Below are 88,469 nucleotides of genomic sequence, written 5' to 3'. Positions count from 1 at the left end.
CTTTTTGATTATTTTTTAGTATGGAAATTTTATTTTAATTTAAAATTGAAGATTTTCTTTTTTTAAATTACTTTACAACAATTCTTCAATCTTTTCTTCGATTTTCTCAGGTTTTGTAGAAGGTGCAAATCTATCAGTCACCTTACCATTTCTATCCACTAGAAACTTAGTAAAGTTCCATTTGATAGCACCGCCCAAGATTCCTTTTTGTTGAGATTTTAAATAAGTAAATAGAGGAGATTCATTCTCTCCATTTACATCCACTTTTTCAAATTGTGGAAAAGTCGTTCCAAAATTTAAACTGCAAAAACTTTTAATCTCATCTGAATTTCCAGGAGCCTGACCGCCGAATTGATTACATGGGAAATCTAAAATAACAAACCCTCTATCCTTATACTTTTCGTACAGTGCTTCCAAACCTTCGTACTGTGGCGTAAATCCGCATTTAGTAGCAGTATTTACTATGAGCAGTACTTTTCCTTCAAAATCTTTTAAGGAAATATCTCTTCCTTCATTATCTTTAACAATATAATCGTAAATCATAAATTCCTCCACTGAAAAGATACCCAATTAATCAAAAAAAGTATGTAATTTTAGATAAAAATTTAAAAAATCATAAGAAATATAAAAAAAACGAAGAAAATTAAAAAAATTTGAAAATTATCGCATAATCTTGCTAAAAAGACTAGTATTTGGAACGGATGTGTTGTAGAATATAGTTAATGGGAGAGGAATGGAGTGAATTCACACCTAATGGAGGAATATGTATGTTAATTGGGGAATACAATCTAACTCTTGATGATAGAGGCAGAATAATAATTCCATCAAAACTTAGAAATGACCTTGAAGACTCTTTTGTAATGACAAAAGGTCTCGATGGCTGTATTTTTGTGTACCCAAAAACAGAATGGGAAGAAATCTCAAAAAAGGTTAGATCCCTTCCTCTAAGCAGCAAGGAAGCCCGTGCTTTCCAAAGATCTTTCTACTCCAAGGCTGTCCTAACAAATTTAGATAAACAAGGCAGGGTTTTGATTCCTCAAAGCTTAAGAGATCACTCAGGGCTTGTAAAAGACGGAATAATCGTGGGACTTGATGTGAGGGCAGAAATCTGGTCTCTAGAAAAATGGCAAGAAATGGATGAGGATTTAGAATCTAGCTACGAAGACAATGTGATGACATTAGGCGGTGAGATGCTATGACAAACTTTGAGCATATCCCTGTACTTTTCAATGAAACTATAGAAGGTTTAAATATTCGAGAAAATCACATATATATGGACTGTACAATTGGCGGTGCAGGCCATAGCAGTGAAATTTTAAAAAGGCTAAATGGTACTGGTCTTTTAGTTGGGATAGACCAAGATGAGTTTGCACTTTATACATCTGAGAAGAGACTTAGAGAAATTGGAGATAATTTTAAACTATTCAACAATAACTTTGAGCTTTTCAGAGAAAATCTAGATTCACTTGGAATTTCTAAGGTGGATGGAATTCTCCTCGATTTGGGAGTGAGTTCCCATCAATTTGATGAAGCATCTCGAGGATTTTCTTATAATTATGACGCACCACTTGATATGAGAATGAATAAATCCACCCGAATCACTGCAAAAGATATTGTGAATACATATTCTAAAGAAGCACTTATGAAGATATTCTACGAATATGGAGAAGAAAAATGGTCTAAGAGAGTTGCAGAATTTATAGTTAAGGCAAGAAACTCAAAATCCATTGACACCACATTTGAACTAGTAGAAATTATAAAAGCTGCCATTCCAAAAGGAGCTAGAAGTGGGGGACCACACCCAGCTAAGAGAATCTTCCAAGCCCTTAGAATAGAAACAAACGATGAGCTTGGAGTGCTTAGAAGGAGTCTGGGAGATATGATTGAGTCTTTAAACCCAGGAGGCAGAATCTGTATAATATCATTCCATTCACTGGAAGATAGAATCGTAAAGGACACATTTAAGTACTACTACTTGGACTGTATATGTCCACCGGAAGTGCCAGTATGTACTTGTAATAAAAAAAGAGAGATAGAAATAATAACGAGAAAGCCGATCACAGCATCTAAAGAAGAACTTGCTATTAACAATCGTGCTCACTCTGCAAAACTGAGAATTGCTGAGAAGCTAGAGGTATAAAATGAAGAAGAAAATAAAAAATCAATAAAAAGAAAAATAAATATCCCTCTTGTGCTAACAGCATCTATTGTTATAATATTAATTGGAACTGTTTCAGTTTTGAGATCTCAAATAACTAAACTCGACAATGAAATCATCGCTCAAAGTTCTGAGATAAAAGATTTGGAAGAAACCAAGATGTCATTAGAAGGAGAACTTCAAGGAATTGTTAGTTCAAACAATTTAAAGGAAGTTGCACAATACAGACTGGGAATGGTTTATCCAGAAGATAATCAAATAGTTTATATAGATGTAAAAGATGATAAGCAAAAAAGCGATGTAAAGAACAATGTATTTCTAAGTCCTATTGTTTCAGTTTTGAAGTCATTTACTAGAAATTAGGAGGCACTTTTGAAAAGAAGGAAAAATAAGACGACCAGGGGCAGTTTTAAAGGCGATGTACGGACAGTTTTTAACCGTAGAATTTTCTTTTTACTAAGCTTCCTGGTTTTATTTTTTATATTACTTATATTTAGATTATTTTATATACAAATATTTAAATCTGAAGATTTAACTAAACAAGCCCTTAATCAGCTTACAAAGAAAGAAGCGATTAACTCAAATAGAGGGCTTATATACGATGCAAACAAAAAGATTCTTGCTTTGAATGTGTCGAAATCTAAAATTTATTATGATTCAAACAATATAAAACCGGATAAAGGTATACAAAAGGGAAAGAAGGAATCGGAAGAAGCATACAAAAAGAGAATGGATGATTTCGCAGCCATTAGACAGAAGAAATTGGAAGATGATGCGAGGTATTTTTCAAATATTTTAAATCTTGATGAAAGGGAAACTCTAGTTAAAATTAGTCAAAACAAGAGAGTGACCCTTGCAAAAGACGTTGATAGAAAGATTGCTCTTGAAATCAGAGAACAAAAGAATAAATGCGTCAGCTTTGATGACTATATTAAAAGATTCTATCCATTTGGAAAATCTATGAGTCATGTGCTTGGATTTCTTGACAATGAAAACTATGGTATCTATGGGCTTGAAAGACAGTTTGACGATGAACTTGTAGGTATTAAAGGTAAATCTATAAAGATTAAGGACGAACAGCTTAAGCAAATTCCTATGACTGACGAGAAGCAGTATGCTCCACAGGACGGGCTTGATCTTGTAAGTACAATCGATGTAAATATCCAAGGGTTCGCTGACAAAGCTGCTGAAGAATCTAAATTAAAGACGGAAGCGGAAAGGGTCACAGTCATAGTACAAAATACTAAGACTGGAGAAATCCTAGCCATGGTGGATAAAGATGACTACGATCCAAACTATCCAAGACTTCCAATAAATGAAAAACAAGAAAAAGATTTTAAAAATTTGTCAGAAGAAGAACTGATAAAGGCTTGGAGTGACAACTGGAAAAATTCTAGTATCGAAAGTCAATACGAGCCAGGTTCAACATTTAAACTTATAACTGCAGCTTCTGCTCTAGAAGAGGACACTACAAATTTACAAAAGACATACACATGTCCAGGAGTTCTAACGGACATGAAAGGCGTAAGAATAACCTGTACATCTAGTCGTAGAGGCTCAAAAACTCTGGCAGAAGCAATGGCAGAATCTTGCAATATTTCATTGGTAAAGATAGGTAGAGAACTTGGAGCAGAAAAATTCCTTAAATTTATAAGATCCTTTGGTTTTGGAGAGAGAACAGGTATAGATCTAAGAGGTGAAGTGAAGGGAACTATTCCAGCTTCAGCAAATCAAATTTCTAAGGTTGCAATCTCAACTATTAGTTATGGTCACGGTATAGCTGTTACTCCAATTCAACTTATAAATGCGGTGTCTGCCATAGGGAATGGCGGCTATTTAAACAAGCCTTTAATCGTAAAAGAATTGGTGGACAAAGAAGGAAATGTAATAGAAAAATTCAAAAAGACCACCTATAGAAGAGTTATATCTGAAGAAACTTCTAAAACCATGAGGGAGCTTATGAGGGGTGTTGTAGAAGAAGGTACCGGTAAGTATGCAGCAGTTCCTGGCTACAAAGTCGGAGGCAAAACTGGTACAGCTTATATAGCTTCATCAAAAGGTGGTTATGAAGATGAATACTATTCATCATTTATAGGACTTGCTCCTATTAAAGATCCAGTGATAACCGTACTAGTAGTAGTTAAAAAGCCGGTAGGAAATTTCTACGGCGCAACAGTTGCAGCGCCGGTTGCAAAAGAGGTAATGCAAGAAACTTTGGAATACTTAAAGATTCCAAAGACAGAGAAGATAGATAAAGTAGACAATAAAGAACAAGTGGTGGTCCCAGATGTAACGGGAAGACTTGTGATGGATGCAGGTAAGATAATAGTCAATTCAAACCTTAAATTCTCATCAGACAAATCCAAAGTTACAGAAAACTCCGTAGTAGTTTCACAAAGACCAGCAGCAGGAGAAATGGTACCGCAAGGAAGTATAGTTGATATAACTGTAAATGAAAACACTGAAAAGATGGTGCCTATGCTTATTGGTAAGAGTAAGGAAGATGCAGAAAAAGTGCTTTCTGAACTTGGAATTAAGTATAAAATAGAAGGAGAAGGCTATATTACCAGCCAATCTATTAAGGCAAAGACAATAGTTACAGAGGAAGTAATAGTCTTGACCACCGACAGAGACTTCGATAAAGTTGAAGAGTCAGTTATAAATAACGACAAAAATAATAAAAATGAGGATAAAAATAAAAATTAGGAGTATGAGATGAAGTATTTAATATCATTTGTACTAGGAGCTGTAATCTCACTAATTCTAGGACCGATAATAATACCGGTTCTTAAGAGTATGAATGCAGGTCAGAGTATCAGAGAAGATGGACCAGAGAGTCATTTGACAAAAGCGGGTACACCAACCATAGGTGGGCTTATTTTTCTATCTTCATTTTTAATATCAAATATAGTTTTGACTAATTTCTCAGTAGATTTTTTAATAGTTCTATTTGCAACATTTGCATTTGGAGCTGTGGGATTTATAGACGACTATATAAAGGTAGTTAAGAAGAGAAATCTTGGACTTACTGCGATTCAAAAGTTGGTTCTACAAATTATATTCTGTTTAGTAGTTCTATATTTTCAATACAATTCAAAGGAGCTATCAACAGAAGTATACGTTCCATTTGTAAAGAAAATGGTGAGCTTCAACTATTTCTATATACCATTTATAATATTTGTAATAGTTGGTGTAGTGAACTCTGTAAATTTAACAGACGGGCTTGATGGACTTAGTTCAGGAGTTACAACTATAGTTTTACTATTTTTCGCAGCAGTAGCACTTAAATTTGAAAGATATTCAATAGCTATAGCATCATTTGTACTTGCTGGATCATTGGTTGGATTTTTAAAATTTAACAAATTCCCAGCCAAAGTATTCATGGGAGATACAGGATCATTGGCTCTAGGAGGAGCAGTAAGTTCCATAGCAGTGCTTCTTAATATTCCGCTTTTACTACCTGTAGCTTGTGGAGTTTATTTTATAGAAACTTTATCTGTAATACTCCAAGTACTAAGCTATAAAATAAGAGGGAAAAGAATATTTTTGATGTCACCACTTCACCATCACTATGAACAAAAAGGATGGAAGGAAACAAAAGTTGTAAAAGCATTCTACATTGCACAGATAATTCTATGCATACTAGGATACTTGCTAATAATTTAATGGTAAAGAAATGAAAATTTTAATAATAGGAACTGGAACAACAGGTAAATCCGTCTATAATTATGCAAAAAAACACGAAATAGATGCGTTTATATTAGATGAAAGAGAAAATTATGATGGATTTGAAAGAGAAGATATATTTAACGGCGACTTTAGCGGCATAGATTTTGCTGTTAAAAGCCCAGGAATTAAACCTGAATCCAAAATAATAAAAAAATTAGAAGATAAAAATATAAAGATAATTTCTGATATAGAATTCGCTTCATATTTTTATAAAACAAAGGATATAGTCGCAATAACTGGCACCAATGGAAAAACTACCATAACTACACTTGTAAATGAAATATTAAACAAGGTTGGAAAATCTTATGCGGTAGGAAATATAGGGGTTGGAGTCATGGATGTTATTGACTATGATCCGAAATTCATAGTTTGTGAAGCTAGTTCATTTCAACTAGCTTATATAGACAAGTTTCATCCTCATGTAGCTGTTATAACAAATATAACAAGCGACCATTTGGATTGGCACAAGACTGTAGAAAATTACAGAAAAGCAAAAGAAAACATATATAAAAACCTAGAAGAGGATGATTATTTAATCTTAGGCGCATCATGTGACTATGTAAAGACTATCAACGCAGGAGTAAAAAACACTTATTATTATTCCTACGATGATCTAGGAAGACCAGGACTTTTCACAAAGGATGGAGAAATAATTTTTAGACATTTTGATGGTACTTTAGAAAATATTATGAAGGTATCAGATGTCTTTATAAAGGGTAGACACAATATTGAAAATGCAATGGCTGCCATACTTTCTGCATATTCACTGGGAGTGGATTTAGAAATAATTGTAGATACGATTAAAAACTTCAAGGGTGTTGAACATAGAATTGAGTTTGTAAGGACTTTTAATGGAATAAGTTATTACAACGATTCTAAGGGAACAAATCCAGATAGTACAGATGTGGCTCTTAAAGCTTTTGAAAAATCGGTATTAATAATAGGCGGATACGACAAGGGATCTGACTTTAAAAAACTTTTGGAAGATAACAAAGATAAAATCACATCTCTTGTAGTTATGGGTGCAACCTCAGAGCTTATTATAAACGAAGCAACAGAACTTGGAATTGAAACTACAAGAGTAAAAGATATGGAAGAGGCGGTTTCTGTAGCTACTACCATTGCAAGAGAAAATAATTCTGTAGTTCTACTTTCACCTGCGTGTGCTTCATGGGATATGTATCCAAACTATGAAGTAAGAGGAAGGCATTTCAAAGAAATAGTAATGGGATTGGAGAGATAATTTTGAAAGATAAACTTTTCAAAAATGTAGATAGAACCCTATTAATAGTAACTATAATATTGGTATTATTCGGAGTTGTATTCATAACCTCTGCTGGTATTCCAAATGGAGTTAAGAACCACGGAGATGAATACTATCAAATAAAGACACATATTCCACTACTTATGGTGGGAATAGTTGCTATGTTAATAGGTACAAAACTATCCAGGAGACAACTTCAATTTTTTGGAGTAATAGGATTTTTCCTATCATTAATTGCAGTTGCGCTCTTATTTACGAGCCTAGGTAAGACTGAACATGGTCAAGTCAGGTCAATATTAATTCCTGGGATTAACAAAGGATTCCAACCTTCAGAATTTATAAAGGTAAGTTCTATTATATTTTTTGCAAGTTTTCTCTCCCAGGTTAGAAATAGGATTGATGATTCCAAAATATTTATCTATGCCTTAGCGGTTATGGGACTATCAGCGGGTCCAATACTATTTAAAGACTTTTCAACCGCTGCAGTTATAGGAGCTACTCTTTTTATAATGCTCTTTGCAGCAGGAATGAAAAATCATCAATTCGTAGTAATAGCTGCCCTTGGATGTATAGTGGCGGTTTTATTCGTAACTAAGTATGGATATAGAATGGATAGGTTCAAAGGATTCTTCTCTGATGAGATGAATAAGGAGACTTATCACCAATTTCAATCTCTATATGCAATGGCGGTAGGCGGACTCTTTGGAGTAGGATTATTTCATTCAAGATTTAAATACAATATATTTGCCGCCCATTCAGATTTTATAATTGCGGTTATAGCTGAAGAGATAGGACTGTTTGGAGTGCTAATAATAATTATTTTATTTGTAGTATTTATATATAGGGGGTATACTATATCATATAGGGCAGAAAATTACTTTGATAAACTGGTGGCACTGGGAATAACTTCCTACATTGGTGTCCAAGCCCTATTTAATATTGCCGTTGCCTGCAAATTTATGCCCGCAACAGGGATTACACTTCCATTTGTATCATACGGAGGTACATCTATTATAGTTGCACTAGGCTCTGTAGGAATATTACTAGGCATTTCAAAACGAGGTTAAAATGAATATTATAATATCCGGCGGTGGAACTGGAGGACATATATATCCAGCCCTTGCCATAGTTGACGAAATAAAAAAGAGATATAAAGACGCAAATATTTTATATGTAGGTACAGAAAAAGGGCTTGAATCAGAAATAGTGCCTGAACATGGTGTTCCATTTAAAACTATTTCTGCAAAAGGCTTACCTAGAAAGAAGTTAAATGTTAAGACATTTAAGACTGCCATGTCTCTATACAAAGGACTTAGGCAATGTGACAAGATAATAAAAGAATTTAAACCAGACGTTGTAATAGGTACAGGTGGTTTTGTTTGTGCGCCGATCGTAATGAAAGCTCAGAGAAAAAAAATAAAGACTGTTATATCTGAACAAAATGCGTATCCAGGAATAACAAACAAAATTTTAAGCAAAAAGGCTGACCTAGTAGCTATAAACTTTGATGAAGCAAAAGAATATTTCGACAATGAAAATATTGTCTTCACAGGTAATCCAATTCGATCAGATTTTGAAAAAATAGATAAAGATGAGGCTTTTAAAAGACTTGGAGTAAAAAATGACATGCCGATTGTACTTTCTTTTGGTGGTTCAGGCGGACAAGAATCAACTAACGATGCCATCATAGAAATTATAAAGAGCAGGACTGAGTTGCCTTTTAGACTTATCCACATAACAGGTAAAGTTCATTATAAGAACTTTATGGAAGAGATAAAAGGAATTGATTTACCAGAAAATATAAAAATTTTAGATTACTCACACAAGATTCCAGATCTTTTAAAAATTTCAGATTTAGTAGTTGCATCTTCATCAGCTATGACCCTAGCAGAAATATCTGCAGTAGGGGTAGCTAGCATACTTATACCTAAATCATATACTGCAGGAAACCATCAGTTTTTCAATGCAAAATCATATGAAAACAAGGGTGCTTCCATAGTAATAAAAGAGAGCGATCTAAGTGGAGAAGTTCTACTTGATAGTATCGAGTCTCTACTTATGGATAAAAATAAATTGGAGAAAATGGGAAGTTCATCTAAAAAATTGGCTTCGGTAGATGCTGTAAAAAAACTAGTAGATGAAATTCTAAAAGTAATAGATGAGAAATAGACGTGTATCACAGAGATTAAGAAGAAAAAAACAAATGAGAAAGAGAAGAATAATCTTTATATCTCTTGTTATAATAATAGCTTTTTCTCTGATACAAATCTCTGGTATCTTCAGAATAAATAAATTAGATATAAGTGGCAACAATGTAGTTAAAAAATCTGAGATCGAAAAAATTTTAAATGAGTCAATTGGTAAGAATTACCTACTTCTAAATAAAGGGAAGAGTGAAAAGGCTCTTTTAAAAATTCCATATATAAAAGACGTTAAATTTTCTTATAAATTTAAAAATACACTGAGAGTATCAATAGATGAAAGGCAGGACTTTCTACTTATAAAAGGTGGAACGGAATATATAGCTGATAGAAATCTAAAGATTCTTGGTGAGAAAAGTAGTTCCAAAAAGGAACTTATAGTGGTAGAAGGAATAGACACAAACAAGTATGAAATAGGCGCTTATCTTTTTAGAAATGACGAAAATCTAAAAGAACTTTCTCAAAAACTTTTAAATTCAAATATCATTTTTGACATTAGCTCAATTAAATTCTATAAAGATAGCTGTGATTTTACACTTAAGGACGGAATACTAGTTAAGTTTGGTCCTGTAAATAATTTTGATTATAAGTTGGAAATGCTCGAAAAAATCAGAGAAGATATAAAAAATACAGGAAAAGATGTAGTATCTATTGATCTTTTTTCAAATGAAAATCCAATAGTTACTTTAAATGGTGTATAATTATAGATAAGTGTTGAAAAACAGTCATTTAGTATTGACTATTTAGTATTTTACTAATAAAATATAAGTATATAATGATGAGGAGGAAGTTATGTTAGATTTTGAGTTGGATCACGATGAATTCGCTAAAATAAAAATATTTGGAGTTGGCGGTGGCGGAAATAATGCCGTTAACAGAATGATTACAGCAGGAGTTAAGGGTGTAGAGTTCTATGCTTTAAATACAGATAAACAAGCTCTTAAGACTACTCTTGCAGATAATAAAGTACAAATCGGAGAAAAAATAACTAAAGGATTAGGAGCAGGAGCAAACCCTGATGTTGGAGAAAAATCTGCTGAAGAATCTAGAGATGAAATAAGAGAAGCTCTTGAAGGAGCAGATATGGTATTCATCACAGCTGGAATGGGCGGTGGTACAGGTACCGGAGCAGCTCCAGTAGTTGCTGAAGTAGCTCAAGAATTAGGACTTCTAACTGTAGGTGTTGTTACAAAACCATTTACCTTTGAAGGCGTTAGAAGATCTAAATCTGCTGAAAGAGGAATCCAAGCTTTAAAAGAAAAGGTAGACACACTTGTTATTATTCCTAACGACAGACTTCTTGATATTTCTGACAAGAAGACTTCATTTGCAAAAGCATTTGAAATGGCTGACGAAATTTTAAAACAAGGTGTTCAAGGTATATCTGATTTAATTTCTGTACCAAACCTTATTAATCTTGACTTTGCAGACGTTAAAACCATCATGGAAGATAAAGGTATCGCTCATATGGGTATCGGTATTGCATCTGGAGATGACAGAGCAACCGAAGCTGCAAAATTAGCAATCAACTCTCCTCTACTAGAAACTTCTATTGAAGGTGCTAAATCTGTACTTATTAATATTACTGCAGGAAATGACCTTGGAATATTTGAAGTTAATGAAGCCGCTGACCTTATCCGTGACTATGTATCTGAAGATGCTAACATCATATTCGGAGCAGGTATTGACGATACATTAAAAGATAGCGTTAAGATTACAGTAATTGCTACTGAATTTGAAGATGAAGATCATGGAAGAACTTCATTAAGAACAGATTCTATTAAAGAATCTAGAGCACCAAAGGCTAAGAGAGATAGTGCTAGTGATCTAGATATTCCAGAATTTCTAAAGAGAAGATTCGAAGATTAAATTAATAGATTTTAATGGGTATCTAAGGATACCCTGTTTTTTATTTTAAAAATATAACTTTAATATAAAATAATTATCTTTATAAAAGGGTGATAATATGAAATGTCCATTCTGTGGTAGTCTTGATTCAAAGGTAGTCGACTCAAGGCAAACCGACGAAGGCTCAATAATTAGAAGAAGAAGGGAATGTCCAAACTGTAAGAAAAGATGGACTACCTATGAGACGGTTGAAGAAACTCCATTAATAGTAGTTAAAAGAGATGGAAATAGACAGACCTTTGATCCAGAGAAGATACGTATTGGTATTATAAAATCTTGTGAAAAGAGACCTGTAAATATAGAAAAAATAGACGAAATAGTAAATGAAGTTGAGCGTAATATTAGAAACACTATGAAAAGAGAAGTACAATCTGATGAAATAGGCGAAATTGTCATGGAATATTTAAAGAATCTCGACGAAGTTGCCTACGTAAGATTTGCTTCAGTTTATAGAAATTTCACAGATGTAGATTCTTTCTACAAAGAGCTAGATAAATTCCAAAAGAGGTAAGTTATGGATCTATTTGATCTTGCTGCAGAAAAGAAAAATAAATCTAACGCTCCACTTGCTGAAAGGATGCGCCCTAAGAATTTAGATGAATTTGTAGGACAGAGTCATATTGTCGGCGAAGGAAAGTACTTAAACAGGCTTTTGAAATCTGGTAGAGTCTTCTCTATGATTTTTTATGGACCACCTGGAGTAGGTAAGACCACTCTTGCAGAAATATTTGCAGGACTTTCTGGATATAAGTTCGTAAGAATATCAGCGGTAACATCCGGAGTAAAAGAGCTTAGAGAATTACTTAAAACTGCGGAGGACGATTTAAAATTTAATAATGTAAAGACCATTCTTTTTATTGATGAGATTCATAGATTTAATAAATCACAGCAGGACGCTCTACTTCCATTTGTAGAAAAGGGACTGGTAACACTTATAGGTGCTACTACTGAAAATCCCTATTTTGAAGTAAACTCAGCACTGCTTTCTAGATGTCAAATAATAAATCTTGAACCACTTAAGGAAGAAGATCTACTCTTATTAATAGAGAGGGCGCTATCTGAAGAAAATGGACTTAAACATTTAAATGTTAGACTTTCTGAAGATGCTAAGAAGACCCTGATTCTACTAGCGGGAAATGATGCAAGATCTCTTCTAAACAACTTAGAAATAGCAGCACTTTCAACTCCTGGTAGAAATGGAGAAATAATAATAGATAAAACTGACGTTGAAAACTCTGTAATGAAAAAGAAAGTTCTCTATGATAAGAATGGAAATTCCCATTATGACAACATAAGCGCATTTATAAAATCTATGCGAGGAACTGATCCAGATGCGGCGGTATTCTACCTGGCACAGATGTTAAATTCGGGAGAAGATCCAAAGTTTATTGCAAGAAGAATGATAATATTTGCATCAGAAGATATTGGTTGTGCAAATCCTATGGCAATTCAAGTAGCAGTATCTTGTTTTGACGCTGTAAATATTGTCGGACTTCCTGAAGGCAGAATTATCTTGTCCCAATGTGCAATCTATCTTGCAACGAGTCCTAAATCAAATGCATCATACATTGCAATAGATGAAGCTTTAAGAGATGCTAGAGAAGGCAAGTCTTATACGATACCAATGTATTTAAGAGATAAGCACAACCCATCGGTAAATAATGAAGAAAATTACAAGTATCCACATAGCTATGGTGGATATGTAAGACAGGATTATCTTCCAATAGAGTTTAGGGACAGAAAATATTTTAGACCTAAGTCTTCTGGAGAAGAAGAAAAGATAATTGAATTTTTAAAAAATATAGAAGAAAATTTGTAATTTTACAAATTTTTATATAAAATAATATAAAAATATAACTAGGAGGAATTATGGTTATAGATATACAAAAAGTACTAAAAGATAAGAGTTTTATAGATAAAGAAGTAACGGTATGTGGTTGGATTAAGACCTCTAGAAGTTCTAAAAATTTTGGATTTATAGAATTAAACGATGGAAGTTCTTTCAAATCACTCCAAATTGTACTAGAAAGCAATCTAGAAAACTTCGAAGAAGTTAGTAAGTACACCATTTCTAGCTCAATAGAAGTAACAGGAAAGGTTGTAGAATCTCCTGGAGCTAAACAATCTGTTGAACTTCATGCAAAGGAAGTAAAGTTAATAGGACTTAGTGACAGGGATTATCCTCTTCAAAAGAAGAGACACACCATGGAATACCTAAGAACTAAGACACACCTAAGACCAAGGACAAATACATTTAAAGCGGTATTTAAAGTTAGAAGTTTGATAGCTTTTGCAATTCATAAATATTTCCAAGAAAATGGATTTGTTTACGTACACAGCCCAATCATTACTGCATCAGATGCTGAAGGTGCTGGAGAAATGTTCCAAGTAACAACACTAGATCTAAAAGATGTTCCAATGGTTGATGGAAAAGTTGATTATACCGAAGATTTCTTTGGAAGAGAAACACATTTAACAGTAAGTGGTCAGTTGGAAGCAGAAGCATTTGCTCATGCATTTAGAGATTGCTACACATTTGGACCTACATTTAGAGCAGAAAACTCAAATACAGCTAGACATGCTGCCGAATTCTGGATGGTTGAACCTGAGCTAAGTTTTTGTAAGCTAGAAGGCATGCTTGAAAATGTAGAAGGCTGCATCAAGTATGTAATTAACTATGTCCTTGAAAACGCACCTGATGAAATGGAATTTTTCAATCAATTTATTGATAAGGGACTTTTAGATAGACTTAAATCAATCGTCGAAAAAGATTTTGGAAAAGTTACCTACACAGAAGCGGTAGAATTATTAAAAGAATCAAAAGCAGACTTTAAATATCCTGTTGAATGGGGGATAGATTTACAGACTGAACATGAAAGATATTTAACAGAAGAAATATTTAAAAAGCCTGTATTTGTTACAGACTATCCAAAGGATATAAAAGCTTTCTACATGACTTTGAATGAGGATAATAAGACAGTAAGAGCATCTGATTTACTTGTTCCAGGAATTGGAGAACTAGTAGGTGGATCTCAAAGAGAACACAGACCTGAGGTGCTTGAAAATAGAATGAGAGAACTAGGACTTGATGTAGATGCATATGAATGGTATTTAGATCTAAGAAGATATGGTACGGTTATAACTTCAGGATATGGAATTGGATTTGAAAGACTTGTAATGTACATTACAGGTATGAAGAATATCCGTGACGTAATTCCATTCCCAAGAACAGTTAACTCAGCAGATATATAGGTGAAATATGAAAAAGTATAATCCAAAAGAAATAGAAAAAAAGTGGCAAAATTACTGGGATGAACATAAGACTTTTAAAACAGATGATGATTTAAACAAGAAAAAGTTTTACGCTCTAGTTGAATTTCCTTATCCATCAGGACAAGGACTTCACGTTGGTCACGCAAGACCATATACAGCTCTAGATGTAGTTTCTAGAAAAAGAAGACTTCAAGGTGAACAAGTTCTATTCCCAATGGGATGGGACGCATTTGGACTTCCAACAGAAAACTACGCTATAAAGAATAAGATTCATCCTAAAAAAGTAACTCTAGATAATATAAAGAATTTCAAAAGACAACTTAAATCAATAGGATTTTCATTTGATTGGGATAGAGAAATAGATACAACAGATCCAGAATACTATAAATGGACTCAATGGATCTTCCTACAATTATTTAAACATGGTCTAGCTTATAAACAAGAAATGCCAATTAACTGGTGTCCATCTTGTAAAGTTGGATTAGCAAATGAAGAAGTTGTCGGTGGATGCTGTGAAAGATGTGGTACTGAAGTAGTTAGAAAAGTTAAATCTCAATGGATGCTTAAGATAACTGACTATGCAGAAAAACTTCTAGAAGGACTTGATGAAGTAGATTTCATTGAAAGAGTAAAGACACAACAAAGAAACTGGATAGGTAAATCAGTAGGAGCAGACGTTAAATTTAAATTAAAAGACTTAGATGAAGAACTAGAAATCTTCACAACCAGACCAGATACAATCTTTGGAGCAACCTACATGGTTATATCTCCAGAACATCCACTCATTCAAAAATATAGAGATAGAATCGAAAACATAAACGATGTAGATAAATATATAGAAGAAGTTTCTAAAAAATCTGACTTTGAAAGAACAGAACTTTCTACAAATAAAACTGGAGTTGAACTTAAAGGAATTCATGCAATAAACCCAGCAAATGGAAAAGAAATACCAGTGTGGACATCAGACTATGTTCTAATGACCTATGGTAGTGGTGCTATAATGGCGGTTCCAGCTCATGATACAAGGGACTTTGAATTTGCAACTAAATTTGGACTTGAAATAGTACAAGTAATAGATAGCAAAGATAGTAAAGAACTACCGATGGTAGAAAAAGAAAATTGTACAGTTATTAATTCAGACTTTTTAAATGGACTAAGTGTTAAAGAAGCTAGCGAAAAAATAATTAAATTCTTAGAAGATAAACATATCGGAGAAAAGAAGACTAATTATAAATTGAGAGACTGGGTATTCTCAAGACAAAGATACTGGGGAGAACCAATTCCAATAATCCACTGTGACAAATGTGGTTACGTACCTATGGATGAAAAAGATCTTCCGCTTAGACTTCCAGAAGTTGAAAATTACGAACCATCTCACGATGGAGAAAGTCCACTTTCACATATGGATTCATTCGTAAACACAACTTGTCCAGTATGTGGAGGTCCAGCTAAGAGAGAAACAGATACCATGCCTCAATGGGCAGGATCATCATGGTACTTCTTAAGATATATAGATCCTCACAATCATGAAGCATTAGCAGATCCAAAACTTTTAGACCACTTCTTACAAGTTGACTGGTACAACGGAGGAATGGAACATACAACCCTTCACTTATTGTATTCAAGATTCTGGCATAGATTCCTATATGATATTGGAGTAGTGCCAACCAAAGAACCATATAAAAAGAGAACTTCTCATGGAATGATTCTTGGATCAAACTCTGAAAAGATGTCTAAATCTAGAGGAAATGTAATTAATCCAGACGACATTGTAAATGAATATGGAGCAGATACATTAAGAACCTATGAAATGTTTATGGGAGATTTTGAAAAGGCTGCACCATGGAGTACAAACGGAGTTAAGGGAGCTAGAAGATTCTTAGATAGAGTTTACGGACTAGCTGAACTAATTAATGATGAAAGTGGATATTCAAAGAACTTAGAGTCATTAATTCACAAGACTATTAAAAAAGTTACTGACGACTATGAAACTCTTAAATTTAACACTGCAATAGCAGCACTAATGAGTTTAGTAAATGAATTCTATGGACAAGGAAGTATAACTAAAAAAGATTACGAAACACTTTTAATTCTTCTAAATCCAGTAGCACCTCATATCACAGAAGAACAGTTCCATGAAGTGATTGGAGGTTACCTAAACGAAGCTAAGTGGCCTACTTACGAAGAAGATATGTTAGTTGATGACGAAGTAGAAATACCAGTTCAATTTAACGGCAAAGTAAGATTTAAAGTAGTAGTTCCAAAAGAAGCTACAGAAGAAGAAGTGTTTGCGAAAGCAGAAGCGACAGAAGATTTTAAAAACTGGTTAGAAGATAAAAAAATAGTTAAAAAGATCTATGTCAAAGGAAAGATACTAAATATAGTTATAAAATAAGATTTTTAAAAGCATCCTAATGGGTGCTTTTATTTTTTAGAAATATATTTTCATCTTAAAATTTTAGTTTAGAAAAATAAATTAATATTACTTACAAAATTAAAAACGTAAAATAATATAAAACAAAAAGACTTCAGAAGAAATTACTTTTGAAGTCTTTTTTATTAAAAATTTTAAACATAAATTTATTTATTACAATTTTCTATATTGAAACTCTGGCTTATATTTTAATCCTTTGAAAAATTGCATAGCATGTTCTAAATCGTGATGCTTAAAGCCTTGTTCAAATGCATTTTTTCTCTGCTCAGAAGTTCCGTGGGTAAATGTATCTGCGTTTACCTCTTGGCCACTCATCTTTTGAATTCTATCATCCCCGATTGAAGCAGCTGCATTCATAGCTTCTTCAATGTCGCCGCTTTCCAAGTATCCCTTTTCTTGAATATAGTAAGCAAAAAGTCCACCGAAGTAGTCTGCCTGAAGTTCCATAGCAACAGAATATTTATTATATTCTTCTTCTGAAAGTTTGTTTCTAAGTGGTTGAACTTGATTAAGTACATTTAATTGATTTTGAACATGGTGTCCGATTTCGTGGGCTAGGACATATGCAAAAGCAAAGTCGCCGTCAGCACCAAAAGTATTTTTTAAATCATAATAAAATGTAGAATCTATATATACGGTTTGATCAACAGGACAGTAGAATGGACCCATATTTGACTGAGCAAGACCACATCCGGATCTAGTAGCTTGACTAAATAGAGTCATCTTAGGTTCTTTGTACTCAATTCCATATTCGTTGAACTTTTCGTGCCAAACATCTTCTGTATCTGCCAAAACTACGGACAGAAAGTCTTCTAGCACAGCTTGTTCTTTAGTTGTTTGTACATTATTATTGTTAACGGGTGAAGTATCTCTTGGAAGATTAGAAATATCTCCTCCTAGCAATACATATGCAAGTATTAAAACTAATCCTACAATTCCACCACCAAAAATGGATGGGGAACCACCGACTCTACTTCCTCTCTGTACGTTAGAACTCTTTCTTCTACCTTGCCATTTCATTATAATTTCCTCCTAAAATTTAAGTTCTATATATTGTTTACCCTATTAGGAATAAAATAAAGTTATTTTAAGAATATATTGAGCAAAGATGGCTTATATTTTAAATAATTTAGTTGATACTGAAGCTTTTATATGTTAAGATATTAGAGGTATTAAATGACACACATTTTCTGACGGTACTCAAGTTGCCTACATGGTCTGAGATCGGTTGACGAAAATGGAGGAATAAAAAACGGAGGTGTAAAGATGTCAGTTATATCAATGAAAGCACTCCTTGAAGCAGGAGTACACTTTGGACACCAAACTAGAAGATGGAATCCAAAGATGTCAAGATTTATCTTTACAGAAAGAAATGGAATCTATATTATAGATCTTCAAAAAACAGTAAAGAAAATAGAAGAAGCTTACGATTTCGTAAGAGAATTAGCAGAAGAAAACAAGACTATACTATTTGTAGGAACTAAGAAACAAGCCCAAGATGCTATCGAAAAAGAAGCTAGAAGATGCGAAATGCCATTCATTAACCAAAGATGGTTAGGTGGACTTCTTACAAATTTCAAAACTATTAAAAAGAGAGTTGAAAGACTTCACGATCTTGAAGAAATGGAAGAAGATGGAACATTCGATGTTCTACCTAAGAAAGAAGTTATTAAACTTAAACTTGAAAGAGAAAGACTTGAAAAGTTCCTTGGTGGAATTAAACATATGGACAGACTACCAGATTGTATCTTCGTAGTTGACCCTAAGAAAGAATATATCGCTGTTAAAGAAGCTGATATTCTAGGTATTCCAGTAGTAGGAATCATCGACACTAACTGTGATCCAGATGAAATTGACTATCCAATCCCTGGAAACGACGATGCAATAAGAGCGGTTAAACTAATCACTGAAACTATTGCAAATGCGGTATTAGAAGGTAAGCAAGGAACTCAATTTACTGACTTTGACGAAGAAGGTTCTCAAGAAGAACTTGAAAACGAACCAGTAGAAGAGGAAGAATAAGATAATTTGGGTTCTAAGCTTAGGACCCTTTTTTTATAGGAGGTTTTAAATGAATATTACAGCACAAATGATTAAAGAATTAAGAGAAATTACATCAGCAGGTATGATGGATTGTAAAAAAGCTCTTACTGAAACAGATGGAGATTTAGAAAAAGCAATAGATTTCCTTAGAGAAAAAGGACTTGCATCTGCAGCTAAAAAATCATCTAGAATTGCAGCTGAAGGTCTAGTAGAAAGCTATATTCACGGCGGAAGAATCGGAGTTCTTATAGAAGTTAACTCTGAAACTGACTTCGTTTCTAAAAACGAAGAATTCAAGGCATTCGTAAAAGATATGGCTATGCAAGTTGCTGCTGCAAATCCAAAGTATGTAACTCGTGAAGAAGTACCAGCTGAACAAGTTGATCACGAAAGAACTGTATTAAAAGAACAAGCTCTAAACGAAGGTAAACCAGAAAAAATCGTTGAAAAGATGGTTGAAGGTAGACTTGAAAAATTCTATGAAGAAATTGTTCTACTTGATCAAAAGTTCATCAAAGATGGCGATCTAAAGGTACAAGATGTTCTTACTAATCTAATTGCAAAGATTGGTGAAAATATTAAGATCAGAAGATTCGTTAGATACGAAGTTGGAGAAGGTCTAGAAAAAAGAGAAGAAGACTTCGCAGAAGAAGTAGCTAAACAAATGGGTAAATAAAATGGATAAAGCCCATAATAAATACAATAGGGTAGTTTTAAAGTTAAGCGGTGAAGCTATGGCTGGAGATGCTAAGGTCGGTATCGATCCTGTAACTGTAAAAGCCATTGCCGAAGAAATAAAAAGAGCTTATGAAACTGGAGTAGAAATTGGTATTGTAGTCGGTGGTGGAAACTTCTGGAGAGGTAGATCTTCAGGAGATATGGACAGAGCCACTTCTGACTATATGGGCATGCTTGGAACTGTAATGAATGCTCTTGCTCTTCAAGACATGTTAGAGTCATTGGGAGTAGACACAAGAGTTCAAACTGCAATCGAAATGAAAGAAGTTGCCGAACCTTATATAAGACGTAGGGCAATTAGACATCTAGAAAAGAAAAGGGTAGTTATATTTTCTGCAGGAATTGGAAATCCATACTTTTCTACCGACACAACAGCTGCACTTAGGGCTGCAGAAATCGGTGCAGAAGTAATCCTTCTTGCAAAGAAAGGTGTGGATGGAATCTATGATTCTGATCCTAATATAAATCCAGATGCCAAGAAATTTGACACTCTTACTTACCAAGAAATTCTTACTAGAAGACTTACGATTATGGATAGTACTGCAACATCTCTTTGTATGGACAATAATATTCCGGTAATAGTATTTGGAATAGATATAGAAAACTCAATATATGATGCTGTATCTGGAAAAACAATTGGTACTAGCGTTAATTAGGAGGTAATTATGTTTGATTATAAGCGCGAAGCTGAAGATAAAATGAAAAAATCCATTGAGGTTTTAAAAGACGATTTACTTTCTATAAGAGCGGGAAGAGCAAATCCAGCACTTTTAGATAAAATTACAGTTGAATACTATGGACAAGTGACTCCACTTAACCAAGTTGCAGGGATCTCAGCTCCTGAAGCAAGACTTCTTGTTGTACAACCATGGGATCAATCACTTATACCTGTTATTGAAAAAGAAATTTTAAAATCTGACTTAGGTCTTAACCCATCAAATGATGGAAAAGTTGTAAGACTTATAATTCCACAACTTACCGAAGAAAGAAGACGCGACCTTACTAAAATCGTTAAGAAAAACGGCGAAGACACTAAGGTTGCTATTAGAAACATCAGAAGGGTTGCTATTGACGAAGTGAAGAAACTTGAAAAAGATAAAGAAATATCTGAAGACGAAAGAAAAGTAGCTGAAGATAAAGTTCAAGAACTCACAGATAAATATATTAAAGAAGTCGATGTAGTAACTAAAGCTAAAGAAGATGAGTTAATGGAAATTTAATAAAGGCCCTGAGGGCCTTTTATTTTTTAGGAGAAATATGGAAATAGATTTAAACAAAGTTCCTGCACATATCGGCATAATTATGGATGGCAATGGTCGTTGGGCTAAGAATAAAAATAAAATCAGATCCTTCGGTCACAAGGAAGGAGCAGAAAGAGTTATAGATATTGTAGAAGAAAGTTATCGTTTGGGAGTTAAATACCTTACCCTATATGCTTTTTCTACAGAAAATTGGAAGAGACCCGCAGATGAAGTGGGATATCTCATGACTCTTTTAAATAGTTTTATAGATAAAAAATTGAAAAGACTTCATGAAAATGGTGTTAAAATAAATGTACTAGGAGATATTGATAGATTGGATGATGGTACATTTAAATCTGTAAAAAAAGCAATAGAAACTACAAAAGATAATAAAAAAATGGTTTTAAATATCGCCCTTTCCTATGGTGGTAGAGCTGAAATAGTGAGGGCTTCTAAGTTAATTGCAAGAGATTATAAAGATGGAAAATTAAATCTCGAAGATATAACGGAAGATAGTTTTAACGATTTTTTATACACCAAAGATATTCCTCCAGTGGATCTTTTGATTCGACCAGGTGGGGAAAAGAGAATTTCAAATTTTTTACTATACCAACTAGCATATGCTGAATTTATCTTTGTAGATACCCTATGGCCAGACTTTAGAGAAGAAAATCTAAGAGAAGCAATCCTAGAATATCAAAATAGAAATAGAAGGTACGGTGGACTATGAAAAACTTTGTAACGAGAAGTATAACCGCTGTTGTCGGTGTAATCCTACTATATTTTATAATTAAAAATAGCGGCATATATCTATCTACTGCAATTTTATTTATGTCGATTGTAGGAATCTATGAAATAAAAAATTGTTTTAAAAATATTAATATAAATATTAATGCCTACTTGCTGTATATTTTTACTGTGTTCTTATTTCTAATTAGAAGTGTACCTAAATTTGAAGTTATGGCAAGTTTTGAGTACGTATTTATACTTATAATTATGCTTATTTCATTTGTGCTAGATTTAGATATCAATAGAAATATTGACGACAGTGTGTATACAGTTTTTAGCTATATCTATATTCCGGTAATATTTGACCTACTTTATAAAATGAACAATATTTACTTGGTGCTTGTCTTTATAATGGCTTTTGCCACAGATACATTTGCCTACTTAGTAGGTATAACAATGGGAAGACATAAACTTATACCAAGTATTTCTCCTAAGAAATCGGTGGAGGGAGCTATCGGTGGAGTAGTAGGAGCGGTTATCCTAGGATGTACTTGGCTTAATTATAATGATTTTAAGCTGGATGTTCTTACTGTAATCTTTCTTATTTTCACCTCTATATCTTCACAACTAGGTGATTTAATAGCTTCAAAGATTAAAAGAGTAGCAGGAATAAAAGATTATGGAAATATTTTTCCAGGACATGGAGGAGTTCTCGATAGATTTGACAGTATTTTAGATGTCACTGTAATAATATTTCTATTTTCAAAAGTAATGGAGGTACTATGACTACTATTATAAGTGCAATTTTTGTCTTCCTTCTTGTAATATTGTTACATGAAGCTGGACATTTAGTGGCTGCAAAAGCCTCTGGAATAAAAGTAAATGAATTTGCTGTTGGAATGGGTCCAAAAATATTTGGAAAACAAAAAGGAGAAACGCTTTATTCTCTTCGCGCTCTTCCGATTGGCGGATATTGCGCTATGGAAGGTGAAGGAGAAGATTCTGAAGATCCAAGGGCGTTTAACAATGTAAGTATTGGTAGGAGAATGGTAACTATACTAGCAGGAGCATTTATGAATTTTGTCCTAGCAATAGTTGCTTTTACTATCATTGCAGGATTTAATGGTGTTCCAAGTACAACTATTGGTGAAATCGTACCAGGTAGTCCTGCTGAACAGATGGGATTTGTGCCAGGTGATAAGGTCGTTGTAATAGATCACACAGAAATAAAAGAATTTTCAGATATACCTAAGACTATCGCTGCAGCACAAAAAGATACAGTAAGGGTTTATGCTGTCAGAGAAGGTAGACTTTATGCACAAAATGTAAAAGTTGAAGAAAAAGATGGTCAAAAAATGATAGGTATAAAGCCAAAAATAAATCGTGGAGCCACATACTCAGTTAGATATGGTTTTAAACAAACTGCAAATGTGGTTAAAGAAGTTTTCCAAGTTTTAGGAATGCTTTTTACAGGTAAACTTGCTCTATCTAGACTTTCTGGTCCTGTTGGAGTTATAAAAGTAATTGGACAGTCAGCTAAGTTTGGATTTTTAAATGTGCTTGCAATACTTGGACTTATTTCGGCAAATTTAGGTGTGGTAAATCTACTTCCTATACCAGCCCTTGATGGTGGTAGATTTGTCATGTTATTAATTGAAAAGTTAAGAGGTAAACCACTTAGCGAAAAAGTAGAATACTATATAAATCTTTTTGGATTTATATTTGTATTTTCTATTATGATATATGTAACTATATTTGGAGATCTTAAAAGATGATTAATAGAAGGATGACTAGAGTTATAGATGTCGGTGGAATTAAGATAGGAAATCCACATCCGATTACCATCCAATCCATGACGAACACTATAACTTGTGACATTGAAAATACTGTAGCACAGATAAAGAAATTGGAAGATGCTGGTTGTGATATCATAAGATTTGCGGTAAATGATTTTGATGACGCAGAGGCTATTCCAAAAATTAAAGAAAAAATAAATATTCCTACAATTGCAGACATTCAATACGATTATAGATTAGCTGTTGAAGCTGCAAAACATGGTGTGGATGGACTTAGAATAAATCCTGGGAACATAGGTGAAAGATGGAAGGTTAAAGAAGTTGTCGAAGCTGCAAAGGAGAGAGGAATTTCTATAAGAGTCGGAGTAAACTCCGGTTCGATTAGCCAAGAAATTCTAGATAAATTTTCTGGTGTAAATGTAGATAGTCTTGTTGAATCTGCCCTTAGCGAAGTAAATTATTTAGAATCTCTAGGTTTTAAAGATATTAAGGTATCTTTAAAAGCATCGGATCCACTTTTAAATATCAGGGCTTATGAAAAATTTGCAAGCTTAACAGATTATCCACTTCACTTGGGAGTTACCGAAGCAGGACCACCAAAAATCGGTGCGATTAAGTCTGCTATTGGAATCGGTTCTCTTCTTCAAGAAGGAATAGGTGATACAATAAGAGTATCTCTTACATCAGATCCTGTAGAAGAGATCTATGTAGCAAAAGAAATTCTAAAATCACTTGGTCTTAGAAGAGATGGAATCGAGCTAATCAGCTGTCCAACATGTTCTAGAACCAAGATAGATTTAATCTCCTTGGTAGATGAAGTTGAAAATCGTTTAGACACTAAGGACTTAAATTTAAAGATAGCCTTGATGGGCTGTAGAGTTAACGGACCAGGAGAAGCCAGAGAAGCTGATATAGGAATAGCTGGTGGAAATGGTCGTGGAGTTATATTTAAACACGGAGAGATCGTAAAATCTGTTGATGAAAAAGATCTCGTAGATGAACTTATTAAAGAAATAGAGAATTTAAGGTGAACTATGTTTGATTTTGAAAAATTTTCAAGTATATTGGGAATTAAAAACGAAGAAGTAAACTTAAATATTGTTGATATAAACTTTGATGAGGACAGCTTAAAACTGAATGTAGTTATGAGTTCAAACCATCCAATTGAGGATGGTTTTATTAATACTATTAAAGAGAGAATTCTTGAATATATTCCAGAAATATACCTTGATTTAAAGATTGTATACGAGAATATAGACCCTATCTCTCTTACAAAAGAGACAATTCTTTTAGATTCACCATCATTTAACTGCTGGCTTAAAGATGAACTTATGCGTGTAGATGAAGAGAAGGGTTATTTAATATTAGAGGTTCCAGATAAAACTTGTTACGATTTAATAAATTCTAATAAAATTAAAACTAGCTTGGATAAAGCTTTAGATCCTCACAATCTAAAGTTTGTAATTGAAAAAGGTTTTGATGAAGATATAGATTTAGACTATATTGATACATTAAAAGACATGGAGAAAGAGGTTATGGAGACTACTGTTGTTAAACAGGAGGTTAAAAAAACGCCTCAAGCTCAATCAAGCGGCAATACAAAATACAGAAAAGGCAAGTTTAAAGGTGATGAAATATCTATTGCAGAGGTTTCAACCAACTATCAATACGTAGTCTTAACAGGAGATATTTTCGATATTGAAGTAAAAGAACTTCGTAGCGGCAAAAGAATAATCCTTATAAAGATAACCGACTACACATCCTCAACGGTTTTGAAAAAATTTATGGAAGAAAATGAAGTAGCGGAGTTCAAAGATGAATTCAAAGTGGGAACTAGAATTAAAGTTTCTGGTAGAGTTGAATACGACAACTTTATGTCCATTGTGGTTATTAATTTTAAAGCAATAGAAAAAGTTGAGAAGGAAAAGATAGTAGAAAAATCTGAAAAACACAGAGTTGAACTTAGACTTCATACAAAGATGTCAACAATGAGCGGAATTACTGACTTTGAAGAATTTGCGAAATTTGCAAAAGATTTAGGCCATAGTGCTCTTGCAATAACGGATGTTTCTGATGTGCAAGGATTTACGAATGCTATGGATGCTTCTAAATCTACAGGAATAAAAGCAATCTATGGACTCGACATGAGACTGGTTGACGATACCATGGGAATTGTAGAAAATTTTGAAGGAAAAAATTACAACCAAAAATTCGTTGTATTTGATATTGAATCCACAGGTCTTTCTCCGGCATCAGATATGATTACAGAAATCGGTGCTGTTAAGATTGAAGATGGAGTCATTGTGGATAGATTTTCAAGATTTGTAAATCCGATGCGACCAATACCAGAAAAAGTTGTAGAGCTTACTCGTATAACTAATGAAATGGTAGCTAATGAACCGCCGATAGAAGTGGTAATAAAAGATTTTGTAGAATTCATAGGAGATGCTACTCTTGTAGCTCACAATGCGGAGTTTGATACTGCGTTTATAAGAAGAGATATGGATAAGGTGGGGCTTAAGTTTGATTTTCCTGTTTTAGATACACTTTATTTATCAAGAGCAATCTTAAATGACTTGAAGAGATTTAATCTTTCTGCAATTTGTAAAAAACTCGGGGTTAATTTAGAAGGAGCCCACAGAGCTGTTAACGATGCTGAAGCTACGGCAGAAGCTTTTATAAAGATGATGAAGCTCGGTGGATCTCCAAAATCATTTGAAGAAATAAATAAACTTTTCGATAAAATAGATAAATCGGTTTTATTTTCAAAAGATTCCACAGCAATAGTTCAGACTCAAGAAGGATTAAAAAATCTATATAAACTAGTTTCCGCATCACATATGGAATATTTTAATATAGAAGCCAAAGTACCTAAAACTATCTTTAATAAATATAGAAAAGGAATACTTCTAGGATCAGGAACATCCAAAGGTGAACTTTGGAATGCAATTTATTTTGGAAAACCTCATGAAAAATTATTAGAGATTGCATCCTACTATGACTATTTAGAAATACAACCAATAGGAAATAATCTAAACTATGTGGTTAGTGAAAAATTAAAAGACAAAGAAGATTTAATAAATATCAACAAGAAAATTTTAGCACTTGGAGATGAATTAAATAAACCGGTTGTTGCAACTGGAGATGTGTACTACTTATATCCTCACCAAGATCTTTCTAGAAGAATAGTTTTAAGTGGAGTTACAGGACCTGTTAATCCAGAGGTTAAAATACCTAATACTCTCTATTTTAGAACTACGGACCAAATGCTAGATGAGTTTGACTATCTTGGAGACAGATGCGAAGAAGTTGTAATTACAAATTCAAACAAAATAGCAGATATGGTAGATGATATTAAACCACTACCAGATGGAACATTTCCACCTTATATCGAAGGCTCTGAAGAAATGTTAAAGAAGATAACTTTTGATAGAGCCCATAGCATCTACGGGGAAGATTTACCTGAAATAGTAGAAAAAAGATTGGATAGAGAATTAAATTCAATCATAGGAAATGGATATGCGGTTCTATACATCATCGCTGAAAAACTTGTAAAGAAATCCAATAGCGATGGATACTTAGTAGGATCTAGAGGATCAGTAGGAAGTTCTTTTGCAGCGACTATGGCAGGAATAACAGAAGTAAATCCTCTTCCGCCACATTATGTCTGTCCAAAATGTAAGTACTCGGAATTTGTAGATGAAACATTGGTAGGATCTGGGGTGGACTTGGAAAGAAAGAACTGTCCTGTATGTGGGACAGAGTTAAATCGAGATGGACACAATATTCCATTTGAAGTTTTTCTAGGTTTTGAAGGGGATAAGGAACCTGATATAGATTTGAACTTTGCGGGAGAATATCAACCTGTAGCTCACAAGTATACTGAAGAACTTTTCGGAGAAGGGTATGTTTTTAGAGCTGGAACCATCGGAACAGTTGCAGAAAATACTGCGTATAGAATAGTAAAAAATTACTATAAAGATGAAATCGTACCTCCTGTTGAAATAGATAGACTCGCGAAGGAAATAACAGGAGTTAAGAGAACATCTGGCCAACATCCAGGTGGAGTAATGATAGTTCCAAAAACTTCTAGTATCTATGATTTCTCACCGATTCAATATCCTGCCGATAAAAAATCTTCTGGAGTTATAACTACGCACTTTGATTATAACTTCCTTCACGGAAAAATTTTAAAACTCGATATACTCGGTCACGATGGTCCGACTATTATAAAGATGCTTGAAGATTTAACAGGATTAAAGTCAGAAGATATCTACCTAGATGATAAGAGGACTATGAGTCTATTCAGTAGCTCTGAAGAATTAAAGATGAACAAAGAAATCTATGAATGTGAAACAGGGACACTGGGCATCCCAGAATTTGGAACAGATTTTGTAAAGAGAATGCTAATAAAAACAAAACCATCTACCTTCTCAGAACTCGTACAAATTTCAGGACTTTCTCATGGAACGGATGTATGGACAAACAATGCAGAAGATTTAGTTGATCAAGGTCTTGCGAAGCTTCAAGATGTTATATCCACAAGAGAGGATATAATGGTTTATTTAATCCAAGCTGGTGCGGAAAATAAAATGGCATTCTTTACCATGGAAAAAGTTAGAAAAGGAAAAGGGCTAACAGATGAGCAAAGGGAAATAATGGAAAAACTCCCACTACCAAGTTGGTATATCGGAGCTTGTGAAAAGATAAAGTACATGTTCCCAAAAGCCCACGCAGTTGCGTATGTAATGCTTTCCTTTAGAGTTGCTTACTATAAATTAAATTATCCACTAGAATATTATGCAACATATTTTACGAACAAATTAACAGACTTTGATATAGAAACAATATCAAAGGGTGTTGGAGCAATGAAGGAAAAACTCAATGAACTTCTTCAAATAAAAAATCCATCACAAAAAGAAAAAGGTCAGAGAAACACATTGGAAATGACGCTTGAAATGTATTCTAGAGGAATTGAATTTAAATTTATTGACATCTATAAATCTCAGGCAAAGACATTTGTAATAGAAGATGGTGCGATCAGAGTTCCATTTATGGCAGTGCCAGGACTAGGAGAAGCTATTGCAAATAGTATTGTCGAAAGCTCAAAAGAAAATAAATATATTTCTGTTGAAGACTTTATAAATAAAACTGGGGCAACAAAGGCAATAGTTGAAATGTTGCGTGAAAATAATTGTTTTGAAGGCATGCAAGAAAATAATCAACTATCACTATTTAACTTTTAAACCTTGATATTTACAGAAAATTTGATATAATAGTAATGATGATAGAAAGTAACTAAGGAGTGGGGTTTCCCACTCCGTATTTTTTACTTAAAAAAGGGGTGTAAAATGACATCATCTAAAGGAATATTAAGTAAATTAAACGAAATATCTACAAAGATAGCCGAAGAGAGAGGCTATGAAATAGTAGAAGTTGCATACAAAAAAGCGACTCCTCATTCGTTAGTGTCAGTATTTATTTATAAAGAAGATGGAATCTCACTCGATGACTGTGACACAATGAGTAGAGCGATAGAAGAAGAGTTAGACAAAGAAGATATAATTGAAGAAAGTTACTATTTAGAAGTTTCTTCACCAGGATTAGATAGACCGATAAAAACTCAAGACGACTTAAGGAGAAACAAAGGTAAATTAGTGGAAGCTAAACTATTTGCACCACTCGATGGAAATAAATTATACGAAGGCGTACTAGCTTCCTATACAAAAGATACCGTAATATTAGATAATGAAGGTAAAGAAGTAGAATTACCTCTTAAATCTATCTCAAAAATGAGTCAAAAGATTGTGTTCTAGGGGGACGTATGAACGAAGAATTTATATTAGCGCTTAATCAATTAGAGAGCGAAAAAGGAATAAAAAAAGACATTGTCTTTGAAGCATTAGAAGCTGCTCTAATATCAAGCTATAAGAAGAATTTTGGAATGTCGAACCAAAATATAGTAGTAGACATCAACAAAGAAAATGGAAATATAAAAATTTTCAAAGAAATGACAGTTGTAGATGAAGTAGAAGATGAAGATACTGAGATATCTCTTGAAGATGCAGAAGAGATTAGCAGCAAGTACAAAGTTGGAAGTATCGTAAGAATTGAAATAGATCCAATGAAATTTGGAAGAATTGCTGCACAAACTGCAAAGCAAGTGGTTATTCAAAAGATCAAAGATGCTGAAAAAGATATAATCTATGATGATTTTATCGATAGAGAAGGAGAACTTATCACTGGACAAGTTCAAAGATCTTCAAAGGGATATGTATTCATAGACCTTGGTAAATCAGAGGGAATTCTTCCGCCGAACGAACAAATAAAGGGTGAAGATTATTCCCATGGAAATAGGTACAAGATGATAATACTTGAAGTTAAGAAGACTCCTAAAGGACCACAAATTATACTTTCAAGATCTCATCCAAATCTAATCAAGAGACTTTTTGAACTAGAAGTACCAGAAATTCATGATGGAATAGTAGAAGTATTTAACATCAGTCGTGAAGCTGGATCTAGAACTAAGATTGCAGTATTTTCAAAGTCTGAAGACGTAGATCCACTTGGAGCATGCGTTGGATTTAAAGGAGCAAGAGTAAAGGCTATTTTAGATAGCATTGGCGAAGAAAAGATAGACATAATAATCTGGGACAGAGATATCGATCACTTCATAGCAAATGCCTTAAGTCCTTCAAATGTTGAAAAAGTATTTATAGATGACAGCAATAAACAAGCTTTGGTAGTTGTTCCAGATTACCAACTTTCACTTGCAATAGGTAAGGAAGGTCAAAATGTTAGACTTGCTGCAAAACTTACAAATTGGAAAATAGATATAAAATCTGTATCTCAATTTGAAGAATATCTAGAAGCAGAAAATATGACTGAAGATGAGCTATATGCAAAACTCGGATACGAAGATGACGAAGATGAAAATGTAGCAGATGAAGAAATTGAATTTCATGATGAAGCATCCGCAGAAGATATCGATGAAGAAGATGAAATGGATTTAGAAGAAGCTGAAGACAATTTAGATACTACAGACACAGATTCAGAAGAATAAATCAGGAGAAATACAAAACTTGCAATGAAAAAGACAAGAAAAATTCCGCAGCGTAAATGTGTAGGTTGTGGAGAACAAAAATCCAAATTTGATTTAATAAGAGTCGTAAAGACTAAAGAAAATCAAATTTTTATAGATAGAACGGGAAAACTAAATGGCAGAGGTGCTTATTTGTGCGATGATTTAAATTGTCTAGAAAAAGCTATCAAGACGAAAGCTCTTAATAGATCGTTTGAAATGGAGATTGATGAGAAGACCTATGAAAATCTAAGAGAAGAAATCCATAAATAACACCTGAATCGGAGGTGTAACATGCAAAATAAAAGAGTACACGCATTGGCAAAAGAACTGAATGTAACTAGCAAAGAATTGATCGAGAGAATTTCTAGTTTAAACATAGAAGTTAAGAACCATATGTCGACACTAAATGCAGAAGAAGAAAAAAGAGTAGTTAATTCTTATAGGAATAAATCTACACCAAATAAAGATGATAAAAAGAAAAACTTTAAAAATAATAAAAATCCAAATAAAAAAGAAGGTATTACTATAGAGAATAAAGACATGAAAGAATCTAAGCCTAACAAGTCAAAAGATGATAATAAGAGATTCGATAACAGAAAACCTAACGCTGAAGGCACAGAAGGCAAGAAGAGATTTAAAAAGAAACCATTTGAAAAAAAGATTCAGATGGACAAAGGGAAAACAATAAATTCCAAGATAAAAACAAAGGAAAATCTCAAAACTTTAGAAAGCCTAAGGATTCAAATAGAGAAAGCTTCGATAAAGACAGAGATGAAGAAAGGCCACATAATAAAAAGAAGAAATCTAGATCTTTTAACAAGATGAATGAGGTCATTACTGAAAAAGAAGTAAATCAACAAGAATATAAAAAGAAAAAATCTAAGAACAATCATAATAAAAAGACAAAACAAGATATCTTAGAACTAAGAGAAGAGTATGCAAAAAGAGATTTAACCAAAAAAGCTCCTAAGAAAAAAGCTAAGAAGACTGTTAAAAAGGAAGAAGTCGAAGAAAACAAAGTAGCTAAAATTTCTCCACCATTAGCAGTTAAAGATTTTGCAGAAGCAACAGACATTCCAGTATCCCAAGTAATTACAAAACTTATAGGGCTTGGTGTAATGGCAAGTCAAAATGAACCTATAGATAAAGATGTTTGTGAAATTCTTGCAGATGAATTAAATATACAAATCGAATTTGCAAGTCCTGAAGAAGAAGTATCAATCGAAGAAGAATTTGGACTAGATTTTGAAGATAAAGAACAAAATCTAAAACCAAGACCACCAGTTGTAACAGTAATGGGTCACGTTGACCACGGTAAGACTTCTATCTTGGACTCAATCAAGAAATCTCACGTAACTTCAACAGAAGCAGGCGGAATTACTCAACATATTGGTGCGTACACAGTAAATCTAAATGGAAAGAAAATAACATTCCTAGATACACCTGGCCACGAAGCATTTACTTCAATGAGACTAAGAGGAGCTCAAATAACTGACGTTGCAATCCTAGTAGTAGCAGCAGATGATGGAGTAATGCCTCAAACAATAGAAGCAATCTCTCATGCGAGAAGTGCAGAAGTTCCAATAATTGTAGCAATAAATAAAATAGATAAAGAAGCTGCAAATGTGGATAGAGTTAAGCAAGAACTATCTGAACAAGGACTTATGCCTGAAGATTGGGGTGGGGATACTATTATGGTTCCTGTAAGTGCCCACACAAAACAAGGTATTGATGATCTTTTAGAGATGATACTACTTGTAGCAGAAATGAGAGAACTAAAAGCAAACCCACAAAGAAGAGCGGTTGGTACAGTTATAGAAGCTAAGCTTGACAAGGGCAAGGGACCTATGGCAACAGTCTTAGTACAAAACGGTACATTGAGATCTTCAGACTTCGTAGTAAGTGGAGTTGCATCAGGTAGAATTAGAGCTATGACAGATGACAAAGGTAAGAATCTTAAAAAAGCAGGACCATCTATGCCAGCGGTAATCCTTGGACTTTCAGAAGTTCCAAATGCTGGAGATACTATCTATGCTGTTGAAGATGAAAAGACTGCCAAGACAATAGCTGATAAGAATAGAGAAATAGTAAGAGAAAATAGATTAAACGCAACTAACAAGGTATCTCTTTCAAACTTATTTGACAAGATAAAAGAAGGAGAAAAGAAACAACTTGATTTAATAATAAAGGGCGATGTGAAAGGTTCAGTAGAAGCACTTTCTCAATCATTATTAAAGATAGAAAATGAAGAAGTAAATATATCTATAGTTCACTCTGGAGTAGGTGGAATCAGTGAATCTGACATATCATTAGCATCAGCTTCAAAAGCTATAGTAATTGGATTTAACGTAAGACCAAATATAAATGCTATCGAACTTGCAAAAGAACTTGAAGTAGATATAAGAACCTATAGAGTAATCTATGATGCAATAGACGATATTGAAAAAGCGGCTATAGGTATGCTAGATCCAGAATTCGAAGAAGAAGTTCAAGGAAGATGTGAAGTTAGACAGACATTCAAACTTCCAAACAATGCTATCGTAGCTGGAGTATTTGTAGTTAGCGGAAAGATTCCTAGAAAATCTATGGTTAGAATCCTTAGAAATGATACAGTTATCCATGAAGGAGAAATAGCATCCTTAAAGAGATTTAAAGACGATGTTAGAGAACTAAACAATGGATATGAAGGTGGAATCACTATAGAAAACTTTAATGATATCAAAGAAGGCGACTTCATTGAATCATATATTATGAAGGAAATTAAGAGAGTATGAGAGAAAAAAGAGTGCAAAGGATAGGGGAAGAACTTAGAAGGGTTATCTCTGATATTATAAGATCTAAAATAAAAGATCCAAGAATACCAGAGATTATAAGTGTAACCAATGTCTTAGTTACTAATGATCTATCATTTGCAAAAATATTCGTTGAAATAATGGGAACAAAAGAAGAACAAGAAGCAGCGCTAGAAGGACTTAACTCCGCTAAAGGATTTATAAAAAAAGAAATCTCAAGCGAAGTTAAACTTCGTCAAATGCCAGAGCTAATCTTCATACTGGATGAAACCCTAGATATAAACTTAAAGATGGAAAAACTTATTGAAGAGGTTAACCATGGAAATGATAAAATTTCATGAGATGATTGAAGGGGCAAGTAAAATTGCCCTTGCTTCACATCTAAATCCAGATGGAGATAATCTTGGATCTTTAAGTGCTCTTTCAAAATACTTAAAGAAACTAGATAAAGATGTCTACACAATATTTGATGATGTAATGATAGACGACTTTAGATTTTTATTCAAAGGAATCAAGACGGTAAAATCTAGCGAAATTGAAGATATTGATCTATTTATAACTCTAGATAGTGCAGATCTTGATAGAATAGGAAAAGATGCGGTAGAGTTATATAGAAAGAGCAAAAAAACTATTTGCATAGACCATCATCACACCAATGACGGATATGCAGATTTCAATGTTGTAGAAAAAAATTCAAGTAGTACCTGCGAAGTTATATTTAAACTTTTAAAAAAAGAACTTATAGATGAAGAGATAGCCACATCTATTTTAACTGGTATAAGTACAGACACAGGAAGCTTTAAATATGAAAACACCAGCAGTGATACTCACAGAATAGCTGCAGAACTTTTAAATTTTGGAGCAAAAAATTTAGATATAACGGTAAATGTTTATCAGTCAAACCCAAAATCTAAAATAATGCTTTTAAATGAAGCTTTAAATAGGCTTGAATTCTATTTAGAAGGCAAGATTGCAATGATTGCTCTACCTAAAGAAATATCTCTTAGCCCAGATTATAAAAAATCTGACAGTGAAGGAATTGTTGAATATATTCGTGACATTGAAGGTGTAGAGATTGCAATATTTTTAAAAGAAAAAGAAAATGAAATAAGAGTTTCATTTAGAGCAAAATCTTATGCAGATGTAAGCAAAATTGCATCTAAATTTAATGGTGGAGGACATATAATGGCGGCAGGAGCCACATATTATGGATCACTAGAAAAGGCAAAAGATGAAATACTACAAGAGGCTATAAAGGAGATTAAATGCAAGGAATCCTAGTAGTTAACAAGAGACAAGGAATAACTTCCCACGATTGCATCTATATTTTAAGAGATCTTTTAGGAATTAAAAAGATTGGTCATTCAGGGACATTAGATCCAATGGCAACTGGAGTTTTACCTATGACTATTGGAAAAGCTACAAGGGTATCATCATTTATTCAAGATTCAGAGAAAGAATATATAGCAACTATTGAATTTGGAATTGAAACAGATACGGAAGATATAACTGGAAATATAATAAATAGGTCGGATAAAATTCCAACAAAAGATGAAATTTTAGAAATACTTCCAAAATTCACAGGTGTTATAGAGCAGACACCTCCTATGTATTCAGCGGTGAGACTAGGTGGAAGAAAACTCTACAAGATTGCAAGAGAAGGAAAAGTTGTAGATAGACCAAAGAGAAAAGTAAAAATATATGGCTTAGAATTACTTGGAACTAACCCATATAAAGTAAAGATAAATTGTAGTTCCGGAACCTATGTGAGAACACTAATCTCTGATATTGGTAAAAGTTTAGGCACATTAGCAACTATGACCTCCCTCGTTAGGACAAAAGTAGGACCATTTACTGTTGAAAAAGCAATAACAATAGATGATTTAGAAAATATGACAAAAGAAGAAATAGAAGAGAAATTCTATCCTACTGAATTCGCTTTAAGAAATATGCCTAGGTACAATGTACCTAAAAGTTTCTTTGAAAGACTAATAAATGGAGTTAAATTCTTTGACAATCGGATGGAAGATGGAAAGTATTCGGTCTATTGTCGCGATGAATTTATCGGCATCGGTGAGTTTATAGATGGAAGGTTAAAGATAAAGGTGCTTAGATGAAGATAGTAAACATAGATTTAAATTACATTGGAAAAGATGAAATAGTCATAGCCCTAGGTAATTTTGATGGAGTTCATCTAGGACACAGACTTCTTATGAAAAAAGCTATAGAAACTGCTAGTAAAATAGATGCACATTCTGCAGTTCTTCTATTCAATGAACACACAACGGCTACATTATTTGACCATAAAAAGAAGGAACTTACTTCAAACGAAGCAAAACTTATGTATTTAAAGGGAATCGGAATAGATATAGTCTACATGATAGACTTCAATGAGGAATTTATGAAGATGTCCCCAGAATACTTTGTAAAAAATTTTTTAGTTAAAAACTTAAATGCCAAAGGTGTAGTAGTTGGATATGACTATAGATTTGGATTTAAAGCCATGGGAGATGTAGAAATCTTAAGAGAGCTTTGTAAAGAGTATAATCTAACTCTTGATGTTATAGATGCCTATAAGATTGACGGAGAAGTAGTAAGCTCTACAAGGATTAGAGAGGCTATCTCTGAAGGAATGATGGAAGAAGCAAATAAACTTTTGGGACACAACTACTTTATTACAGGAATAGTCGATCATGGAAAGAAACTAGGAAGTAAAATGGGTTATCCAACCGCAAATATTATTACGAAAGATGGAGTGCAACTGCCAGGAGATGGCGTCTATGATACGAGAATTAAAGTTGAAGGAGACGACCTACTTTATAAAGCTGCAACATCTATTGGAAATAATCCTACATTCTTAGGAGAAAATTTAAAGATAGAAGCAAATATTTTAGATTTTGATGAAAATATATATGGGAAAAAAGTATATCTATATTTCTTAAAAAAATTAAGACCTATGGTAGTATTTAATTCAGTAGAAGAACTATTTGAAAGAATAGCCAAAGATGTGGAAGAAGTTAGAAAAAGTAAATAGACAAATATATTTTTATATGTTATAATAGACCAGTACCATTTCAAGGAGTGAAGCGACCTCGGCACATTTCTTTGATATTGGCTAATTAAAATTTTGGAGGTAAATATGATATCTAAAGACAAAAAAACAGAAATTATTAATGAATTTAAGATCCACGAAAAAGACACAGGATCAACTGAAGTACAAGTAGCAGTTCTTACAGAAAGAATTAACGAATTAAACGAACATTTAAAGGTTCATAAGAAGGACCACCATTCAAGAAGAGGACTTCTTAAGATGGTAGGTAGAAGAAGAAACCTTCTAAGATACCTTAAGAATAAAGATATTGAAAAATATCGTGAACTAATAGAAAAGTTAGGAATAAGAGGATAATAAGCGGGGTATATCCCGCTTTATTTTTTTAATAGGAGGTATGATGGAGAAAGTATTTAGTAGAGAAATAGCTGGCCGTGAAATGAGAGTAACCATTGGAAAAGTTGCAGAACAAGCCAATGGAGCAGCTTTAGTTGAATACGGTGATACGGTTGTACTAGTAACAGCTACTGCATCTAAAAAACCAAGAGAAGGTATAGATTTCTTCCCACTAAGCGTTGATTATGAAGAAAAAATGTACGCAGTTGGTAAGATTCCTGGAGGTTTTATAAAGAGAGAAGGAAGACCTAGCGAAAAGGCAATCTTGACTGCGAGACTTATAGATAGACCACTTAGACCACTTTTCCCAGAAGGATATAGAAATGATGTACAAGTTGTGGCTACAGCTTTGGCAGTAGACCAAGACAATCAACCAGACATAGTAGCAATGGTTGGATCATCAATAGCACTTACAATTTCAGATATTCCTTTTGATGGACCAACAGGATCAGTATTCGTTGGAATGGTTGATGGAGAATACGTAATAAATCCAACTGAAGAACAAAGAGCAAAATCTAAGATAGAGCTTAATCTAGCAGGAACAAAATCTGCAATCATGATGGTAGAAGCAGGAGCAAAAATAGTTTCTGAAGAAGAGATGCTAGGAGCTATCTTAAAAGGTCATGAAGAAATCAAAAATATCTGTGAATTTATTGAAGAAATTCAAAGAGAAGTTGGTAAAGAAAAAGCTCAGTACGAAGTTTTCAAACCAGATGAAGAAATAAAAGAAAAAGTTATAGCGTTTGGTAAAGAACTTTTAGTAGAAGCAATTAACCAAGAAGACAAAATTATAAGAGAAGAAAAGACAGAAGAAGCAAAAGATAAAATCTATGAACACTTCAACGAAGAATTAGAAGAATTTGGAAAGGATATAGACGCTGCTATCGAATCTATTGAAGTTGAAGAAGTAAGAAGAGGTATTATCGAAGAAGATAGAAGACCAGATGGAAGAGCTCTAGATGAAATCAGACCTTTATCATCAGAAGTTGGATTATTTAGAAGAACTCATGGATCAGGACTATTTAAAAGAGGTCAAACTCAAGTACTTTCAATTACGACTCTAGCTGGACTTTCTGAAGTACAAGTTATAGATGGACTAGGAGATGACACTCCAAAGAGATACATTCACCACTATAATTTCCCACCTTACAGTGTAGGAGATACAAAACCTATGAGAGGTCCAGGAAGACGTGAAATTGGACACGGTGCACTAGCAGAAAGAGCGCTAATACCAGTTCTACCAACAGAAGAAGAATTCCCTTATGCAATAAGAGTCGTATCAGAAGTTCTTAGCTCAAATGGATCTTCATCACAAGCTTCAGTATGTGGTTCAACACTTTCACTAATGGATGCAGGTGTTCCTATTAAACAACCAGTAGCAGGAATTGCCATGGGACTTATAGAAGAACATGGAGTTATCAAAATCTTAACAGATATTCAGGGATTAGAAGACCACTTCGGAGATATGGACTTCAAAGTTGCAGGAACTAGAGAAGGTATAACCGCTATTCAAATGGACATCAAGGTGGAAGGAATAAAAAAAGAAATTCTAGAAGAAGCCCTTGAAAAAGCAAGAATAGCAAGGTTACAAATCCTTGATAATATCGAAGCTACAATAGATAAACCAAGAGAAAAATTATCTCCATTTGCGCCAATAATCTACATCATTCTAATTGATCCAGAAAAGATTGGAGAAGTTATCGGAAGCGGTGGAAAGGTTATTAATAAAATAATCGAACAAACCGGAGTTAAGATTGACATTGATGATGACGGAAAAGTATCAGTAATATCTAACGACCACGAAAAAGCTCAAGAAGCAATCGACATAATTGAAGGAATAGTAAAAGAAGTTGAAATTGGAGATATCTACAACGGAAAAGTTAAAAAACTTATGAAGTTTGGAGCATTTGTAGAAATCAAAAAGGGAACAGAAGGACTACTTCACATCTCAGAAATAGATCACAAGAGAACAGAAAAAGTTGAAGACGAATTAAAAGTTGGAGACAGTGTGGTTGTAAAAGTAATAGATGTTGACGAACAAGGCAAAATATCTCTTTCTAGAAAGGCATTGATTCCAAAACCAGAAAAGGATAATTAATCTAAAACTGTTAAAAAATAATAACATGGACTTAGGTTCATGTTTTTTTTAGGAGAAATATGAAATTAAAAATTATAAACAAAAGTAAAAATGAAAATCCATCCTACGCAACCAGTGGCGCTTCAGGAATGGATTTAAGAGCAAATTTAGATGAAGATTTAGTAATTAAATCAGGAGAAATAGAACTTGTTCCAACGGGAATATTTGTGGAAATTCCAGAAGGTTACGAAGGACAAGTAAGAGCAAGATCTGGTCTTGCACTTAAGTACGGAATCTCACTTCCAAATGGAATAGGAACTATAGATTCAGACTATAGAGGCGAACTAAAAGTTATACTAATAAACCACGGCAAAGAAGATTTTGTAATTAAAAATGGAGATAGAATCGCTCAAATAGTATTTATAAAGTACGAAAAAGCAGAACTTGAAATAGTAGAATCTCTTGAAGATACAGAAAGATCCGAAGGTGGATTTGGTTCAACAGGAGTGTAATATCTTAAACTTTAAAAATTTATAAATGAAAGAAAAAAAGCACACTAGCAATTATGTTAGATGTGCTTTTTTAATTACAATTTATAATTTATATAATCATGAATTATTAGATTTAAAACTCAATTATCAATGCAAAATATTTAAAAAATTACAGTAATTTATAAAAAAGAGTGAAAACTTAGAATGCTATAATTAAATTAATTGATATAATATATCAAATAATATTTAGGAGGAATATTTTGAAAAAATTTGTTAATTTACTTATTTTAGCTGTGGTTTTCATAGGATTTAGCGTAAATGCTTTTGCTGCCACAGAAAAGGATGATGACAAGATTAATTTCTTGAAAGAAAAGAAGATCATCGCAGGTTATGAAAATGGTGATCTTGGTCTTGATAAGAATATCAAGAGAAGTGAGCTTACCAAAATCTTGGTTTACGCTCTTGGACATGAAGATAAGGCAAAAGAACTACAAGGTAAATCTATGCCTTTTAATGATGTTAAAAAAGATGATTGGGCAAATGGTGTGATTGCTTATGCAAAGGACAATATGAATCTATTTAGCGGTTATCCAGATGGATCTTTTAAAGGTCAAAAGTATATAACCAATGCTGAAATTTTAAAGGTTCTTGTTTGCACAAAGAAAAACCTTGATAAAGATGCAATTAATAGTGCAAAATGGCCTACCGATTGGATTAAATGGGCTAAAGAAGAAAATATTTGCACAAAAGATTTAGACCCAAAGGCTTTTGCTTCTAGAAAAGATAGTTTTATATTCCTATACAATACAATTGCAGACAAATTAATGGAAAACTCAAAAGATTCTAAGGCTGAAAGTAAAGAAGTAACTACTGATGCTAATAAAGTTTCAGAACTTAAAAAAAGTTTAAAGGCAATTATTGATTCTAAGAATGACAGTGTTCTTGAACTAAGTGCTATTAATACTGAATCTAATAAAAAGGCTATCGCTGAAATGAAATCATTGATTGATGAAGCGAAGAAATTACTAGATAAGAAGGATTTATCTCCTGAAGAAATTAAGAGACTTGAAGAGTTTGTTAAATTTGAAGGTAAGAAATACAGAGGAGCATTTAGAAATGTTGCTAGAAATATCTTGGTAGATTTTGAAGTTTTAGGGAATAGAGATGTTGTAAATAAAAATAACAACAAAAAATATACAGCTCTTGATAACAACCAAATAAAGGTAAAAACTTCTCTTGAAGATGTTAAAAAGATTGGAGAATCTAAGGATAGATTTGTAAAACTAAACTACATTTCTAAGAAAAATTATGATGAAATAGATGCCATTTCTACATCTACTCCAAAATACAAAAAGGAAGAACTAAGCAAAGATCTTTATACCGTTGAAGAAAAAGATGGAATCATTACTTTTACTATAAGTAAAGATCTTCCAGAAGATGTTGTAATTTTAAAACCAATTATCTATGTAAAATATGCTGACAATATTTTATTTGAAAATGGAGATTTAGTTTACGTTAATGCTAAATAATCTTTTAGCTTTGAAAGTTGATTAAAAGAATTCTATTTTGAAAACAAAATAAAAAACTAACACCCAAGCCCTAGGTGAATATTCTATTCAAAGTAAATAATCTCGATATAAAAAATAAAATAAATAATTTTTAAATATCTCTTGACTTAACTTCTAATTTCTGTTAGTATTACTTTAATTAGTTGCATTGAGAAGAGGAGTATCTTCTATTATTTATTTAAAGAGAGTCTTCGTTTGGTGAGAGAAGATAATAAATGTAGTTGAGAATAAAGACTTTGAGCAGCAATCTGGATTGTAAATGATAGGTTGCCGGGTAATCCCGTTACAGATGAAGAGTATGTAGTACTTAGTGAGGTTTAAAGTGTGAACTTTAAATAAATATGGGTGGTAACACGGTTTTAACGCTCCGTCCCAAGTTGATAACAACTGGGATGGGGCTTTTTTTATTAAATTATTTTTCAAGGAGAATCAAGATGAAGAGATTTATGAATGTAGTTTTATTGATTATGGTAGGCATTATTGGAATATTTTCGTTTCAAATGAGTACATTTGCTGAAGAGAACACTTTGAGGGTAGGACTTGAAGCTGCTTATCCGCCTTTTAACTGGACACAACAGACTGGACAAAATGGCGCTGTGCCTATTGAAGGGTCAAATGAATTTGCAAACGGCTATGACGTTCAAATGGCTAAGAAAATTGCAGAAGGTCTAGGAAAGAGACTTGTCCTAGTTAAGATTGAATGGGATGGTTTAGTTCCTGCTTTAACTTCTGGAAGAATTGATCTTATCATGGCTGGAATGAGTCCAACTGCCGAGAGGGCAAAGCAAATAGATTTTTCCGATGCTTACTATGAATCTGACCTTGTAATGGTTGTAAATGCAAAAGGAAAGTATGCTAATGCTTCTAAGTTAGATGATTTTACAGGAGCAGGTATCGTTGCTCAGTTAAATACTTTTCACGATACGGTTATAGATCAAATACCTGGTGTTAATCACCTTGAACCAATGTCAGATTTCTCAATTATGAGAGTTGCAGTACAAACTGGTAAGGCTGATGGATATGTGGCTGAAAGACCTGAGGCAATGGCTGCTGAAACTGCTGGAGTTGGTCTAAAAATGGTAGATTTAAATCCTGGATTTGACACAGACAAGGAGGATACTTCCATAGCAATTGGAATTAAAAAGGGAAATCCTATTAGAGAAAGACTTAACCAAATTCTAAGTGATGTGTCAAAAGAAGATAGATTAGAACTTATGGATGAAATGAACATCCTTCAAAACAAAGAAGAAAACGAAGGCGAAGGCTTAGAAAGATTTCTAAATAATATGAAGACCATCTTCATAGAAAATAAGAGTAATTTCCTAAGGGGAACTGGATATACGGTTTTAATTTCATTTGTAGGCACTATACTTGGTCTTGTACTTGGATTAATTGTCGGAATAATAAGAACCATTCCTGAATCTTTGAAAAAAGGTAAAAATTTTGTCTTAAATATATTTAAAGTACTCGCAAATATCTACGTTCAAGTTTTAAGAGGTACACCGATGATTGTGCAATCAGTGCTAGTATACTTCGGACTACTCCAATTTGCTGGAATCAATCTATCTCCAATGGAGGCAGCATTCTTAGTAGTTTCTGTAAACACTGGAGCATACCTATCAGAAGTTGTAAGAGGCGGTATAAATTCAATCGACAAGGGACAGTTTGAAGCTGCAAGGTCTCTTGGAATGAACCACTATCAAACCATGGTGCATGTAGTACTTCCACAGGCAATTAAAAATATAATTCCTGCAATTGGAAATGAATTCATCGTAAATATAAAGGATACATCTGTGTTAAACGTCATAGCTGTAAACGAACTTTTTTTTACTACAAAATCAATAGTCGGTGGCAATCTAATGTACTTTGAAACATATTTAATTACATCGATTATTTATTTGACACTGACATTATCTATAGCTTACTTTTTACATTTCGTAGAAAGACTTTTGGCAGATCCAAATTCATATGTTAAGACTGGAAATACTGATGTAATGAAGAGTGCAAATTAGGAGAAGATTATGAAAAAGAATATATTAAAAGTAAATAATTTAAAAAAATCATTCGGTCAAAATGAAATCCTAAAGGGAATATCTTTTGAACTTGATGAAGGGCAAGTAACTACGATTATAGGACCATCTGGATCTGGAAAATCAACTCTTCTAAGATGTTTAAACCTATTAGAAAGACCTGATGGCGGAGAGATAATCTATGAGGGAAAAAATATTTTAAATAGTGATTTTAGAACTTCTGACTTCAAGGGCAAAGTTGCTATGGTGTTTCAAAACTTCAATCTTTTTAACAATATGAATGTGCTCGATAATTGCATCAAAGCACCAATAAAGGTTTTAAATATAGATAGAGATACGGCAAAGAAAAAGGCGATTCATAATCTTGAACTAGTAGGGATGGGAGATTTTTTAGAAGCCAGACCGAGTCAACTTTCTGGTGGACAGAAACAGAGAGTAGCAATTGCAAGGGCTCTTACCATGGATCCAGACCTTATACTATTCGATGAGCCAACATCTGCACTAGATCCTGAAATGGTAGGAGAAGTCCTATCAGCGATTAGAAATTTAAGAGATTTAGGTCTTACTATGATTATAGTGACCCACGAAATGGATTTTGCTAAGAAAGTATCCGATAAAGTAATATTCATGGATGGTGGAAAGATCTTGGAAGAAGGTTCTCCAGAAGAAATTTTTGAAAATCCTAAGTTTGAAAGAACTAGAGATTTTGTTAATTTTTAAAAATATAAAGAAAAAATTTAATCAAAAACTAAAATAAGTGCAAGATATTCTTGCACTTATTTTTTTAATTATTCAACTGGTTCGAAATCGCTTTTTTCAGCGCCACATAGTGGGCAAACCCAATCTTCTGGTAGGTTTTCAAAAGCAGTACCAGGTTCAATTCCTGAATCTTCGTCTCCTAGTTCTGGATCGTAAATATATCCGCATAATTGACATTCATATTTTTGCATAAGTTTACTCCTTTCATATGTCCTTTATAATCTAATGATACCCAATAGCATACATTTTGTAAACAATTATTATAATTTTTATAAAATTTACAATCGACTTTTAGTGTTTAACTTATGAAAACAAGGGTATTAATACAACATATAGAAGAGGTATATTATGAAGACGATTTATTGTTTTGAGGGGAGTATAAAATCAAATCTAAATGAGGTTAAACCTTTGGTAGAAGAAACCCTATTTGATCTTAAAAATTTCATAAAATGTGAAAGCTCATTATTTGATATTAGGCTTATCCTTGATGAACTGATGATAAATTCTATTCTTCATGGCAATAATAGCAATTTTTTAAAGAATGTGCATCTTAGTATATTTTTGAAAGATAATGAAGTTGAAATTAGAGTTAAAGATGAAGGTAAAGGAGTAATCTTTGACTTTAGTAAATATGATGCAGATGATTTAAAGACGACGGGAAGAGGTCTAGTATTGGTTAAAGAACTTACTGATAGATTTATTCTCCATGGCAATGAGGTCATCGCAATTAAGTACTTAAACAAATAAATTTATAAGTTATTATAAGAAACTTCCACTGGAAGTTTTTTTAATGTAGTTTTTTGTGTAAATTTGCTAAAATATTTGGATTATTTACTATAAATGTGGACAAATTTAATTTTTAAATGTAAAATAGTTAAGTTAGGAAAAGGTGAATATGAAAAGATTAGATGTTAGAAATATAGCTATCATTGCCCATGTCGATCACGGCAAGACCACTCTAGTAGACTCTCTACTAAGACAATCAGGTATTTTTAGAAAAAATCAAGAAGTAAAAGACCGTGTCATGGACTCAAATGATATCGAAAGAGAAAGAGGAATCACCATCCTCTCAAAAAATACTGCAGTTATGCATAATGGTGTAAAAATAAATATTATTGACACCCCTGGTCATGCTGACTTCGGCGGTGAGGTTGAACGTGTTTTAAAGATGGTGCAAGGAGTTGTACTTCTTGTAGATGCTTTTGAAGGTCCTATGCCACAAACTAAGTTTGTGCTTAAGAAATCATTTGAACTTAATCTTCCTGTTATCGTATGTATTAATAAGGTAGATAGACCTGAAGCGAGACCAAAAGAAGTGGTGGATGAAGTTCTAGATTTATTTATTGAACTTGGTGCAGATGAAGATGTGCTTGAAAGTCCATTTATATTTGCTTCAGCTAAGCAAGGATTTGCATCCCTTGATCCAGAAGATTTAGGAAACAATATGGATCCACTATTTAATACCATCATCGACTATATCGAACCACCTGAAAATAGGGATGATGAACCATTCCAAATGCTAGTGTCAACCATTGACTATTCTGACTATGTAGGAAGAATTGGTATTGGTAGGATTGAAAGAGGAATCTTAAAAGAAAATGAAACAGCAATCCTTGTAAATGCAAATGATGAAAATAGACATATCAAGGTTAAGATTTCAAATGTATATGAATTTGAAGGACTTGATAGGGTTGAAGTTGAAGAGGCTCATTCAGGTTCAATAGTTGCGATTACAGGTATTGAAGATATAAATATTGGAGATACCATAGCTTCTACTGATGCGCCAGAACCACTTGATTTTGTAAAGATTTCAGAACCTACAATCTCAATGAACTTCTCTGTAAACGACAGTCCATTTGCAGGTAAAGAAGGAAAATTCCTTACAAGTAGACAGATAAGAGCAAGACTCTTTAAAGAATTACAAACAGACGTATCACTAAGAGTTGAAGAAACAGACTCAACAGATTCATTTAAAGTAAGCGGTAGAGGAGAGCTACACCTTTCAGTTTTAATAGAGAATATGAGACGTGAAGGATTTGAGTTCCAAGTTTCTAAGCCACAAGTTCTATTTAAAGAAATAGATGGCAAGAAATATGAACCGATGGAAATTGTTACAGTGGATGTTTCACAAGACTATGTAGGGTCAGTAATAGAAAAACTCGGTAGAAGAAAAGGCGAGCTTTCTGTAATGGAAGAACCAAAAGGCGGCTACCAAAGACTTATCTTTAAAATCCCTGCAAGAGGATTAATAGGATATAGATCAGAATTTCTAACCGATACAAAAGGTGAAGGAATCTTAAATTCAAGTTTTGACTCCTACGAACCATTCAAAGGAGAAATACCTAGACGTGCATTTGCATCAATAGTTTCATTCGACACAGGAGTTGCAACATCTTACGGTCTTGCAAATGCTCAAGATAGAGGAACTCTATTCGTAACTCCGGGTATGGAAGTTTACGAAGGTCAAATAGTAGGAGAAAGTCCTAAGGGAGTGGAACTAGAAGTATCAGTTACCCGTGCAAAGAAACAATCCAACGTTCGTGCATCAGGTTCTGATGATGCTATAAAGCTAAGTCCAGTTCACGAAATGAGTCTTGAAGAAGCGTTAGAATTTATCGAAGACGATGAACTTATAGAAGTAACTCCTTCTACATTTAGAGTTAGAAAGAGAATTTTAAACAGTCAAGCAAGATATAAATCAAAGAAGTATAAATAAAAAATAAATCCCTTCGGGGATTTTTTTGTTGTAAGTTATTTTTTATTAGACAAAAGAAATTTTGTTTTCTTTAAAATATAGTATAATGAATTTATAAATAGAGTTTAAGTACAGAGAGATTTGATAACAAGTATATAAAATATAAATTACGGAATGATTATTAATTTGTTTATTAAAGTATATTTACATCATTTATTTTCTCGTATTTAATATTTATAAATTTGGATACTTTGAAGTTTCTAATACAATTACTAAATTTTAGGGGGAAGATTATGAAAAAACAAATAGCAATTCAAGATACCTACGGGGAAAGATTTCAATACTGCTGGGGATGTGGACCTAAGAACGATGCTGGTATGCATCTAAAATCTTATCCAAGTGAAGACGGAGAGTCTGTTACATGCAAAGTTATTCCAGATGAACATTTCACCGGAGGAGTGCCTGCAAATCTCTTTGGAGGAATGATTGCCATGATTTTTGACTGTCATGGAACCGCTTCTGCCGCATGGTTTAAACACAGAGATAAAGGTCTTGAACTTACAGAAGATACAGTAATAGGAAGATTTATAACTGCAAGGCTTGAAGTTGATTTCAAAAAACCGACTCCTATGAATAGTGAAGTAAAAGTAACAGCAACGGCAGAAGAAATAGGCGACAGAAAAGTAATAGTAGACATGGTGTTAGAAGCCGAAGGTGAAGTAAGAGCAAAGGCGAAGATGGTTGCCGTTGCAGTAAAGGACAATATGTAAATATCAAAAAACGACTAGAACTTCTAGCCGTTTTTGTTTTCTCATTTTTTAAAATTTGCTTCTGTATTATAACGAATAAAGCAATCGTTGAATTTTCTACCTATATTCCAATTCATTTCGCGACAGTCACCTACGAATAATCCATCTGCAAGGGTTGCATGGACATAAATTGGACGATTATTGTTGTGTCCCATGAAGATTCCCACGTGGTTATATCCAAGATAGAAATTAGGACTGTAGTTGAAGATTAAATCTCCAGGCCAAGCCTTTGAAAAATCTGCAGGGTAGCGAATGCCACTGAATTTTTCTGCATCTACATATTGAACACGGGTGAGCTCATATCCTTTGTGCAGTTTAATATTTGCATCCTCAGCTCCAGGAATTTTAATTCCAAATGCTTTGTGAGCGGAGTAGGCGTTACCAACGCAATATACACCTTGTCCGTTGGTAAGGTCAAAGCCGTACCATTTAAATGGAAGACCTTCGTAGGATGCTGAGAAGTTAGCAATTTCTTGTCCTCGGAAACGAAGTTCTTTATCTTCTCCAGTTAACCATTCATTTGTAAGTTCTTTTTCACTAGGACCAGCCCAATAAACAAGCCTGCCTTTTATTCCACCAGGTCTGTTCCCGGTCGTTAGTTTTCCGTCTTTTCCAAACCAGTATACACCTTTACCGGTGGAGAACATTCCATCCTTGTACATACGATAATCATAAGGTGAGAAGTAGTAGAGAGCCCCATCAATCTTTTTCCAACCAATTGCTAGACCATTTTCACCGTCAACATAGTAGGTCTTATTATTCTTTTCTATAAATCCTTGACCAAGTGAGCCATCAGCATTTAGAAGGTACGTCTTGTCTTTTAGTTTAACTATTCCGTCTTTAAACTTACTAGGAGAGAATCGAAGTCCGTTGGTCTTGTCTTCAAGATAGAATTTGCCGTCTACATTTACAACCTGCGCTTCATCTAAAGAAGGTTCTTTAGGCACACCTATAAAAGCACGAACAAGCATAGTCATAGCTTCGCCACGACTTAGAGATCCTTTAGGATTGAATTGATTTTCCCTATTACCAGAAATTATTTTTCTCTCGCTTAAATCATAGATTGAAAAGATGAATCTTTTGTCTATTGAATCTCTGTCACTATATTTTAAAATGTCGGAACTGTCTTTGAGTTCTATTTGTGATTCAAAGAGATCGAGGACAGTATTTAAATTCTCTTCATTTAAAGCATTTCCATTCTTTTCAAAAGTATTTAGTAGAATTGAATATCCCAAAAGATTGGCAGCTTCTTCTCGACTGATCTCCTTATTAGGATATAGATTTGGTCCTGTAAATGTGTGTCTAAGCATATTTACAGCTTCAGCTGATTCGATGCTTTTCTTAGACCAACTTTGGGTATCCAAATCATCATATTGGGAAGAAACTTTAAGATTAAATCTTTCTAAATTTAAAATTCTACTTAGGATACTTATAAATTCAGAGCGGGTAATCTTTTCGTTTGGCCTTATGGTTTGATCTTCGTAGCCTTTTATCCAGCCTTCTTCAATACCTTGTGTTACATACGGTTTCGACCAGTGGGACTCAATGTCCTTGTAGCTTTCAGCCCAAGTAAATTGGGAGATTGAAAGAATAAAAATTAAGATAAGAGAAAATATTTTTGCAAATCCCTTAGTTTTGTGTTTAAACATTTCACAACTCCTTTAAACTTTATACATATAGAACCATCATATCATATAATAAACCTTTAAACTATAAATGGGACTATTTAAGGGATTTTATATGGTAAGTTGTAAAATAAAAGCAATATTAAATTTTCATGCTATGAAAAATATTTTTTTAAGTGTATAATTAATCTAGTCTTACGTCTAAAGGGTAGCTTTTGAAGTTCCAAATGGTATGGGACGTTGACCATTTGGCAAAATTGTTTGATTCTTAAGCGCGTTCACTTTCTTTAGACCGAAATTATAGGAGGTTTAAATGAAGACTATAGCAAGTATATTTTTATATTGTTTGGCAGTAGTACTTACAATGAGTGTCACTACCATAACAATCGGAGCACCAAAGGTGTACCTAGGTCTAGTAGCAGCAGTAATCATAGTATTATTCGCATCAAGACTACTTGACAAGAAGTACTCCCTAATAGCTTCTATGGCAAGCATCGCAATAGGAATGGCTCTTCAAGTAAAGATGCCGATGATTCCAAAGATGAAGCCAGAAAAATTAGAAGCTTTGAAACCACTTATCGAAACATACCATGAAAATTTAATAAAGTATGGAGTAATAGTGGTGGCAATCGTTGGAATCTTGGTATACGTACTAAGTCCAAAGATTAAGGTCGCAAGAAAACAAAGTTCAACAAGAAGGATAACCTACATGGCAGTGTTTATTGCACTATCCGTTGTGATTAACACCATGAGGTTTGGAAGTGTATCCTTTGGAGGATTTCCAATTATCTATTCTGGACTTGTACTAGGTCCTGTAAATGGACTTATAGTTGGGGCAGTATCAGACGTTCTAGGTTTTATAATCAGACCATCCAGCGGAGGATACAATGTGGTGTTTACACTTACAAGTGCACTAACTGGACTTATTCCAATCATGGTAGTAAAACTTTTAAAGTTAAGTATCCAAACTATAAATTCTACCAGGTATTACTCGGAATATTTATTGGACAGATGCTCACATCAGTAATAATGGCTCCATATTTTCAAGCACTACTATTTGGTAAGAATACATTTTACTACTATGCGACTAAAGCATTTATAAAACAAATAGTATCAATACCATTATATGCAGCACTATTCACATCCATGACAGAATCAATAAAGGATTCAATAGATTTTGAAGTATAAACGTAAAGCCCCAATGGGGCTTTTTTTAATATTACTTTTATGAAAAAGATAAAAATAGGGGATTTTAGAATTACTATCTCTAAATCCCCATAGATTTACTTATTTTCATACTTTAAAAATTTGTTAGAAAGATATAGAAACATTATTAATTCTCCAATTGCAAAGAAAGCTAAGAGTCCTAAGTCATGTGTGTTTATATACCTTAAATTGTTAGATTCAATTGCCAAGAAGCTTAATCCTATTACTTTTAGAGATTTATAAGCAGTGGCAAACCCGAGTATGGTAAACATACTAGATAGAAGTACTATTATTCCAAAGGACTTAATCCTTATAGCGAGGGCTCCAAAAATTCCTATAATAGGAAGTGACAATAATATGCTAAGAGCGATATAGTAAAAATAGATACTAAAGTCTATGCTTGAAAAATGTCCAATAAATTTTCCGCCTGCGTAAAATAAAGCTAAAAAATACATTTGACAGAAGCTAACTATTATAAAAGCTAAAATTAATTTAGCTAGTACAAATGACATATTTTTCTTGGGACTAAGTCTAATAAACTTAAGCCCAGCCCTGTGTTCTGATGACCAAAGACTAGCAATTACTATTGCGATTAATGGTATATAGAAAAAGGAAAAGTAAAATAGACTTACCTGAGTCCACAGACTTTGCCACTCATTAGTTAAAGTTTCTTTATTTCCAATATAGTTTATAAGCCCAAAAGCATTGGCTAGTAGTGGTATTATAAGGCTTACTAGTAGAATATTTATAAATTTTATTTTTTTTAATTCTAATCTTAACATTTTTCCTCCTAGTCTTTGTATAGGTTATAAGATTTCATTGTTTTTAAATAGATAGTAGTGAGTATTAAAAGAATTATCGCAATGATCAATGTATAGTAATTAATCGGATTTAATACTTGGATAAATTTATCTCCCTCTTTTACATATGAAATATTTAATAAACTTGCCATAAAAGCAAATGGATTTACATAAGAGAGAATATTAGATGTGAGCATGGTAATTATTCCGGTAAGTCCTCCTATTATTGAGATAAATGATAGTGAGTAGACCTTTGTAGTCTTCATTTCTATTATCATAAATAATCCCAAAAAGAATAGATTTATTATTAGAGCCGTTAGATTTACCACTGCAAATCTTAAAATCATTTCACCGTTAAAATCAAAATTTGCTGACTTCATCGCTAATAGAATAAATACGGCAGATTCTATTATTTGTAGAAAAACTAATTTAAAAGATAAATTTTTAAATTTATTTAGCAAAATAGAATTAATTTTTTCTCCGAGGATTATTTGCATCTGCCACATCTTGTTTTTTTCTTCAATTTCGATTACTTTTTTCACAAGGGAAGATATTAATATTGGATTTAAAAGTAGTGATATGAATAAATATGTGTCCAAAATATAAGCAAGAGGAAACTTTCCTTCTGCAAATGATTTTGAATGGGTGACACCTGTTACCATTATCATTTGAGCAATAAAGACTATTATTATCAAAAAATTTATTCCAAGTCTTTTATATTTTTTCCTTTCTAAGCTTTTCATATTAAGACCTGCTTTCTTCAATAAATAGCTTTTCTAGACTTTCTTTTTCTTCCTCTATCCTATATATATCTACCTTGCCATTTAAAAAGTTCACTATATTTGCAATATCTTGATTAGATTTCTTACCAAGAATTATCTTTTTTCCATTTAATCTAGCTACATCTAGCTTTAAGAGTTCTAAGGCTTTTTCGTTATCAGATGTGCGCAGTGAAATAAATGGTGGATGAAGCCTTCTATAATCTTCTAAGCTTCCATTGTAGGTTAAGTTACCTTCTTTAAGTATGCCTATGTGAGTAGATATCTTTTCTATTTCATCAAGGATATGAGAAGAGATCAAGATACTTGTAGAAGAGTTTCTTACGATATTTCTAAACAGATTTCTCATTTCTTCGATTCCTTGGGGATCAAGTCCATTTATAGGTTCATCTAAAATTAAAAGTTTTGGACTTCCAATTAACGCCATGGCTATTCCAAGTCTTTGCTTCATACCCAATGAATATTCACGAGATTTCTTTTTACCTACATTATTAAGACCTACAAGGTCCAAAGTTTTTTTAATTTCATCTTTTTTAATTCCTTTTAACTTACATATTATTTCCAGATTTTCATATCCTGTAAGGTGATCATAAAAGGAAGGATTTTCAATTAGAGCACCGAGATTTCTATTGAACTCCTTTTGATTTTTTGAATTTAATTCCTGTCCAAAGACTTTGATCATCCCATCATCTTTTTTTACAAGACCGAGTACAATCTTCATAAGAGTGGATTTGCCAGCTCCATTTTTACCTATAAGACCATAGATAGAGCTTTCTTCGATTTCTAAAGAGTCAATGTCCAAGACTCTTTTGCCGTTATACGATTTTTTTAAATTTTTTATTTCTAGTAATTTTTCCATAATCATTCCTCCTGAGATGATAGTACCATCCCTAGATAAATATAAAGTTTAAACAAGATCACTTTTACATCACAAAGACAAATAAATGAAAAGACTGGTGTATAATAAGGTTAATGAGGTGGCACAAATGGATTTTAGGGAAAATTTTTCTATATTAATAGTTGATGATGAAAAAAGCTTATTAGAAAATTTGTACAATTTTTTAAAGAATAAGGGTTTTAAATATGTCTATACTGCAAAAAATTTAAAAGAGGCTAGATTCAAACTAAAAAATTTTAATATTGATTTAATAGTTTTGGACTTAATGCTCCCTGATGGAAGTGGTTTTGACTTGTTGAAGGAAGTTAGGCAGAATTCTAATGTAGCTGTTATAATTCTATCCGCCCTAGATGGGATAGACGATAGGAGAGAAGGGTTTGAGAATAAGGCAGATGACTACTTGGTAAAACCATTTTTTCCAGATGAACTCCTTTGGAGAATTGATGCGGTTTTAAGAAGAAGTAAAAAAATTAAAACTTCTGAAAAGCTAAATCTTGGGAATGTAATCTTCGATAAATCGAAGGGAATACTTGAAAAGAATGGCAAAGAAATTCCTCTTACTGCCACACAATATAAAATCCTAGAATATCTATCTGAAAATATAAATATGATAGTCTCTATTGACAGAATTTTAGAAAATATTTGGCAAGATTCCTATGGCTATGAGAACACACTGATAACTCACATATATAGATTAAGAGAAAAGCTCGAGGATAATCCTAGGGATCCTAAAATCTTGATAACTATAAAGGGTCTTGGATACAAGCTTGTTAAAGAGGATTAAGAATGTTTAATTATATTTTAAAAAGATTTAAAAAAATTGTCATAAGAATACTCGCTTTATTATTTTTTCTAATATTTTTACTCATGACTTTTCTCTACTTAAATTACAGGTTAAATAATAAATATCCAAATCCTAATTCAGTTTTTTCTTATGTAGAAAGTAATAAAACTAATGAATACCTAAATGAAAAGAACAGAGAATTTTTAAAAGAAAAGGGTATTTGGGCTATAAGACTTAGTAAGGATGGAACTGTTATAGAAAGTTTAAATAAGCCAAAAGAGGTAAAAGATAAATTTGAAATTACAGATGTTGCAAGATTTACTAGATTTTATTTAGCTGACTATCCTGTATTTACTTATGTTGTGGGAGATGGTCTCATACTATTTGCATATCCGAAAAATTCTTTGGATAAACTCCCTTTTAACTATTACAACTACAATAATTTTATTATTAATATAGAGTTAGTAGGATTATTTATAATTTTATTTTTATTTTTAGTATATATATTTTATAGAAAAGACATTAAAGAAATATTTAAGAATACACTACCATTTCAAAGAGCACTAGATAGTCTATATGAAGATGACTATGAAAAGTTAGATGAATATGGAGAATTAAAAGATCTAGCTACTAGCATAAATAGGGCAAATGAAAAATACAATAGTTTAAAAGTATCTCAAGGCAAGTGGATTAGAGGTGTAAGTCATGATGTAAGAACACCGCTTGCAAATATTTCATGGGAACTTAGTAAAGAGAATAAAGAATCTATTGATACCAAGAATATGCAAGAGCAGGTCTTGAAAATTTCAAATATTTTAGAAGGGTTAAATCTTACAATGTCACTCTCTAATATAGAAAAAGAAAGTTTTACCATGGAAAGTCCACTAAAAGTAATTCGAAAGCTTATAGTGGATAAATTAAATGAAAATAGAGAGAGAAAAATAATATTTGATAATAATTTGAAGGATCAAAATATAAAGATAAAGATGGATCCTAATTTATTTTATAGGATGCTTGAAAATATTTTAAAAAACTCACTGATTTATACAGATGGGGAGATAAAGGTTATAATTTCAGATGATAAAGATAGTTTAAATATAAAAATATTAGATGAAGGCGAAGGAATACCTGAAAATATTTTAGATAAAATAAATAATGAGGATCTTACCAATATTACTAAACATGGCTTGGGTATTTTTATTTCAAAACAGATCGCTGAACTGCACGATGGGAATTTCATTATAAAAAATAAGTATCCGGGACTGGAAGTATCTTTTATCTTTAATTAGATGAGTTAATTTTTGCAGTATAAATAAATATAAGTATAAAAAAACCAGAGTAAAATATCAATTACTCTGGTTTTATATTTGATTTTTTATCTATTGTTACTATTCTCGTTGTCGTTTATTATAGATTTTCTTTTTTTCTTCCTACTCTTGCTGTCATTGGAATTTTCGTTGTCTTTTTTAGAATCTTTCTTAGAATCTTTCTTTTTGTCGGACTTTTTGTTGTTGTCATCGTCATCGTCGTCTTCATCGCCCCAATACAATTTGTCTACGTTTCTAGGAGTGGTGCCATCTTTGAACATTTCATACCTGCCATTTACATATTTTCTGTAAATGCCATCAGGTTTGTCATAGTCAATCTTTTCTAAATCTTCATGGATTGGATCCATGATAGCTTTAAATAATGTGGCTGCTCTATCGGAACTAAATCCTAATGATTCATGATTGTCCTTAGCAAGTAGGACAGAAGCAGTGTAGTAAGGAGTAAATCCTACGAACCAAGCTTCTCTCTTATCGTTTGTAGTTCCAGTTTTGCCGGCAGTTATTTGTCCTTTGACTCTCGCGTTTCTACCGGTTCCTGAAGTGACTACTTCTTTCAAAATATCCGTTAATATATAGGCATCTCTCTTATCAGCAACTTCTACTAAATTATCTTTTCTTTCGAAGATAACATCTCCGGTGCTGGTTACAATTTTATCTACAAATGTAGGTTTTTCAAATTGACCTTCGCTAGGAAATACTGTAAATGCTCCTGCCATTTCAAGAGGGCTAATACCTCTAGTCATTCCACCTAGGGAAAGGGCAGCGTAGTTTAAGTCATTTTCCTTATCTACTGAAGTTACTCCTAATTCTTCAAGAGTATCTATAATACTATTTAAGTTTGCTTCGTTATTTACATTTTGCGAATAAGTTGAGTATCTATTCTTTCTATCTTTGAAATCTGTATTTATATCTCTAGATACGAGATATGCTCCTACGTTAGAGCTTCGTACCAAAAGTTTTCTGATAGTAGTCCAACCAATATAACTTCCAACATTAGAAGGTTTGTATTGAATATATGGAAGGTTTACATATTTTAGATTTGAATCTAAATATACATCCCCTGCGGTTGCTCCATGATTAAATGCAGTTAGATATGGACCGATAGGTTTAATTGCTGAACCGGGCTGTCTAGGTATGGTTGCTCTATTTGCTAGAGAACCTCCGCCAAGTCCACGACCACCTACAAGTGCAACTACTTTGTGTGTCTTGTTATCTATAATAACTGAACCTACTTGAGGTTGTGGATCACCATTTACATCCACTGTGTTACCAGGATAATATTTGGTGTTTTGTACAGTTTCTTCAAGTGATTGTTGAATCTTGGTGTTCATAGAAGTGTAGATATTTAGTCCACCACGATATAGTTCACTTTCTGCATCTTCTTTTGAAAACCCTGAGTTAATAAGTATTTCCTTAGTTTCTTTCAAAGCTGTATCTACAAAGTAAGATGAGATACCTGATTGTGATCTGTTGGAAATATTTAAAACTATAGGTTGATTCATAGCTTCATCGAATTGAGCTTGGTCGATCTTTCCTTGTTTAAGCATATTTTTAAGTATCTTATGTTGTCTTTCAAGGGATCTTTCATTAAACTGTGCCTTCATCGGTACCAACTGATTGGATTCTATAAGATGAAGGTCAAATTTATCTATTCTACCAAGATCTAGAAGTTTTCTAGAATATTCAATTATCTTATCGATATTTTCGTTTTGAGATGTGTCTGTAGGCACTAGCTCAAACTGTATTGAAGATAGATCATCTTCATCTGTTATATTAACTCTGTTGTAAGGAGTGTAATATTCAGGCAAGTTTGTAACTCCTGCAATAAGTGCACACTCAGCAAGGGTTAAATCTTTTACATTTTTACCAAAGAACATCTTAGACGCAGCTTGAACTCCTACAGTACCTTTTGAAAAACCAGCACAGTTAAGGTATGCTTCCAAGATTTCTTCCTTAGAAAGTTCATCTTCGATTTGATAAGCATAGTATATGTCCATAAGCTTTCTTTCAATCTTTTGGACACGACTAGTGTATAGGTTCTTCGCAAGTTGCATGGTTATGGTTGAACCACCTTGATCAAATCTACCACTCATAAGGTCGTAGTAGAGAGCACCAGCGAGTCTTTTGAAATCCACTGCACTATGTTGGAAGAATCTTTCGTCTTCAACAGAGACTACAGCATTTATTAAATCTTTTGGAATATTATCAATACTTACGAATTCCGCATATTCATCTTTTACAAGCCTTTGGAGAAGATCTCCATTGCTATCGTATATTCTTGAAGTTTCAAATAGCTTCTCTCTATAATTTTTTGGATCGATAGGAGGTGCTTTTTTAAGTACAGATACGAGGTAGCAACCTGCAATCGAGCCGAGAGTTATAATTGCTATTAGAATAAGTAGGAATATAACTTTAAAAAAAGAAGAAATTCTATGAGTTTTTTTCTTTTTATTATTTCTTTTCATTTAAACCTCCGAGCATATGTTAATTATAACAGAAATGTTTAAAATCTTAAACAATCTACAAAGAATTTGAAATTTTGTAAGAAAGTAAATATAATTAGTTGAGAGGAGATAATATGGAATTAATGCTAGCCCCGATGGCGGGGTACACAGATTTTGTTTATAGATCCATGTGTATGGACTTTGGTTGCGACTCAACTATAACAGAAATGGTAAGTGCCAAAGCTCTCTATTACAAAGATAAGAAGACCTTGGAACTTATGAAGACTTCTGACAAAGAAAGAGATGTTCATCTCCAGCTATTCGGATATGAAGAGGATATATTTGGAATAGTTGCTAAAGAAATACCAAGTAGGTTTAAGTATATAAATATCAACATGGGTTGCCCAGCACCAAAAATTGTAAAGAACTTTTCTGGTTCCTACTTACTAAATGATCCGGAAAAATGTAAAAGACTAATATACGCTCTTAAATCTTCAACAGATATTCCTATAAGTATCAAAATACGGAGAGGAATAAATGGTGGCAATCAAGGATTAAAAGTTGCAAAAGTTGCTGAAGAGGAAGGGGCAAGCATGGTAATAGTCCATGGAAGGACAAAAGAAGAATATTATAGTGGACTTGCGGATTGGGATTTTATAGAAGAGGTAGCAACAAGTTTAAATATTCCTGTAATAGGAAATGGAGACATAACAGACTACGATAGTTTCTTGGAGAGGACAAAAGACTCAAAAGTAAGTGGTGTAGCAATAGGCAGAGGTGCAATTGGAAATCCATTTATATTTAAAGAAATAAAGAGTAAAATAAATAAAGAAGAATATACTCCACCGACAGAGAAAGAAAAATTAGAGACTTTTCTTACACATCTAAAGATGATGCTGGAAGCGTATCCAAAAAAGGTCGCAATAAACGAAATGAGAAAACAATTTGTCGGATACTCAAATGGAATCTATGGAGCAAAAGAATTAAGACAGAAGCTAAATACACTAAATGAATACGAAGATATATTAAAAATGATAAAAGATCACTTTGAATAGTTATTTTTAGTTCGAAAAATGGCTAGAATTTAGTAAATAACTTGACTTATTGAGTTTTTTTTAATATAATAATTTGACGTCAGGCGGAATGCCTATTTTTTATGAGAAATGGAAGTGAAACGATGGAAAAGGATATATTTTTTACCCCAGAAGGGTTAGAAAAAATTGAAAATGAAATAGAATTTTTAAAGACCGTCAGAAGAAAAGAAGTTGCTGAAAGAATCAAGATTGCACTTGGTTATGGAGACTTATCTGAAAACTCTGAATACGACGAAGCTAAGAACGAACAAGCTCAAGTTGAAGAAAGAATCGTAAAACTTGAAAACATGGTTAGAAATGCCGTTGTCATAGAAAGCGATGATTTAAACACAGAAATCGTAAATATCGGATCAACAGTTTCAGTAAAAGATATAAACTCAGATAAAGAAAGCACTTATACAATCGTTGGTTCAGCAGAATCAAGTCCACTTGAAGGCAAGATTTCAAACGAATCACCAGTAGGATCTGGTCTTATCGGCAAAAAAATTGGGGACGTAGTAGATATAGAAGTTCCAAAGGGAACTATAACTTTGGAAATAATGAATATTTCATTATAAGGAGGATACTTTGTCACAAGAAAAAGATTTAAATGAAATGCTTCTTTTGAAGAGAAATAAACTTAAAGAACTTAGAGAAAGAGGAGAAGATCCTTTTTTAATAGAAAGTTATCCCGTTGATAGTTATTCAAAAGATATAAAAGATAATTTTTCTGATTTCGAAGAAAAAGAAGTAGTGGTAGCTGGAAGAATCATGAGCAAAAGACGTCATGGAAAGATTGCCTTTCTTGACTTACAAGACTCAAGAGGAACCATTCAAATATTTTTAAGAAAAGATGTAATGAATGAAGGCTACGATGTAATAAAAGACATAGATATCGGAGATATAGTAGGAGTAAAGGGAAAAGTTTTTAAGACAGAAGCTGGAGAAATTACAGTTCGCGCAACTGAAGCTTCTCTACTATCTAAATCTCTACAAATCCTACCAGAAAAATTCCACGGATTAAAAGACATTGAACTTAGATACAGAATGAGGTACGTGGATTTAATTGTAAATCCAGAAGTTAAAGATGTATTCATAAAGAGATCTAAGATTATAAAAGCAATCAAGGAATACCTAGATGAAAGAGGATTCTTAGAAGTTGAAACTCCTATTCTAGGATCTGTTGCAGGTGGAGCAAATGCAAAACCATTCTTAACTCATCACAATACACTAGACATGGATATGCAAATGAGAATCGCAAACGAACTCTATTTAAAGAGACTAATAGTTGGTGGTTTTGACAAAGTTTACGAACTTGGAAAGATGTTTAGAAATGAAGGGATAAGTCCAAGACACAACCCTGAATTTACAAATATAGAACTATATCAAGCATATGTTGACTACGAAGAGATGATGAGAATCACAGAAGGTATCTTCGAATACGTAGCAAAAAAGGTACTTGGAACTACTAAGATCAACTACCAAGGAAAAGAAATAGAATTAAAGGCTCCTTGGAGAAGAATAACCATGATCGATGCTATAAATGAGTATGCGGGAGTAGATTTCAACGAAATAAATACAGATGAAGAAGCAAGAGAAATTGCTAAGGCAAAGGGACTTGAAGTAGATCCAAAATGGACAAGAGGTCATGTAATTTCAGAAATGTTTGAAGAATTCTGTGAATCACACTTAGTTCAACCAACATTTGTAACCAAACATCCAGTAGAAGTTTCACCACTAGCTAAGCGCGACCCAGAAGATCCAAGACTTACCCAAAGATTCGAAGCATTTATGAACACATGGGAACTTGCAAATGCATTTTCAGAATTAAATGATCCAATAGACCAAAGGGAAAGATTCGAAGAACAACTTCGCGAAAAGGAAATGGGAGATGACGAAGCTCATCCAATGGATACAGACTTCCTAAACGCAATAGAAGTTGGACTTCCACCAACAGGAGGACTTGGAATAGGAGTTGATAGAATGATCATGATACTTCTAGACCAACCAACCATAAGGGATATAATCTTCTTCCCTACCATGAAGCCATTGGGAGCAAGTAAAGATGCAGAAGGACAAGAAATCTTAGAACCAGAGACAGAAAATATAAAAATCGATCTATCAAAGGTTAAGGTTGAACCATTATTCGAAGACTGTGTAGACTTTGATACATTTTCAAAATCAGATTTCAGAGTTGTAAAAGTTAAGGCTTGCGAAGAAGTGCCAAAATCTAAAAAACTATTGAAATTTACATTAGACGATGGATCTGGTAAAGATAGAACAATTCTTTCAGGAATAAAAGAATACTATAGCGCAGAATCTTTAGTTGGCAAGACTCTACTAGCTATCACAAACCTACCACCAAGAAAGATGATGGGCATAGAATCAGAAGGTATGCTTCTATCAGCAATCTGCGAGTATGATGGAGAAGAGATGTTAAATCTTATAATGCTAAATAAAAACATACCAGCAGGAGCAAAATTATATTAAAGAACACGCTAATTATGAAACTGGGGTTTGTAATGAATCCCAGTTTAATTTTTATAATTGGATCAATAGAATTATTAATCTAAAATTATTAAATAAATTAAAAGGAAATAAATCAAATAAAATCTAAAAACGAAAAACGTAAAAAAATACAAAAATTAAGGATAGGACTTTCTTTTGAGTTAGAAGATACGAAAACAGGAGAAGTAATAAGATATACTGTTGTAAAGAAAGAGGATGGAGATATATTTGATGACAAGATTACAGCAGATTCACCAATAGCATTAAAAGTTGCACAAGCTCATAAGAATGATTTAATACACATAGAAACTAAATATTCTAAGGTGGAATATAAGTTGTTAAAAATAATTTAATGAAACACAAGTATAATAAATATTAAAACAGTTAAATATGAGAATAAAAAACTAGTCACAAAGCTATTATATTATGACTAGTTTTTTATATTTTAGAAATTTGTATGAAAGTTTATAAACTATTAAATAAATTATTTTGAGAATAAGTTTTACTTATAAAATTACTAAAAATGACTATCTAACAAAAAATAAACGAGCCTTCTTTATTAAAGTTCTTCTATTATATAGGCCAATAAAAAAATTATAATATACAAGGCAACATAAGAAAGACAAATTAAAAATATTCTTAATCTTAAAAATATGCTCTTTTAAAAAAAAACTGGAAGAATTGATTTAAATTTTCGATTTCCTATGTTATAATAATTAAGAAAGTGATAATCAAATTCAAATATTAATTTATTTTAATAAAATTAAAACTAGAAACGAGTGGTTAGATGCTTAGCTTAGTAATGGCACCCTTAAATGTTATATAAGATTTTAAGGATTAAGTCTTTAGGAGATAGTAATGTAACTGAGTCCCACCTGGCGAATCTTGGTTTTGTCAAAGATGCAGTTATAAAAGTTGTTAATGAGAACGATGGTAATTTAATTGTATATGTTAAAGATTCCAGAGTTGCAATCGGAAAAGATATAGAGAGAAAAATATTAGCAGAGGAAATTTAAGACTTGCAAACTTTAAGAGATGCAGTTGTAGGAAAATACTACATCGTTAAAAAAAATCAATGGTTCAGGTCCTTTGAAAAGAAGGATAATGGACATGGGAATTACAAAAAATTCAGAAATTTACATAAGGAAGGTGGCGCCACTTGGCGACCCTGTGCAAATTAATATTAGACATTATGAACTTAGCATTAGAAAAGCAGATGCTGAATTAATTGCAATTGAAGAAATAGAAAAGAAGGATGACTAAGATGGCTATTACTATTGCACTTGCCGGCAACCCCAATAGTGGTAAGCCAACACTTTTTAACGGCCTCACTGGTTCCAACCAATATGTTGGTAACTGGCCAGGGGTAACTGTTGAAAAAAAAAGACTGGTAAGTATAAAAAAAATAAACACGTTTTTATATTACAATTTTATTAATAAAGATAAATAGAAAGGATGATTAAAATGAGTAGAAAGAAGATTGTAGGATATATTTCTGCTATTATAGGTTTTTTGTTAGTGCTTGCACCAAAATTTATAACACCCGTTTGTCCTCCTATGGAAAATGGGATGTTCATGAAATGCCATTGGATGGGAAATATGACTATTGGTATTGGAGCAGTCATTTTAGTATTAGCAATTATTCTTATTGTAGTTAAAGATTCAAAAATATCTTTAGGATTATCTATTTCAAATATAGCAATTGGTATTTTAGAGATACTAAATGCTCATGTGCTTATTGGTGGATGCATGAAAGCCGATATGGCTTGCAGAGCAAAAACCATTCCGTTTTGCATATTGTTGTCAGGCATATTGGTTTTAGTTAATATTTATTATTGTATGAAAGAAAGAAATTCATAATGGAATCAATAATTAAAACTGAAAATTTAAGTAAGAGTTTTAAGAGAGGTTCTAATACACTTTTTGCAGTTAAAAATGTAAACTTTACCTTGAATGAGGGAGATTTTGTCAATATAATTGGCAGAAGTGGTTCTGGGAAGTCAACTTTTTTAAATCTTTTGTCTGGTTTATTAAAACCGACTGAAGGTAAAATTTTTGCTAAGGGCAAAGATATGAGTGATTTTTCTGATATAGAAATTAGCAAATATAGGAATGAAGTCATAGGTTTTGTGCCACAAAGTCTAGGAACACTTCCAAATTTAAATGTTTTAGAGAATGTGTCTCTTCCTTATTATCTATTTAAAAGAGATGACTCTGCTTATGAAAAAGCCGCTATGCTTCTTGATGAGATGGGAATTTTGCATTTGAAAGATGATTTTCCTAAAAATTTATCTGGAGGAGAGCTAAAAAGAGTGTTGATAGCCAGATCTATGATTAATTCACCGGAACTTTTGATTTTAGATGAGCCTACAAGTGATTTGGATAAAAATACTACTATGGAGATAATGGATTTATTAAAAAAATAAATTCTAAAGGTACTGCACTTATTGTAGTTACTCATGAGCTAGATATTTTAAAATATGGCAATACACTTTGCCAAATGGAAGATGGAAGTTTAATAAAAAAGGGGGATAGAGATGAATTTATTAAAGAAAAGGACTAGCATTTTCGCGATGGTAGTAATCATGATTACCCTCACTTTTATGTCTGCTTTTGCAGCAGAAACAAAGTATGAAAACTGGGTTGAAGTCGCTGATGCTATGTCAGAACATTTACAAAAGGCCGTGGAAGTTTACAAGCCTGGAGATAAGGATGCTAAAAAAGCAGCCACAGATGCAATTAATGTAGCTTACTTTAAATTCTATGAAAAAATCGGATTTGAAAAAACAACTATGTCTGCAATTTCAGGCCAAAGGGGTTCAATGGTTGAACATCAATTTTACAGAGCAAAAAATTCTATCAAAGAAGATGCAGACCCAAAAGAAGTTAAAGATGAAATTGATGCACTTATAACTTATCTTCATGAAGATGCTAATACTCTTGATGGAACCTCTGGAGATTCTAAGTCCACTGGTGAAAGTCAAGAAGATGCAAATAGCCTTTCAACAGGTCAATTGTTGGGAGAGCTGCTAAAAAGATTTGGTACATTTTTTGCAGTTCTTGGACTTACACTTCGTGAAGGACTTGAAGCCATTTTAGTTATAGCTGCCATTGCTGCATATTTATCAAAGACTAATAATAGAATTTATTTAAAAGGTGTATATATTGGAGCCTTGCTAGGTATTGTTTTTTCAGCAGTCCTAGCTGGAGTATTTAATATCATCGCCAATACAGTGGGAGAAGTTGAGTCTGGAATGGGACAAGAAATATTCGAAGGAATTGGGATGTTTCTTGCTGTTATCGTACTATTTTATGTATCCAATTGGATGCTTTCTAAATCTGAAGTTGAAGTTTGGAATAGATACATTAAAAACAAAGTTGAACAATCTGTTTCCAAGGGTAATTATTTTGCCTTAGCTTTCACTTCATTCTTAGCAGTAGCAAGAGAGGGTGCAGAACTTATTTTGTTTTTCCAAGGTATGAGAACAGGCATTTCTGATAATCCGATGCATATGTGGATTGGACTTTTAGTTGCCGCCATAATACTTGCAATTGTATATTATTTAATTGCTAAAGTTTCTGTAAGGCTACCATTAAAACCATTCTTTACATTTACTTCTTGGCTAATGTTTATACTTTGCTTGTCTTTCTTAGGAAAGGGCATAGGAGAATTACAAGAAGCAGATGTAATTGGCAGAACTATAGTTCCTTGGATGAATGGATGGTCTGCTGAAGCTATAGGAATATACGATAGGTATGAAAATCTTATTCCACAAATTATTCTATTAGTAGTAACCATTGCTTCTGTTATTTATCAAAATAATAGAAACAAAAAAATTAGAGCTGAGCTTGAAGCCAGCCAAGAAAAAAAATAGGAGGATATTATGTTAAAAAAGAAAAGTTTATTTCTTGTTGTTATGACACTTGTGTGTGCATTAATGTTTACAGCTTGTGGTAAAAAAGAAGATACAAAAGCTAATAATACAGCTAAAACTTCTACAGAAGAAAACACACCAGCTGAAGGAAACAAGAAAGAAGAAGGAGATGCAAAAGCTGCAGCTCCAGGAGAAGATGCAGGATTTGAAGAATTTCCAATTGGCGATGACCATACTGAAGGACCTTTAGTAATCTCTGGTGTATATTTCCAACCAGTTGATATGGAACCAGCAGGAAACTCAATTCCTAAAGAAGAAGCTGACTGCCATATGGAAGCTGACATTACAGCATCTCAAGAAGGTTCAACATTAGGTTATGGTGTTGGTGATTTTGTTCCATGGTTAAAAGTAAAAGCTTATATACAAAAGAAAGGTTCAGACCATGTTCAAGAAGTAGCTTTCATGCCAATGAACGCATCTGATGGTCCGCACTATGGTGCAAATGTTAAATTTGACGAAGGTGTTGGCGTTTATAATGTAAAATTCGAAGTAGCTGCACCGGGTAATGACTACTTACTACACGTAGATAAAGAAACTGGTGTAACAGGTAGATTCTGGACAGAACCACTTGTTGCGGAATGGACTGACTTCGAATGGAACGGACCACAATGGTAAAATTTTGAAAATTTTTAATATTTGGAAGGGGAATTCATGTTCCCCTTATATGCATTTATGGGGGGTGAAATTATTTTAAAAATTTTTATTAAAGTTATGGAGGCGGGAATAGCCTTTTCTCTAATGATTTCTTTAATACTTGCCTATTATACAACTAAAGAGAGCAAATATAAAAAGTATGTTATTATAATTTCTTTAGTTTTAGGGGTAATTGCAGCAATTGTTTCAATAATTATAAGAAATATACCTAATTTTATTAATAGAACAGAATTGAATTTCTGGTCTATGGTACCCATAGTTATCTCAGTATTTTTAATATTAATCTTTATGATATTTGAAGATAAGATAAATGCTAAAATTTATGATAATTTCATTTCAGCATCGGTTGTTGTTTATCTTGTAGGAATTTGTTTTTATTATTTGCCATATGTATTTAACCAATCAAACAAATTTGTATATTATGGCGAAAGTGCTGTTTCAACTATTGTACTTTTTAGGATCTTAGGATTTGTTTTTGGGATAATCATGATGATTTTATCAGGACTTGCCATATATAAGTCTTCAGTTAAACTTGAAGGTAAAAACTTAAAGATTATTGTTTTTTTGAGCTTGATATGTTCAGGTATAAGCCAATTTAACGTCATAATTCAAAGATTTTATTCTAAAGGGATTATTCCTAGAAATGTTAACTTTTTTAGAGTTATTGCATTTATAGCTAATCACGAAAATGTGTTTTTATTTGCAACAATGTTAATTATGATAGCTATTCCAGTAATTTTATATAAGCAAAATATTAAAGTTAATGAAGATTATAGCAATAGGGCTCAGTTAAGAAAAATAAAGTATAGAATGAAGAATAAAAGACATTGGGCAATTTTTTCCTTGCCGTTCTATTTATTAATACTTTTTCATTAACGTTTGGAAAGGCATATGCTAATAAGGGACAGGCCCTTTCACCACCTGAAGATTATCAAACTGAAAATGGAATGATTGTTATTCCTTTAAGTAGCTTAGAGGATATGCATTTGCACAGATATTTGTATAAGGCAAAGGATGGTGCACAAATGAGATTTTTCTGCATTAAAAAATCAGAAGGTTCCTATGGAGTTGTACTTGATGCCTGCGAGATATGTGGTCCATCTGGATATTTTGAAAGAGGCGATGATGTCATTTGTAAGTTGTGCGACGTTGTAATGAATAGGGGTACAATAGGTTTTAAGGGTGGATGTAACCCAATACCTTTCCCATACATTGTCCATGATAAAAAGATAAAGATTGCGCCAAAAGATCTTGACGCATTGTCTTATGTATTTAAGTAGGAGGGCTTATGTTTTGGAGAATAGTTAAAGGAGCGCTTTTCAGACAAAAGGGAAAGATGGCTCTTATTGCATTTACAGTTGCCCTTGGAGCTTCTCTTGCCACTTCAATGTTAAATACCATGCTCGGCGTTGGAGATAAAGTTAATCAAGAATTAAAGACCTATGGAGCAAATATTAATGTATTGCCTAAGGAAGCTTCCCTTCTTGATGATTTGTATGGCATGCAAGAAAAAGAGGGGCAGGTTCAAAAATATTTAAAGGAATCAGAACTTCCTAACATTAAAACTATTTTTTGGGCTTACAATATTGTAGATTATACGCCATATCTTAACACTTGGGTTTCTTGTAATAATGATTCTAAACATACTAAGATGGTAGGAACATGGTTTAATAATCATATGGATTTGCCTACTGGAGAATCAGTTGATACTGGTATGATTAGACTTAAAAACTGGTGGGAAGTTCAAGGCGAGTGGTTATCAGAAAATGATAGCGATTCAGTTATGCTTGGAAAGATTTTTGCAGACAGAAATGGATTTAAAGTTGGTGATGAAATCCAACTAAAAAGCAATAATTTAGACAAAAAATTAAAAGTTAAGGGTATTTTCTCATCAGGTTCTGATGAAGATGCATTTATATATTCTACTTTAAAAACAGCACAAGAATTTGCTGGAGTTACTGGAGTTGTAAATAAAGTTGAAGTATCAGCTCTTACTACACCAGACAATGACTTAGCAAGAAAGGCTGCCAAAAACCCACTATCTTTAACTATTAAGGAATGGGAAGTATGGTATTGTACAGCTTATGTTTCTGCTATTTGTTATCAAATAACAGAAGTAATGACTGATTCTGTAGCTAAGCCAATTCGCCAAGTTGCAGAAAGTGAAGGAGATATTTTAAATAAGACTACTCTTCTTATGGTTTTAATTACAGTATTAACTTTGATTGGTTCAGGCCTTGGTATTTCTAATCTTATTACAGCATCTGTAATGGAAAGATCTAATGAAATTGGACTTCAAAAAGCTATAGGGGCGTCAAATGGAAGGATAATTTGCATAATTCTTGTGGAAATTATTTTGACAGCGATATTTGGAACAGTTATAGGTTACGGTGTTGGTCTGCTACTTACTCAGATTATTGGTCTAACAGTTTTTGGCTCAGCAATAGCTCCAACAGCTATGGTAGTTCCTATTGTAGCAATACTTATTATTCTTGTTACAATATTGGGTTCAATACCAGCTATAAGATACCTTTTGAATTTAAATCCAACGGAGGTACTACATGGCAGATAAACAAAGTAAAAATAAATTTTACTTAAAAATGATAATGACTTCCTTGGCAAGGAGACGTGCAAGAATGTTAACAGCACTACTTGCTATAGCTATGGGAGCAACAATTATTTCAGGACTTGTTACTATTTACTATGATATTCCTAGACAAATGGGTAAGGAGTTTAGGTCTTATGGTGCAAATATGTTGGTAATTCCCACTAACCCTGATAAAAAAATTACCAATGAACAGTTAGATGAAATTAAATCGTTAATTCCATCAGGAAAGCTTGTCGGTCAGGCACCCTATATTTATACAAATGCAAAAATTAATGAACAACCTTATATGCTTGCAGGTACAGATTTAAAGGGAGCGAAAGAAAATTCTCCATACTGGCTTATTGATGGTTCATGGCCTGAAAAATCGAGAGAAGTTTTAATAGGTAATGAAGTTTCAAAGGCTTTGGAATTAAAAGAGGGAGATAAAATTATTATAAATACTCCCAAAGTTAATGGAGAAGGTTCTATAGATACTAATTTTGTTGTTTCAGGAGTTGTAACAACAGGTGGTAAAGAAGAAGAACTTATTTTTATGAGTATTGATGATATTTCAAAGCTTGTTAAAGACAAAGATTTTGATGTCGTAGAATATTCAATAGAAGCTGAACAAAATGAACTTTCAAAAATAGTATCAAATATTTCACAAAAGGATGGATCTCTAACTCCACAAATGGTAAAAAGAGTTACCGCCTCACAAGATATAGTTTTGAATAAATTACAAGCTCTTGTCTTCATTGTAACGATAATAGTATTATTCATAATGATGATATGTGTATCCACAACAATGATGGCAGTTGTAACTGAAAGGCGTAAAGAAATAGGTCTTAAGAAAGCTTTGGGCGCAACAAATTCGTCAGTAATCGTTGACTTTTTAGGTGAAGGAGCATTTTTGGGGGTTTTTGGTGGACTTTTAGGTGTTGTATTAGGATATATATTTGCCAATAGAGTAAGTATTTCGGTATTTGCTAGAAAGGTAAGTTTCTTGCCTCTTTTAGTACCTATGACAATTATTGTCTGTATAGTAATAACTATAGTTGCATCTTTAATACCAGTATCTAAAACTGTTGATATTGATCCAGCTTTAGTGCTTCGTGGAGAATAGAAAGGAATTTTATGGATATATTAAAACTAGTAGATGTTTCAAAAATTTATGGTGAACTTAAAGCCCTTGACAAAATCAATTTAAGTGTAGAAAAGGGCGAATGGATTTCTATAATGGGTCCATCAGGTTCTGGTAAAACAACAATGATGAATATTATTGGTGCCATGGATAAACCTTCTCTTGGTGAAGTTATTTTGGATGGTGAAGATATAGCAAAAAAATCACCTAAGGAACTAACAGTTATTAGAAGGGATAAGATAGGACTTATTTTCCAACAATTTCATTTAGTTAATTATTTAAGTGCTTTGGAAAATGTAATGATGTCACAATATTATCATTCTATGCCAGATGCACAAGAAGCAATGGAAGCTTTGGCTGCAGTAGGTCTTGCTGATAGAGCCAAGCACTTACCTAACCAATTATCAGGTGGGGAACAACAAAGAGTATGCATTGCTAGAGCTCTTATTAATCACCCTACAATACTTTTAGCCGATGAACCTACAGGAAATTTGGATGAAAAGAATGAATATATGGTTCTTGACATATTTGAAAAACTTCATAATGCAGGATCAACAATTATTGTTGTAACTCACGACCCTGAAGTCGGTGAAGAATCTGAAAGAATGATAACTCTTGAACATGGTAAAATTTCAAAAGAAGAAAAAATGAAAAGAAAAAGACCAGTTCTTGATTCTGTAAAAAAAGATGAAAAACTTAAGGAGTTTATATGAGAAAAATTTTAAATGTATTAATAATTTTTTCTTTGGGGCTTGTCCTAGTTGCTTGTGGAGGAGATAAAAAAGAAGAAGCTCCAAGTGTAAGCTATAAGGACGGCACATATCATGGAGAATCTGTCAAAGATGAAAGAGGCGGACTTGTAAAGGTGGATATAAGTGTTAAAGACAATAAGATTGAATCTTGCACAATGCAAAACATTGATGGAGATGGAAAAGAAAAGGACGAATCTTATGGTCAAAGCCAAAATGAAGGACTATATAAGATTGCCCAACAAGCTATAAATCTTGCAAAGTCATACCCAGATAGATTAGTGGAAAAAGGAAGTCCTGAAGGAGTGGACGTTATTTCGGGAGCAACAGAAACCTACAAGCAATTTATAGAAGCTTGCAACAATGCTCTTGCTGATGCAAAATAATGAAAGATTTATACACAGTTAATTTAGCAAAAAAGAATATAGAAAATAAAAAGACAAGGTCAATTACCTTGATTTTACTTGTAGGAATTTTAACTTTTATATTATTCATGTCATCATTTATAATTTTTTCTCTTAAAAACGGCATGAAATCTCTATCAGATAGGATGGGAGCAGACATTATAGTAGTCCCAGAAGGTTATGATTCCAAAATTACAGGTGCAATATTAAGGGGAGAACCTAATACATTCTTTTTTGACAAGGATATATTAAATAGAGTAAAAAAAATACCAGGAATTGAAAAAGCCTGTGGTCAAGTTTATCTAGCTACACTTTCTGCTGGATGCTGTTCTTTTCCCATTCAAGTTATAGGAATTGACTTTTCTGATGACTTTAGCGTTAAACCTTGGCTAGAAAAACAGATTAAAACTCCAATTAAAGCTGGGCAAGTTGTTGTAGGTGCTAACATTGTGGGGACTATTAATCATAAGGTTAAATTTTTTAATCAAGAATTTGAGATAAGAGGCAGGCTTGCAAAAACTGGCATGGGTTTTGATAATTCAGTTTTTATGACAGTAGAAGAAACTCATAGATTATCCAAGGAATATGAAAAGATAATTAATCATCCGGTGGCAAAAAAAGATGATATATCTTCTATTTTAGTAAAAGTTGAAAAAAACAAAGATCCAAAAACAATTCAAAAACTTATTAAAGAAGAATTTAAAAAAGAAAAAGTGTATCCTTTATTGCCAAGAAAAATAATGACACAAGTTTCAGATTCAGCAAAAAACATGCTTGTATATGTGTATATATTGATAGCTTTGATTTGGATACTAGCTTTCTTTATTTTAAGTCTTGTAAATACCTTATCAGTTAAGGAAAGGAAAAGAGAATTTGCAACCATAAGGATATTAGGAGCAACAAAGAAAAAACTCAGTGAAGTAGTTCTTATTGAATCTATGCTAATTAATGGTACAGGTGCAGTCATAGGTTCTGTGCTTTCCTTTGTTTTAAGTATAACTTTCAATAATGTATTTTCATCACTTTTGAATATGCCTTTTTTAAGACCGAATATATTCCTTATGATTTTAATGTTAATAATAGTAATAATTTTGGGAACCTTGTTAGGACCAATATCTTCAATTATTGCTATTAATAAAATAAATAAAGTAGAATTATTATTGATGCAAAGAGATAATGATTAAAATAGGCTCTTTGTCAAATTTTGGGGAGACTTGTTAACTCGAGTCTCTCTTTTCATTTAAAAATCAATACTTAAACGCTAATAAAAGATCAAAACTAAAATAACTAAAAAACCATTAAAAATAAACATAGAAAACAAGACTCCTAGGGGTTTTGCGAAATTTTCCCGTTTTCTTATCCCAACAATGAAGCCAATAGGCTTAGAAAAGGCAGAAAATGGGGGTTTGTCAAAAGAAACTTACGAAACTTACGACAAACTTACGACAGAAGCAATTGACCTTTCAAAAGTGAAAGTTGAACCATTATTTGAAGATATGGTAAACTTTGAAACTTTCTCAAAATCTGATTTTAGAGTTGTAAAGGTTAAAAACTGCGAAGAAGTTCCTAAGTCAAAAAAACTTTTGAAATTTACATTAGATGATGGTTCTGAAAAAGAAAGAGTTATTTTATCTGGTATTAAGGAATATTACAGCGCAGAGAGCTTAATTGGAAAGACACTACTTGCAATTTGTAATCTTCCTCCTCGTAAGATGATGGGAATCGACTCAGAAGGTATGATTATATCTGCAATTTGTGAGTATGACGGTGAAGAAAAACTAAACTTAATAATGCTGGATGATAATATTCCAGCAGGATCAAAATTATATTAAAGGACACGCTAATTATGAAACTGGGGTTTGTTATGAATCCCAGTTTAATTTTTAGGAGTATGTATGAGATGGATAATTAGAATAATTTTATTACCGATAAGATTAGTGTTGGGTTTGCTCATAGCTTTTTTAACATTCATATTAAGTTTGAGTACTGCGTTGTTAAGCGTAGTTTCTACTTTGATTTTTATAATTGGATTAGCTAGCATTTTTCAAGGAGACAAGCAAATTGTAATTGAAGCACTAATATTAGCATTTTTATTTAGTCCATTTGGATTACCTAAATTAGGTGTATATGTTATTGGATTATTAGAATTATTAAACTATACAATAAAATCAATTTAAAGAAAAATAAATATTAGACAATCGTAGACGATAGAAAGTAATAATTCTATCGTCTTTTTTATTTCAAAGAAAGGAGGAAGGAATGAATTTTGATTATTTTTATAATAGGCAATCTGAGATGTATAACTTCATTAGGTTACCTATAGTATTAATGGAAGATGAAGTTTTTGAGAGCATTTCTATTGAAGCAAAAGTTTTGTATTCATATATGCTTAATCGAATGGGTCTTTCATATAAAAATGGCTGGATAGATGAAGATGGAAAAGTCTTTATTTATTACACAATTGAAAGTATAAAAGATCAATTTAATTGTGCAAGTGAAAAAGCAAATAAATTAATAGCTGAGCTTGATATTAAGTCAGGAATAGGACTAATTGAAAAGAAAAGACAAGGACTTGGAAAGCCTAATAGAATTTATGTTAAAGACTTTATGAGCATATTTAATAATATGGAATTAAAAAATCAAGAAATTCGAAAAACAAAATTCCAGAAGTTCGATAATCGAAATTCAAGAGATTCGAATATCGAAAGTCAAGATTTTCGAAAATCGGAAGGTAACTATAACAATATTAGTAATAATGAGTTAAGAAAGAATGATTTTAGTAAGGGACAAAAGCCTTATGGAATATATAAAAACATATTTTTGAGTGATGAGGAATACAAGGACTTAACAAATGAGTTAGGAAGTAGAATTAATGAATACATTGATAGGTTGTCGTCATATATGAAAGCAAATAACAGAGTGTATCAAGACCACAAGGCAACGATAATTAATTGGTATCTTAATGATCAGGCGAAAAACATTAATGATAATACAACAAGGAAAATGAATTACGATATAGGAGAGAGTTTATGAAAAGTTTAAAAGATTTTGTATTAAGAGAAAATGATATTGAAAGAAATGGACATATCTATTGTAAATCATGTGGTAAAAGAGTCGATGGAGAATTACTTGACCTTGGATTTACAAAGTTTATTCCAAGAATTAAATGTGAATGTGAAATAAAAAGAGATATGGAAAATGCAGAAAGAGAAATATTAACGAGAATATCATCGCTAAAAAGAGATTGTTTTTCATCGCCAAACCAACACCAATATACTTTTGAGAAATTCCTAAATGAAAAAGGTCAAGCTTACAAGGTTGCTTACAATTATGCTAAAAGTTTTGAACAAATGAAGGAAGACAATGTTGGACTTTTATTTTATGGAGATGTTGGCAGTGGAAAGACTTATCTTGCTTGTTCTATTGCAAATGAATTAATTGAAAGAGAACAAGTTAAAGTTAAGATTATGAATTTATCTCAGGTTATAAATCAAATACAAAAATCTGCATTTAAGGTTGATTCAAATGAAATAATAAGTAACCTCTCTAATGTTCCTTTGTTAATCTTAGATGACCTTGGAATTGAAAGGGATACATCTTATGCAAGAGAACAAGTATATAACATTATAAACTCAAGATACTTAAAGGGTAGGCCGACAATTTTTACTACAAACTTATCATTGGAAATTATTCAAAATCCTAATATTGAACTTGAGTATCAGAGGATATATTCAAGAATACTTGAAATGACAATACCAGTTAAAGTTACGGGAGAAGATTTTAGAAGAAAAATCCATCAAGAGAAGTTAAGAAAATACAAAGAGTTACTTTTATATGGAGGTGGAATAGATGATTAATGAAGAAGTATCTAGGTCAAGTCTTAATCTTGAAGTAAGGCTTGCAAAAGCAACAAGTAAAGCAATTCTTGATGCCTTAAAGAAAGTACACAAGCAAATAGAAGAACAAGGAGGCTTGAAAAATGTAATAAAAAATAACGGAGAAGAAGTAAAACTAAAGGATATGGTTAAAAAGGGGCAGTTAGAAGAAATTAATCTAAAGGATCCTGAGTTAAAAGAACTAAAGAAAATTTTAAACAAACACGGAGTGAAGTTTTCTGTTATGAGAGATAAGGAAACTGGTAACCACTCTGTGTTTTTTCAATCTAAGGATATAAAAGTTATGGAACACGCCTTTAAAAAAGCAGTTAAGGCTTCTGAAAGAAAGGTCGATAGGAAAGATTCAATAACTAAGACTATAAATAAGTTTAAAGATATGGCTAAGGACACCATTAGCAAAGATAAAGTTAAAAATAAACATAAGGAGCAAAGCTTATGATAAGTAATTTAAAAACATTTGAAAATAAAAATTTTGGGAAACTCACTGTTATAGAAAAAGACGGTGAGTTTTTCTTTATAGCTAATGAAGTAGCAACTATGTTGGGATATGTCAATCCAAGAAAAGCTATTTATGACCATGTAGATGAGGAAGATAAGGGTGTAACGAAATGGAACACCCCTGGAGGAATACAGAATATTTCAATAATTAACGAATCAGGATTGTATTCACTTATCCTCTCATCAAAACTACCACAAGCAAAAATATTCAAAGCTTGGGTAACTAGAGAAGTCTTACCAAGTATTAGAAAAAATGGAGGATATATAGTAGGGCAAGAAAAGAAAACTAACGAAGAGCTACTTGCAGATGCAATTCTTGTAGCCAATAGAATTATTGCTGAGAGAGAAGAAGAAATTGAAGAATTAAGACCAAAGGCAGACTATTATGACAAATTAGTAGATTATAACCTACTTACAAACTTTAGAAATACTGCCAAAGAGTTAGGAATACCACAAAATCAATTTATAGGCTTTTTAATGGATAAGGGATTAATTTATAGAGATAAGAAAAAGAAACTCTTACCTTATGCAGATAAGAACAAGGGATATTTTGAAGTAAAAGAATGGGTTGATCCACTTGGTACACTTGTAGGCATACAAACATTTATAACACCAAAGGGAAGACACTACCTACTAATTTTATTAGATAGCGAAGGTTTCTACGATGAATAAGGTATTAGAAGCCATTCTTTCTGATATTAAAAACTTAATTAAAATAGACAACCCAAAGAAATTTATATTATCAAACATTCCTTATCTATCCTTTTTCTACATTGGAAATATCTTTTCTAAGCACATCAATTCTTATGTTGGAGGAGATATTATTGATAGAATAATGGTGGGAATTTCTGATATAGGAACTTTATCTTATATACCAAGTATTAATCCAAGGGACTTGTTAGTAGGTATTTCAGTTGCTGGTCTTGTTAAGCTAATTGTTTATAGTAAAGGTAAAAATAAAAAGAAATACAGGCAAGGTAAAGAATATGGATCTGCAAGATGGGGAGAAAGTAAGGATATTGCTCCATACATTGACCCTAAGTTTGAAAACAATGTTCTTATAACTAATACTGAAAGACTTACAATGAACTCAAGACCTAAAAACCCTAAATATGCTAGAAATAAAAATGTATTAGTAATAGGAGGTTCTGGATCAGGTAAAACGAGATTTTATGTAAAGCCAAATCTAATGCAAATGCACTCTTCCTATGTAGTAACAGACCCTAAAGGCACGCTTGTGTTAGAGTGTGGGAAAATGCTCTATGAAAATGGATATGATATAAAGATATTAAATACAATAAACTTTAAAAAATCTATGAAATACAATCCCTTTGCTTATTTGAGAAGTGAAAAAGATATTTTAAAACTTGTCCAAACAATTATCGCCAACACCAAGGGAGATGGAGAAAAGGCAGGAGAAGATTTCTGGGTAAAGGCTGAGAAGTTATATTACACTGCTCTTATCGGTTATATCTATTATGAAGCACCAGAAGAAGAAAAGAACTTTAAGACACTTTTAGATATGATTGACGCAAGTGAAGTTAGAGAAGATGACGAAACCTATATGAACCCAATTGATAGGCTCTTTGAAGCTCTTGAAAAGAAAGACCCAAGCCATTTTGCAGTTAAGCAATATAAGAAATATAAGCTTGCAGCAGGAGTAATAGAATTAAGGAGAACACTTAATCACTGTTTTAGTGAAACATGTACTTCTTAATTCTTTTTTATTTAAGAAATTAAGAGGAAGGAGGAAAAAGTGAGGAATGTTGAAAAGATAACAGCACTCTATGAGAGATTAAGTCGAGATGATGAACTTGAAGGAGAGAGTAACTCAATCGTTAATCAAAAGAAAATCCTTGAAGAATATGCAAGTAAGAATAATTTAACCAACATCATCCATTTTACAGATGACGGAATAAGCGGAACACAGTTTGACAGACCAGGCTTTATGGAAATGATGAATGGAGTAAATACTGGAAATATCGGTTGTATCATCGTAAAGGATATGAGTAGACTCGGCAGAGATTATCTCAAAGTCGGTCAATGTATGGAGATATTAAGACAAAAGGGCGTAAGATTGATTGCTATCAATGACAATGTAGACAGCTTTTACAGAGAAGATGATTTTACCCCTTTTAGAAATATTATGAATGAATGGTATGCAAGAGATACTTCAAGAAAAATACAATCTACATTTAGATCAAAAGGAGAAAGCGGAAAGCATACGGCAAGCACTCCACCTTATGGCTACATCAAAGATGAAAAAGACAAAGATAAGTGGGTTGTAGATGAAAAAGCAGCCGAGATAGTAAGACGAATATTTAATCTTACAATGGACGGAGCAGGACCATACAAAATAGCAAAGATACTGGAAGCGGATAAGATAGATATACCCGCTTATCATCAGAAAAAATTGGGATATGGATTACATCAAAGCAAAAACTTTGAATATCCTTATCGTTGGTGTAGCTCCACAATTGCAAGTATCTTAAAGAAAAAAGAATACTTAGGGCATACAGTTAACTTTAAAACAAGAAAGCATTTCAAGGATAAGAAAAGTAAATATGTATCCGAAGATAATTGGCTCATCTTTGAAAATACTCACGAAGCCATCATAGACCAAGAAACCTTTGATAATGTGCAAAGGATAAGAGGAAATGTAAAAAGGTATCCTGATGGTTGGGGCGAATATCACCCACTAACAGGACTGATGTATTGTGCAGATTGTGGAAGCAAGATGTATGTTCATAGGACAAATAACTATAAGAATATTCCTTATTATGTTTGCAGTAATTATAAGAAAGTACCTTGCGGAACGCTATGTCCATCAGCTCATAGGATAAAAGCAGAAGTAGTCTTAAACCTTATCCAAGAAACATTAAAAGATATAAAAAATTATCTTGATGAAGATAATGAAGCATTTATTCATTCCATTCAAAATGAAATGGAAGAAAAGGAAAAGGCACATATAGAAAATAAAAAGATAAGATTAACAGAAAGCCAAAACAGGCTTCAAGAGCTGGAACGATTGATGTGCAGAATTTATGAAGATATGATTTTAAATAAGATACCGAATAATCGCTATGAAATTTTAAATAACCAATATGAAACTGAGCAACTCACGTTAAGTAAAGAGATTAAAGACTTAGAGCTTGTAATATCAAGATATGAAAAGGAAACAGATAAGGCAAGAAAATTCATATCCCTTATTAGTCGTTATGAAAACTTTGATAATCTCACAAACACAATGATAAATGAGTTTGTAAAGAAGATAATCATTCATGAAAGAGATAGGAAAGGCAGTCAAACATCAAAGCAAAAGATAGAAATATATTTTAACTTCATAGGAAATTATGAAGTGCCAAAAGAAGAGTTAAGCGAAGAAGAACGATCAAAACTTGAGGAAGAAGAACGAAAAATTAATGAGAGAAGAGACAGACTTCATCAAAATTATCTAAAGCGTAAAGCAAATGGAAAACAACAGGAGTATGAGGAAAGGTATAAGGAAAGGAGAGAACAGAAAAAACAGGAGAAGTTAAAGGTTTTGAAAAGGGCAGGTATACTGATGAAGGATTATAAAAACAAGGAATCATTTAAAGAGAGCGTGTAAAAATTACACGCTCTAAATTTATGTTTTATAATATTGGGATAAATTTCTTTAGTTAAGCATACTTCTATATTTACTTGGTGTGATACCATAAGTTGATTTGAATATTTTAGCAAAATGTCCTGTGTGTGTATAGCCAACTTTTTCTGCTATCGTAGATATTTTATACTCGGGATTTTTCAGCAATAATAATGCCCTATTAAGCCTTAGTTCTTTTAAGTACTCGTAGGGAGGAACACCGTAGTATTTGCGAAAAGCTAATTGAAATCGCGCAGGACTCATTAAAGCAATTTTAGAGAGTTCAAGTCCGTCAATATGAACCGATAAATCTTTTTTCATAGCTGATACAGCCCTTTTCAGATTTTGCTTATCTTTTTTAGTTAAGACAACGGATATATTTTTTTCCTTTTCTTCTAACTCTGTAATTATGATAGATAATAGTTCCATAACTTTGCTTTCCAAATATAAAGGCAAAATCTTTCCTTCAGCTTGGGATTCTCTTATCTGTTGAAATATAAAATTCAACTGCGGAGAATTTTGAGTTTTTAACAAATAAGAATTAAGAATCTTTGCTTTTTCATATTCAAAATCATCATATTTTAATTTTAAGAAAGTATCAAAGTATTCTTTGGTTAGGATTATTTTCGTAAACTTTACAGGCTTATTTGCCTCACAATAGGTATAAGTTTTCTTTTCTGTATTTAAGTAACAATATATACCTTTTTCTACATTATTTAACTTTCTGCCACCGACTTTAAATGAACTGCTTTCTGTTTCAAATTGGCTAATCTCTAAATACTTTTCAGATACTTCGGTTATTTTCTCCATTGTTTCATTTGGAGTAAAGTTAGCAATTAAAATTAGAATTAAACGGCTGTCAAATTTTAGTATGCGAAAAGTACCTTTGCCAAAATGGGGATCTATTTTAAAGATTTGTTTGTTTTCAGTTGATAAAGTTGGAACAGGAATAAAAGGAGCGTCATGTACTAAGTTTGTTAAATAATCAATAACTGTTCTATCCATCAATTCTACTCACCTCTTTTAATATCACAAATTTATTTTATTATATCACAAATTTATAAAAATGTAAATAGAAATACTGATAAAAAGCTTATAAATAAAGGGATTACAAGGAATATCAAAATTCATAGTTAGATTTTGAGTTATAAAAAATTAGCTTTATAATGAATGTAGTTAGTTAGATACGGCTAACAATTATGAAAGGAGATGGAATAACTAATGGAAAAAAAGAAGACAGGGATATCTTATGTATTCCAATTAGCAAAAGATGAGAGAAAAAAGCTACATTTAGGAATGTTTTTATCTGTCATTTCTGCGGCTTTATCATTAGTTCCTTATTTTGTAGTTTATAAGATATTACTAATGATATTCCAGAAGAATATTTCGTATACAGAAATTTTAATGTGGGCAGGTATAGGAATTATAAGTGCTGTTTTGCAAGCAATACTAATGTCCTTTGCGGGCATTTTATCTCATACAGCAGCTTTTAACACAATACACAGAATTAAGCTGAAAGTTGTAAATCATATTTCAAAATTTAATTTGGGATTCTTTCAAGAGCATGCCCCCGGAGAAATTAAAACATTGTTGTTTGATGATGTAGATAGAGTTGAAAATTTTTTGGCTCATAGCACTTTGGAATTAGCTCAGGCAGCAGTTGTTCCGGTTATTATGTTCATTTTCATGTTGAAATTAAATTGGATGATGGCACTTGTTATGCTTATTCCTATGATTTTGGGATTAGGAATTCCTATGATGCTAATGAAAAATTATCCGGATATGTCAACGGAGCTATCCGAAGATATTGCTGATTTAAATGCTTCGGCAAACGAATTTATAAAGGCTATGCCTGTAATAAAAATGTATCATTTAACAGCAGAAAAATTTGAACAATATAGAAGCTCATTGAATGCGTATATTACTTGTTGGAAAAAGATGTGTATGAGCTCTTGCTATCCTTTATCAATAACCTTAGTGGTTTTGGATTCAGCAATCTTATTTACATTGCCGTTCGGAGGATATTTCTTTTTGAGAAATTCTTTATCAGCAACATCCTATTTGCTATTTATTATGCTTACAATGTGCTTTTTTGTTTCGTTCTTAAATATGGTAACAATCTTTATGCAATCTATGGAGCTTGGAAGCGGATTGGATAACATAAAAAAAATAATGGATATGGATGAATTGAAAGACGGAACAAAAATCATAAACAAGAATGAGTGTATGAAAATAGATTTTAAAGACGTTACTTTCAGCTATGACGATGAAGAAACAAAAAATAAAGCATTACAACATATAAATTTATCCTTAAAACCGAATACAATAAATGCTTTTGTGGGACCTTCTGGTGCAGGCAAGACAACTGCTGCACAATTGATTGGGAGGTACTGGGATGTAACAAGTGGAGCAATTAAAATTAACGACATACCGATCAATGAATTAAAAATAGATAATTTGATGGACATTACATCATTTGTTTTTCAAGATGTATTTCTTTTGGAGGACACTCTCTATGAGAATATTCGTATGGGAATAGATACAGATGAAAATAAGATTATTGAGGCTGCAAAAGCAGCACAAATTCATGACTTTATTATGAGTTTACCGAATGGATATCAGACAAGAATCGGGGATCAAGGGGTGAAATTGTCAGGTGGACAGCAACAAAGAATCTCAATCGCTAGAGCAATACTCAAAGATTCTCCAATTATTATTTTTGATGAAGCAACTTCCTATTCAGATATAGAAAATGAGTACCAGATACAGTTAGCACTTCAAAACTTGTTGAAAAATAAAACAATCATTATGATTGCTCATCGTTTGCATACTATTAAGAATGCAGATCAAATTGTTGTATTTGATGAAGGGGAAGTCGTAGAGGTTGGAACACATAAAACTCTTTTAGAAAGAAAAGGGGTCTATGAAAGTATGTGGAACACATACACAAAAGATTACTTTGGAGAGGGGGTAAGTGCAAATGCTTAAGATTATTAGAACACTTCTGAAAGATAAAAAAGAAAAATTGTATTTACCGATTTTTCTAATGGTTATTGATTCGATAGGAAGCATTGTTTTGTATTTAATGCTCTATTTTACCGTTGTTAATATATTGCAAAATACATTAACTAAAACCTTAATCATAGAATATACGGTAATATGTTTCATCAGTATGATTGCAAGGATACTGATTTATAGGCATGCATACTATTTGAGCTTTTCAAGAGGAGCTGAAATGTGTGGAGATATGCGTTTGGATTTAGCAAATCATTATAGGAGTTTGAGCCTTGGTCATTTCCAAAAAAATAGTAGTGGTTATCTATTATCAACTCTTACAAAGGATTTGAGTAGTTTTGAACTGATCATAACGCACACTTTACCATCGGTTATTAAAACGGCAGTTACAGCAATATTGATTTTATTAGGCACATTTTTTATCGATTGGAAGCTCGCATTATTAGAGTGTTTAGTATTGCTTATCGCATATCCTATGTTGATATGGGGCAACAAATTGATAGAAAAATACGGGGCAAGAAAAAGAAATTTAAATTCTAAGATGATTTCTATTATTTTAGAGTACATTCAAGGTATGAAAGCGTTTAAGTCAGCTAATATGACAAGTGAACATTTTGAAAGAATGATAAATACACTTGAAAATGTTAGAAAGACAAGCGTAAACGCAGAAAAGAAAATGGCGTTACCTACAAGTATGTACTTTATCACAGTTAACTTTTTGCTTCCGATAGTTCTTCTTATAGGAGGATATTTGCTTATAAATGGTAGTGTTAGAACTGAACAGTTTGTGGCTTTTATGCTTATGAGTTTAGCATTATCTGCACTTCTTATTGCCTTTCAACATTCCTATGGACTATTGAAAGATTTGAAATTAGCTGCAAGTAATCTTGAGAAAGCTTATGAAACGAAGCCATTGCCTTATTCTGAAAATGAAGTTGAATTAGAAAATTTTGATATTCAATTTAAGAATGTAAATTTTTCTTATGATAGAAATAAAACGATTCTGAACAATATTTCGTTTGAAGCAAAAGAAGGAACTTCTACAGCTTTAATTGGTCCTTCCGGTGGAGGAAAAACTACAATCGCTAATTTGATTGCAAGATTTTGGGATGTAAATAGTGGAGAAATTATAATTGGTGGAAAAAATATAAAATCCATAAAACCTGATGTGTTGCTTAAATATGTTAGTCAGGTTTTTCAAGATAATGTACTGTTAACCGATACTGTTTATAACAATATCAGGGTTGGAAAACCTAATGCAACAAAGGAAGAAGTTTATCAAGCTGCAAAATTAGCTTGTTGCCATGAATTTATTTTGAAAATGAAGGATGGATATGAAACGGAAATAAAAGATGGAGGAAGTACATTATCCGGCGGTGAACGACAAAGGATTGCTATTGCAAGAGCGATTCTGAAGGATGCACCAATTCTTTTGTTGGATGAATCTACAGCTTCTCTTGATCCTGATAATGAAGCTAAAATCAATAATGCTTTGGAGCATTTAATGCAAGGAAAGACAGTTTTTGTTATTGCTCACAGATTGAATACCATTAAAAACGCTAATCAAATTATTTTGATAAATAACGGAAGAATTGAAGAACAAGGAAATCATAATGAACTTTATGGAAAAAAAGGACATTACTATGAAATGGTAAATACACAGGAAAGAGCGAAAAAGTGGATGATAAAGGAGAATAGTTATGGAGAGGCTTAGTACTTTGAAAGAAAAGACAAAAGGTAAAGTTGTTGAAATTATTGGTGATACACATTTTCAAAGCAGAATAATATCTATCGGAATAACTGTCGGAAGCGATGTTGAAGTTATCCAGAATTATAAAAAGCAACCTATTCTCATTTATTGTAGAGATACGATGATAGCTGTCAATAAGATAGAGGCAGAGAAAATAATGATGGAGGTACTTTGAGATATGAAGAAAATAACGATTGCTTTGCTGGGGCAGCCTAATTCTGGAAAATCGACTTTGTTTAATGGGTTGACAGGCTCAAATCAACATGTTGGAAATTGGCCGGGTAAAACCGTTGAGAAAAAAGAAGGCGAATTTTCGTATAAAGATACCAATTATACGATTGTGGATTTACCAGGAACTTACGGATTATCAGCAAATTCAGAGGAAGAAGTTATAACAAGAGAATATATAGAAACCGGGAACGCAGACCTAATTGCTATTATGGCAGATGCTTCACAATTAAATCGAAGTCTATTTATGCTCTCTGACTACATTGGAATAAATATTCCGGTTGTCTTAATCATGAACATGATGGATGTTGCTACAAGTCAAGGGAAAAATATAAATATAAAGGGGTTACAAAAATCCTTGAATATACCTGTCATTCCTATCGTTGCGGCAGATAAAAAGGAATACAAAGAGTTTTATGCTTTTCTGGAGCATTCAGATAGAGGAAAAATTTTATCTGACGAAAATTTAGAAAGGGCATATGAAAATATTGTTGGAGATAACTATAAGCTATTAAAAAAACATATCCCTGATAAAGGTATAGGTGTATTTTCAAAGTCGTGGATTATCGGAAAATTATTAGATCAGGATGCAAAAGTAATTGCGTTAGTAAAAGATAATGTTGAAAAAGTCGAATTTGAAGAAATAGAGAACGTATTAAAAAGCATAAAAAATGGCAATTTAATAACCGGTAATTGTAAATTTGAATGGATAGATAAACTTATCAATGCAAATGTTATTCAGAAAAAGAGAGTATTTAAGAGAAGCAAATTTGATCGTATAGCCACAAGTAAAGCTTTCGGAAAACCTATGGCTATCGGAGTTATCATTTTAGGATTAGTTGCTTCTATGCTCATCGGATTTCCGCTAATGGGGTTATTTGGGTTTGTTATACCTAAAATATCAACATTGTTGGCAAAGGGGCTTGTCGCCATTGGAGTATCAAATTGGCTGATTTCACTTTTGTGTGGAGCCGTAATGACTGCAATTACTTTTGCATTGCAAATGGCAAGTTATGTATTGGGAATTAGCTTAGTATTTGGATTCTTGGAAGATGTAGGATATATGGCAAGAGTTTCCTATGTCTTTGACAACACTATGTCGAAATTAGGATTGCAAGGAAAAGCAATTATGCCGTTCTTGTTAAGTTTCGGCTGTAATATAGGTGGAATCACAGGAACGAGAGTAATTGATTCATGGGGACAGAGGGTTATGACGATTGCATTATCTTGGGTAGTCCCTTGCGGGTCAACATGGGGAGTAGTCGGGCTTGTTACAGGAACATTCTTCGGAAAACAGGCAGTATTTGTGATATTAAGCCTATTTGCAGTTGCTTTTCTACATTTACTAATCACATATAGGATTTTCAGAAAATCGCTTTATGAGGGAAGTGAACATTTTGGAATGATTATGGAACTTCCACCATATCACAAGCCACATTGGAAAAATTTACTTTCTTCTGTAATGAATAGGATGGGAAATGTACTGAAAAGGGCATTGAGTATCATTATCCTTATTTCTGTTATATTTTGGATTCTTGCCTATACGCCTGATGGAAATATAGCTAACAGCCTTATTTATAAAGTAGGAACATTTATAGAGCCTGTAACAAAATTGTTTGGGTTACCATGGCAATTATTTATGGCTTTTGTTGCTTCTGCAATGGGAAAAGAATCGGCATTAGGAGTAATGGCATCATTATTTACTTCTTCAGGAATATGGCATGCAGTTGAGGTTAAAGGGACAGTAGATACCGCTATTCTAAGCAATAATATGTTGACAATGATTTCAAAGCCGGAAGCCTTAGCATTTACTTTTGCCTTTTTCTTCAATATGCCTTGTTTGATGGCTCTTGCAGCTACCGCACAAGAAACACATTCAAAAAAATGGACGATAAAAATAGCACTGTATTATATATTATCGGCTCTAATTATATCTTGTGTTGCATATCATATTGGACTACTGATTTTTTAAGGTGTGATAAGTATGCTTATACAACTATTAGAAGTATTGAAAAAGAAAAAGACTTGCACTTTGCAAGAACTTGCTGAACTGACAGGTGAGGATTTAGATAGTGTAAAAATGAAAATTGAATATCTCGAAAATAATGGATATTTGGTAAAAACTAAAAGGTCTGCAACAAGTAAATGCCAAAGTCAATGTTCGGGATGCTCGAATTGTGTTGTTAATCAAGATGATATTTGGATTGTAAAAGAGTAGTTTGGTTAAGTACAGAATCAAAGAATGGAGGTTAAAATGTAGCTAAGCAATGGAGGGATAAATAATGAAAACACTAAATTTTGTTATTCACATAAGATATATTTATCATTTTTTATGCTTGGAATTGCTTACACGTAGCAATAACACTTTACCAGAAACAACAAAATAGAAAATCATATAAAATATTAGTTTTTAAGCCGAGAGGACTTTTTACGTCAAAGTGTAGAAGTCCTCCTTTTTTATTCTCAAAAAGCAAAACAGAGAACTTAAAAAGGAGGATAACACAATGCCTAATAAGGAATATTACCTTTATGTCAAAGGGGAAGCTATACCCATAAGTGAAGAAGTCTACAAAGCCTATTGGAAGATAACAGAGCATGAAAAATATCTTCAGAAAAAGGATTGCAAGTATGGAGTTATTCCATTTTCATCATTAGATCATGATGGACACTTTGTAGATAACATCATAGATGAAAAAATAGACTTAGAAAAAATTGTAGAAGTCAAAATGCAAATTGAAGAACTGCATAAGGCATTAGCTACACTGACAAAAGAAGAAAGAGAGTTAATGGAAGCCATCTTCTACAGAGAAGAAAGTCTTAGGTCAATCAGCAGAAAAGAGAAAGTTACACATCAGGCAATCGGACAAAGGAGGGATCAAATTTTAGAAAAACTAAGAAAGATTTTAGAAGATAAAATCTAAAAAATGATGAAAGGTTAAGTATCAAAGAAAGGTGCTTAGCCTTTCTTTGTTTGGAACACAACAATATTGAAATGGAGGAATGAAAAATGAAAGAGTTAGAAAATGTAATGAGCCAGTTGGAAAAAGAAACTAAGAAAAAAGAACAGGTAGAAAACAAAATTAAGCAACTAAGACAAAAGAAATCACAGCTAAAAAGAAAGGCGGACACGAAACGAAAAGTAGAAAAAGGAGGCGTGTTTGAGAAATTTGAAAAACAGATAACCGGAGCAGAAGAAAGTACCGACAATGATTTAATCTATGCCTTTTTAGATTATGTACTTTCCGATAATCGAAATAGAGAAAAGCTAAAAGAACTTACAGAAATTCATTTAAAAGAAAAAGAAATCTCTTTAGAAGAAAATCCAAATCTTAAAGAGGAAAATGCAAATGATGATTTTGAAGAACTGACAGAGGAAGAATAAGGAAAACAGAAAATGTATTAGAAACTGAGATGGAGCAAAGTGAGAACATTTTAACACTTTGCTTTTTTGTGGATTTGAAAAATCTACAAAAAACAAAGTTCACAGGGGTCTAAGGGGGAGTAGCCCCCTTGAACAAATAAAAATGCTTTAGCGTTTTCGTTTCCTTAGCGGAGCTATAAGCTTTCCGCAGGAACGCAAAGCACCGTAGTCAAACGGTGTATCTTTGCGCCCTTTGAAAAAGGGAGCGAAGATACCTATCATCATAAGGATACTAAAATATAAAAATTAAATATCAGATAAAGAGTAGCAGATAGAAAAATGTTAAGAAAAATCTATCTGCTTTTCTTATGCCTAAAAATATAAAAACACAAAATTGGAAGGAGCTAAAAAATGGAGATAAAAAGCCTACATACCCATGTAGATATAGTTTCAAGGTCAAAAGGGCATAGCGTGATTGCAAAAGCTGCATACAATGCAAGAGATAAATTACAAGATGAATACTATGGAAAAACACATGACTATTCTAAAAAAGAAGACCTTGTATTCTCAAAAATATTTCTGCCGGAACATATCCCGAAAGAGTTTTCAAACAGAGAATACCTATGGAATGAAGTTGAGAAAATCGAAAAAAGTAAAAATTCACAACTTGCAAGAAATCTGCTCTTTACACTTCCAAGAGAATTAAATGAACAGGACAGAATAAAGTTAATCAGCGAATTTATAGAAGAAAACTTTACTTCTAAAGGTATGATAGCAGACTGTAATATTCATAATCCTATGGCAAGCGATCATGAAGAACAACCACACGCCCATATCCTACTTACCCTTAGAGAAATAGACGAAAAAGGGAATTGGAAACCGAAATGCAGAAAAGAATATATCCTTGATGAAAACGGAGAAAAGATAAAACTGAAAAGTGGAAACTATAAATCAAGAAAAGTAAATTTGAACGATTGGAATGAACCTGACAAAGTAAAAGAGTGGAGAGAAAACTTTTCAAAGAAAGCAAACGAATACTTGGCAAGAAACAACATAAATAAAAGGATAGATCCACGCACCTTTAAAGAACAAGGCAGAGAAGAACTCCCGCAAATTCATTTAGGCACAAGCAGTTATCAGATGGAGAAAAAAGGCATACAGACAGAGAGAGGAAACCAAAACAGAAAAATCATAGCCTTGAATTTAGAATTTAGAAAATTAAAAGAGGAGCTATCCAAACTTACGTCTTGGATAGGCTCGTTACTTGGAAGTCTGCAAGTAAAATATGATGAATACAAACAGGAGAAAAAAGAAGAATATGAGAACAAGGCGGAACTCTTTAATCTCTATGAGTACATCAGTATTTATTATGACTTACAGGGAGAAAAAGCAAGAAAGTTAAATCCCTATGCAAGCAACAAAAAGATAGGTGCAGACCTAAGACGATTTTCCAAAGCAAGAATATATCTGAAAGGCAACAATCTTAAAACCATAGCCGACCTACAAGAAAAGATAAGCACATTACAATCCCAAAATAAGAAAATTAGTCAAGACATTAAGGCGAAAACCACAAGAATAGAAAACTTAAATAAATGCTTTGCCTATGCGGACATCATCAAGGATAACAAAAAAGTCTTTGAGGAATGGAACAGTAAATCCCTATTCAAAGACAGCTTTTACAATTCCCATAAAGATGAGATAGATAAATATAAAAGAGCAAGGGCAATTCTTGAAAAGATAACAGGCTCATCGGCGATTAAGTCTAAAGACTGGAAAAAAGAAATCCAAACCCTTGAAGATGAAATATCGAGACTCAACAGACAATCACAATCAATCAAAGAAGAGTACGAAAGTATCAACCATATCAAGTATGCAGTCAAGACAGTCAATGACGATTATGGCATAGACCTAAGTATT

81 protein-coding genes, 6 pseudogenes and 1 other annotated feature are annotated in these 88,469 nt (G+C 32.8%); of the genes and pseudogenes, 78 read left to right on the top strand and 9 right to left on the bottom strand.

The window, feature by feature from the left end; all coding sequences use genetic code 11:
- Nucleotides 1-72 precede the first annotated feature (72 nt).
- Nucleotides 73-543 (bottom strand): glutathione peroxidase, encoded by a 471-nt coding sequence (locus tag HMPREF1252_RS00515; protein WP_023058874.1) that lies wholly within the window; start codon nucleotides 541-543, stop codon nucleotides 73-75.
- A gap of 224 nt (nucleotides 544-767) precedes the next feature.
- Here HMPREF1252_RS00515 and mraZ point away from each other — a divergent pair, with 224 nt between their 5' ends.
- From mraZ to leuS, 14 genes are all read left to right on the top strand, one after another.
- A complete protein-coding gene (gene mraZ, locus HMPREF1252_RS00510; RefSeq protein ID WP_023058846.1) occupies nucleotides 768-1,199 on the top strand; it encodes a division/cell wall cluster transcriptional repressor MraZ in 432 nt (143 codons plus the stop codon).
- Nucleotides 1,196-2,140 (top strand): 16S rRNA (cytosine(1402)-N(4))-methyltransferase RsmH, encoded by a 945-nt coding sequence (gene rsmH, locus HMPREF1252_RS00505; protein WP_023058868.1) that lies wholly within the window; start codon nucleotides 1,196-1,198, stop codon nucleotides 2,138-2,140. The genes mraZ and rsmH overlap by 4 nt, the downstream gene beginning before the upstream one ends.
- A gap of 99 nt (nucleotides 2,141-2,239) precedes the next feature.
- A complete protein-coding gene (locus tag HMPREF1252_RS00500) occupies nucleotides 2,240-2,521 on the top strand; it encodes a septum formation initiator (protein ID WP_023058891.1) in 282 nt (93 codons plus the stop codon).
- A gap of 9 nt (nucleotides 2,522-2,530) precedes the next feature.
- Nucleotides 2,531-4,864, top strand: a complete 2,334-nt coding sequence (locus HMPREF1252_RS00495) for a PASTA domain-containing penicillin-binding protein (RefSeq protein ID WP_023058889.1) — start codon at nucleotides 2,531-2,533, stop codon at nucleotides 4,862-4,864.
- Nucleotides 4,865-4,873: 9 nt separating this feature from the next.
- Entirely contained in the window at nucleotides 4,874-5,824 is a 951-nt protein-coding gene (mraY, locus tag HMPREF1252_RS00490) for a phospho-N-acetylmuramoyl-pentapeptide-transferase (RefSeq protein WP_023058881.1), read from the top strand.
- Nucleotides 5,825-5,834: 10 nt separating this feature from the next.
- Entirely contained in the window at nucleotides 5,835-7,130 is a 1,296-nt protein-coding gene (murD, locus tag HMPREF1252_RS00485) for a UDP-N-acetylmuramoyl-L-alanine--D-glutamate ligase (protein ID WP_023058858.1), read from the top strand.
- A gap of 2 nt (nucleotides 7,131-7,132) precedes the next feature.
- Complete coding sequence (locus HMPREF1252_RS00480) at nucleotides 7,133-8,218, top strand: FtsW/RodA/SpoVE family cell cycle protein (RefSeq protein WP_023058870.1); 1,086 nt, start codon at nucleotides 7,133-7,135, stop codon at nucleotides 8,216-8,218.
- Nucleotide 8,219: 1 nt separating this feature from the next.
- A complete protein-coding gene (gene murG, locus HMPREF1252_RS00475) occupies nucleotides 8,220-9,320 on the top strand; it encodes an undecaprenyldiphospho-muramoylpentapeptide beta-N-acetylglucosaminyltransferase (protein ID WP_023058862.1) in 1,101 nt (366 codons plus the stop codon).
- The gene (locus HMPREF1252_RS00470; protein WP_023058896.1) at nucleotides 9,310-10,053 is read left to right on the top strand and encodes a cell division protein FtsQ/DivIB; all 744 of its coding nucleotides are present in this window, start codon (nucleotides 9,310-9,312) and stop codon (nucleotides 10,051-10,053) included. The genes murG and HMPREF1252_RS00470 overlap by 11 nt, the downstream gene beginning before the upstream one ends.
- Before the next feature lie 91 nt (nucleotides 10,054-10,144).
- A complete protein-coding gene (gene ftsZ / locus HMPREF1252_RS00465) occupies nucleotides 10,145-11,221 on the top strand; it encodes a cell division protein FtsZ (protein WP_023058897.1) in 1,077 nt (358 codons plus the stop codon).
- Between the two features lie 97 nt (nucleotides 11,222-11,318).
- A complete protein-coding gene (gene nrdR, locus HMPREF1252_RS00460; RefSeq protein ID WP_008902037.1) occupies nucleotides 11,319-11,771 on the top strand; it encodes a transcriptional regulator NrdR in 453 nt (150 codons plus the stop codon).
- 3 nt (nucleotides 11,772-11,774) lie between these two features.
- Nucleotides 11,775-13,079, top strand: coding sequence for a replication-associated recombination protein A (locus HMPREF1252_RS00455; protein WP_023058840.1), 1,305 nt, complete (start codon nucleotides 11,775-11,777; stop codon nucleotides 13,077-13,079).
- Between the two features lie 50 nt (nucleotides 13,080-13,129).
- On the top strand, nucleotides 13,130-14,512 hold the full coding sequence (gene asnS, locus HMPREF1252_RS00450; protein WP_023058860.1) for an asparagine--tRNA ligase: 1,383 nt from the start codon (nucleotides 13,130-13,132) through the stop codon (nucleotides 14,510-14,512).
- 7 nt (nucleotides 14,513-14,519) lie between these two features.
- Nucleotides 14,520-16,928 (top strand): leucine--tRNA ligase, encoded by a 2,409-nt coding sequence (leuS, locus tag HMPREF1252_RS00445; RefSeq protein ID WP_023058855.1) that lies wholly within the window; start codon nucleotides 14,520-14,522, stop codon nucleotides 16,926-16,928.
- A 192-nt stretch (nucleotides 16,929-17,120) separates the two neighbouring features.
- On the opposite strand, the gene HMPREF1252_RS00440 is transcribed toward leuS, so the two are convergent.
- Nucleotides 17,121-17,987: a neutral zinc metallopeptidase gene (locus HMPREF1252_RS00440; RefSeq protein ID WP_023058866.1), complete on the bottom strand. Its 867-nt coding sequence runs from the start codon at nucleotides 17,985-17,987 to the stop codon at nucleotides 17,121-17,123.
- A gap of 246 nt (nucleotides 17,988-18,233) precedes the next feature.
- On the opposite strand from HMPREF1252_RS00440, the gene rpsB reads away from it, so the two are divergent.
- The 24 genes from rpsB (at nucleotide 18,234) to HMPREF1252_RS00320 (ending at nucleotide 43,721) form a co-directional block, all read left to right on the top strand.
- Nucleotides 18,234-18,989, top strand: coding sequence for a 30S ribosomal protein S2 (gene rpsB, locus HMPREF1252_RS00435; RefSeq protein WP_023058850.1), 756 nt, complete (start codon nucleotides 18,234-18,236; stop codon nucleotides 18,987-18,989).
- A gap of 49 nt (nucleotides 18,990-19,038) precedes the next feature.
- Nucleotides 19,039-19,686 carry a translation elongation factor Ts gene (gene tsf, locus HMPREF1252_RS00430; RefSeq protein WP_008902043.1) on the top strand — a complete coding sequence of 216 codons (648 nt, stop codon included), beginning with the start codon at nucleotides 19,039-19,041 and terminating at the stop codon, nucleotides 19,684-19,686.
- A gap of 1 nt (nucleotide 19,687) precedes the next feature.
- Nucleotides 19,688-20,404 (top strand): UMP kinase, encoded by a 717-nt coding sequence (pyrH, locus tag HMPREF1252_RS00425; RefSeq protein ID WP_008902044.1) that lies wholly within the window; start codon nucleotides 19,688-19,690, stop codon nucleotides 20,402-20,404.
- 9 nt (nucleotides 20,405-20,413) lie between these two features.
- Complete coding sequence (gene frr / locus HMPREF1252_RS00420; RefSeq protein ID WP_023058857.1) at nucleotides 20,414-20,968, top strand: ribosome recycling factor; 555 nt, start codon at nucleotides 20,414-20,416, stop codon at nucleotides 20,966-20,968.
- 37 nt (nucleotides 20,969-21,005) lie between these two features.
- Nucleotides 21,006-21,719 carry an isoprenyl transferase gene (locus HMPREF1252_RS00415; RefSeq protein ID WP_023058902.1) on the top strand — a complete coding sequence of 238 codons (714 nt, stop codon included), beginning with the start codon at nucleotides 21,006-21,008 and terminating at the stop codon, nucleotides 21,717-21,719.
- Nucleotides 21,716-22,504: a phosphatidate cytidylyltransferase gene (locus HMPREF1252_RS00410; protein WP_023058843.1), complete on the top strand. Its 789-nt coding sequence runs from the start codon at nucleotides 21,716-21,718 to the stop codon at nucleotides 22,502-22,504. Before HMPREF1252_RS00415 ends, HMPREF1252_RS00410 begins: the two co-directional genes overlap by 4 nt.
- Entirely contained in the window at nucleotides 22,501-23,493 is a 993-nt protein-coding gene (gene rseP, locus HMPREF1252_RS00405) for an RIP metalloprotease RseP (RefSeq protein ID WP_023058903.1), read from the top strand. The genes HMPREF1252_RS00410 and rseP overlap by 4 nt, the downstream gene beginning before the upstream one ends.
- Entirely contained in the window at nucleotides 23,490-24,545 is a 1,056-nt protein-coding gene (ispG, locus tag HMPREF1252_RS00400; protein ID WP_023058894.1) for a flavodoxin-dependent (E)-4-hydroxy-3-methylbut-2-enyl-diphosphate synthase, read from the top strand. The genes rseP and ispG overlap by 4 nt, the downstream gene beginning before the upstream one ends.
- Nucleotides 24,546-24,548: 3 nt before the next feature.
- Entirely contained in the window at nucleotides 24,549-28,760 is a 4,212-nt protein-coding gene (locus tag HMPREF1252_RS00395; RefSeq protein WP_023058876.1) for a PolC-type DNA polymerase III, read from the top strand.
- 105 nt (nucleotides 28,761-28,865) lie between these two features.
- Entirely contained in the window at nucleotides 28,866-29,330 is a 465-nt protein-coding gene (rimP, locus tag HMPREF1252_RS00390) for a ribosome maturation factor RimP (RefSeq protein ID WP_023058852.1), read from the top strand.
- Nucleotides 29,331-29,338: 8 nt separating this feature from the next.
- A complete protein-coding gene (nusA, locus tag HMPREF1252_RS00385) occupies nucleotides 29,339-30,577 on the top strand; it encodes a transcription termination factor NusA (RefSeq protein WP_023058901.1) in 1,239 nt (412 codons plus the stop codon).
- A 24-nt stretch (nucleotides 30,578-30,601) separates the two neighbouring features.
- Nucleotides 30,602-30,868: an RNase P modulator RnpM gene (gene rnpM, locus HMPREF1252_RS00380; protein ID WP_008902053.1), complete on the top strand. Its 267-nt coding sequence runs from the start codon at nucleotides 30,602-30,604 to the stop codon at nucleotides 30,866-30,868.
- Nucleotides 30,869-30,889: 21 nt separating this feature from the next.
- Nucleotides 30,890-31,423, top strand: coding sequence for a translation initiation factor IF-2 N-terminal domain-containing protein (locus HMPREF1252_RS09875; protein WP_023058863.1), 534 nt, complete (start codon nucleotides 30,890-30,892; stop codon nucleotides 31,421-31,423).
- On the top strand, nucleotides 31,420-33,372 hold the full coding sequence (gene infB / locus HMPREF1252_RS00370) for a translation initiation factor IF-2 (RefSeq protein ID WP_023058861.1): 1,953 nt from the start codon (nucleotides 31,420-31,422) through the stop codon (nucleotides 33,370-33,372). The genes HMPREF1252_RS09875 and infB overlap by 4 nt, the downstream gene beginning before the upstream one ends.
- On the top strand, nucleotides 33,369-33,731 hold the full coding sequence (gene rbfA / locus HMPREF1252_RS00365; protein WP_008902055.1) for a 30S ribosome-binding factor RbfA: 363 nt from the start codon (nucleotides 33,369-33,371) through the stop codon (nucleotides 33,729-33,731). Before infB ends, rbfA begins: the two co-directional genes overlap by 4 nt.
- Entirely contained in the window at nucleotides 33,709-34,671 is a 963-nt protein-coding gene (locus tag HMPREF1252_RS00360; protein ID WP_023058851.1) for a bifunctional oligoribonuclease/PAP phosphatase NrnA, read from the top strand. Before rbfA ends, HMPREF1252_RS00360 begins: the two co-directional genes overlap by 23 nt.
- The gene (gene truB, locus HMPREF1252_RS00355) at nucleotides 34,656-35,507 is read left to right on the top strand and encodes a tRNA pseudouridine(55) synthase TruB (protein ID WP_023058898.1); all 852 of its coding nucleotides are present in this window, start codon (nucleotides 34,656-34,658) and stop codon (nucleotides 35,505-35,507) included. Before HMPREF1252_RS00360 ends, truB begins: the two co-directional genes overlap by 16 nt.
- Complete coding sequence (locus HMPREF1252_RS00350) at nucleotides 35,504-36,424, top strand: bifunctional riboflavin kinase/FAD synthetase (protein ID WP_023058883.1); 921 nt, start codon at nucleotides 35,504-35,506, stop codon at nucleotides 36,422-36,424. The genes truB and HMPREF1252_RS00350 overlap by 4 nt, the downstream gene beginning before the upstream one ends.
- A 105-nt stretch (nucleotides 36,425-36,529) precedes the next feature.
- Nucleotides 36,530-36,796 (top strand): 30S ribosomal protein S15, encoded by a 267-nt coding sequence (gene rpsO / locus HMPREF1252_RS00345; RefSeq protein WP_008902059.1) that lies wholly within the window; start codon nucleotides 36,530-36,532, stop codon nucleotides 36,794-36,796.
- A gap of 43 nt (nucleotides 36,797-36,839) precedes the next feature.
- Nucleotides 36,840-38,933 (top strand): polyribonucleotide nucleotidyltransferase, encoded by a 2,094-nt coding sequence (locus HMPREF1252_RS00340; RefSeq protein WP_023058871.1) that lies wholly within the window; start codon nucleotides 36,840-36,842, stop codon nucleotides 38,931-38,933.
- Nucleotides 38,934-38,992: 59 nt separating this feature from the next.
- Entirely contained in the window at nucleotides 38,993-39,424 is a 432-nt protein-coding gene (gene dut / locus HMPREF1252_RS00335) for a dUTP diphosphatase (protein ID WP_023058849.1), read from the top strand.
- A gap of 239 nt (nucleotides 39,425-39,663) precedes the next feature.
- Nucleotides 39,664-40,932, top strand: a complete 1,269-nt coding sequence (locus HMPREF1252_RS00330) for an S-layer homology domain-containing protein (RefSeq protein WP_023058907.1) — start codon at nucleotides 39,664-39,666, stop codon at nucleotides 40,930-40,932.
- 178 nt (nucleotides 40,933-41,110) lie between these two features.
- Nucleotides 41,111-41,349 (top strand) — a binding site (T-box leader).
- A 56-nt stretch (nucleotides 41,350-41,405) separates the two neighbouring features.
- Nucleotides 41,406-42,983 carry an ABC transporter permease subunit gene (locus HMPREF1252_RS00325; RefSeq protein ID WP_023058844.1) on the top strand — a complete coding sequence of 526 codons (1,578 nt, stop codon included), beginning with the start codon at nucleotides 41,406-41,408 and terminating at the stop codon, nucleotides 42,981-42,983.
- A 9-nt stretch (nucleotides 42,984-42,992) separates the two neighbouring features.
- On the top strand, nucleotides 42,993-43,721 hold the full coding sequence (locus tag HMPREF1252_RS00320) for an amino acid ABC transporter ATP-binding protein (protein WP_023058841.1): 729 nt from the start codon (nucleotides 42,993-42,995) through the stop codon (nucleotides 43,719-43,721).
- A 68-nt stretch (nucleotides 43,722-43,789) separates the two neighbouring features.
- Here the strand turns inward: HMPREF1252_RS00320 and rd are convergent, their stop codons facing one another.
- Complete coding sequence (gene rd / locus HMPREF1252_RS00315) at nucleotides 43,790-43,951, bottom strand: rubredoxin (RefSeq protein ID WP_008902065.1); 162 nt, start codon at nucleotides 43,949-43,951, stop codon at nucleotides 43,790-43,792.
- A 157-nt stretch (nucleotides 43,952-44,108) separates the two neighbouring features.
- Here rd and HMPREF1252_RS00310 point away from each other — a divergent pair, with 157 nt between their 5' ends.
- The 3 genes from HMPREF1252_RS00310 to HMPREF1252_RS00300 all read left to right on the top strand — a co-directional run bounded on the left by HMPREF1252_RS00310 (nucleotide 44,109) and on the right by HMPREF1252_RS00300 (nucleotide 47,225).
- Nucleotides 44,109-44,507 (top strand): ATP-binding protein, encoded by a 399-nt coding sequence (locus HMPREF1252_RS00310; RefSeq protein ID WP_008902066.1) that lies wholly within the window; start codon nucleotides 44,109-44,111, stop codon nucleotides 44,505-44,507.
- A gap of 148 nt (nucleotides 44,508-44,655) precedes the next feature.
- Nucleotides 44,656-46,476, top strand: a complete 1,821-nt coding sequence (typA, locus tag HMPREF1252_RS00305; protein WP_023058877.1) for a translational GTPase TypA — start codon at nucleotides 44,656-44,658, stop codon at nucleotides 46,474-46,476.
- Nucleotides 46,477-46,748: 272 nt separating this feature from the next.
- Nucleotides 46,749-47,225 (top strand): hotdog domain-containing protein, encoded by a 477-nt coding sequence (locus tag HMPREF1252_RS00300; RefSeq protein WP_023058879.1) that lies wholly within the window; start codon nucleotides 46,749-46,751, stop codon nucleotides 47,223-47,225.
- 41 nt (nucleotides 47,226-47,266) lie between these two features.
- Here HMPREF1252_RS00300 and HMPREF1252_RS00295 read toward each other — a convergent pair whose 3' ends face one another.
- Entirely contained in the window at nucleotides 47,267-48,913 is a 1,647-nt protein-coding gene (locus HMPREF1252_RS00295) for an S-layer homology domain-containing protein (RefSeq protein ID WP_023058893.1), read from the bottom strand.
- A gap of 289 nt (nucleotides 48,914-49,202) precedes the next feature.
- Between HMPREF1252_RS00295 and HMPREF1252_RS09125 the strand changes: the two genes are divergently transcribed.
- The gene (locus tag HMPREF1252_RS09125) at nucleotides 49,203-49,916 is read left to right on the top strand and encodes an ECF transporter S component (RefSeq protein ID WP_023058853.1); all 714 of its coding nucleotides are present in this window, start codon (nucleotides 49,203-49,205) and stop codon (nucleotides 49,914-49,916) included.
- Nucleotides 49,901-50,077 carry a hypothetical protein gene (locus HMPREF1252_RS09675; protein WP_155804212.1) on the top strand — a complete coding sequence of 59 codons (177 nt, stop codon included), beginning with the start codon at nucleotides 49,901-49,903 and terminating at the stop codon, nucleotides 50,075-50,077. Before HMPREF1252_RS09125 ends, HMPREF1252_RS09675 begins: the two co-directional genes overlap by 16 nt.
- A 95-nt stretch (nucleotides 50,078-50,172) precedes the next feature.
- Here HMPREF1252_RS09675 and HMPREF1252_RS00285 read toward each other — a convergent pair whose 3' ends face one another.
- Genes HMPREF1252_RS00285 through HMPREF1252_RS00275 form a run of 3 tightly spaced genes read right to left on the bottom strand, consistent with a single transcriptional unit; the run spans nucleotide 50,173 to nucleotide 52,533 of the window.
- Nucleotides 50,173-50,877, bottom strand: a complete 705-nt coding sequence (locus tag HMPREF1252_RS00285) for an ABC transporter permease (protein ID WP_023058847.1) — start codon at nucleotides 50,875-50,877, stop codon at nucleotides 50,173-50,175.
- An 8-nt stretch (nucleotides 50,878-50,885) separates the two neighbouring features.
- Complete coding sequence (locus tag HMPREF1252_RS00280; protein ID WP_023058869.1) at nucleotides 50,886-51,638, bottom strand: ABC-2 family transporter protein; 753 nt, start codon at nucleotides 51,636-51,638, stop codon at nucleotides 50,886-50,888.
- A gap of 1 nt (nucleotide 51,639) precedes the next feature.
- A complete protein-coding gene (locus HMPREF1252_RS00275) occupies nucleotides 51,640-52,533 on the bottom strand; it encodes an ABC transporter ATP-binding protein (protein ID WP_023058875.1) in 894 nt (297 codons plus the stop codon).
- 127 nt (nucleotides 52,534-52,660) lie between these two features.
- Between HMPREF1252_RS00275 and HMPREF1252_RS00270 the strand changes: the two genes are divergently transcribed.
- Nucleotides 52,661-53,356 (top strand): response regulator transcription factor, encoded by a 696-nt coding sequence (locus HMPREF1252_RS00270; RefSeq protein WP_023058886.1) that lies wholly within the window; start codon nucleotides 52,661-52,663, stop codon nucleotides 53,354-53,356.
- Nucleotides 53,357-53,358: 2 nt separating this feature from the next.
- Nucleotides 53,359-54,645: a HAMP domain-containing sensor histidine kinase gene (locus HMPREF1252_RS00265; RefSeq protein WP_023058884.1), complete on the top strand. Its 1,287-nt coding sequence runs from the start codon at nucleotides 53,359-53,361 to the stop codon at nucleotides 54,643-54,645.
- 86 nt (nucleotides 54,646-54,731) lie between these two features.
- On the opposite strand, the gene HMPREF1252_RS00260 is transcribed toward HMPREF1252_RS00265, so the two are convergent.
- On the bottom strand, nucleotides 54,732-57,149 hold the full coding sequence (locus HMPREF1252_RS00260; RefSeq protein ID WP_023058892.1) for a transglycosylase domain-containing protein: 2,418 nt from the start codon (nucleotides 57,147-57,149) through the stop codon (nucleotides 54,732-54,734).
- A gap of 113 nt (nucleotides 57,150-57,262) precedes the next feature.
- Here HMPREF1252_RS00260 and HMPREF1252_RS00255 point away from each other — a divergent pair, with 113 nt between their 5' ends.
- From HMPREF1252_RS00255 to HMPREF1252_RS00140, 25 genes and pseudogenes are all read left to right on the top strand, one after another.
- The gene (locus tag HMPREF1252_RS00255; protein ID WP_023058845.1) at nucleotides 57,263-58,183 is read left to right on the top strand and encodes a tRNA-dihydrouridine synthase; all 921 of its coding nucleotides are present in this window, start codon (nucleotides 57,263-57,265) and stop codon (nucleotides 58,181-58,183) included.
- Nucleotides 58,184-58,305: 122 nt separating this feature from the next.
- Nucleotides 58,306-58,779, top strand: coding sequence for a transcription elongation factor GreA (gene greA, locus HMPREF1252_RS00250; RefSeq protein WP_036746654.1), 474 nt, complete (start codon nucleotides 58,306-58,308; stop codon nucleotides 58,777-58,779).
- A 37-nt stretch (nucleotides 58,780-58,816) separates the two neighbouring features.
- Nucleotides 58,817-60,691: a lysine--tRNA ligase gene (lysS, locus tag HMPREF1252_RS00245; RefSeq protein WP_051338870.1), complete on the top strand. Its 1,875-nt coding sequence runs from the start codon at nucleotides 58,817-58,819 to the stop codon at nucleotides 60,689-60,691.
- A gap of 107 nt (nucleotides 60,692-60,798) precedes the next feature.
- On the top strand, nucleotides 60,799-61,062 hold the full coding sequence (locus tag HMPREF1252_RS10045; RefSeq protein WP_081695886.1) for a GreA/GreB family elongation factor: 264 nt from the start codon (nucleotides 60,799-60,801) through the stop codon (nucleotides 61,060-61,062).
- Between the two features lie 462 nt (nucleotides 61,063-61,524).
- On the top strand, nucleotides 61,525-61,725 hold the full coding sequence (locus tag HMPREF1252_RS00240; protein WP_023058880.1) for a FeoA domain-containing protein: 201 nt from the start codon (nucleotides 61,525-61,527) through the stop codon (nucleotides 61,723-61,725).
- 3 nt (nucleotides 61,726-61,728) lie between these two features.
- Nucleotides 61,729-61,972, top strand: a pseudogene (locus HMPREF1252_RS00235) (ferrous iron transport protein A).
- A gap of 1 nt (nucleotide 61,973) precedes the next feature.
- Nucleotides 61,974-62,093: pseudogene (locus tag HMPREF1252_RS10040) on the top strand (FeoB small GTPase domain-containing protein); the annotation flags it as partial.
- Between the two features lie 80 nt (nucleotides 62,094-62,173).
- A complete protein-coding gene (locus tag HMPREF1252_RS00225; protein ID WP_023058890.1) occupies nucleotides 62,174-62,569 on the top strand; it encodes a DUF4418 family protein in 396 nt (131 codons plus the stop codon).
- A pseudogene (locus tag HMPREF1252_RS00220) lies at nucleotides 62,569-63,272 on the top strand (ABC transporter ATP-binding protein). The gene HMPREF1252_RS00225 and the pseudogene HMPREF1252_RS00220 overlap by 1 nt, the downstream one beginning before the upstream one ends.
- On the top strand, nucleotides 63,247-64,584 hold the full coding sequence (locus HMPREF1252_RS00215) for an FTR1 family protein (protein ID WP_023058848.1): 1,338 nt from the start codon (nucleotides 63,247-63,249) through the stop codon (nucleotides 64,582-64,584). Before HMPREF1252_RS00220 ends, HMPREF1252_RS00215 begins: the two are co-directional and overlap by 26 nt.
- Before the next feature lie 9 nt (nucleotides 64,585-64,593).
- A complete protein-coding gene (locus HMPREF1252_RS00210; RefSeq protein WP_023058856.1) occupies nucleotides 64,594-65,259 on the top strand; it encodes an iron transporter in 666 nt (221 codons plus the stop codon).
- Between the two features lie 57 nt (nucleotides 65,260-65,316).
- Nucleotides 65,317-66,578, top strand: a pseudogene (locus HMPREF1252_RS00205) (Fe-S-containing protein).
- Nucleotides 66,579-66,586: 8 nt separating this feature from the next.
- On the top strand, nucleotides 66,587-67,870 hold the full coding sequence (locus tag HMPREF1252_RS00200) for an ABC transporter permease (protein ID WP_023058867.1): 1,284 nt from the start codon (nucleotides 66,587-66,589) through the stop codon (nucleotides 67,868-67,870).
- Nucleotides 67,860-69,008, top strand: coding sequence for an FtsX-like permease family protein (locus HMPREF1252_RS00195; protein WP_023058904.1), 1,149 nt, complete (start codon nucleotides 67,860-67,862; stop codon nucleotides 69,006-69,008). Before HMPREF1252_RS00200 ends, HMPREF1252_RS00195 begins: the two co-directional genes overlap by 11 nt.
- A gap of 11 nt (nucleotides 69,009-69,019) precedes the next feature.
- The gene (locus HMPREF1252_RS00190; RefSeq protein WP_023058906.1) at nucleotides 69,020-69,739 is read left to right on the top strand and encodes an ABC transporter ATP-binding protein; all 720 of its coding nucleotides are present in this window, start codon (nucleotides 69,020-69,022) and stop codon (nucleotides 69,737-69,739) included.
- A complete protein-coding gene (locus HMPREF1252_RS00185) occupies nucleotides 69,736-70,161 on the top strand; it encodes an FMN-binding protein (protein ID WP_023058864.1) in 426 nt (141 codons plus the stop codon). Before HMPREF1252_RS00190 ends, HMPREF1252_RS00185 begins: the two co-directional genes overlap by 4 nt.
- Nucleotides 70,161-71,363, top strand: a complete 1,203-nt coding sequence (locus tag HMPREF1252_RS00180) for an ABC transporter permease (protein ID WP_023058900.1) — start codon at nucleotides 70,161-70,163, stop codon at nucleotides 71,361-71,363. The genes HMPREF1252_RS00185 and HMPREF1252_RS00180 overlap by 1 nt, the downstream gene beginning before the upstream one ends.
- A gap of 171 nt (nucleotides 71,364-71,534) precedes the next feature.
- Nucleotides 71,535-72,011 (top strand): annotated as a pseudogene (gene metG / locus HMPREF1252_RS00175) (methionine--tRNA ligase subunit beta); the annotation flags it as partial.
- 63 nt (nucleotides 72,012-72,074) lie between these two features.
- The gene (locus HMPREF1252_RS00170; RefSeq protein WP_004812305.1) at nucleotides 72,075-72,356 is read left to right on the top strand and encodes a CD1845 family protein; all 282 of its coding nucleotides are present in this window, start codon (nucleotides 72,075-72,077) and stop codon (nucleotides 72,354-72,356) included.
- An 82-nt stretch (nucleotides 72,357-72,438) separates the two neighbouring features.
- The gene (locus HMPREF1252_RS00165) at nucleotides 72,439-73,212 is read left to right on the top strand and encodes a replication initiator protein A (protein WP_023058887.1); all 774 of its coding nucleotides are present in this window, start codon (nucleotides 72,439-72,441) and stop codon (nucleotides 73,210-73,212) included.
- Nucleotides 73,209-74,036 (top strand): ATP-binding protein, encoded by an 828-nt coding sequence (locus HMPREF1252_RS00160; RefSeq protein ID WP_023058859.1) that lies wholly within the window; start codon nucleotides 73,209-73,211, stop codon nucleotides 74,034-74,036. Before HMPREF1252_RS00165 ends, HMPREF1252_RS00160 begins: the two co-directional genes overlap by 4 nt.
- On the top strand, nucleotides 74,029-74,514 hold the full coding sequence (locus tag HMPREF1252_RS00155; RefSeq protein WP_023058873.1) for a PcfB family protein: 486 nt from the start codon (nucleotides 74,029-74,031) through the stop codon (nucleotides 74,512-74,514). The genes HMPREF1252_RS00160 and HMPREF1252_RS00155 overlap by 8 nt, the downstream gene beginning before the upstream one ends.
- Nucleotides 74,511-75,245 (top strand): BRO family protein, encoded by a 735-nt coding sequence (locus tag HMPREF1252_RS00150; RefSeq protein ID WP_023058888.1) that lies wholly within the window; start codon nucleotides 74,511-74,513, stop codon nucleotides 75,243-75,245. The genes HMPREF1252_RS00155 and HMPREF1252_RS00150 overlap by 4 nt, the downstream gene beginning before the upstream one ends.
- Nucleotides 75,238-76,233 (top strand): annotated as a pseudogene (locus HMPREF1252_RS00145) (type IV secretory system conjugative DNA transfer family protein); the annotation flags it as partial. The gene HMPREF1252_RS00150 and the pseudogene HMPREF1252_RS00145, both read left to right, overlap by 8 nt.
- Nucleotides 76,234-76,329: 96 nt before the next feature.
- Entirely contained in the window at nucleotides 76,330-78,183 is a 1,854-nt protein-coding gene (locus HMPREF1252_RS00140; protein WP_002416395.1) for a recombinase family protein, read from the top strand.
- A 48-nt stretch (nucleotides 78,184-78,231) separates the two neighbouring features.
- Here the strand turns inward: HMPREF1252_RS00140 and HMPREF1252_RS00135 are convergent, their stop codons facing one another.
- Nucleotides 78,232-79,203, bottom strand: coding sequence for a helix-turn-helix transcriptional regulator (locus HMPREF1252_RS00135; protein WP_002416394.1), 972 nt, complete (start codon nucleotides 79,201-79,203; stop codon nucleotides 78,232-78,234).
- Nucleotides 79,204-79,419: 216 nt separating this feature from the next.
- Here HMPREF1252_RS00135 and HMPREF1252_RS00130 point away from each other — a divergent pair, with 216 nt between their 5' ends.
- The 8 genes from HMPREF1252_RS00130 to mobQ all read left to right on the top strand — a co-directional run.
- The gene (locus HMPREF1252_RS00130) at nucleotides 79,420-81,186 is read left to right on the top strand and encodes an ABC transporter ATP-binding protein (protein WP_002416393.1); all 1,767 of its coding nucleotides are present in this window, start codon (nucleotides 79,420-79,422) and stop codon (nucleotides 81,184-81,186) included.
- On the top strand, nucleotides 81,179-82,927 hold the full coding sequence (locus HMPREF1252_RS00125; RefSeq protein WP_002416392.1) for an ABC transporter ATP-binding protein: 1,749 nt from the start codon (nucleotides 81,179-81,181) through the stop codon (nucleotides 82,925-82,927). Before HMPREF1252_RS00130 ends, HMPREF1252_RS00125 begins: the two co-directional genes overlap by 8 nt.
- The gene (locus HMPREF1252_RS00120; RefSeq protein WP_002416391.1) at nucleotides 82,914-83,138 is read left to right on the top strand and encodes a FeoA family protein; all 225 of its coding nucleotides are present in this window, start codon (nucleotides 82,914-82,916) and stop codon (nucleotides 83,136-83,138) included. Before HMPREF1252_RS00125 ends, HMPREF1252_RS00120 begins: the two co-directional genes overlap by 14 nt.
- Nucleotides 83,139-83,141: 3 nt before the next feature.
- The gene (gene feoB / locus HMPREF1252_RS00115; protein WP_019117881.1) at nucleotides 83,142-85,163 is read left to right on the top strand and encodes a ferrous iron transport protein B; all 2,022 of its coding nucleotides are present in this window, start codon (nucleotides 83,142-83,144) and stop codon (nucleotides 85,161-85,163) included.
- Nucleotides 85,164-85,175: 12 nt separating this feature from the next.
- Nucleotides 85,176-85,409 carry a hypothetical protein gene (locus tag HMPREF1252_RS00110; protein WP_002416388.1) on the top strand — a complete coding sequence of 78 codons (234 nt, stop codon included), beginning with the start codon at nucleotides 85,176-85,178 and terminating at the stop codon, nucleotides 85,407-85,409.
- A gap of 286 nt (nucleotides 85,410-85,695) precedes the next feature.
- On the top strand, nucleotides 85,696-86,112 hold the full coding sequence (locus tag HMPREF1252_RS00105) for a sigma-70 family RNA polymerase sigma factor (protein WP_002416386.1): 417 nt from the start codon (nucleotides 85,696-85,698) through the stop codon (nucleotides 86,110-86,112).
- Between the two features lie 86 nt (nucleotides 86,113-86,198).
- The gene (locus tag HMPREF1252_RS00100; protein ID WP_002416385.1) at nucleotides 86,199-86,573 is read left to right on the top strand and encodes a hypothetical protein; all 375 of its coding nucleotides are present in this window, start codon (nucleotides 86,199-86,201) and stop codon (nucleotides 86,571-86,573) included.
- A gap of 390 nt (nucleotides 86,574-86,963) precedes the next feature.
- On the top strand, nucleotides 86,964-88,469 hold a 1,506-nt coding region (gene mobQ, locus HMPREF1252_RS00095; RefSeq protein WP_023058885.1), incomplete at its 3' end, for a MobQ family relaxase.

The sequence above is a fragment of the Peptoniphilus sp. BV3AC2 genome (genome assembly GCF_000478945.1).
GTDB classification, from domain to species: domain Bacteria; phylum Bacillota; class Clostridia; order Tissierellales; family Peptoniphilaceae; genus Peptoniphilus_B; species Peptoniphilus_B duerdenii.
The sequence above is the reverse complement of the archived record's forward strand: the minus strand, read 5'-3'. Positions and strand labels throughout refer to the sequence as shown.

Bases quoted from the DNA above. Each gene is read 5' to 3' on its own strand.
- HMPREF1252_RS00410 (WP_023058843.1), top strand. From the start codon at position 21,716: ATGAAAAACTTTGTAACGAGAAGTATAACCGCTGTTGTCGGTGTAATC.
- HMPREF1252_RS00185 (WP_023058864.1), top strand. From the start codon at position 69,736: ATGAGAAAAATTTTAAATGTATTAATAATTTTTTCTTTGGGGCTTGTC.
- HMPREF1252_RS00150 (WP_023058888.1), top strand. From the start codon at position 74,511: ATGATAAGTAATTTAAAAACATTTGAAAATAAAAATTTTGGGAAACTC.
- murD (WP_023058858.1), top strand. From the start codon at position 5,835: ATGAAAATTTTAATAATAGGAACTGGAACAACAGGTAAATCCGTCTAT.
- HMPREF1252_RS00255 (WP_023058845.1), top strand. From the start codon at position 57,263: ATGGAATTAATGCTAGCCCCGATGGCGGGGTACACAGATTTTGTTTAT.
- HMPREF1252_RS00270 (WP_023058886.1), top strand. From the start codon at position 52,661: ATGGATTTTAGGGAAAATTTTTCTATATTAATAGTTGATGATGAAAAA.
- feoB (WP_019117881.1), top strand. From the start codon at position 83,142: ATGAAGAAAATAACGATTGCTTTGCTGGGGCAGCCTAATTCTGGAAAA.
- HMPREF1252_RS00265 (WP_023058884.1), top strand. From the start codon at position 53,359: ATGTTTAATTATATTTTAAAAAGATTTAAAAAAATTGTCATAAGAATA.
- HMPREF1252_RS00180 (WP_023058900.1), top strand. From the start codon at position 70,161: ATGAAAGATTTATACACAGTTAATTTAGCAAAAAAGAATATAGAAAAT.
- HMPREF1252_RS00210 (WP_023058856.1), top strand. From the start codon at position 64,594: ATGTTAAAAAAGAAAAGTTTATTTCTTGTTGTTATGACACTTGTGTGT.
- leuS (WP_023058855.1), top strand. From the start codon at position 14,520: ATGAAAAAGTATAATCCAAAAGAAATAGAAAAAAAGTGGCAAAATTAC.
- mraY (WP_023058881.1), top strand. From the start codon at position 4,874: ATGAAGTATTTAATATCATTTGTACTAGGAGCTGTAATCTCACTAATT.
- ftsZ (WP_023058897.1), top strand. From the start codon at position 10,145: ATGTTAGATTTTGAGTTGGATCACGATGAATTCGCTAAAATAAAAATA.
- HMPREF1252_RS00215 (WP_023058848.1), top strand. From the start codon at position 63,247: ATGAATTTATTAAAGAAAAGGACTAGCATTTTCGCGATGGTAGTAATC.
- HMPREF1252_RS09675 (WP_155804212.1), top strand. From the start codon at position 49,901: ATGCTCACATCAGTAATAATGGCTCCATATTTTCAAGCACTACTATTT.
- HMPREF1252_RS00340 (WP_023058871.1), top strand. From the start codon at position 36,840: ATGGAGAAAGTATTTAGTAGAGAAATAGCTGGCCGTGAAATGAGAGTA.
- HMPREF1252_RS00195 (WP_023058904.1), top strand. From the start codon at position 67,860: ATGGCAGATAAACAAAGTAAAAATAAATTTTACTTAAAAATGATAATG.
- HMPREF1252_RS00300 (WP_023058879.1), top strand. From the start codon at position 46,749: ATGAAAAAACAAATAGCAATTCAAGATACCTACGGGGAAAGATTTCAA.
- greA (WP_036746654.1), top strand. From the start codon at position 58,306: ATGGAAAAGGATATATTTTTTACCCCAGAAGGGTTAGAAAAAATTGAA.
- HMPREF1252_RS00225 (WP_023058890.1), top strand. From the start codon at position 62,174: ATGAGTAGAAAGAAGATTGTAGGATATATTTCTGCTATTATAGGTTTT.
- HMPREF1252_RS09125 (WP_023058853.1), top strand. From the start codon at position 49,203: ATGAAGACTATAGCAAGTATATTTTTATATTGTTTGGCAGTAGTACTT.
- HMPREF1252_RS00135 (WP_002416394.1), bottom strand. From the start codon at position 79,203: ATGGATAGAACAGTTATTGATTATTTAACAAACTTAGTACATGACGCT.
- HMPREF1252_RS00120 (WP_002416391.1), top strand. From the start codon at position 82,914: ATGGAGAGGCTTAGTACTTTGAAAGAAAAGACAAAAGGTAAAGTTGTT.
- HMPREF1252_RS00515 (WP_023058874.1), bottom strand. From the start codon at position 543: ATGATTTACGATTATATTGTTAAAGATAATGAAGGAAGAGATATTTCC.
- murG (WP_023058862.1), top strand. From the start codon at position 8,220: ATGAATATTATAATATCCGGCGGTGGAACTGGAGGACATATATATCCA.
- truB (WP_023058898.1), top strand. From the start codon at position 34,656: ATGCAAGGAATCCTAGTAGTTAACAAGAGACAAGGAATAACTTCCCAC.
- frr (WP_023058857.1), top strand. From the start codon at position 20,414: ATGTTTGATTATAAGCGCGAAGCTGAAGATAAAATGAAAAAATCCATT.
- HMPREF1252_RS00165 (WP_023058887.1), top strand. From the start codon at position 72,439: ATGAATTTTGATTATTTTTATAATAGGCAATCTGAGATGTATAACTTC.
- HMPREF1252_RS09875 (WP_023058863.1), top strand. From the start codon at position 30,890: ATGCAAAATAAAAGAGTACACGCATTGGCAAAAGAACTGAATGTAACT.
- HMPREF1252_RS00280 (WP_023058869.1), bottom strand. From the start codon at position 51,638: ATGAAAAGCTTAGAAAGGAAAAAATATAAAAGACTTGGAATAAATTTT.
- rbfA (WP_008902055.1), top strand. From the start codon at position 33,369: ATGAGAGAAAAAAGAGTGCAAAGGATAGGGGAAGAACTTAGAAGGGTT.
- HMPREF1252_RS00190 (WP_023058906.1), top strand. From the start codon at position 69,020: ATGGATATATTAAAACTAGTAGATGTTTCAAAAATTTATGGTGAACTT.
- typA (WP_023058877.1), top strand. From the start codon at position 44,656: ATGAAAAGATTAGATGTTAGAAATATAGCTATCATTGCCCATGTCGAT.
- HMPREF1252_RS00200 (WP_023058867.1), top strand. From the start codon at position 66,587: ATGTTTTGGAGAATAGTTAAAGGAGCGCTTTTCAGACAAAAGGGAAAG.
- dut (WP_023058849.1), top strand. From the start codon at position 38,993: ATGAAATTAAAAATTATAAACAAAAGTAAAAATGAAAATCCATCCTAC.
- HMPREF1252_RS00155 (WP_023058873.1), top strand. From the start codon at position 74,029: ATGATTAATGAAGAAGTATCTAGGTCAAGTCTTAATCTTGAAGTAAGG.
- HMPREF1252_RS00440 (WP_023058866.1), bottom strand. From the start codon at position 17,987: ATGAAATGGCAAGGTAGAAGAAAGAGTTCTAACGTACAGAGAGGAAGT.
- HMPREF1252_RS00350 (WP_023058883.1), top strand. From the start codon at position 35,504: ATGAAGATAGTAAACATAGATTTAAATTACATTGGAAAAGATGAAATA.
- rimP (WP_023058852.1), top strand. From the start codon at position 28,866: ATGACATCATCTAAAGGAATATTAAGTAAATTAAACGAAATATCTACA.
- tsf (WP_008902043.1), top strand. From the start codon at position 19,039: ATGAATATTACAGCACAAATGATTAAAGAATTAAGAGAAATTACATCA.
- HMPREF1252_RS00360 (WP_023058851.1), top strand. From the start codon at position 33,709: ATGGAAATGATAAAATTTCATGAGATGATTGAAGGGGCAAGTAAAATT.
- HMPREF1252_RS00160 (WP_023058859.1), top strand. From the start codon at position 73,209: ATGAAAAGTTTAAAAGATTTTGTATTAAGAGAAAATGATATTGAAAGA.
- HMPREF1252_RS00285 (WP_023058847.1), bottom strand. From the start codon at position 50,877: ATGTTAAGATTAGAATTAAAAAAAATAAAATTTATAAATATTCTACTA.
- HMPREF1252_RS00275 (WP_023058875.1), bottom strand. From the start codon at position 52,533: ATGGAAAAATTACTAGAAATAAAAAATTTAAAAAAATCGTATAACGGC.
- HMPREF1252_RS00110 (WP_002416388.1), top strand. From the start codon at position 85,176: ATGCTTATACAACTATTAGAAGTATTGAAAAAGAAAAAGACTTGCACT.
- HMPREF1252_RS00125 (WP_002416392.1), top strand. From the start codon at position 81,179: ATGCTTAAGATTATTAGAACACTTCTGAAAGATAAAAAAGAAAAATTG.
- HMPREF1252_RS00470 (WP_023058896.1), top strand. From the start codon at position 9,310: ATGAGAAATAGACGTGTATCACAGAGATTAAGAAGAAAAAAACAAATG.
- HMPREF1252_RS00130 (WP_002416393.1), top strand. From the start codon at position 79,420: ATGGAAAAAAAGAAGACAGGGATATCTTATGTATTCCAATTAGCAAAA.
- HMPREF1252_RS00455 (WP_023058840.1), top strand. From the start codon at position 11,775: ATGGATCTATTTGATCTTGCTGCAGAAAAGAAAAATAAATCTAACGCT.
- rpsO (WP_008902059.1), top strand. From the start codon at position 36,530: ATGATATCTAAAGACAAAAAAACAGAAATTATTAATGAATTTAAGATC.
- HMPREF1252_RS00100 (WP_002416385.1), top strand. From the start codon at position 86,199: ATGAAAGAGTTAGAAAATGTAATGAGCCAGTTGGAAAAAGAAACTAAG.
- rnpM (WP_008902053.1), top strand. From the start codon at position 30,602: ATGAAAAAGACAAGAAAAATTCCGCAGCGTAAATGTGTAGGTTGTGGA.
- lysS (WP_051338870.1), top strand. From the start codon at position 58,817: ATGCTTCTTTTGAAGAGAAATAAACTTAAAGAACTTAGAGAAAGAGGA.
- HMPREF1252_RS00320 (WP_023058841.1), top strand. From the start codon at position 42,993: ATGAAAAAGAATATATTAAAAGTAAATAATTTAAAAAAATCATTCGGT.
- HMPREF1252_RS00310 (WP_008902066.1), top strand. From the start codon at position 44,109: ATGAAGACGATTTATTGTTTTGAGGGGAGTATAAAATCAAATCTAAAT.
- rd (WP_008902065.1), bottom strand. From the start codon at position 43,951: ATGCAAAAATATGAATGTCAATTATGCGGATATATTTACGATCCAGAA.
- mraZ (WP_023058846.1), top strand. From the start codon at position 768: ATGTTAATTGGGGAATACAATCTAACTCTTGATGATAGAGGCAGAATA.
- infB (WP_023058861.1), top strand. From the start codon at position 31,420: ATGAATGAGGTCATTACTGAAAAAGAAGTAAATCAACAAGAATATAAA.
- HMPREF1252_RS00105 (WP_002416386.1), top strand. From the start codon at position 85,696: ATGCCTAATAAGGAATATTACCTTTATGTCAAAGGGGAAGCTATACCC.
- ispG (WP_023058894.1), top strand. From the start codon at position 23,490: ATGATTAATAGAAGGATGACTAGAGTTATAGATGTCGGTGGAATTAAG.
- nrdR (WP_008902037.1), top strand. From the start codon at position 11,319: ATGAAATGTCCATTCTGTGGTAGTCTTGATTCAAAGGTAGTCGACTCA.
- HMPREF1252_RS00240 (WP_023058880.1), top strand. From the start codon at position 61,525: ATGTTATATAAGATTTTAAGGATTAAGTCTTTAGGAGATAGTAATGTA.
- rpsB (WP_023058850.1), top strand. From the start codon at position 18,234: ATGTCAGTTATATCAATGAAAGCACTCCTTGAAGCAGGAGTACACTTT.
- pyrH (WP_008902044.1), top strand. From the start codon at position 19,688: ATGGATAAAGCCCATAATAAATACAATAGGGTAGTTTTAAAGTTAAGC.
- HMPREF1252_RS00260 (WP_023058892.1), bottom strand. From the start codon at position 57,149: ATGAAAAGAAATAATAAAAAGAAAAAAACTCATAGAATTTCTTCTTTT.
- nusA (WP_023058901.1), top strand. From the start codon at position 29,339: ATGAACGAAGAATTTATATTAGCGCTTAATCAATTAGAGAGCGAAAAA.
- rsmH (WP_023058868.1), top strand. From the start codon at position 1,196: ATGACAAACTTTGAGCATATCCCTGTACTTTTCAATGAAACTATAGAA.
- HMPREF1252_RS00325 (WP_023058844.1), top strand. From the start codon at position 41,406: ATGAAGAGATTTATGAATGTAGTTTTATTGATTATGGTAGGCATTATT.
- asnS (WP_023058860.1), top strand. From the start codon at position 13,130: ATGGTTATAGATATACAAAAAGTACTAAAAGATAAGAGTTTTATAGAT.
- HMPREF1252_RS00170 (WP_004812305.1), top strand. From the start codon at position 72,075: ATGAGATGGATAATTAGAATAATTTTATTACCGATAAGATTAGTGTTG.
- rseP (WP_023058903.1), top strand. From the start codon at position 22,501: ATGACTACTATTATAAGTGCAATTTTTGTCTTCCTTCTTGTAATATTG.
- HMPREF1252_RS00415 (WP_023058902.1), top strand. From the start codon at position 21,006: ATGGAAATAGATTTAAACAAAGTTCCTGCACATATCGGCATAATTATG.
- HMPREF1252_RS00395 (WP_023058876.1), top strand. From the start codon at position 24,549: ATGTTTGATTTTGAAAAATTTTCAAGTATATTGGGAATTAAAAACGAA.
- HMPREF1252_RS00295 (WP_023058893.1), bottom strand. From the start codon at position 48,913: ATGTTTAAACACAAAACTAAGGGATTTGCAAAAATATTTTCTCTTATC.